At 43.5% G+C, this 88,252-nt stretch carries 89 protein-coding genes and 1 riboswitch; of the genes, 69 read left to right on the forward strand and 20 right to left on the reverse strand.

Annotation, left to right across the window (positions count from 1 at the left end):
• Window positions 1-132 (forward strand): IS3 family transposase (locus AC1DPK_RS21765; RefSeq protein ID WP_477511665.1); only part of this gene is annotated, 132 nt, incomplete at its 5' end.
• A 70-nt stretch (window positions 133-202) separates the two neighbouring features.
• On the opposite strand, the gene AC1DPK_RS21770 is transcribed toward AC1DPK_RS21765, so the two are convergent.
• Complete coding sequence (locus tag AC1DPK_RS21770; RefSeq protein WP_477511602.1) at window positions 203-1,003, reverse strand: AraC family transcriptional regulator; 801 nt, start codon at window positions 1,001-1,003, stop codon at window positions 203-205.
• 184 nt (window positions 1,004-1,187) lie between these two features.
• Between AC1DPK_RS21770 and AC1DPK_RS21775 the strand changes: the two genes are divergently transcribed.
• From AC1DPK_RS21775 to AC1DPK_RS21830, 12 genes are all read left to right on the forward strand, one after another.
• Entirely contained in the window at window positions 1,188-2,192 is a 1,005-nt protein-coding gene (locus AC1DPK_RS21775; RefSeq protein WP_477511603.1) for an aldo/keto reductase, read from the forward strand.
• 131 nt (window positions 2,193-2,323) lie between these two features.
• Window positions 2,324-3,763 carry an SWIM zinc finger family protein gene (locus tag AC1DPK_RS21780; protein ID WP_477511604.1) on the forward strand — a complete coding sequence of 480 codons (1,440 nt, stop codon included), beginning with the start codon at window positions 2,324-2,326 and terminating at the stop codon, window positions 3,761-3,763.
• 21 nt (window positions 3,764-3,784) lie between these two features.
• Entirely contained in the window at window positions 3,785-5,593 is a 1,809-nt protein-coding gene (locus AC1DPK_RS21785) for a hypothetical protein (RefSeq protein ID WP_477511605.1), read from the forward strand.
• Complete coding sequence (locus AC1DPK_RS21790) at window positions 5,569-6,660, forward strand: ATP-binding protein (RefSeq protein ID WP_430059001.1); 1,092 nt, start codon at window positions 5,569-5,571, stop codon at window positions 6,658-6,660. The genes AC1DPK_RS21785 and AC1DPK_RS21790 overlap by 25 nt, the downstream gene beginning before the upstream one ends.
• Window positions 6,657-8,984 (forward strand): DUF5682 family protein, encoded by a 2,328-nt coding sequence (locus AC1DPK_RS21795; RefSeq protein WP_477511606.1) that lies wholly within the window; start codon window positions 6,657-6,659, stop codon window positions 8,982-8,984. Before AC1DPK_RS21790 ends, AC1DPK_RS21795 begins: the two co-directional genes overlap by 4 nt.
• A 1-nt stretch (window position 8,985) precedes the next feature.
• Entirely contained in the window at window positions 8,986-10,194 is a 1,209-nt protein-coding gene (locus AC1DPK_RS21800; protein ID WP_477511607.1) for a VWA domain-containing protein, read from the forward strand.
• A 118-nt stretch (window positions 10,195-10,312) separates the two neighbouring features.
• Window positions 10,313-11,389 (forward strand): D-alanine--D-alanine ligase family protein, encoded by a 1,077-nt coding sequence (locus tag AC1DPK_RS21805; RefSeq protein ID WP_477511608.1) that lies wholly within the window; start codon window positions 10,313-10,315, stop codon window positions 11,387-11,389.
• 5 nt (window positions 11,390-11,394) lie between these two features.
• A complete protein-coding gene (gene alr / locus AC1DPK_RS21810) occupies window positions 11,395-12,567 on the forward strand; it encodes an alanine racemase (RefSeq protein ID WP_477511609.1) in 1,173 nt (390 codons plus the stop codon).
• Entirely contained in the window at window positions 12,519-13,370 is an 852-nt protein-coding gene (locus AC1DPK_RS21815) for a D-alanyl-D-alanine carboxypeptidase family protein (RefSeq protein WP_477511610.1), read from the forward strand. The genes alr and AC1DPK_RS21815 overlap by 49 nt, the downstream gene beginning before the upstream one ends.
• Complete coding sequence (locus tag AC1DPK_RS21820) at window positions 13,315-14,385, forward strand: acyltransferase family protein (protein WP_477511611.1); 1,071 nt, start codon at window positions 13,315-13,317, stop codon at window positions 14,383-14,385. Before AC1DPK_RS21815 ends, AC1DPK_RS21820 begins: the two co-directional genes overlap by 56 nt.
• A 338-nt stretch (window positions 14,386-14,723) precedes the next feature.
• Window positions 14,724-15,110, forward strand: a complete 387-nt coding sequence (locus tag AC1DPK_RS21825) for a zinc ribbon domain-containing protein (protein WP_477511612.1) — start codon at window positions 14,724-14,726, stop codon at window positions 15,108-15,110.
• A gap of 68 nt (window positions 15,111-15,178) precedes the next feature.
• Window positions 15,179-15,862, forward strand: coding sequence for a YjjG family noncanonical pyrimidine nucleotidase (locus tag AC1DPK_RS21830; protein ID WP_477511613.1), 684 nt, complete (start codon window positions 15,179-15,181; stop codon window positions 15,860-15,862).
• A gap of 34 nt (window positions 15,863-15,896) precedes the next feature.
• Here the strand turns inward: AC1DPK_RS21830 and AC1DPK_RS21835 are convergent, their stop codons facing one another.
• Together AC1DPK_RS21835 and AC1DPK_RS21840 are read right to left on the reverse strand one after the other, a co-directional pair.
• A complete protein-coding gene (locus AC1DPK_RS21835) occupies window positions 15,897-16,310 on the reverse strand; it encodes a hypothetical protein (protein ID WP_477511614.1) in 414 nt (137 codons plus the stop codon).
• 101 nt (window positions 16,311-16,411) lie between these two features.
• Complete coding sequence (locus AC1DPK_RS21840) at window positions 16,412-17,599, reverse strand: ROK family protein (RefSeq protein ID WP_076265903.1); 1,188 nt, start codon at window positions 17,597-17,599, stop codon at window positions 16,412-16,414.
• 282 nt (window positions 17,600-17,881) lie between these two features.
• Between AC1DPK_RS21840 and AC1DPK_RS21845 the strand changes: the two genes are divergently transcribed.
• Window positions 17,882-18,529: a GntR family transcriptional regulator gene (locus AC1DPK_RS21845; RefSeq protein ID WP_477511615.1), complete on the forward strand. Its 648-nt coding sequence runs from the start codon at window positions 17,882-17,884 to the stop codon at window positions 18,527-18,529.
• 46 nt (window positions 18,530-18,575) lie between these two features.
• The gene (locus tag AC1DPK_RS21850) at window positions 18,576-19,745 is read left to right on the forward strand and encodes a helix-turn-helix domain-containing protein (protein ID WP_477511616.1); all 1,170 of its coding nucleotides are present in this window, start codon (window positions 18,576-18,578) and stop codon (window positions 19,743-19,745) included.
• A gap of 97 nt (window positions 19,746-19,842) precedes the next feature.
• On the opposite strand, the gene AC1DPK_RS21855 is transcribed toward AC1DPK_RS21850, so the two are convergent.
• Complete coding sequence (locus tag AC1DPK_RS21855) at window positions 19,843-20,748, reverse strand: RraA family protein (RefSeq protein WP_477511617.1); 906 nt, start codon at window positions 20,746-20,748, stop codon at window positions 19,843-19,845.
• A 231-nt stretch (window positions 20,749-20,979) separates the two neighbouring features.
• Here AC1DPK_RS21855 and AC1DPK_RS21860 point away from each other — a divergent pair, with 231 nt between their 5' ends.
• From AC1DPK_RS21860 to AC1DPK_RS21875, 4 genes are read left to right on the forward strand one after another with little or no spacing between them, the layout of a single operon-like run.
• Window positions 20,980-21,933, forward strand: a complete 954-nt coding sequence (locus AC1DPK_RS21860) for a carbohydrate ABC transporter permease (protein ID WP_441963311.1) — start codon at window positions 20,980-20,982, stop codon at window positions 21,931-21,933.
• Window positions 21,930-22,760 carry a carbohydrate ABC transporter permease gene (locus AC1DPK_RS21865; protein WP_076265908.1) on the forward strand — a complete coding sequence of 277 codons (831 nt, stop codon included), beginning with the start codon at window positions 21,930-21,932 and terminating at the stop codon, window positions 22,758-22,760. The genes AC1DPK_RS21860 and AC1DPK_RS21865 overlap by 4 nt, the downstream gene beginning before the upstream one ends.
• A gap of 38 nt (window positions 22,761-22,798) precedes the next feature.
• On the forward strand, window positions 22,799-24,145 hold the full coding sequence (locus tag AC1DPK_RS21870; RefSeq protein WP_477511618.1) for an ABC transporter substrate-binding protein: 1,347 nt from the start codon (window positions 22,799-22,801) through the stop codon (window positions 24,143-24,145).
• Between the two features lie 23 nt (window positions 24,146-24,168).
• A complete protein-coding gene (locus AC1DPK_RS21875; protein WP_477511619.1) occupies window positions 24,169-25,173 on the forward strand; it encodes a mannonate dehydratase in 1,005 nt (334 codons plus the stop codon).
• Window positions 25,174-25,338: 165 nt separating this feature from the next.
• Here AC1DPK_RS21875 and AC1DPK_RS21880 read toward each other — a convergent pair whose 3' ends face one another.
• From AC1DPK_RS21880 to AC1DPK_RS21890, 3 genes are all read right to left on the reverse strand, one after another.
• A complete protein-coding gene (locus AC1DPK_RS21880) occupies window positions 25,339-26,727 on the reverse strand; it encodes a mandelate racemase/muconate lactonizing enzyme family protein (RefSeq protein WP_477511620.1) in 1,389 nt (462 codons plus the stop codon).
• A 64-nt stretch (window positions 26,728-26,791) separates the two neighbouring features.
• On the reverse strand, window positions 26,792-27,577 hold the full coding sequence (locus AC1DPK_RS21885; RefSeq protein WP_477511621.1) for an SDR family NAD(P)-dependent oxidoreductase: 786 nt from the start codon (window positions 27,575-27,577) through the stop codon (window positions 26,792-26,794).
• Window positions 27,578-27,598: 21 nt separating this feature from the next.
• On the reverse strand, window positions 27,599-28,378 hold the full coding sequence (locus tag AC1DPK_RS21890) for an SDR family NAD(P)-dependent oxidoreductase (protein WP_477511622.1): 780 nt from the start codon (window positions 28,376-28,378) through the stop codon (window positions 27,599-27,601).
• A gap of 188 nt (window positions 28,379-28,566) precedes the next feature.
• On the opposite strand from AC1DPK_RS21890, the gene AC1DPK_RS21895 reads away from it, so the two are divergent.
• Window positions 28,567-29,076 carry a hypothetical protein gene (locus tag AC1DPK_RS21895; protein WP_477511623.1) on the forward strand — a complete coding sequence of 170 codons (510 nt, stop codon included), beginning with the start codon at window positions 28,567-28,569 and terminating at the stop codon, window positions 29,074-29,076.
• A gap of 98 nt (window positions 29,077-29,174) precedes the next feature.
• On the opposite strand, the gene AC1DPK_RS21900 is transcribed toward AC1DPK_RS21895, so the two are convergent.
• Window positions 29,175-29,657, reverse strand: a complete 483-nt coding sequence (locus AC1DPK_RS21900) for a PCYCGC motif-containing (lipo)protein (RefSeq protein ID WP_477511666.1) — start codon at window positions 29,655-29,657, stop codon at window positions 29,175-29,177.
• Window positions 29,658-29,870: 213 nt separating this feature from the next.
• Here AC1DPK_RS21900 and AC1DPK_RS21905 point away from each other — a divergent pair, with 213 nt between their 5' ends.
• The 3 genes from AC1DPK_RS21905 to AC1DPK_RS21915 all read left to right on the forward strand — a co-directional run bounded on the left by AC1DPK_RS21905 (window position 29,871) and on the right by AC1DPK_RS21915 (window position 32,888).
• Complete coding sequence (locus tag AC1DPK_RS21905) at window positions 29,871-30,878, forward strand: SDR family oxidoreductase (protein ID WP_441882225.1); 1,008 nt, start codon at window positions 29,871-29,873, stop codon at window positions 30,876-30,878.
• A 318-nt stretch (window positions 30,879-31,196) separates the two neighbouring features.
• Window positions 31,197-32,282, forward strand: coding sequence for an SH3 domain-containing protein (locus AC1DPK_RS21910; RefSeq protein ID WP_441882222.1), 1,086 nt, complete (start codon window positions 31,197-31,199; stop codon window positions 32,280-32,282).
• Between the two features lie 78 nt (window positions 32,283-32,360).
• On the forward strand, window positions 32,361-32,888 hold the full coding sequence (locus AC1DPK_RS21915; RefSeq protein WP_477511624.1) for a hypothetical protein: 528 nt from the start codon (window positions 32,361-32,363) through the stop codon (window positions 32,886-32,888).
• A gap of 82 nt (window positions 32,889-32,970) precedes the next feature.
• Here the strand turns inward: AC1DPK_RS21915 and AC1DPK_RS21920 are convergent, their stop codons facing one another.
• A complete protein-coding gene (locus AC1DPK_RS21920; RefSeq protein WP_179089728.1) occupies window positions 32,971-33,117 on the reverse strand; it encodes a hypothetical protein in 147 nt (48 codons plus the stop codon).
• Between the two features lie 99 nt (window positions 33,118-33,216).
• Complete coding sequence (gene trhO, locus AC1DPK_RS21925) at window positions 33,217-34,113, reverse strand: oxygen-dependent tRNA uridine(34) hydroxylase TrhO (protein WP_477511625.1); 897 nt, start codon at window positions 34,111-34,113, stop codon at window positions 33,217-33,219.
• A 142-nt stretch (window positions 34,114-34,255) separates the two neighbouring features.
• Here trhO and AC1DPK_RS21930 point away from each other — a divergent pair, with 142 nt between their 5' ends.
• The 7 genes from AC1DPK_RS21930 to AC1DPK_RS21960 all read left to right on the forward strand — a co-directional run bounded on the left by AC1DPK_RS21930 (window position 34,256) and on the right by AC1DPK_RS21960 (window position 42,545).
• Complete coding sequence (locus tag AC1DPK_RS21930; RefSeq protein WP_477511626.1) at window positions 34,256-34,777, forward strand: hypothetical protein; 522 nt, start codon at window positions 34,256-34,258, stop codon at window positions 34,775-34,777.
• Between the two features lie 50 nt (window positions 34,778-34,827).
• Window positions 34,828-35,406 (forward strand): sigma-70 family RNA polymerase sigma factor, encoded by a 579-nt coding sequence (locus AC1DPK_RS21935; protein ID WP_477511627.1) that lies wholly within the window; start codon window positions 34,828-34,830, stop codon window positions 35,404-35,406.
• Window positions 35,396-36,373: a hypothetical protein gene (locus AC1DPK_RS21940; protein ID WP_477511628.1), complete on the forward strand. Its 978-nt coding sequence runs from the start codon at window positions 35,396-35,398 to the stop codon at window positions 36,371-36,373. Before AC1DPK_RS21935 ends, AC1DPK_RS21940 begins: the two co-directional genes overlap by 11 nt.
• 19 nt (window positions 36,374-36,392) lie before the next feature.
• A complete protein-coding gene (locus tag AC1DPK_RS21945) occupies window positions 36,393-37,433 on the forward strand; it encodes a hypothetical protein (RefSeq protein WP_477511629.1) in 1,041 nt (346 codons plus the stop codon).
• Window positions 37,430-38,137, forward strand: coding sequence for a hypothetical protein (locus AC1DPK_RS21950; protein ID WP_477511630.1), 708 nt, complete (start codon window positions 37,430-37,432; stop codon window positions 38,135-38,137). Before AC1DPK_RS21945 ends, AC1DPK_RS21950 begins: the two co-directional genes overlap by 4 nt.
• Window positions 38,138-38,173: 36 nt before the next feature.
• Window positions 38,174-38,308: a hypothetical protein gene (locus AC1DPK_RS21955; RefSeq protein WP_477511631.1), complete on the forward strand. Its 135-nt coding sequence runs from the start codon at window positions 38,174-38,176 to the stop codon at window positions 38,306-38,308.
• A gap of 238 nt (window positions 38,309-38,546) precedes the next feature.
• Window positions 38,547-42,545, forward strand: a complete 3,999-nt coding sequence (locus tag AC1DPK_RS21960) for an S-layer homology domain-containing protein (protein ID WP_477511632.1) — start codon at window positions 38,547-38,549, stop codon at window positions 42,543-42,545.
• 69 nt (window positions 42,546-42,614) lie between these two features.
• Here the strand turns inward: AC1DPK_RS21960 and AC1DPK_RS21965 are convergent, their stop codons facing one another.
• On the reverse strand, window positions 42,615-42,953 hold the full coding sequence (locus AC1DPK_RS21965; RefSeq protein WP_477511633.1) for a winged helix-turn-helix transcriptional regulator: 339 nt from the start codon (window positions 42,951-42,953) through the stop codon (window positions 42,615-42,617).
• 162 nt (window positions 42,954-43,115) lie between these two features.
• Between AC1DPK_RS21965 and AC1DPK_RS21970 the strand changes: the two genes are divergently transcribed.
• The gene (locus tag AC1DPK_RS21970; protein WP_477511634.1) at window positions 43,116-44,141 is read left to right on the forward strand and encodes an NADH:flavin oxidoreductase/NADH oxidase; all 1,026 of its coding nucleotides are present in this window, start codon (window positions 43,116-43,118) and stop codon (window positions 44,139-44,141) included.
• Between the two features lie 55 nt (window positions 44,142-44,196).
• Here the strand turns inward: AC1DPK_RS21970 and AC1DPK_RS21975 are convergent, their stop codons facing one another.
• Entirely contained in the window at window positions 44,197-45,075 is an 879-nt protein-coding gene (locus AC1DPK_RS21975) for a LysR family transcriptional regulator (protein ID WP_477511635.1), read from the reverse strand.
• A gap of 116 nt (window positions 45,076-45,191) precedes the next feature.
• Here AC1DPK_RS21975 and aroC point away from each other — a divergent pair, with 116 nt between their 5' ends.
• From aroC to AC1DPK_RS21990, 3 genes are read left to right on the forward strand one after another with little or no spacing between them, the layout of a single operon-like run.
• On the forward strand, window positions 45,192-46,247 hold the full coding sequence (aroC, locus tag AC1DPK_RS21980) for a chorismate synthase (RefSeq protein ID WP_477511636.1): 1,056 nt from the start codon (window positions 45,192-45,194) through the stop codon (window positions 46,245-46,247).
• Window positions 46,248-46,292: 45 nt separating this feature from the next.
• On the forward strand, window positions 46,293-47,261 hold the full coding sequence (locus AC1DPK_RS21985) for a 2-hydroxyacid dehydrogenase (RefSeq protein ID WP_477511637.1): 969 nt from the start codon (window positions 46,293-46,295) through the stop codon (window positions 47,259-47,261).
• Between the two features lie 35 nt (window positions 47,262-47,296).
• Window positions 47,297-47,911 carry an NAD(P)-dependent oxidoreductase gene (locus AC1DPK_RS21990; protein WP_477511638.1) on the forward strand — a complete coding sequence of 205 codons (615 nt, stop codon included), beginning with the start codon at window positions 47,297-47,299 and terminating at the stop codon, window positions 47,909-47,911.
• Between the two features lie 71 nt (window positions 47,912-47,982).
• Here the strand turns inward: AC1DPK_RS21990 and AC1DPK_RS21995 are convergent, their stop codons facing one another.
• The gene (locus AC1DPK_RS21995; RefSeq protein ID WP_477511639.1) at window positions 47,983-50,037 is read right to left on the reverse strand and encodes a molybdopterin-containing oxidoreductase family protein; all 2,055 of its coding nucleotides are present in this window, start codon (window positions 50,035-50,037) and stop codon (window positions 47,983-47,985) included.
• A gap of 177 nt (window positions 50,038-50,214) precedes the next feature.
• Window positions 50,215-50,324, forward strand: a riboswitch (purine riboswitch).
• A gap of 73 nt (window positions 50,325-50,397) precedes the next feature.
• Between AC1DPK_RS21995 and AC1DPK_RS22000 the strand changes: the two genes are divergently transcribed.
• Together AC1DPK_RS22000 and AC1DPK_RS22005 are read left to right on the forward strand one after the other, a co-directional pair.
• Entirely contained in the window at window positions 50,398-51,339 is a 942-nt protein-coding gene (locus AC1DPK_RS22000) for an EamA family transporter (protein ID WP_430059076.1), read from the forward strand.
• A gap of 173 nt (window positions 51,340-51,512) precedes the next feature.
• Window positions 51,513-52,409, forward strand: coding sequence for an NAD(P)/FAD-dependent oxidoreductase (locus tag AC1DPK_RS22005; RefSeq protein ID WP_477511640.1), 897 nt, complete (start codon window positions 51,513-51,515; stop codon window positions 52,407-52,409).
• On the opposite strand, the gene AC1DPK_RS22010 is transcribed toward AC1DPK_RS22005, so the two are convergent.
• Window positions 52,402-52,986: an ATP-dependent Clp protease proteolytic subunit gene (locus AC1DPK_RS22010; RefSeq protein ID WP_441886299.1), complete on the reverse strand. Its 585-nt coding sequence runs from the start codon at window positions 52,984-52,986 to the stop codon at window positions 52,402-52,404. The two genes, AC1DPK_RS22005 and AC1DPK_RS22010, sit on opposite strands and share 8 nt — an antisense overlap.
• 180 nt (window positions 52,987-53,166) lie before the next feature.
• Here AC1DPK_RS22010 and AC1DPK_RS22015 point away from each other — a divergent pair, with 180 nt between their 5' ends.
• Window positions 53,167-53,901 (forward strand): RNA polymerase sigma factor, encoded by a 735-nt coding sequence (locus AC1DPK_RS22015; RefSeq protein WP_477511641.1) that lies wholly within the window; start codon window positions 53,167-53,169, stop codon window positions 53,899-53,901.
• Window positions 53,902-54,024: 123 nt separating this feature from the next.
• Window positions 54,025-54,804: a Cof-type HAD-IIB family hydrolase gene (locus tag AC1DPK_RS22020; protein WP_441886354.1), complete on the forward strand. Its 780-nt coding sequence runs from the start codon at window positions 54,025-54,027 to the stop codon at window positions 54,802-54,804.
• Window positions 54,805-54,868: 64 nt separating this feature from the next.
• Here AC1DPK_RS22020 and AC1DPK_RS22025 read toward each other — a convergent pair whose 3' ends face one another.
• Entirely contained in the window at window positions 54,869-55,378 is a 510-nt protein-coding gene (locus tag AC1DPK_RS22025) for a C40 family peptidase (RefSeq protein WP_441886293.1), read from the reverse strand.
• 612 nt (window positions 55,379-55,990) lie between these two features.
• Between AC1DPK_RS22025 and AC1DPK_RS22030 the strand changes: the two genes are divergently transcribed.
• The 4 genes from AC1DPK_RS22030 to AC1DPK_RS22045 all read left to right on the forward strand — a co-directional run bounded on the left by AC1DPK_RS22030 (window position 55,991) and on the right by AC1DPK_RS22045 (window position 61,315).
• Window positions 55,991-56,257 carry a CD3324 family protein gene (locus AC1DPK_RS22030; RefSeq protein WP_054024760.1) on the forward strand — a complete coding sequence of 89 codons (267 nt, stop codon included), beginning with the start codon at window positions 55,991-55,993 and terminating at the stop codon, window positions 56,255-56,257.
• Between the two features lie 200 nt (window positions 56,258-56,457).
• The gene (locus AC1DPK_RS22035) at window positions 56,458-56,823 is read left to right on the forward strand and encodes a response regulator transcription factor (protein ID WP_076265936.1); all 366 of its coding nucleotides are present in this window, start codon (window positions 56,458-56,460) and stop codon (window positions 56,821-56,823) included.
• Window positions 56,816-59,656 (forward strand): ATP-binding protein, encoded by a 2,841-nt coding sequence (locus AC1DPK_RS22040; RefSeq protein WP_477511642.1) that lies wholly within the window; start codon window positions 56,816-56,818, stop codon window positions 59,654-59,656. Before AC1DPK_RS22035 ends, AC1DPK_RS22040 begins: the two co-directional genes overlap by 8 nt.
• An 18-nt stretch (window positions 59,657-59,674) precedes the next feature.
• Entirely contained in the window at window positions 59,675-61,315 is a 1,641-nt protein-coding gene (locus AC1DPK_RS22045; protein ID WP_477511643.1) for a diguanylate cyclase, read from the forward strand.
• A gap of 123 nt (window positions 61,316-61,438) precedes the next feature.
• Here AC1DPK_RS22045 and AC1DPK_RS22050 read toward each other — a convergent pair whose 3' ends face one another.
• On the reverse strand, window positions 61,439-61,729 hold the full coding sequence (locus tag AC1DPK_RS22050; RefSeq protein ID WP_441886282.1) for a hypothetical protein: 291 nt from the start codon (window positions 61,727-61,729) through the stop codon (window positions 61,439-61,441).
• Between the two features lie 198 nt (window positions 61,730-61,927).
• Between AC1DPK_RS22050 and rpiA the strand changes: the two genes are divergently transcribed.
• The 10 genes from rpiA to AC1DPK_RS22100 all read left to right on the forward strand — a co-directional run bounded on the left by rpiA (window position 61,928) and on the right by AC1DPK_RS22100 (window position 72,979).
• The gene (rpiA, locus tag AC1DPK_RS22055; RefSeq protein ID WP_477511644.1) at window positions 61,928-62,590 is read left to right on the forward strand and encodes a ribose-5-phosphate isomerase RpiA; all 663 of its coding nucleotides are present in this window, start codon (window positions 61,928-61,930) and stop codon (window positions 62,588-62,590) included.
• A gap of 81 nt (window positions 62,591-62,671) precedes the next feature.
• A complete protein-coding gene (locus AC1DPK_RS22060; protein WP_477511645.1) occupies window positions 62,672-64,243 on the forward strand; it encodes an ABC-F family ATP-binding cassette domain-containing protein in 1,572 nt (523 codons plus the stop codon).
• Window positions 64,244-64,446: 203 nt separating this feature from the next.
• Window positions 64,447-65,586, forward strand: a complete 1,140-nt coding sequence (locus AC1DPK_RS22065) for an acyl-CoA dehydrogenase family protein (RefSeq protein WP_477511646.1) — start codon at window positions 64,447-64,449, stop codon at window positions 65,584-65,586.
• 13 nt (window positions 65,587-65,599) lie between these two features.
• Complete coding sequence (locus tag AC1DPK_RS22070; protein WP_477511647.1) at window positions 65,600-66,772, forward strand: acetyl-CoA C-acetyltransferase; 1,173 nt, start codon at window positions 65,600-65,602, stop codon at window positions 66,770-66,772.
• A gap of 16 nt (window positions 66,773-66,788) precedes the next feature.
• The gene (locus tag AC1DPK_RS22075) at window positions 66,789-67,652 is read left to right on the forward strand and encodes a 3-hydroxybutyryl-CoA dehydrogenase (RefSeq protein ID WP_477511648.1); all 864 of its coding nucleotides are present in this window, start codon (window positions 66,789-66,791) and stop codon (window positions 67,650-67,652) included.
• Window positions 67,653-67,675: 23 nt separating this feature from the next.
• The gene (locus tag AC1DPK_RS22080; RefSeq protein ID WP_477511649.1) at window positions 67,676-68,824 is read left to right on the forward strand and encodes an acyl-CoA dehydrogenase family protein; all 1,149 of its coding nucleotides are present in this window, start codon (window positions 67,676-67,678) and stop codon (window positions 68,822-68,824) included.
• A 22-nt stretch (window positions 68,825-68,846) separates the two neighbouring features.
• On the forward strand, window positions 68,847-69,746 hold the full coding sequence (prpB, locus tag AC1DPK_RS22085; RefSeq protein WP_477511650.1) for a methylisocitrate lyase: 900 nt from the start codon (window positions 68,847-68,849) through the stop codon (window positions 69,744-69,746).
• Complete coding sequence (gene prpC, locus AC1DPK_RS22090; protein ID WP_477511651.1) at window positions 69,736-70,857, forward strand: bifunctional 2-methylcitrate synthase/citrate synthase; 1,122 nt, start codon at window positions 69,736-69,738, stop codon at window positions 70,855-70,857. Before prpB ends, prpC begins: the two co-directional genes overlap by 11 nt.
• A 23-nt stretch (window positions 70,858-70,880) precedes the next feature.
• A complete protein-coding gene (locus tag AC1DPK_RS22095) occupies window positions 70,881-72,323 on the forward strand; it encodes a bifunctional 2-methylcitrate dehydratase/aconitate hydratase (RefSeq protein WP_477511652.1) in 1,443 nt (480 codons plus the stop codon).
• Window positions 72,324-72,469: 146 nt separating this feature from the next.
• Complete coding sequence (locus AC1DPK_RS22100) at window positions 72,470-72,979, forward strand: hypothetical protein (protein WP_477511653.1); 510 nt, start codon at window positions 72,470-72,472, stop codon at window positions 72,977-72,979.
• 130 nt (window positions 72,980-73,109) lie between these two features.
• Here AC1DPK_RS22100 and AC1DPK_RS22105 read toward each other — a convergent pair whose 3' ends face one another.
• Together AC1DPK_RS22105 and AC1DPK_RS22110 are read right to left on the reverse strand one after the other, a co-directional pair.
• The gene (locus AC1DPK_RS22105; RefSeq protein ID WP_477511654.1) at window positions 73,110-73,934 is read right to left on the reverse strand and encodes an alpha/beta fold hydrolase; all 825 of its coding nucleotides are present in this window, start codon (window positions 73,932-73,934) and stop codon (window positions 73,110-73,112) included.
• Between the two features lie 99 nt (window positions 73,935-74,033).
• Window positions 74,034-74,936 carry a YihY/virulence factor BrkB family protein gene (locus AC1DPK_RS22110; RefSeq protein ID WP_477511655.1) on the reverse strand — a complete coding sequence of 301 codons (903 nt, stop codon included), beginning with the start codon at window positions 74,934-74,936 and terminating at the stop codon, window positions 74,034-74,036.
• Window positions 74,937-75,088: 152 nt separating this feature from the next.
• On the opposite strand from AC1DPK_RS22110, the gene AC1DPK_RS22115 reads away from it, so the two are divergent.
• The gene (locus tag AC1DPK_RS22115) at window positions 75,089-75,496 is read left to right on the forward strand and encodes a TerB family tellurite resistance protein (RefSeq protein ID WP_477511656.1); all 408 of its coding nucleotides are present in this window, start codon (window positions 75,089-75,091) and stop codon (window positions 75,494-75,496) included.
• A gap of 85 nt (window positions 75,497-75,581) precedes the next feature.
• Here the strand turns inward: AC1DPK_RS22115 and modA are convergent, their stop codons facing one another.
• Complete coding sequence (gene modA, locus AC1DPK_RS22120; RefSeq protein WP_477511657.1) at window positions 75,582-76,424, reverse strand: molybdate ABC transporter substrate-binding protein; 843 nt, start codon at window positions 76,422-76,424, stop codon at window positions 75,582-75,584.
• Window positions 76,425-76,582: 158 nt separating this feature from the next.
• Between modA and AC1DPK_RS22125 the strand changes: the two genes are divergently transcribed.
• The 3 genes from AC1DPK_RS22125 to AC1DPK_RS22135 all read left to right on the forward strand — a co-directional run bounded on the left by AC1DPK_RS22125 (window position 76,583) and on the right by AC1DPK_RS22135 (window position 79,114).
• Entirely contained in the window at window positions 76,583-77,533 is a 951-nt protein-coding gene (locus tag AC1DPK_RS22125) for a substrate-binding domain-containing protein (protein WP_477511667.1), read from the forward strand.
• 54 nt (window positions 77,534-77,587) lie between these two features.
• Complete coding sequence (locus tag AC1DPK_RS22130; protein ID WP_477511658.1) at window positions 77,588-78,400, forward strand: GNAT family N-acetyltransferase; 813 nt, start codon at window positions 77,588-77,590, stop codon at window positions 78,398-78,400.
• A gap of 72 nt (window positions 78,401-78,472) precedes the next feature.
• Window positions 78,473-79,114, forward strand: coding sequence for a Bax inhibitor-1/YccA family protein (locus AC1DPK_RS22135; protein ID WP_441907642.1), 642 nt, complete (start codon window positions 78,473-78,475; stop codon window positions 79,112-79,114).
• A gap of 32 nt (window positions 79,115-79,146) precedes the next feature.
• On the opposite strand, the gene AC1DPK_RS22140 is transcribed toward AC1DPK_RS22135, so the two are convergent.
• Window positions 79,147-79,326: a hypothetical protein gene (locus tag AC1DPK_RS22140; RefSeq protein WP_477511659.1), complete on the reverse strand. Its 180-nt coding sequence runs from the start codon at window positions 79,324-79,326 to the stop codon at window positions 79,147-79,149.
• 147 nt (window positions 79,327-79,473) lie between these two features.
• On the opposite strand from AC1DPK_RS22140, the gene AC1DPK_RS22145 reads away from it, so the two are divergent.
• The 13 genes from AC1DPK_RS22145 to AC1DPK_RS22205 all read left to right on the forward strand — a co-directional run bounded on the left by AC1DPK_RS22145 (window position 79,474) and on the right by AC1DPK_RS22205 (window position 88,178).
• Window positions 79,474-79,632: a hypothetical protein gene (locus AC1DPK_RS22145; RefSeq protein WP_477511660.1), complete on the forward strand. Its 159-nt coding sequence runs from the start codon at window positions 79,474-79,476 to the stop codon at window positions 79,630-79,632.
• Between the two features lie 192 nt (window positions 79,633-79,824).
• Window positions 79,825-80,403: a sulfurtransferase TusA family protein gene (locus AC1DPK_RS22150; RefSeq protein WP_441907849.1), complete on the forward strand. Its 579-nt coding sequence runs from the start codon at window positions 79,825-79,827 to the stop codon at window positions 80,401-80,403.
• 61 nt (window positions 80,404-80,464) lie between these two features.
• Window positions 80,465-81,589, forward strand: coding sequence for an MBL fold metallo-hydrolase (locus AC1DPK_RS22155; protein ID WP_477511668.1), 1,125 nt, complete (start codon window positions 80,465-80,467; stop codon window positions 81,587-81,589).
• 15 nt (window positions 81,590-81,604) lie between these two features.
• A complete protein-coding gene (locus AC1DPK_RS22160) occupies window positions 81,605-81,832 on the forward strand; it encodes a sulfurtransferase TusA family protein (RefSeq protein WP_477511661.1) in 228 nt (75 codons plus the stop codon).
• Window positions 81,833-81,862: 30 nt separating this feature from the next.
• Window positions 81,863-82,345 (forward strand): DsrE/DsrF/DrsH-like family protein, encoded by a 483-nt coding sequence (locus AC1DPK_RS22165; RefSeq protein ID WP_477511662.1) that lies wholly within the window; start codon window positions 81,863-81,865, stop codon window positions 82,343-82,345.
• A 75-nt stretch (window positions 82,346-82,420) separates the two neighbouring features.
• Window positions 82,421-82,687 carry a metal-sensitive transcriptional regulator gene (locus AC1DPK_RS22170; RefSeq protein WP_441886221.1) on the forward strand — a complete coding sequence of 89 codons (267 nt, stop codon included), beginning with the start codon at window positions 82,421-82,423 and terminating at the stop codon, window positions 82,685-82,687.
• A 71-nt stretch (window positions 82,688-82,758) separates the two neighbouring features.
• Entirely contained in the window at window positions 82,759-83,322 is a 564-nt protein-coding gene (locus AC1DPK_RS22175; RefSeq protein ID WP_441886218.1) for a manganese efflux pump MntP, read from the forward strand.
• Window positions 83,323-83,618: 296 nt separating this feature from the next.
• Entirely contained in the window at window positions 83,619-84,410 is a 792-nt protein-coding gene (locus tag AC1DPK_RS22180; RefSeq protein WP_339209350.1) for a sulfite exporter TauE/SafE family protein, read from the forward strand.
• Window positions 84,411-84,450: 40 nt separating this feature from the next.
• Window positions 84,451-84,810, forward strand: coding sequence for a rhodanese-like domain-containing protein (locus AC1DPK_RS22185; protein ID WP_441886214.1), 360 nt, complete (start codon window positions 84,451-84,453; stop codon window positions 84,808-84,810).
• Window positions 84,811-84,952: 142 nt separating this feature from the next.
• A complete protein-coding gene (locus tag AC1DPK_RS22190; protein WP_477511663.1) occupies window positions 84,953-85,483 on the forward strand; it encodes a DUF6886 family protein in 531 nt (176 codons plus the stop codon).
• Window positions 85,483-86,031 carry a GrpB family protein gene (locus AC1DPK_RS22195; protein WP_477511669.1) on the forward strand — a complete coding sequence of 183 codons (549 nt, stop codon included), beginning with the start codon at window positions 85,483-85,485 and terminating at the stop codon, window positions 86,029-86,031. The genes AC1DPK_RS22190 and AC1DPK_RS22195 overlap by 1 nt, the downstream gene beginning before the upstream one ends.
• A 157-nt stretch (window positions 86,032-86,188) precedes the next feature.
• On the forward strand, window positions 86,189-87,331 hold the full coding sequence (locus AC1DPK_RS22200) for a serine hydrolase domain-containing protein (RefSeq protein ID WP_477511664.1): 1,143 nt from the start codon (window positions 86,189-86,191) through the stop codon (window positions 87,329-87,331).
• A gap of 214 nt (window positions 87,332-87,545) precedes the next feature.
• The gene (locus AC1DPK_RS22205) at window positions 87,546-88,178 is read left to right on the forward strand and encodes a nitrite/sulfite reductase domain-containing protein (protein WP_441886202.1); all 633 of its coding nucleotides are present in this window, start codon (window positions 87,546-87,548) and stop codon (window positions 88,176-88,178) included.
• Window positions 88,179-88,252: the final 74 nt, after the last annotated feature.

The following is an 88,252-nucleotide window of genomic DNA, read 5'->3' on the forward strand; positions in this document are numbered from 1 at the left end:
TGTACAACCTTGGCTGAATTAGAACGAGAAATTAATCGCTATATTCGTTATTACAATCATCATAGATATCAGTGGAAACAAAAAAGGATGACTCCTGTTCAGTACAGGAATCATCTCTTAAGTGTGGCTTAGTGCTCTTTTCTTTTCAAGTGTCCTTGTCTAAGGGGTCAGTTTACATGCAGGCTCTCTTTTTTTGAAGAAATCAGACAATTTCTTTGCGATAATGACTGGGAGATATCCCTTTCACTTTTTTGAACATTTTCGAGAAGAGAAGAGGGTCGTTATAGCCGACGGAGTGGGAAATATCAGATACCGAAAGCTGTTGATTGTTCATGAGATCACAAGCTTTATCCATTCGATAATGCAATAAGTAGGTTTGTGGTGATTGATTTACAACTTCCTTAAATAAGGCGGATAAGTATATGCGGTCTATGCCAATGAGTTTGGCCAGCTCAGTAATGCTTACTTTGGTGTAGTAATTCATTTTGATATAATCCATCGCTTTGCGAACATAAACATCCTTTGCTTTAGGCAAATAACCGATTTGATTAGGGGCAGTCAGCATATCGATCCAATCCGAAATAAGGCGATAGAGCAGGCTATGCACGACAAGACCGCTGTTTTTCTCAAGCTCCCCAGCATCATTAAACTGTTCTAACCAAGGCTCAAACCAATTTGCTGGAGCGAACGAGAAAGAAGGGGCCGTTTTGCTTAAGTGGACCTGTTCAAGTAAACCGTCAACACATGTTCCTTGAAAAGCGATCCAAGAATAGACCCACGGATCTTGAAGATCCGCCTTCATATGGCATATCGTATTTGGAAATACCATAAAGCCTTGTCCTTTTTTTAAGGCATATGTTTTTCCGTTAATCTGATAGGTGCCTTTGCCTTCATGAATAAATAAAATTTTGTAATGATCCTTAACGCCGGGTCCCCAGCTATAGCCAGCTTCGCAGAACTGCTTCCCATGATAATAATAGACCAGATCATAATGCTCGCACATTCATTGTCACTTCCTTGATTGTAGGTCTCTAACATATTACATTATGACATATATGACTTGCATGTGGACATTCCTTATTGCAGTAAAATTAAGCTATACTTTAAAAGAAATGATGTTTGCAAGTAATCATTATAGCATGTTTCAAACAACGAAATCATTCTAAAAACAAAGGGGAATATGATAAATGCCTTATGCTGCTGATTCATCACGTTATTCCGATATGTTGTATAAACGCGCAGGCAAAAGTGGAATTAAGCTGCCTGCGATATCCCTTGGTCTGTGGCAAAATTTCGGCGGCAATCAACCGCTTGAAAATTCACGTGCAATGCTTTTAAAAGCGTTCGATCTCGGCATTAATCATTTTGACCTAGCAAACAACTATGGACCGCTTGCCGGTTCTGCTGAAGAAACGTTCGGAGCAGTATATAAGAAGGATTTGGCTCCCTATCGCGATGAACTTCTAATTTCTACAAAAGCGGGCTATTACATGTGGGAAGGTCCATACGGCGAATGGGGCTCACGTAAAAATTTGCTGTCCAGCTTGGATCGCAGCTTAACGAGAATGGGACTTGATTATGTCGATATATTTTATTCCCATCGTCCTGATCCAGAAACGCCGCTTGAGGAAACAATGGGCGCGTTAGATCATGCGGTAAGACAGGGTAAAGCTTTGTATGTTGGTTTATCCAACTACAGTGCGGAGCAGACAAGCGCTGCTGTGAAAATTTTGAAACAGCTAGGGACGCCTTGCCTGATTCATCAGCCGAATTACTCCATGCTGAACCGTTGGATTGAAGACGGTTTGCAGGATGTACTTTCTGAGAATGGCATAGGCTCGATCGCTTATTGCCCGCTTGGAAGAGGACAACTGACGAATAAGTATGTCGATAAAATCGAAGCGGAATCGAGTGCAGCTTCCAGCGCGATGAAACCAGAAGCGATCACGGCAGAGCGGGTTCAAAAATTCCGCAGCCTAGAGCAGCTAGCGGCAAGAAGGGGACAAACCTTATCCCAATTGGCATTAACATGGGTTCTGCGTGAAGGTGGAGTTACCTCAGCATTGATCGGTGTCAGCCGCGTAAGCCAGATTGAAGAGAATGTAAAGGCACTGGAAAGTGCTCCGCTGTCTGCTGAAGAATTAGCCCAGATCGACGCTATTATGCACAATATTGGAGATATTCCATGGTAATACCAAGCCCAGGCGCATACGCCTGGGTTTTTCTCTGCTTTAAACGTTGTAAATGAACCCAAAAGCAGGAAATGATACGTGTTTTGTGGAAATAAACGAAGGAAATCAAACATAAACGAGTGAGGGAAACTATGACCCATCTTACTGAAGCTTTCATCGATGCAATGGCACCCAATGCGGGAGCAATCAAAAACGGTAACGATCTCGTACGCAAAAACAGCTTTCAGAAGTTATGCCGTACGGAAGACGGATTGTTGCTATTTGGAGAATGTAAGGGAAGCGGCAAAGAGCCCTATAGCTGCTCCGTTGATTTCGTAAAAGCCGAACAACCTGTATTTCGCTGCTCCTGTCCAAGTCGTCAATTTCCATGCAAACATATATTAGGACTTTTGTATGCATATGCTGGAGGAAAGGCTTTTTCAACGGAAGAGATACCTGCGGATATTGCAGATAAGCGCGAGAAAGCGGACAAGCGTGAAGAGAAAAAGAAGGAAGCTGCCGCGATTCCAGCAGGTACAGAAACTAAACGCAAGGTTAACAAAAACGCTCTTATCAAGAAACTCGCTTCGCAGCTTGAAGGGGTCGAGCTCGTTCACAAGCTTGTGCAGCAAATCGTGCAAAGCGGTTTAGCTTCGTTGGATAAACGCTCTCTTCATATGTATGAGGAACAAGCAAAACAGCTTGGCAATCACTACGTACCCGGGCTCCAAGCAGCATTTCGAGAGATATTGGTTTTAGTAGGCTCAAGTGATAATCCGGAGACAATTTATTCCGAGGTTTGTGAACAGCTAGCTGCTATGCATGTATTAATTAAGCGCAGCCGGGATTATTTGAAGGCGCGAATGGAAGATTCGAGCATCCCAATGGATATCTCAAGCCCTCTTGAAGAAAAAATTGGCCATGCATGGCAGTTAGCTGAGCTGCGTGAGCATGGACTTCTCCGTGAAGCAGCTGAGCTTGTACAGCTTTCTTTCCGCTCTTATTCCGACGAAGCACGCGGTGAACATGTGGATGAAGGGTATTGGATGCAGCTTCAAGATGGAGAAATCGTCGTCACACGCAGCTATCGGCCTTTCCGAGCAGCCAAACATATGAAGGAAGAGGATAGCTGCTTTATGGTTGTCCAAACGAAGGAGTTATTTGTTTATCCAGGCGATTTGAATAAAAGGGTTCGCTGGGAAGAGATGACCATGCGTGAATGGATACCAAGTGATCGTGTTGTTATTCATTCATATGCAGAGCGATCCTATTCAGCGGCAGTAAAAACGGTGAAAAATCAGCTCAAAAATCCATTAGCAGACCGCAACCCGGTCATGCTGCTTCATGCTGCTCAGGTAGCAAATTCGGAAGGCGGATATGTTCTTGTTGATGAGCAAGGAGCTAGGCTTCCACTTGATGCCATCTCAAAGCTGAATCATCCTACATTGCCTTTACTCCGTAATTTAGATAAAGAGCTGCTTGCAAATGTGGGGGTACTTGTCATGTTCGAGGATCGACTCGCAGAAGGAAAGCTGCTGGCACAGCCTTTGGCTCTAATTACCGAACAAGAAATGATCCGCTTATTCTATTAATGGTTGACGAAGGAGCAAAACATGAGTATTCCATTATTGCGAGAATTGTATGAAGACGTTCGCCGTTTAATCATAGCAGGTGCGGGCATGGCGGCAGATGATGCGCGTTTGAGAAGATCGCTCCCTCAGCTGCAACAATTTGGTGAAAAGGCACCCATTTTCAAACGAATAGCAGAAGAAGTCGATAGTGTTACGAGGTCTAAGCAAGAGAATGCGGCTGACAAGCTGCTGGATTTAACAGTATTGCTGCAAGCGGTCTTGCATACACAAAGCTCTATTGAAGCGCCAGGTGAGCTGCTGCCCGTTGGCATAGAAGCAGCAAATAACAAAACGATCACGACGACCCCTTATCGAAAGCTTAAGCCGCTCATTGATTCGCTGACGCTTCGCGGTCCCAATCGGCTCGAAGCCATTAAACAAGGGGTTGAGGCAGGACTGTTCAACGATGTAAGAACATTCGCACCAGCCGTCAACGCTTTGAGAGACAGCTATTCTGAAATTGCTGAATATGTCGCAGATCATGTCATCCCACTTCTTGGTTCAGCTGCCTTGCCAATTCTGCATTCGGAATTCGATATGCAGGGAGGCAGCGGCGACGCGAGAATGCTCGTATGCCTTTATAAGCTGGCGAAGGACGAGAAGGAACTATGGCCAACTCTGCTGGCAGCGCAGAAGGATGGAGGATTGCCGGTACGTATAGCTGCGATATCGCTTACGGCTGGTTTGCCTAGCTTCGAGGAACATTTGCTCGATCTGTCGCATGACCGAAAAAAAGAGATTCGCAGCGCTGCTTTAATGGCATTGTCCCGCTTCGATTCTACACAAGTCGTTAACCGTTTGATGGAATCACTAAAGAAAAAAAATACAGACATCGCCATTGCTCCCATTCAAGCGTGCGAACTTCCAGCATTAACCGAGCAATTGTTGGCTTACGGTTTAGAGCTGGCTGAACATGTCGTTTCAGCTAAACAAGATACGGGCTTCCAAGAAAAGTTCAGCAGCGTCATCACTTGCTTTCAATCCAAAGCAGACATTGTTGCTGTAAGAGAATTTCTGATGCAAATGTTAAATGATGATGAGCTTTATTTTCAAGAGATGGAACCGATGATGAGCCAAGCAGCTCAAATATTATTAGATTCCAAAAATAATGAGGCATTAGTGTTTCTTCATGAGCTTCGCAATCGCCGCGCCTATTTGATCGCGTATTCGTTCAAAGCCGCACGACAAGTATTAAGCCCAGCAGATGTTTTTGACAGGTATGAAGGTTATGTAGAAGAGAAAAAGAGTAAAGTTGCACGCGAGCTAATACAAGCCATATATGAACTTACTCCTCATACGGTTGTGCAAGCCGCATTTACGCAACATCAAAATCAGTGGAGCTGGGATGCGAGATGGGCAGATCGCTTTATCACATTAAATGAGGAAGAGCTTATATGCCGATTAGTGGAACGCCCTAATGAGAGGGCAATCCACTATTTAGTCGACAAAGCGAAAGTAGCGCCACAACTGATGAAGCATCGATCAATTCATATTTTGTACACGTTATTCCGGCTCGGACATACTGATACGCCAGAGATGCTAATGTCATCACTGGAGCTTTCTACGCAAAAATCCTTTTATTATATGGACCGAGATTTGCAGCTATTAATTGCTATGCTTCCGGGGGAATTTGCGGATAGGCTTCAGCAAATCGCGGATAAGATGTCAAGCGAGTACTCTCGTGACCAATTAAAGCAGCTAGCCGAACACATTGCCGCTAAGCCAGCGGAGCTTGAATCGAAACCAGAAGGAGCGGGATTTCTAGCATGGATCAAAAACAAACTATCTTAAGGTTGCCTGCAGAGCAGTTATATGCACATGAACTCGAAGCACTGAAGAAACATGACACTGGAGAGAAACCGGCAGGCTGGCAGCTGTCACCGCGGGCAGTATTAACTTTTATTACAGGTGGCCGAGCTGGCAAGGTAGATATTACGCCAAAATACATTGGTCACACAAGACTCGTTGAAATTGCGATTGCGACACTGCTTACTGACCGAGCCTTATTGCTTATAGGTGAGCCGGGAACAGCAAAGTCATGGCTCTCGGAAAATTTGACGGCGGCCATTCATGGCGATTCATCTAAGGTTATTCAAGGAACCGCTGGTACAAGTGAAGAACAGGTACGATACTCATGGAATTATGCAATGCTTCTTGCTAATGGTCCGTCCGAGGAAGCGCTTGTCAAAAGCCCGATCTATCGTGCGATGGAGGCAGGAGGAATTTCGCGGTTTGAAGAAATATCACGCTGCGCTTCAGAGGTACAGGATGCTTTAATTTCCATTTTATCGGAGAAGACGATTTCTGTACCTGAGCTAGGCAGAGATATTCCCGCTGCAAGAGGTTTCTCCATTATTGCAACCGCAAATACGCGTGACCGCGGTGTCAACGATATGTCCGCCGCTTTGAAGCGTCGTTTCAACATCGTTGTGCTGCCGGCACCATCAGATTTGGATACGGAAGTAGCCATTGTGCGCAAACGGGTAAGCGAGATTGCTTCCAATTATCGGCTTGGTGAGGCTGTTCCTGAGGAGGAAGCTGTACGCAAGGTTGTGACCATTTTCCGCGAGCTGCGCAGCGGGATGACACTAGACGGCAAAGAGAAGCTGAAGCAGCCAAGTGGTGCAATCTCAACTGCGGAAGCAATATCCTTGCTTATTAATAGTATGGCGCTGGCAAGCAGCTTTGGGGATGGGCAGGTTGCTGAAGAGGACCTTGCTGCCGGTCTGCTTGGAGCTGTCGTTAAGGATGAAGCAAAAGATGATGCGGTGTGGAAGGAATATTTGGAAAATGTGATGAAAAAACGGGGAGCCGAGTGGCGAGGGCTATATCGTGCTTGCCGTGAGCTGAGTTCGTGAGTGCGGCTGCCGTATCCAATTACGGCGTTCATTTATTCGGCGTACGGCATCTCTCACCGACCGGGGCATTTCATTTGCAAACTTTTCTTCAAGAAGTTAAGCCGCAGCTCGTACTCGTAGAAGGGCCATCGGATGCAACGGAGCTCATTAGCCAAATCACATTAAAGGGTGTAAAGCCGCCCATTGCCATATTAGCCTATACCGATCAATTGCCAATCCGTACGCTTGTTTTTCCGTTAGCGGAGTATTCCCCTGAGTATCAAGCATTTGTATGGGCAGCTAGAAATGGCGTTGAAGCCAGATTCATCGATTTGCCGTCCGATGTATCGGTTAGCCTTCACTTGAAATTAAGTGCTGCTAGTGAAAAAGAAGATTATGCCGAAGGTGCCCGCTCGCATCGTGAACAAATCAATGATCGTTATGAGCAAGTGGCTATATCAGCGGGAGAATCCGATTACGAAACCTATTGGGAACGTTCGTTTGAACATAGCAGCGAGCCTAATACCTACCGCCATGCTATTCATGCTTTTTCAAGTGAGATGAGGCAGCTATCTGAGACGGATGAACGGATATATACACCGCTAGAGGCCGCTCACAATGAGATTCGCGAAGCTTACATGCGTGCACGAATTGCTGAGGCGATAGAAGGAGGCATTCCAGCTGAGCGAATTGTAGTTGTTACCGGAGCGTATCATGTTTCAGCACTCGAAGCGGAATTGGATGGTATGACTGAGCAAGAAGCAGCAGCATTGCCTAAGATTCAGACCAAGCTGACGCTTATGCCCTATTCGTATTATAAGTTATCCAGTCATTCAGGCTATGGAGCGGGTAACGCGGCACCGTCCTATTTTGAGCTTGCTTGGCAATGTTTAGTCAGTGGTGACCTTGGAAAGTTGTCTTCCGCTTATCTAGCAACGATTGCAGGTTATATGCGGCAGAGCGGGAATTTCCGTTCCGCAGCTTCCGTTATCGAAGCAGTAAGACTGGCTGAATCACTGGCATCCCTGCACGGAGGAAGATTGCCGACGCTGCGTGATCTTCAAGATGCCGCCATTACTTGTCTTGGATATGGCGAGCTTTCGATTGTAGCAGATGCGCTTGCAAGAACGAATATTGGTACTGCTATTGGTGCTTTGCCCGACGGAATCAGCCAAACCCCTATTCAAGAGGATCTTAATCGAAACTTGAAATCGTTAAAGCTGGAAAAATATAAAACGACGGTAGCAACTGACCTTGAGCTGGATCTACGAGAGAACAGAAGAGTGAAATCCGAGGATGCTGCTTTTCTTGATTTAAGAAGATCTTTTTTTCTTGAGCGTCTTCAGCTTCTATCGATTAGCTTTGCTAAGAAACGCGCAGTCAAGCAGGACGGCGCAACATGGGCAGAACACTGGGTGCTCTGCTGGACGCCAGAAGCCGAGATTGAGATCGTTGAGTCCATCATGAAAGGGGAGACGATCGAACTAGCAGCTGCTTTCTCTATTAAGGAGTCTTTAGCGCAGAGCACTAACCTATTAGACGCTGCGTCGCTCGTTAAGGCAGCATGGCAATGCGGGCTGCCCGCATCTATGGAAGATGCGCGTCGCACACTGCAAGAGCTGGCAGTTGAAGCTGGTGACTATACTCAAATCGCAGGGACACTTCGTGAATTGTCTATTCTCGTACAATTTGGTGATGTTCGAAAAATGATTACGGATGTGTTAGTACCTCTTCTTCAACAGCTTTTTTTAAGAGGTACGCTGCTCCTTGTTGATTCGTCGATTTGCAGTGACGATGCCGCGGCAAATATGGCTTCAGCAATCATCGATATGCATGCTGTATCACAGCAGCACTTTGAGGTCGTGGATGACGAGCGATGGGTACAGCAACTAGAGGAGCTTGCTTATCGCGATGATCGGAATGCTAAACTGTCAGGTCTAGCATTTGCTTTGCTGCTTGAGCGCAACCTAATCGATCATGAACGTTTAGCACGAGAGGTGTCGAGACGTTTATCCCCAGGGATACCTGCTGATATCGGAGCTGGCTGGTTTGAAGGCATGTCACTCCGCAATCGTTATGTGCTGCTGTCTCGGAGGCAGTTATGGGAACAGCTCGACCTTTATACAAGATCGCTTGATGATGAGCAGTTCAGACGATCGCTTGTTTTTCTTAGAAGAGCTTTTTCATCCTTTGAAGCTAGAGAAAAAAACGCGATTGCGCAATTATTAGGTGATGTATGGGGATTTGGATCCATAGAGGCGGCCGATGTATTGCAGCGGCCACTGAGCAGTGAGGAGCAACAAAAAATAGATGAGCTCAATGAGTTCGACTTTGGAGACTTATAATATGAGCGATAATGAGCATTTCGAACAATTAAAGCGTTGGCGCCTCATTTTGGGACATTCTGCAAACGACAAGCTATCTGACATGGCGAATGGTCAGGAATTGCTCGATAGTGAGCTGAGCTTGATGGATCAAGCTCTTGCAGCCATTTATGATGAAACAACTGAGATTATGACGGACAAACCCAAAAACAGCGGTGGTCGTTCAGCTGGTCTTAGCGCATCATCGCCCAAATTAACCAAATGGCTAGGTGACATTCGCAGCTTCTTTCCATCTGATATTGTGTCGGTCATTCAAGCGGATGCCATTGAGCGGAAGGGCTTGACACAACTGTTGTTCGAGCCGGAGACGCTAAGTCAGGTGAAGCCTGATATTCGGATGGTTGCGACACTCATCGCGTTAAAAGGCCGTATCCCTGAGAAAACAAAAGAAACAGCAAGATTACTCGTTCGCGAGGTCGTCGATGAAATTTTAGCTCGCTTGGAGCATGAAATTCGGCGAGCCGTTACAGGCGCTTTGAACCGAAGAAAACATTCACCGTTGCCTTCGATGACAGGGCTGGATTGGAAAACGACAATCCGCAGAAATTTGAAGCATTATGATTTGGATAGCCAAAAGCTTATTCCAGAACGGTTTTATTTTTTTGAACGCGCTCGGCGGAGTAAGGAATGGACCGTTATCCTCGATATCGATCAGAGCGGTTCGATGGCGGATTCGGTCATTTATGCTTCTATTATTGGTTCTATTTTTGCGAGCTTGCCTGCCTTGGATACACATGTTGTCGCCTTCGATACTGAAGTTGCTGATTTAAGCGAGCAATGTGCCAATGATCCAGTCGATATGTTGTTTGGCATTCAGCTCGGCGGCGGCACAGACATTAACAAATCAGTTCAATATTGCGAGCAGTTTATTAGCGACCCCAAGAAAACATTGTTTATTCTAATTTCAGATCTCTATGAAGGCGGCAACCAAGCAGCACTTATTAGGCGGATGGAAAATATGCGGCAATCCGGCGTTAGCGTAATTTGCTTGTTAGCCTTGTCGGATAGCGGAGTTCCTTCTTATGACGCTGCGCTTGCAAAAAAGCTGTCCACATTTGGCATTCCATGCTTCGGCTGTACGCCGGACCGGCTTCCAGAGCTGATTGCAGGCGCGCTGCAAGGGCGAGATTTGCAGGAGCTTGCTAGCGCAATTGATCCAGCGGGTAAATAAACCTTATAAACAGTTTATGGAATCTTAAGCTTTAATTAAACTTTACTTACAAGCCTCTTAACGATTGATTGTTATCTTTAGTAATAGATAACAAGTCGATTTTGGGAGGTTTTTTTTTATGCAAACAAAACTATATGTCCTATACGGCGGCAAATCCGTCGAGCATGAGGTTTCATTAAAAACAGCATACACCGTTATTCAATCCATAGATGATTCTAAATTTGAAGTATTCCCCATTTACATTACGCGAGAAGGACTATGGTGTACGCCTGACAAGTTAAATCAAGAAGGACTTCAATTAACCGATCTTATAGCTTTGCCCAAGCATAGGAGTGAAGCCGAGTCCATCGGACAGGTTTTAATGAGTCAATTCGCATTGCCAGGAAAAAAAGTTGTCTTGCCGCTGCTGCATGGCTCATATGGAGAGGATGGAACCGTACAAGGGCTGCTGGAATTGCTTAATGTTCCTTATGTTGGGAATGGTGTATTATCCTCAGCGCTTACACTGGACAAAGCCATCTCAAAGCAGCTGTTAGAGCAAGCAGGCATTCATCAGGTCGACTACCGTGTTTATCGATATGATCAATGGCTTGAAGATCATTCAAAGGTACTTCAAATGGCAGAGGAGACCATTGGTTATCCTTGTTATGTGAAGCCAGCCTCACTTGGATCAAGCATCGGCATCAGCAGATGCCACGACAAACAAGAGCTGGTTGCTGGCATTACCGAAGCATTTAAGTATGACAACAAAATTGTGCTTGAGCGTGAAGTGATCGGCAGAGAGATTCAAGTGGCTGTTATGGGTAATGAGAAGCCGCTTGCCTCACTGCCAGGCGAATTCATCCATGACCATGTCTTCTTCGATTTCGAGTCCAAATACATGGATAAGCAGCTAAAGATGTCGATTCCAGCGCATCTATCCGAAGAAATTACGTCGCAAATTAGGCAGCTAGCCATCAAAGCATACCATACTCATAACTGCTCGGGTCTTGCACGGGTAGACTTTTTCTTAGATGGCAAGGGACAGTTGTATTTGAATGAAATCAATGCACTGCCTGGCTTTACGAATTACAGCATGTATCCGGTCATGTGGGAGCGGACGAATGGAACTCGATATTCGGAGCTTGTCGAGAAATTAATTGATTATGCTATCATGCGTCATGCTGAAAAACAATCGATTCAGTACACGAGGTGACCGATATGCTTAGAGATACTTGGGCAGACATTCATTTGAATCATATTCAAGACAATCTAATACAGATTCGCGAAACGCTGCCAAACGATGTCAAGCTGATGGCTGTTGTGAAAGCAAATGGCTACGGACATGGCGATCTTGAATCTGCGCATATGGCTGAACAAGCAGGCGCTGATGTTCTGGCTGTTGCTTATTTAGAGGAAGCGCTCCGCCTTAGATCCTATGGCATGAAGCTGCCTATCCTTATTTTGACACCAATAGACGCTGAATATGTACACTTAGCCATCGAGAATGATTTGATGTTAACCGTTACAAATGCCACATGGTTTAAGCAAATGAGAAAATACAAACCGACTGCATCTGCCAAGAAGCTGCTTATCCATGTGAAAGTGGATACGGGGCTCGGGAGAATTGGTATTCAGTCAAAAGAAGAGTGGGACAAGCTTGTGCCATGGCTAAAAGCGCCAGATATCGAAGTGGATGGATTTTACACTCATTTTGCGACTGCAGGCAAAGCAGATACGACATTTCTTGACCTGCAAACAAGCCGCTTTATGGAGATGATGGAATGGAGTAAAAAGTCCGGTCTCCATATTCGTCATTATCATTGTGCGGGAAGTGCAGCTGCACTCCGATTTCCTAATCTTGCAATGGATATGGTACGCATTGGGGCGGCGATGTACGGCTTTTATCCAGAAAAGCTTGTGCAATCTGTGAAGCTCAAGCCTGTTTTGAGCTTGCACAGCAAGCTCATACAAGTAAAGAAGCTTCACAAAGATGAGTACCTAGGATACGACAATTCCTATCAGGCAGAAGAAGAGCAATGGATTGGCACAGTTCCGATTGGATATGCAGATGGCTGGTCACAAAGCATGCAAAATTCCGAGGTGCTGGTTAATGGACAACGGGCAAAAGTCGTCGGAAAAATATGTATGGATCAGCTCATGGTAAAGCTGCCAGGACCTTGTGCGGAAGGAACACAGGTGACTTTAATCGGACGACAGGGAGCAGAAGAGATCACATTTGCAGAGCTAGCCGCCCATATTGGGAGCGTAGCACAGGAAATATCAACGTCGCTAACAGCTAGAGTAACAAGGAAATACAAGGACGTAGAGGAGGCTTGGACGAATTGGGGCAACCGAACCAAATTGAAACCATTCAAGAAAGCGGTTATGTAAAGCATACAGCTGTTCAAGTTAGTCGTGCAGAAATGTATGAAGGTCATCTGGTATTGGTTAATCAAGCCAACCCTATAAAACAGTCCATTTCACTCGACAAGCTGATCCCGCTTCATACTAATCCTGATATAAAATTGCTGGAGGAAGGTTTGTTACTAGAGAAAACATGCTTGCAGCATTTCAATATACTTCTAAATGAATCTCAAGCCATGAATGATATTATTGCAGTTAGCGCTTATCGCTCGAGAGAGGAGCAGGAGCAAATCTATGAAACCTCTCTAGTGGAAAATGGAGACGAGTATACCGCTTGTTATGTGGCTTTGCCAGGCCATAGCGAGCACCAAACGGGACTTGCCATCGATGTTGGGAAAATAGATGAACATGTCGACTTTATTGCGCCATCTTTCCCAGATAGCGGCATCTATATGGCATTCAAGCAGCTTGCTGCAAAAAATGGCTTTATTCAGCGGTACAAAGCAGGAAAAGAGGCTATAACAAACATCTCTTGTGAGCCATGGCATTTTCGTTATGTCGGTTATCCTCATGCCGAAATTATGGAGCAGCATGATTTTTGCTTGGAGGAGTACATCGATTTTGTCAGAAAATTTACTTATGACGGGAATTATCTCACCGTAGAAACAGACAGCATGCTCGTGCAAATTTATTATGTGCCGGCAGAGGAAGGACCTTCCACGACTGTTCCCATCCTAAATGGTGATCTATATCGAATATCAGGAAATAATAGGGATGGTTTTATCGTTACAGCTTTTACTGGAAAAGGGCAAAGATCACATGGTCTCTAAACCCAATTATAGCGGGCTCGACTGGCTTAAATTTATAGCGGCCCTATTCGTTATTGCCAATCACACCAGTCCGCTGCTCTCGTATAACGAATATTTTGACTTTCTATTCAGCGGAATCATCTCGCGATTAGCGGTGCCTATATTTTTTATGTCAACGGGCTTCTTTTTCTTCCGAAAGCTGACAGGAGATAAAGTTAAAGATCAAAAAGCGTTGTTCATGTATTTAAAGAAAATCGGAATCTTATATTTGATTGCTATCTTGTTGTACATTCCTTTGAATATGTACAAAGGTGATTTTTCTACTCAGTTTACCTTTGGTTCCTTTATAAGAGACATTGTTTTTGACGGTACGTTTTATCATCTATGGTATCTGCCTGCGCTGATCATTGGACTTGTTCTTACGTATTATTGGCATCAGAAAATGTCGCTTTCCATGCTGCTCRTTGTTGGTTTGTTTCTCTATATAGTAGGACTCTTCGGAGATAGTTATTATGGAATTACGGAAAACATAGCTGTTCTAAAACATGTCTATGAATGGCTGTTTCAATTTTTTGATTACACACGCAATGGTATATTCTATGCACCGATTTATCTCATATTAGGCATATGGGCAGCAAAACGTCCACAGCCTGCTAGAACGCCGATAAACTACGCGGGTTTGTTTCTGATTTCGTTAGCACTAATTATAGCCGAAGCATCCCTTCTGAAAGCAATACAATTTCCGCGGCATGACAGTATGTACGCATTTGCTTGGCCAGCAACCTACTTCTTGTTCCACTGGGCGTTATCCTGGAAAGGCCGGTCTGGAAAAGCATTTAGGGAGTGGCGAGTATGGATTTATATATTGCATCCTATCGCTATCGTACTCGTTCGAGGAGCAGCTGAATTCGTGAAGCTCGAAGCTTTATTCATTACAAATAGCCTCATTCATTTTGTCGCTGTATGTCTTGCATCTATCGTTATGGCAGCACTCGCCGTACGAATATCCGTCATAAAATTTAAGTTTCGACCATAGATATGATAATGGGAGATGTTCGTTAAGCAAATGAACGAGAGGAGAAGCCGCAGCGAAGGAGCATTACATGCAGCTGGGAGGGATTGCAATGAGTAACGAACTGCTCATTCAACTACTCGTGCTTATCGTAATGATCATCGATATGGCTAACCGATCCAAAGATTCGTAACGTTAAAAGGCAAAACATCGAAAGTGGTGTTTTGCCTTTTTTTTTCGTGTTTGTATGAAAGGAGAGGAAAAGACAGGGCAGCAACGAATATGTTTACATGTTGAGAAAATATGAATCGTTCCCTTAAGCTTACGTTTTGAGAACGCATTAGATAGGAAGGAGCAACGCCATGATTGAATGTCCTTGGTGCGGCAGCAGCGTTATACTCGAGCATAATTGTTGTCCTGAATGTAAACAAGAGGTTCTTGATGAGCATTTAGTTCCCTTTGTTGATGAGCAAGAGAATGGGCTTGAAGAATCAGATCTCGAACTGGATGAGAATGATATAAACAATAGCATTGCGAATTCATTCAAATGCACAAAATGTAATCATAATGAGTGCGATATTAATGAATTGGCTATGACAGGTGCGGGATTAAGCAAGCTTCTAAACATTCAATATCAACATTATTTATTTGTTTCTTGCATGCACTGCGGATTTGTTGAAATATATGACCCTACGATCTTAAGACGACGCAATTATGCTATTTCGAATTCAGCTTCAAGGGGAACTTAACAAAAAATTTAGCTTGAAGGAAAGTTATGATTCATTCATGCTTAAAAGGTTAACARGAGGATTTTTTTGTGAAATACGAAGTTATTTTATTTGATGCGGACGATACCTTATTTGATTATTCTTTAGCAGAGGCGCACGCCCTTAAAAGTGTTTTCTTGGAGTTTCAAATTGACCTTCTACAATCACATATTGAACTCTATCGCTCAGTTAATCAGCAGTTGTGGAATGATTTTGAAAAGGGTGAGATTACTCTTGATTTTTTGCGGCATGAGCGATTTAGAAAACTGTTTGCAGAAGTTAAAGTCGAGCTTGATGCTGTACATTTTAGCGAGCGCTACGTTCATTACTTGGGAGAGGGCTCTTTCTTAATCGAGGGCTCGGATGTTCTTATTCAGCAGGTTCTTCATAATGGGCATCGCATTGCAATCATCACAAATGGGATTAAACAGACACAGCATAGTCGAATTGGCAGGTCTGCTTTAGCTCATTCGTTCGAGCATATTATCGTTTCTGAGGACACTGGTTTTTCGAAGCCGCAAACGGGAATTTTTGATTTTGCATTCGAGAAGCTGAATCTGATCAATAAGTCTAATGTGCTTATGGTCGGTGATTCATTAACATCTGATATCCAGGGCGGCCTCAATTATGGCATCGATACATGCTGGTACAATCCGAAGCGAAAGCCAAATCGTACAAGCATTAATCCAACGTATGAAATTCATCATTTAAACGAGCTGCTGCAACTACTATAAAAAAGCTGTTATTGTATAAAATTGGATCAATCATTCATTCGTAATGTTTCCCTGCATCGGGAAACTTTCCTTCTGGCGGCATCCAAGAGCTTTGGAAAATGTTTTTTTCATTAACTACTGAATAGGTATAAGTCCAACCCTTTTCGTTTATAAAATTAACGTTTAAGTGATAAGGGTTATATTGTCTTCCTACTTGTCGACTAATTTCCCATTCTTGATTAGGGTACCGTTCCTCCAAATATAGATTTAGCTGTTTTGTTTTATTTGAAACTTGATAATCAATCCAGTAGGGACGAATAACAAAAAGTAATAGCAAAAGTACAGTTAATGAACAAGACATATATAAACTCAGTTTTCTAACCTTCTTGGGTAAAAGTAATGCAATAACAAACATAATCATGACAAACCCAATCGAAGCTGCAATTTCAAATATGGTTATTGGATGCAAAGAAATCCCCACCTCAAATTTTCATTTGTACGATGTTAGTTCTCCCGCCATAGCCTAGAAACAAGAACGATGCAGGCCAAAGCCAGCATCGTTTTTTGTTTCTAATTAAGTTCCCAATCCTGCAGCAGCATTATGGCTGCCCCTGCGGTAACGGCATCTTCAGTCAGCTGTCCTTGCGAAAATTTCGGTTCATACTGCGGTGAGTAATAAATGTTGCTCCGGGCAACTTGAATGACCGTTTCATAAATCGTTTTATCGACATTGACGAGCGGGCCGCCTAAAATGACRGCCTCGGGATGCAAAATATTAATGAGATTGGCGATACCAATGCCGAGATAGGTAGCTGTTTGTAGAAATTGCTCCGTAATGAATGCATCTTTTTGCAAATACGCTTTCCGCAAAGCGTCAAATTGAACTTCCTCTGGCGGAATACCCATTAACGTGCTTGATCGGCCAAGCTTCAGTTGAGAGCGTATTTTCTTTTCCAACGCGGGAATGGAAACAAGTGCTTCAAGCGCGCCATAATTTCCTTCGTCGCCTAGCCTTGGACCATCGGTCTGAATGATCATTTGACCGAACGAGCCTTCCATATCTACTGCGCCTCTAACGATTTGTCCGCCTGACATCATCGAGGTTCGCAGACCAACTCCCGCATGAACATAAAGCATGTGTTCAACCTCTTCATTGCGCAGTGCCCAATGCTCGCCGATAATAGCTGTGTTCGCTCCATTATCGAGCAGGGCAGGCATGCCAAGCCGCTGTTCCAACCAGTCACAGATGGGAACATCAATCCAGCCTCGTGCAGGAAAATAACGGGGTTTTAGCATGACGCCATCTTCACGGCTCAAAGGGCCAACGGCGCCTATCCCAATCCCAATCACTTTGTTGCGATCAATGTGAAAGTCACTCATCATACGCTCAGCAATTTGAGTGATTTTGCCCACAAGCGTTTCTGGCGTCATTCTTTCATCCATCTTCCATCGTTCAAACGCGAGCGGTTTTAAATTCAAATCATATAAACCGATAGAGGAGGAGAAGCGGGATATTTCTAGCCCAAACACAGCACGATGATCTGGATTGACGCGATACAATATAGGCTTTCGCCCGCCTGTAGAACGTCCCAGCTCTGAAGCAAGAATTAGACCATCCGTTAGCAGTTCCTCCAGCAATCGCGACAAGCTGGTGGATGTTATCGTTAGTCGCGCCATTAAAGCAGCTTTGGAAACGAGTCCATCGCGAATGATGAGATCAAAAACTTGTTTTTTTATTGTAGGTACTTTTACATTCATATTTGAATCTCCATTTGTCCAAGTAATTATATCGGATATTAATCAATCTCTATTATATGCTCTAGGAATTTGCATGACTAGATAAAGTCCTAAAATATTTTATAAGCCATTTTAATCTTATGTACCTTTCGTTTTGATCAGATGGTTATTCTCAACCAAGCCCCAGTATATTTGTCAGTTTTCGACAAAATAATCGGTTGTCATAGATGGGAATAAGTTCTATAATCTTGTTACAAAGCAGATTATCGATAATCGATAATCGGAAACGGAGAAGTGAATGTTATGTTTGAGAACATGTCAATTCCTTCGGTTAGCTCCATTAGCGATCAGGTTTACACAGCATTAAAGAAGGAAATTCTAGCAGGTGAGCTGCAGCCGGGAGCTAGGTTGCTAGTTCTTGAAATTGCAAAAAAATTCAACATCAGCCAAGCACCGGTTCGTGAAGCGCTGGAACGACTGAAATCAGCAGGGTTTAGTACGAGCATCCCCAACAAAGGCTCAATTGTTTCTCACATAACCGACAAGGAAATAAAAGATATTTTCGAGCTGAGAGAGATCATAGAAGGTTTTGCGGTACGGCAATCTATGAAGCAGCTAAACGAAAATGATTTTAACTATTTAGAAGATCTGATTCGTCAAATGGATCTTGCTCATGAGCAAAACGATATTTTGAACATATTAGAGCTTGATATGGAGTTCCATGGCTTTTTTTATAGACGCTGCGATAACCATATGATTCTCGATCTTTGGAATCGGATGCGAATCAAAGTAATGCGGTTTATGGCTATTTCCAATCGTCATTACTCMACAGAAGAGCTGGCGGATTGGCATCTTCGACTCGTAGACGTTCTGCGCACTGGCGACGCTGCACTAGCAGAAGAAGCTTTTACTTTGCATATGCACTCTTACAAAATGATTCATCTCAATTAAAGTCATTCATTTCACAAGTCGACCTTACAAGAGGGGGAAATGGAGAATGTTAAGCGAGGGGTTATTATTTAAAGAAGATGTCATTCTTACGTGGATGAGGGAGCGTTTCTTGCGAAACCTGGTGTCTAATGCCCGTGCAATGAAGTCGGATTTAAAAGAAAGCTTATCCAGGCTTCAGCTTAATCCCTATTACACTTTTCCAGTTATGGCTTTGGTAGAACCGACGATCCCATTTGAAGATGAGCATGAGAAAATTATTTATTTGGAACAAATTCGGGATTACATGCAAAAAAAAATGACCGAAGGCAGCGTCGTATTTGTGGATGAGGAGGGCAGAATTGGCATGCTCTTCTCATGGGTATCGAAAGAATCTATCGAGAAGATGCAGACTATGCTTAAAGAGCATTTTCTTCATTCCTTCAATGTCGGCGTGGGCAAACCATGCAGTCAATTATATGATATTGTCCATTCCTATCGGCAGGCTGCGCGAGCGCTGCAGTATAAATTTTATAGTGGAACGGGCAAGATTAATTATTTCAGCGAGCTGGGACGCTTGGAATCGCTGCAGCAATACCCATCAGATAAGGAGAAGCAGCTTTTTGACGTTTACAAAGCCGCAGAGACAACCGCAGAGATTGAAGAAAGTGTTCACCTTTTTTACGCTGAGCTGCTTCATGATGGACCGATTGATACACAGAGCGTATATGATGTGACCGTTAGGCTTCTCGTCGGAATAGAAAAACGTGTATTATCAGAGACAGAGCATGTAAGCATGTATGAGCGGTTTGACGTGATGTCGATCGTGAAGCTTGCGACTTTAGATGAAATTAAACAGTATGTCATTCATTTTTTTATTGGTCTGAAAGAAGTGTTCTCGTACAACCAGAAGGAGAGTCACCGCAGCATTATCAAAAAAACGATTCATCATATGGAGCAGGAATGCCAATATGTATCCTTGCAAAGTGTGGCACAGAAAGTGTATATGACGCCAACCTACTTAAGCCTGCTATTCAAAATGAATACAGGAAAAACGTTCATCGAGCATTTGACGGACATTCGAATGGATAAAGCGAAGGATATGCTAAAGAGTACCCATTACAAAAATTATGAAGTAGCAGAGAAGGTCGGCTACCAAGACCCGCGGTATTTCAGTCAAATCTTCAAGAAAAAGGTCGGGCTCTCGCCTAGTGAATATCGGGAAACGATTGGTAAATAAAAGCATCTCATCGAAAAAGGACTCTAGCGGCGGCGTGATCCAGCTAGAGTCCTTTTTCTCATATTTAAACCACAATTGCTAGTTTCGAATGTATTGCCTAGAGCCGAACATCGCTTTGCGGTCCGTTTCGATCCCTCATTTGTGCTTCCTCAAGCTCAGCATCCCAGTTTAGATGACGATATTCGGCGGCTGCGGCATCATTTTCGAACCAGTTCAAAAAATCTTTCCAAAGCGCAACGTCCCATCCGGCATCAATTTGTGCTGTCGAATATACGCTGTCACGCAGTCTAACGAAACCAAACACATCACGTACTTGGGATTTTTCCGCTTGTACGACCGTCAGCTCAGCTAAATGTGGCGGAATAAAAATAACGCCAGAAGGAGTGCCGAGTACTACATCGCCAGGCATACAAATAGCCTTGCCAATTCGTGTTGGAACGTTCATGCCTACCATTGTAACGTCTGCAATCGCAGTAGGATCGCTGCCTCGATAATACACATTGATATTATCGATTTCTACGATTTGCTGATTATCGCGAATACCGCCCCAAATGACAGCACCGCCGCGCTTCGTGCGTGTGGAAATAGCTGTAGATAAATTCCCGCCTACGTAAGTGCCGAGATGCACTTTATCAAACATATCCACTACTGCGACGTCATCTTCTACAAGCGAATCAATRACCCATTGATTGAAAAAGCCTTTTCGATTCTCTTGCTCATGTCCATAGTTAAGCAGCGTTTCATGCAGATCAGGTCGTTTAGGCACCATTACAGCTGTAACAGCACGTCCAACCATTATTTTATTCGGATGGACAATTTTGAAATCACCTTCGAACTGAAAGGCATAACCTCTGTTCCAGAGAGGGCCCCAGGCCTCCTCCAAAGTGATTTTGCGCATGCGCCTTAGAACATCTTCGGATACTTTAGGACGTCCATTCGGAAAGCGTTCACCCTCCCAAAGCGGCGTAAGCTGGATCATATCTTCCGGATTGTCAAATTTCATCTGAGCACCTCTTTCGCAATAGTGTGTTTGAAGGCTGCTGTTATTTGCTTTCTAAGTCTATTGTTAGGGACATTCCCATATTTGTCGATGCGACTTTCTTAAGGTATTTATGGGGTAATCTATGAATTTTTCACACTATATAAAATCAAACGATTTCATAATTTCTTCACCTTCATTCATGTAACCGCTTTCGTATAAAGTAAAGGAACATTATCTAGGAAAGGGGACGAGATGATTAGAGTGAATACAGAGACTGTTATACCTAAACGAAAGCAGGCAAAAACGAAGCGCAAACAGCAAGGAGCTGCTCATTTAGCCGGATACATTTTTATATCCCCTTGGCTAATCGGTTTTTTGCTGTTGACGCTTTGGCCCATTGCACAATCGTTTTATTTGTCTTTTACCGAATATTCTTTGCTGGAGGACCCGATATGGACCGGCACGGACAACTACACCAAAATATTTACTGGTGATTCCACTTTCACGAAATCGCTAAGCGTGACGTTTATGTTTGTATTATTCTCCGTTCCATTAAAGCTGTTTTTCTCCCTTATGGTCGCATTGGCACTCAATAAAAACATTCGAGGCATGAATATTTATCGGACGGCAATTTATTTTCCATCCTTAATCGGAGGAAGCATTGCGGTAGCAGCGCTTTGGCGCAATATGTTCGGGATAGACGGTTATATCAATCAGGTGCTCGCTTGGTTTGGGATTGAGGGGGTAGGCTGGATATCCAATCCGGACACCTCGCTTGGCACATTGATTTTACTCAATACGTGGCAATTCGGATCAACCATGGTTATTTTTCTAGCTGGTCTTAAGCAAGTGCCGCAAGAGCTTTATGAATCAGCATCTGTAGACGGTGCCGGCAAGGTAAGGAAGTTTATAAGCATTACGCTGCCGATGCTCTCGCCGGTTATGTTCTTTAATCTCGTGCTGGGCATTATCGGATCGTTTCAAACGTTTACCTCAGCGTTCATTATCACAAAGGGCGGTCCTATTAATTCGACCTATATGTACGCCATGTTCCTGTACGAGAAAGCGTTCAAGCATTATCAGATGGGCTATGCGTCTGCACTTGCTTGGATATTGCTCACAATTGTTGCGCTTCTCACGCTTATTAACTTCGCAGCCTCGAAATATTGGGTGTTCTACGAATCAGATGGGGGGAAAACCAAATGAATTCGCTGCGTTCGAAGCTGACGAGCCATTTGTACCTATCCCTGTTTTCTATTCTGATGCTGTATCCCGTCATCTGGTGGGCAGGCGCCTCTTTAAAAAAGACAGAGGAGCTCAGCTTGCCGACGATCTGGCCGAAGACACCCATGTGGAGCAATTACTGGGATGGCTGGCACTTCTCATCGGAATATACGTTTGCACATTTTTTTGGCAACACACTGCTTATGGAGCTGGGCAATGTCATTGGCGGCGTTGCCACTGCTGCAATTGTAGCTTATGGCTTCGGAAGGCTAAACTTCAAGCTGCGGGGCTTCTGGTTTTCCATTTTACTGCTGACCATGATGCTTCCAGGGCAGGTAACTGTTGTCCCGCAGTACATTTTGTTCAATAAGCTAGGATTTGTGGACAGCTACGTACCGCTCGTGCTCCCGCATTTTTTCGGAGGCGGCGCATTTTTCATTTTCTTGCTCGTGCAATTTATTCGCGGAATCCCGAAAGATTTGGATGAGGCCGCAACGATTGACGGAGCAAGCGTTTACGGAATCTTTTGGAGAGTGATCCTGCCACTGTTGAAGCCCGCACTTGTTACCGTAGCTATCTTCACGTTTATTTGGAGCTGGGACGACTTTTTTGCACAAGTGCTTTATTTAAGCTCCGTTGACAAATTTACTGTTGGACTGGCACTGCGCATGTTCATCGATCAATTCGACATTCAGTGGGGGCAACTGCTAGCCATGTCCTTGCTGTCGATCTTTCCTTCGGTAATCATCTTTTTCTTTGCACAGAAGCATTTTGTCGAAGGAATAGCTACTACAGGATTAAAAGGGTAAGGCATTTCATTTCACAAAGGAAAAGGGGATGTAAGACGATGAACAAAAACGGGTCAAGAAGCTTGGGGCTGTTGATGCTGGCATTACTGCTCGTATTGACCGCTTGCAGCGGAGGCGGAAGCAGCAATGGAGGGAAGCAAACGAATGAAGGAACGAAGAGCACAGCAAAGCCGGACGATGCAGGCGGCAAAGAAGCTGGCGCCAAAACAACACTCAGCATTATGTGGTGGGGGCCGGATGCCCGGCACGAGGCAACAAAAAAAGCGCTAGACATTTACTCCCAGCAAAACACGAACGTATCTTTTAAGCCGGAGTTTATGGCATGGGATGCATTCTGGCAAAAGCTTCCGACACTTGCTGCCTCGAAGTCCATAACAGATGTGCTGCAAATGGATGCTGCCTACATTCAAGAATATGTATCGCGCGGTCAGCTAGAGGATCTCTCTGACATTGACCTAAGCGGCATTGTTGATCCATCCGTTATTTCTAATTTGCAAATAGATGGAAAATTGTACGGTATTCCACTCAGTCAGAATGCGCAAGGCTTAGCATTCAACAAAGCGGAGCTGGAGCAATACGGGATCACGCTTCCGCATAAGGATTGGACTTATGATGAATTTTTCCAGTGGGCAAGAGACGCACGGGCGAAGCTTCCTGATGGGAAATATCCGATAGGTGATACAACCACTTGGGATAGCTTCAACTATTACCAGACGTCGATGGGCAAACCGCCCGTTATGTCCGATGGCGGGAAAACATTTACGCTTGATAAGGATTTGTTTATGACCTTCTACCAAACGTATGAAGAGTTCCGCAAAACGAAAATCGTACCTCCTGCAGAAAAAGCTGCTTCATTTCTGGAAAATGACCCGCAAGCTGATCCAATGGCATCCGGCGTCGTAATGACAAGAGGTGCAACAACCGGCTCTGTCAGCGCTTTAGAGCAGCTTATGCCAGGAAAGGTAGGCGTAGTGAATCTTCCTGTTGGTCCTGCGGGCGGCGGCTGGGCGCAATCAACCATCTTCTTAAGTGTAAGCGCGAATTCCAAAAATAAAGATGAAGCGAAGAAATTTCTGAGATGGTTCGTTACCGATAAGGACGCAGGCAATGCGCTTGGTCTCACACGCGGCATTCCGATCAATCCTGACATTTATAAAGAGCTTGAGCCAACTCTTGAGGCTAAAGATAAGCTCGGCAAAGAAATATATGACCTTTCACTAGACAAGGCATTGCCGTTCTATCCGCCGGCAGCAGGCTTCTCCGAATGGGTTGATACGTATAAAAAGGAGATGGAGGCTGTAACCTTCGGCCAGCAATCGATTGAAGATGCCTACAAGAAAATAGACAAAATGGGCAAGGAATTGGCAGCAAAAGTGGCTGGTTAATAAACTATGGAGGTGGTATCTGGATGCAGCTAGCAGAGTTTTTCTCATCGCAACCCGCAAGATTATGGCTTTTGGCAAAGCAGCTTGGCATTGAATATGCAGTTGGAGGGCTTCCATGGGAAGAAAAGCACGAGAAACCATGGGATCTGATGCCGCTTATTCGCATGAAACAGAGGTATGCTGATGCTGGTCTTACGCTTAACGTGATCGAATCTATGCCTCCGAGCAATGAGATTAAGCTTGGAACGGCAGGAAGAGACGCCGAGATCGAAGTGTTCCAGCAATTTATTACGAATATGGGTGCAGCCGGTATTCCTGTCCTTTGCTACAATTTTATGGCTCAGTTCAATTGGTTTCGAACATCGACCACCACACGGACGCGGGGCGGAGCACTAGTGTCCAGCTACGATCACAGCCTCATGGAGGATGCGCCGCTCACCGAGGCTGGCCTTATTAGTGAAGATCAGCTTTGGGAAAATCTTCAATATTTCATGGAGCGAATCGTCCCTGTGGCAGAGAAAGCAAAAGTGAAGCTAGCGCTACATCCCGATGATCCTCCGATTACACCAATCAGAGGTGTATCGCGTATTTTGACAAGTGCAGCTGCCCTGCAGCAAGCAATTGATTTAGTTCCAAGCGCCTATAACGGCATTACCTTATGCCAAGGAACACTCGCAACGGCTGGAGAACATATTCCGAGCGTCATCCGCCATTTTGCAAAGCAGGATAAAATGTTTTTCGTCCATTTCCGTGATGTGAAAGGAACGCCGGAAAAGTTTGAGGAAACGTTCCACGATGATGGGCAAACCGATATGCTCGAGGCGATGCATACGTACTATGAAGTAGGCTTTAACGGGCCAGCAAGGCCAGATCATGTGCCGACGATGGAAGGCGAGGATAATGCGAATCCCGGATATGAGCTGTTGGGACGCTTATACGGTATCGGTTATATCCGAGGTTTAATGGAAGCAGCTGCTGCTGCGCGATTAACAAATGAAGCTAAGACGAGTGTTAACATTTCGGGATAACCTCCATACCTTCATAAAGCAAGCACCTTCAACTCCACATATCGTGTGGAACTGGAGGTGCTTTTTATAATGCTCATATTTGCTCAAAGCGCTATCGTTACTTCAAAACATGAAAAAACGGAACGCTATTAAGCGTCCCGTTTTGATCCCCACAGTATTAACGAATTAGCTCCAAAGCCGATCATTGGAATGGTAATGATTCCAGTTGTCCGTATGCTCCCACAGCCCTGGGATTTTTGGATGCAGATGCTTTGCTAGTACCTCATCGTTCAAGTCGTCAATGCCCAGACCAGGCGCATCTGTCAAATGAATGAAGCCATTCTGAACAAGCTTGTTCGGAAGCTTGCTGCTAATGATAATATCATCCCACCATGACACTTCACAGGAATGATACTCTAGTGCCATAAAGTTCTCTGTCGCTGCTGCTACATGAGCTGCTGCGAGACAGGCGATAGGGCTCTCAGCCATATGGATCGCCATGGCCACACCGTATTCCTGTGCCATATCACCAATTTTTTTCGTTTCCAAAATGCCGCCAGTCGTCAGAACGTCTGGATGTATGACCGACACTCCGCCAGCTTGGAGCAGCGGTTTGAAATTTTCTTTCAAATAAATATCCTCACCTGTACATATTGGCGTTGCAACAGCTCGGGCGAGCTTCGCATACTGCTCGGTATACTGCCATGGAAGCATATCCTCCATCCAAGCCAAATTGAATTTATCGACGCGGCGGCCAAGCTTAATACAATCTTCAAGACCAATATGTCCAAAGTGATCAACAGCAAGCGGAACCTCATAACCAATTACAGCGCGTACATCCGCCACATATTGCTCCAGCATATCAAGCCCTTTATCCGTTACATGAATCGCCGTGAAAGGATGGGGGATGTTGTGAATATCATAATGTTGATTCCGGATATCACGAATTTCTTCTTCGGTTAAGGTGTCATGGTTTGCACTGTAACGGTTTTTGGAAGCATTTCGCATCTCATCAATGAAGCCTATCGGAGCACTTAAAGTACCTGGCTCATTAATAATTTGACCGATGCCTAGATCCATCTTTAGGAAAGTGAAACCTTCCTCCATACGCTTCTGAAGCGCGAGCCCCATGGCGGTGCCTGTATCCTTGCCGACGACCTCGGTATCGCAGTACATTCGAATTTTGTCACGAAACTTGCCGCCGAGCATTTGATAGATCGGTACGCCATATGCTTTGCCGGCCAAATCCCATAAAGCGATTTCGAGCCCGCTCACACCACCGCCTTGACGAGCATGACCGCCAAACTGCTTAATGCGGCGAAACAGCTTATCAATATTGCATGGATTTTCGCCTAACAACCGACCTTTCAGCATTTGCGCATAAACTTTATCAGCACCGTCACGCACTTCACCAAATCCGATTAAGCCTTGATTCGTATACACTTTAATCAAGCTGCTATGAAACGGCCCGCCTACAATATCGGTGAAGCGAATATCCGTAATCCGCAGTGCGGAAGGACTTGCATGCTTGCTCACATGGGCTAACGTTTCTTCATAAGAAGGATTGTTGGACACGAAAGGTCACTCCTTGTTTATAAGTTAGGTATTGAATAGGGTTGAACTCATTCATCGAGCTAGGCTAGAGCAGCATGCTGCCGCCATCAAGTCGAATGGCTGAACCGGTCATGAATTCGCTTTCATTGGATGCGATGAAGCATACGAGCTGAGCTACGTCGAGTGGACGGCCAACACGGCCAAGCGGGAATTTATCATGTATAGAGCGGGTCATTTTTTTATGCTTTGCGACGTCCTCGGCGGACATGATTGGCTTCGATTCTCGGGCACTTTGCTTGCCGACATCAACGGCTCCTGGCTCAATCGTATTAACGGTAATCCCATACTTTGCAAGCTCAATTGCGCTTTCTCTGCCTAACATGCGAATACCGCCCTTGGTCATGGAATATACGGCATCGAAATCGGTGGGGCGCTTGCTATGAACAGAAGACATATTAATGATGCGTCCAGACTGCTTTTCCTTCATATAGGGAACGACGGCTTGTATGCATTGCCAGTAGCCTTTTAAATTAATGTTCATCATGCGATCGAAAGAGGCTTCATCATGCTCAAAAAATCCATAATTCAGCTGCAATGCCGCATTATTAACCAAAATGTCAATGCCGCCATAATGCTCTGCAGTGGTGGAGACCATCCGTTCGATTTCATCTTTTTGCGAAATATTCGCTTGCACGATCATCGAGCTTCCACCGAAATCATCAATCATCTGTTTGGTATGAAGCGCACCGGCATCGCTCTGATTATAATGAATGGCAACCATAACCCCTCGTCGTGCAAGCTCGATTGCAACGCCTTTGCCAATTCCTGTTCCTGCGCCGGTAACTAAAGCGATTTTGCCAACGATACTCATTATTCACCTCCATACCGGCGATTACGGTTTTTTCATTTTGAAATTCATATAATGAAGCAAAAAACCGCCATCCAGCCTTATATCTGCACCATTAATGAGTCTCGCCTCATCGGAAGAGAGAAAATTCACAAGCTCGGCGATATCTTCATTGCTGCACAAAACAGCATTAGGCACCTTATATTCGTAATCGTTGTACAAGGTGGATAGATGACTGTGAAACAACTCATCGTCGCCAGCAACAGAACCCACTTCAATGGTATTGACACTGATCCCATATCGCCCTAACACAAGAGCTGCTTCTTTGGACAGCATTTTAACTGCACCTTTTGCAATACTGTAGGTAAACGCTGAACCAGTCGGCTTCTCGGCATGAATGGAAGAGACATAAATGATTTTCCCCGCTTGCTTCATCATCATCTGTTTGCCCACAGCCTGCGTACAAATAAATGCCGATTTGGCGTTTACTGCGATGCTTTGCTGAAAAAGCGCTTCATCTCCATCTTCAATTGTGCTTGGAGAAATCTCATTATTGTTGTGAACGAGAATATCAACCGTACCAAGCTGCTGCTCCGTGAATAGAAGCATATCCGTGACTTCAGCAGTTTTACAAAGGTCAATGGTGACTACGACCGCCTGCAAGCCTGCGTCCTGTACTAGCTTTAATTCTGACCCAATCGCAGAGCCTCCTGAATGACTATTCAAAATAAAATGCGCTCCGCTTTCCTTTAAACGTCGAATGATCGCTTTCCCGCTGTCACTGTCTGAATCCGTAATAAATACAACCTTATTTGGCAATCGCATAGATCCCCTCCAAGGAACAGACATAAAATGATGTATATAGCCTTATTTTAGTTACTTTGGTTCAAGCATAGCGATGCTGTAAATTTATGATTTTGTTTGATTTCTTGCATAATCCGCCAATACTGCAACAACCCTATGACTGCATTCGTTATTAAGGGAGAATAGGAATCCAAATGGAAGGGAAAGCCATGCGCAAAATAAAAAAATTCATTTTCATCACGCTTCTAATGATTATTTTTGTTCCGTTTATTTTGAGCTACTCGAACTATCGCATGACTAGAGTCAATAACGATTATGAAGCCTTATTCACCGAGCAGCTTAAGGCAGCTGTACATAAGGGAACCACATTTGATATGAAGGAAGTCGCGCCATTTGATTGGGATAAAATGTTTGTTTTTGAAGCTTATCGCTCAAGAGAAGAGATGGAGAGAACAGTCGGACGAGAATGGACCAATGAAGCCTCCTACGCCGGATATTGGATAGATAGAAAGATAAGCGGACAATATCCTTTGCTGGATGAGTCGGTACATAAACTGGTTTTTGTGAAAAAGGATAAAGTGGTGTTTGATACTACTCTAGACCGAGCAATAGCTGACTTCTCGGTTAGCAGCAGCATGATTGATCGCGATCATTCCCGATATACCATTATGAAAACAGATCAATCATTTGCTACGGTTTATAATGTTTTAGAAGAGTAGGTAGATTGATAGACTTGGGAGCTTCCGAAAAAAAATGACAGTCTAGAACGATTTCTCCTGTTCTGGACTGTCATTTGTTTAAATCATTGATGAACAAACTAGGAAGCAGAGGGAAGCTTTGTCTTCGTTGGCTTGGCATAACCCTCTTTATACGTTTCGTCGATAATTTGGCGAATCCGATCTACTTCGATCCCTGAAGACTTCATCGCTGCGGTTGTTACAGCAATTTCAATGCATACGCCGCAGCGAGTGCCATGATCGTCCCAGACTACAGAGCCGTCTTCCTTTATTTCGGCGATAAAGCAATTGAGATTGCTTTGGTGTCCCGCGCTTTCGCCACACCCGCAGTAACAAGGGATATAGGGCAATACATCCGTAACCGTTGCAGCGGTTTGATAGGCGATACGCAGGTTATCAGAGGCGCCATCTAGAAAAGCTGGTAAAATATCAAGCGATGCTGTCGTCTCTTGCAAATCGCCAGATGCTGTTTGATGATCACCATGATTGCCGCCATTTGCTTCATGTACGTTCGTTGCTGATCCAGCTGAATTTGTTTGGCTGCTGCATGCGCTGAGCAGCATCGAAGAGAGCAGAACCGAATAGAGTGTGGTTTGGGCTAATCGTTTCAAGTATAGCAGCTCCTTGTTTCTATTAATTGGTTTTATTATAGCATTTTCAAATATTAAAAGAGTAACGTATATGGTACTATTAATTGACGATTTAGATCGTTTAAGCCGTAAGCTCTCCCGTTTAATCGTAACAAATGCCAAGATACAAAAAAGGAGCGATTGTCGATGAAGGTATTGTTTATTGGTGGAACCGGATTAATAAGTGAAGCTGTTTCTAAGCTCGCGTTAGAACGCGGAATTGAACTCTATCTTTTTAACAGAGGGAAGCGAGACGAGTTTGTGCCAGAAGGGGCAAAGGTCATCAAGGGTGATATACGCGACCCCGAGCAGGCTGCTGCTGCACTTGAAGGCTATCAGTTTGATGTGGTAGTCGATTGGATTGCCTTCACGCCGGAGCATGTCAGCACGGACATTGCGTTGTTCCGTGGACGAACGAATCAATACATATTTATAAGCTCAGCCTCTGCTTATCAGAAGCCGCCTAAGCACTATATCATCACAGAGGATGCAACACCGCTCGAAAATCAGTATTGGCAATACTCGCGTGACAAGATTGCATGTGAACAGCTGCTGCTCGATGAGCAGGCGTCATCAGGTTTTCCAGTTACTATCGTAAGACCGTCATTTACCTATGGCGATACGATGATACCCGCTGCCTTAAACAGCTGGCAGCATCCATGGTCTCTGATCGCAAGAATGCGTGCGGGGCAGCCAGTTATCGTGCATGGTGATGGGTCTTCTTTGTGGACGATGACACATAATTCCGATTTTGCCAAAGGTTTTGTCGGCTTGCTTGGACGTGCTGAGGCGATCGGAGAGGCGTATCATATAACTTCAGACGAAGTCCTTACGTGGAATCAAATCTATGAAGCGATTGGTTCAGCAGCTGGCGTAGAGCCGAAGCTTGTCCATATTTCTTCCGAGTTTCTTATTTCGCATGACCCTGATCTTGAGGGCGGCTTGCTCGGCGATAAATCTGTCACGAGCGTATTTGATAACCGCAAAATCAAAAGCTTAGTTCCCGATTTTTCAGCGGATCTTTCCTTTGAGGAAGGGATTAAACGGACGGTTGCATGGTTTGAGGCTCACCCTGAGCGATGCACCGAAGATGATGAGTGGAACGAGCAGATGGATACGATTATCGCTGCTCATGCAACCGGATTTAAAAAATAAAGCGCAAGCAAATGACGAAAATATAGATTTTAAGCCGTACATTTAGAGCAATAAAAAAATTTTTTTAGCGATTTTTATAGATAAAAAAAAGTGCTTATCCTCTAGGGATGAAGCGCTTTTTTTGTGTTTTAAACCTCGATCCCTAAATGCTAAAAAATTTCTCATAATTTACAAGAAGCATAAAAACTCGTCTTTTGAAGGAATGAGCGACATATAATCTTCACAGACCGTCCACTGTTTCTTGATGCCTGCTTATTCTCGCCATCTAACTTATATCGTAACAGGTATACTTCATTAACTTAAGGGAGAGGTATAATCATGCGAAAAAAGTTGAACCAGCATTTATTAGTTTACTTGCTCATTTTATCGTTAGTCATTACTTTAGGCATGTACGTCCAACCTTTAAATAACGAACCGGATTCACAAGCTTTAGAAACGTCTGCAGCAGATCCATTTTCCTTAACTACCCTATCACCGCTTGTTGTTGACAGCTTAGAGAACAATAAAAAAGTCATCGCTTCACCCACTCCAGCACCTATACCTGTAATATTCAACGAGATTAGCGCAGCTACAGTTAACGCATCTGATCAACCTCCAACCATCCCGCTTGAAACGACTCTTGAAGTTGAACAACCGCCAGCCATCGCTGAAAAACTAATGAATACATATGAGGTTACCGCGTATTACCTTAACATTCGAACAAAACCGAGCGCCACTTCGGATATTATAAAGGTTGTAGAAAAGGGAGCAAAGCTTGAAATTACAGAAGAAACAGACAATGGTTGGCTTAAGCTGCAAAATGGTGGATACGTACATGGCGGATATGCAAAAAAGGTGAAAAGTGAAGTTTCCGTATTATCCCTTGCTGCTGATGTTAATCGTCAGCCTGCCACTGCACTTAAGGCAAAAAGCGAGGAGCAACGTATAGATAAAATAGAAATTTTAGAAGAAGCAGTAGAGGAAGAACTTATGAAGCCAACATCAGCTGTAGAGTCTGATTCTGGCCTTACCATCGAGCATATTGAGAAAATATTCGAAGGAACAGCACTATCCGGGCATGATTTGGAACAAGCTATCCTTGAAGTGGAGGATGAATACGGCATAAATGCTTATTTTACAATAGCCGTGATGAAGCTGGAGAGTGGAAATGGCAAAAGCAGGCTGGCCAAGAGTAAAAACAACTTATTTGGCCTCAATGCGATAGATGGCGATAAATACAATAAAGCGTTCAGCTTTGAAACGAAAGGGGACAGCGTCCGAAAGTTTGGACAGCTCTTATCCAAAAATTATGTAGGGAAGGGACTAACGACCATTGAGAAGGTTGCCCGAAAATATTGTCCCGCCAACTCCAAATGGTCAAGTTTAGTGAAGAATATAATGAAAAGTGACTACAGGAAGCTCTGACTTGGCAATTTCCCACCAAGTATGTTATTTTAGGCTCCTAAGCATTTGACGACTTAGATAATAGGAGGCTGCAAATAAATGGTGGATAACGTGCAGAAAATGCCATTCGGCTATGAGCCGCCTGTAGATGAGCTTAAAGGAACGATTGTATACTATGATACATTTGAGCATACAACGGAACGAGAGCTTGATCTAGCCGCAGATTGGGTGCAGGCGCGTTCCTTTCGCAAGCTTGTTCTCTATCCACTGCATGAGCTGAGCATCAAGAGGATGTCAAAAGAGAACGTCAGCCCATTTTATAAGCGGGAAGATCGACTGCATGAATGGAAGCGGGACCGAGCTGAGACGAACATCGTTGTTGAACGTTTTGAAATTAAACGCAAGAAGTATACGCCAATCGATTTTGCTCTAAGACATTTGGCCGAAACCTATCCGAAACCACTATTTGTACTCATGACGGCTGAAATGGCGAATATGTTCGCTTCGTTCTCATCATTCGAGGAATGGATCGTGAAAATCAGGCTTTTGTTGACGGAAGAGCCTGCACAGCTGCATCCACGGCTTTTAAAATATCAGCATCGCTGGGAAGCCATTGTCACCAAATAAACCTTGGAATACATAAGAAAAGAGCTGTCCGTGAGTAACACTCATGGGCAGCTCTTTTTTCTGTTGCAAAACGATTATTCGTCTAGCCGGTTGATGGGCTATTCGGAACATGGCCTTTTTGATTGATATTCTCTGCTCTGGCCGAAGCTGAATTATTTTCCGCTTCCTTGGAGCTGTCTTCAAACGCTTGATTTTTGCTTGGAATTGATTTGTTTTTGTTGTGAGCCATCCACAATAACCTCCACTAGCGTGATTGCCTAAAACTCCGAGGCTAGCTTAGGTTAACCATGTTCCAGCAAAATAACCAAAATCTATAGCTGCTTGCTCATTATTTTACGCTAACAACATGCTCTTCGCACGCTGTAGAGCAAAAACCATGCTTCGTTTCTTCACATTCCTTACATACGATATGCTGCAAATGACAGGAGTCATCCGCACAATTGATATAGGTATCAGCAGGCTGCTRGCAGTGGTGGCATTTGCCTACAACAACTGCTTCGTCTGTTTGATTAATGACAACGGATGTTCTCTCATCGAATACATAACATTTGCCATCAAACAGTTTGCCTTGTACTTCCTCGTCCTTGCCGTAGGTTACAATACCGCCCTCAAGCTGGTAGACGTCGTTAAAGCCTTCGCTAAGCATAACGCCAGTAAGCTTCTCGCAGCGAATGCCGCCTGTGCAATAGGTAATGATCGGCTTGTCTTTGAATTCCGCCATATTCTCGCGAAGCCATTCAGGAAACTCCTTGAATGTTTCAAGATCGGGTCTGATCGCGTTGCGGAAATGACCAAGATCGTATTCATAATCGCTTCTGCCATCTAGTACGATAACATCTTCTCTTTGCAAATACTCATGAAATTCTTTAGGTGATAGACGAGTGCCGCTTAATGTATTCGGATCTAAAGGCTTATCATAACGAAGCGTCACTAGCTCTTTCTTGTAACGTACAAAAATCTTCTTGAAAACATGTTTATCTGTTTCGTCGATTTTGAAAACCATATCCGAAAATAAAGGATTCGCACGCATATGCGCCATATATTGTTCAGTTTGCTCGATGGTTCCTGAGAGCGTTCCGTTAATTCCTTCATCAGCAATTAAGATACGGCCTTTTACGTTTAATTCCTTGCAATATGCAAGATGTTCAGCAGCAAACTGCTCAGCATCAGGTACAGCTACAAATTTATAATACAATAAAACTCGAAAATGATTAGCTTCACTCATCGTAGTCTTTCCTTTCCGGTAAACAAATAAAAGCATTCTATATTATAGTTGACATTTTAAATAATTTCAACTTAAAACCTTTTTTGAACTTTATTCATATACGAAACCAATGTATAGCGAAAGCAAATAGAGGAGGGGCTATATGAAAAAAGGGATAATAGTCATATTGATATGTTTGGTGCTAGCTGCTTGTTCCACCGAACAGCCAAGCGTGCCTCAGGATTTTCTAACTAATATCGAAAGTACGGATTTAAGCAAGGAGCATACTGGCGGGATAACGCCTGGGGATTCGGTACAATTACTTACGGATAAACGTGGTCAGCCAAAAGAGAAATACGATATTAAAATGAAAAAAGCAGATGATTATGATGTGCCTGTTCAGTCATGGGAGTATTTTAACGCTACATATACGGTAACTGACAGCAAGGTCGCAAGCTATAATCTGCTTCCAGATGAAGCTACCCATAAAGGGGCTAAACTGGGAAATTCTATTCAATCTGTTAAGGACATGTATGGGGATGCCTATTATAATAGAGAACATGATGATTTAAAACTACTAAGTTATATCGATAAAGAGAAGGAATGGGTACTCGAGTTTATGGTAGATCAAGAAAAGGTAACCGGCATCATGATGAGTGAATTATCCCTTTTTGAAACGAAATAATAATTGAAATTGGCACATGAGTACTCGTGTAGCGTGAGGAGGTTTCCGTATTGAAGGATTCGGACATACAACCCTTATTAGCTTCGCTTCTGGATGAAGATCCGGAAGCTTTCCGCTTGGTGTATGAGAAAACGGCTGATCATATCTATCGTACCGTCTATTATTTGGTCACGAACAAAAATGAAGTCAATGATATCGTTAGTGAGATTTACATCGCTATGCTCTCCGCTTTGCCTGCCTACGACTACAATAGACCATTTCGAGCCTGGCTTAACGGCCTAATCATTAATCAGGTTAATCATAATAATCGAAAAGGCTGGCGATTTTTACGTTTAATTAATCGCAATAAGCAATTGTATGGCGTACAGCCAAGGAAGAGGCCAGATGAATTAGCGGTCGAAGAGGAAGAAAAACACCAAGTACTTCAGCTCGTAAACAGCTTGTCTGCCAAACATAAACAAATAATCGTGCTTCGCTATTATCAGGATTGCTCCTTTGAAGAGATTGCCAGCACTCTCCAAATCCCACTAGGCACAGCCAAATCCAGACATCATGAGGCTTTGAAAAAACTGCGAAATCGAACCTCACATTCTCAATTTTTCAAGGAGGTGTTTAATCATGTCGATTGAACAAGAGCTAACACAAGCCTACAAACAATCCGCAACGAGAATCAAACGCCCTGAGGAGCTTGATGCTCGAATCGAACAGCTGTACCGTAAGCAGAGCTTGCAAAAGCAGACCAAGCTGCACGCGGTAAAAAAATCATGGACGCTCAGAATTATCGTAGCGGGATTGCTCCTTACTTCCATGGGTTTCTCTACACCCTATATTTTTCATTTTAAAGACGAGATTATTGATTACATGCTGCATAATGGTCAATTAGGAACGTATGATGCGATGTTGGCTCAGCAAATGCGAGAGTCGCTCGAAGAGGTTAAACAAACACTTCCTACCGAGGGGAAGGCGATATTCTATTCACAAAAATTAAAAAGCCTTTTGCCGAAAACTAATGCTATCCCTTTCACAATCGTCACCAATCCATACGTGTGGAAAGTGGAGAAGGATTGGGAGATGCAATTGACAGAAGCAAATCCAGATCTTCAATTGCCTGATTCCTTAACAGAAACATTGACGTTTATTGGAGGTCAGAAGGAGCAGCCGTTTGGCGGTTCATTATCCGCTGCAGACATGGAGTCGCTTCATGAGCTTGAGAAACGTGTGAAGAAAGAGAAACCGGAGGAGACCTGGCTGCCTCTGCCCAGACCTGTAGCAGAGAGCGTGGATCATCCTATCTATACGACGACTTATGAGAACGAATCCACTGACATTATTCATATCACCATGGAAGTATTCACGGATAAGAGCAATGTGCAATTACGTTCAAATCTAAAGGCGCAAGAGCAAATCGTTATTGGACAACAATCTGCTACGTATGCTCTAGCCCAGCCGTTTCTGTACAGTGATTCGGATCAGTATCAATCTGTCTTTTGGATGGATTCACTAGCGGATGAAACGATACTATACACGATAGGTAGCCCTGATCTAGACATAACCAAATCAGAATTAACCAGCATAGCCGAGCAGTTTATTCATTGATAACTGGGGAGAGTGTTCAATGCAACCATACGCTATTTCTACGAAAAGCCACTTCGTAACGATGCTGCTTGGCACATGGCTGGTGCTCGGTATATTCGTAGACGGTTATGCCCATAACCATGATGTTGTCGAAACATTTTTCACCCCTTGGCATGCGATTTTGTATAGTGGGTTTCTTGCATGCGCAGCATGGATACTTGGAATGATTGTATATGTGAAAAAAAGAATGGGCTGCTCGTGGAAGCAAGCCATTCCTAGTGGATATGAGCTTGGCTTGCTAGGCGTCATCATCTTTCTTGCAGGCGGCTTAGCTGATATGGCTTGGCATATTATTTTTGGAATTGAAGTGAATCTTGAAGCGCTGCTTAGTCCTTCTCATTTAGCTTTAATGCTTGGTGCCATTCTCATCTTATCAAGTCCACTTCGAGCAGGCTGGAGGGAGCTGAGTGGCGACCAGATAGGTTGGAGAAGCTTTTTCCCATACTTATTATCCTTGGCGTTGTCAGCAGGTACTGTCAGTTTTTTTCTCATGTATGTGTGGATGTTTCGGTATAATTTGCCTGCGCCAAAAGTAGTTGCTTGGTATATGAACAATTCCAGCACTTTATTTGCACACCGGATGGTAGATGATGCCGAGGTACGAGGATTAACGTTTATCCTACTTAATACGATCGTATTTATGTTTCCAATTTTATTTATGCTAAAGCGCTGGAAGCCTCCTTTTGGTGCGATTACTTTTGTATTCTTACTTGTTAGCGCACTAATGGGTGTAATCGATGGTTTTACCCAAATACATAGTTTGATCATATCGTTTGTTGCAGGACTCAGCGGTGACTTATTGCTGCATTTTAGACGCTCTGATCTGAATCGCAGGCGAAGCAGCAGGCTGATTGCCATCATTACGCCTATTGTGCTTTGGGGCAGTTACTTCGGCTGGATGGCTGCGACGAGCGGGATTGGCTGGGAACCCGAACTGTGGGTAGGCTCAATCGTACAAGCTTCGCTGCTGTCGCTAGGCCTTAGCCTTTTAGCCCAATCGCCTGAGCGTGTAAGTCAATGAGCGTACGATTAAAGTCCATTAGTTTGTTGCTTATAACTTTGTTCATTATCCTGTTAGCTGCAACTGGCTGTGCTTCGGATATCTTTACGAACCTCACGAACGTCGATATAGAACCGCCTACGCGCGGATTGCTGGCTGCTCTTCAGAATGAACAAATGCCGTCACCCGAAGCTTCAGGTTATCTTGTAAAAGTAAGCGAAATAAATGGCAATCCAGTAGAAGTAGGAGAATTGGAATTACAATTGGAAGTCACCACCGCGGATGGGCAGCCTGTAACGAAATTTACAGAAGATATGACCAAGCTCATGCATCTGATCGTCGTTAGTAAAGATTTATCATCGTTTCAGCATGTGCATCCCGATTATGTGAAAGACAATGTTTTTCGGACAAAGCTTAATTTACTATTTGCAGGCTCGTTTTATGTAACGACTGAATTCAAGCCTTATAAACAAAATGTTGTCATTCATAAGCAGTGGATACAGGTTTCTGGCGAGCCATTATCTAACGAAACAATAGTTCCTGACACCACATGGATAAAAAGTGTAAGCGGCTTAGAAGTTTCATTATCGGCAAGTCCCGGGATTGGTGAAATAGAAGCGGGACAGATGGTTATGTTGCTATTCCGATTTATTGATAATGAGACGGGAAAGCCGATAAAGCAAATAGAGCCATTTCTCGGCACTTCCGGCCATTGTGTTATTTAGAACAGCACAGTTGACCAATTCGTGCATGCACATGCAATGGAAGCGATGAGTGCTGGTGCAAACGTCATGTTTCACACGGTATTTCCTGAGAAAGGCATCTACAAGTTATGGGGGCAATTTCAATTTAAAGGCGAGGTGCTGACGGTGCCATATGTCATCACCGTTAAATAAGAGATGGTTGATGGTTGAACCAAATAAAAAGTGTGTATGTACTCCTGCCCCCGTTAAGGGGTTTTTTGCTTTTTATAAGCCTTTATTCAATAACGACCACTGGACTAATCCATTCTTTTTTTAGTAAATTGCTCAAGATTGCTGTCCATAATGTGGGATTTACCGCATTAGAGGGTTCGTACATTCCCCCTATACTTATAAATGTAAGGGTTTTCAAAAATAAAGAAGGGGTAAGGAAATGATATTCACGACTCGAAAATGGTTTTGTTTTGCGTTAGCGTTTGCGATTTTGGCATCATCGGTATTTGTTTCAGCGCCAAGAGTGAAGGCAGAATCAGAATCAGAAGGAGTAGGGGGAGCAGGAGTGGGTCCAGCTATGATTTATTCGTATCAGCCTTCAGCGAAATATGCGGTTTCAACGAATTATAGCCTTAAGGCTAATGGAGTAGAAATCCCGGTGGTTAAGGGCTTCAACGACTACGATTATGCGAGCTTCTCGATGGGAGGCGGACCAGTAACGTATGAACTAACTATCTTGAATACGGATAAGGTGCATGAATATTCGATCAGTCCGAAGAAACTCGGTATTCAAGCTGATTCGGTGGTTGGCAGAACGATCACGTTTACGACGCAGAAGGATGAGTATTTGATCATCATGATGAACAACCGGGCTACCCGATTGGTTATCGCGGCTGATCCGGCGGAGACGGATATTCCGAATGCAACCGGCGAGGGGATCTATAATGTGACCGCAGCGCCTTATCTGGTGACGACAACGGGGGAGAAAACGGGAGTAGCAGCGAGAACAGCTGCCTTGCAGCAAGCCATTAATGATGCGAGCAGCTATGGAACAGCGCTGGGGAATGGGAAGCAAGGCATCGTTTATGTTCCACGCGGTACGTATTACATCGGAAATGTCGTGTTGAAGAGCAACACGGCGCTTTACATGCAACCTGGAGCAACATTTGTTGCTACGGGAAAGACGGCAGATTATACCGAGCATTGGTTTAAGGATTCGATGGGTAGGCCCGCCACATGGTGGATTTCTACAGCCTTTCATTCGACGAATATTAAAATTTACGGGCGCGGCACAATCGATGGCAACGGACAAGCGCTGCATGATGATAAAAGTACGAACGGCAAAGGTATGATCAACAATCTGATCGTGCCTATCGCTACATCAAATTTTAAGATGGATGGCATCATGGTTCGGGAATCGGCTGGCTGGGCGATCGTACCGACAAGATCCAATGATTTAGCATTTACGAATTTGAAAATGTTCAACAGCCTGGGCATGGGCGAAAATGACGGCATCGACATTTGCGAGTCGCAAAACGTAGTCGTTAGAAATTCGATTGGCATAGCGCTGGATGATCCGTATTCCACCAAAGCATGGCGAGAGGATACGGATATCGCATCCGGGAAGGTACCGTGGCCAGGAAGTCCGGAGCCGGTGCAAAACGTGCTCTTCGAAGACGCGATTTCTTGGACTTTATGTTATGGCTTCAAAATGGGGCAAGGCGTTATGCAGGACCAACAAAATATTACGTTCAAGGACGGTGTCGTGTATAAGGCAGCGGTTGGTTTTGCCATTCATCATAAATATGGATCGGGTAAGGTAAGTGGCATTACCTTCGAGAATATGGATGTAGAAGATATCAGCGGCAGCAACGAAGACAACAGCGCTTGGATGACAATGTTTACAGTAAACGGCGGCAATGCAGGTGTCGGACCGATCACAGGCGTAACCGTAAAAAACATTAAAGTACGAGACATTGGCGAAGGCTTCTCCAAGCTGAAGGGGATGGAAGGAGCGGAGATTACAAATATTACGTTCGAAAACGTGTATATGCCTGGCAAAAGCGAGCCTGCAAAAAATCTCCATGAGATGAACTTTCTGAGCAAGGAGCATTATAGCGGTGTAACGATCAAGCCCGTGCAAAATCCGGAGCCTAGGACGCGGACGAATCTGGCGCTAAGGAAGCCCGCGGTCGGCTCATCGAATGACGGCGTCGAGGATACGTCGCGATATGTTAATGACGGAAATCTCGCGACCCGCTTTGGCTCCAAGCGAGGCATCGATCCGAGCTGGATTTATATTGATCTCGGGGAGAGCAAGACAATTGATCAAGTGAAGCTGTACTGGGAGAGTGCCTATGGCAAAAGCTATCAGATCCAAGTTGCCAATGATATAAGCAGCGAAGCAGGCTGGCAGACGGTGTACAGTACGACGACTGGGAAGGGCGGCATCGAGACGGTTTCGTTTAATGAAGTCAACGCCCGCTACATGCGGATGTACGGTACGGTAAGATCGACAATGTATGGTTATTCCCTTTGGGAGCTTGAGGTATATGGACCCGAAGTGTTTGCGGACAGCATTACTTTGAATCAATCAGTATTTACGCTGGTGAATGGCAAAACGGAGCAGCTAAGCGCAGCGCTTATGCCAGAGCAAACGACGAACAAAAATATAACGTGGACAACAAGCAACAGCAATGTTGCAACGGTAAGCCAGACTGGGCTTGTTACCGCCATAGGGATTGGGACGGTCAACATTACGGCGAAAACACAAAACGGCGACTTAAGTACATCAGCAGTTGTGACGGTGATGGAACCAACTGATCCAATAGATCCAACTGATCCAACTGAACCAGGGGAGTCGCTTTTGCCGCCAGTACTATATGAGGCAGAGGCGGGCAATGGGGAAACGAGCTTAAGCTGGAACGCCGTGGATCATGCAGATGGCTACAAAATCTTTGTCAGCACGACGTCAGGCGTTTATTCGGAAGAGGCAGCAACCGTAACAGGCTCTGTTTATAACTATTTAGCAAAAGGCTTGAACAATGTTCTTACGTATTATTTTGTTATCAAGGCTTACAATGGGTCAGGAGAAAGCACAGCTTCTAATGAAATAAGCGCAGTTCCAATAGGAGAATCAGGACCTGTCTCGCCTATTAATCCTCCGCAGCCTGGGAAGCCTACTAATGCAGAGTTTGCTGTGTTGATCAACGGCAAGGAAGAGCAGCTTGGAACCGCAGAGACTTCAACAATAAATGGACAATCGGTTACTCAGTTCAAGCTTGATCCTGTTAAACTCGCGAATAAGCTGGCCAGTGAGCAAGAGCATTCGGTCATTGCGATACAGACGAGAACACAGCCTGATCGTTTCCTAGCTGGGCTGACTGCGGAAATACTGGATAATCTTCAGCAGAAAAATGCGGTAATTATGCTGCAAACCGCTGCAACAATCTATACGCTGCCTGCGCAGCATATTAATTTAAAAGCATTGATGGTGCAATTTAACACTTCTGCAGAGCTGTCAGCCATTGAGATTAATATCGAAATCAGCAAGCCGGAAGCAGCGGTTCAAAAGTTGCTAGACGAAGCTGCTATAATCGGCAAGTTTTCATTAGTTGATGCGGCATTTGATTTTACGGTTACCGCCAATTATGGAGGAACCAAAGTAAATATCGACAGCTTCGACGCCTATGTAGAAAGGGCGTTGATACTTCCTGACGATGTGGATCAAACTCAAATGACGACAGCTGTTGTCATTGACCCAGACGGATCAGTTCGCCATGTACCGACCAAAATTGTTCATAAGAATGGCAACTATATAGCAGTAATTAGCAGTTTGACAAACAGCGTGTATGCGCTTGTCCATTATGATACCGTATTCGTGGATATAGAGGGACACTGGTCAGCATCCGCCGTAAATGATCTAAGTGGACGACTCATCGTAAAAGGTGTGGACAAAAATAAGTATCTGCCTAACCAAGAGGTTACGCGAGCTGAATTTGCGGCTTTGCTCGTTCGGGCGCTCGGCCTGAAAACTGTCAAGGCAGCGCAAATATTCGCAGATGTGAATAGCTCGGCTTGGTATGCGGAGGCAATCCAAACGGCATATGCTTATGGCCTGATTGAAGGATTCGAGGATGGGACATTCCGTCCAAGCATCAGCATGACACGTGAACAGGCAATGGCGATCACAGCCAAAGCCATGAAGTTTACGGGATTAAAGGACAAACTAGTGGATACAAATACCGATACGCTGCTGCAAGGATTTGCGGACAGAGCAATGTTTGCAGAGTGGGCTATAAGCGGTATCGCGGATTGTTTGCAAAGTGGTCTTATTAACGGAAAAACAGATCATCAGCTGGCGCCAAAAGCAAACCTGACTCGAGCGGAAGTTGCAGCGCTCATTCAACGGCTTTTACAAAAATCAGAATTGATTTAATTTTTCAAAATGAAAAAAGGATTGTCTCTTAAGCGATGGCTGGAGACGATCCTTTTTGCTGTATAATCATTATAAAGTGAGTCCAAATCGCTTGAGCTCAATAAAGATGGGTTCCAATCGTTTACCTTTTTCAGTAATGGTGTATTCTACTCTTGGGGGGACCTCAGCATAAATGGTTCGACTAACAATGCCTTGGTCTTCAAGTTCCTTCAAGCGAAGGGAAAGTGTCTTCGGACTGATGCCTTCGAGTGATTTCAACAATTCACTAAAGCGCATCGTTTCTTCGACCAGCAGGTCACGAATAATGAGAAAGGTCCACTTCGTACCGATAATGTCTAGTACTTTACCTATAACGCAAGGAAAACCATAAGTACCTCGCTCTAGAACGAGCTGTTCACGTTCATCCATCAGATCACCTCAACTAATTTAACTCCATTTCTTCAAGTATAGTACAAAAGTAACTTTAGGGAAACTATATGAAAAAAAGTTCACTACTTTCTCATTTATACTAACTGTGGTAAAAATAGAGTAATAACTACCCACTCTAATTAACGAAGAGGTGCATAGATCATGACGTTTAAACATTTGGATACACCATTTGAACTCAAAAGTCTTAAGCTTAAAAATAGAATTGTAATGGCTCCTATGTGTCAATACTCTGTAGACGCGAAGGATGGGATACCTAATGAGTGGCATTATGTTCATTATGTTTCACGTGCGATAGGCGGTACGGGCCTTATCCTAATGGAGATGACCGACGTTGATCCAGATGGTCGCATTACAGATCATGATTTAGGGCTTTGGTCAGATGAGCATATTCCAGCTTTCAGTCGCATAATTTCAGAGGTTCATAAACATGGTTCGAAAATAGGCATTCAAATCGCGCATGCTGGACGCAAAGCAGAGGACGCTGAGCAGCCCGTTGGTCCATCTGCCATCCCAGCAGGTCCTAACTATAAAACACCTAAACCACTTTCTGTCGAAGAAATAAAAGTTATTGTGAATCAATTTAAAGAGGCAGCAAGAAGAGCAGTAGAAGCGGGTGTAGACACAATTGAAATACATGGTGCTCATGGTTATTTGGTGCATCAATTTCAGTCTCCTGGCATTAATACCCGTGAGGATGAGTACGGACAGGATTTGGCTAAATTTGGTGTAGAGGTCGTTCAAGCGGTGAAAAGCGTAATGCCAGCAGACATGCCGCTCATCATGCGAATCTCTGCCATTGAATATATGGATGGTGGTTATGATTTGAACCATAGCATCGAGTTCAGTAAACGCTACAGAGATGCTGGAGTTGATGTGTTTCATGTATCAAGCGGCGGAGAAGGCCCAGTAGGAGTAAAGCGTCCGGGCAACTATCCTGGTTATCAGGTGCCTTTGGCACGTGCTCTGAAAGAAGCGCTGCAGGTACCTGTCATTGCCGTAGGCAAGCTGGAAGATCCACAGCTGGCTGAAGCGACAATTGCGAATGAAGATGCAGATCTAGTAGCTGTTGCTCGCGGCATGCTTCGTGATCCTTATTGGGCATTACATGCAATTCAGGCTGTAAAAGGTGAGGTATTGCCCGCAAAGCAATATGAAAGAGCATACTGATCATTATCAAGCTAATAATAAGAAGAGCCTCTTGGATACCGAGAGGCTCTTCTTATTATTCAAACAATGCAATAAACCGGTTTGCGATGATGGGAAGAGAAGAATTGCGCCTAGTGGCAAAACCTACAGAACGTAATGGAATAGGTTCAATTGTCTGAAGTCGAAATAGCTTCTTATTCTCAAGTTCCTGATCGATAAAAGATTGAGTCACAAATGCTGCTCCATAGCCGCGAATAGCCATTTCAATCAGCATATCCATGCTGGACAGCTCCATATCCGCATCTGGCGTTATGCCTTGTGAAGCAAACCACTGCTCAATAAACAATCTTGTACTGCTTGCTTCAGAGAGCAGCAAGAGCGGCAATTGGGCTAAGGCTTGAGCCGAAAAGGGGGTATCGACTAAATGTCGATACGCTTCTCCTACAACAAAGCAGTCTTGAATCTCCGTTAGATGTGAAACGACAAGTTCATGATCAGAGAGGGGCAAGTGAACAAGACCAATATCAATTTGGCCACATAACAATCGATCCCGTATATCCGATGTTTTCCCTTGAGAAAGCCGAATGCGTACATCGGGATGCTCCGCATGAAACGTATCAAGCAGCGGCAGCAGCAGATGTTTGATTACAGGTCCGCTAGCCCCAATGCGTAGTTCGCCTGCCGTAAGGTTTTTGAGCGCTTGTAATTGGATTTCACCTGCTTGCAGTATCGTAAACGATTTCTCTACATAAGCGAGAACCTCCAATCCTTCCGGAGTAAGCTTTACTCCTTTGGACAATCGATCAAACAGCTTCACTTCAAGCTGCGCTTCCAATTGCTTAATTGCATAGCTGACTGAAGGCTGTGTAATATGCAGCTCTTGTGCTGCTTTTGTCAAATTACCTAATTTAGCGGTATGGAGAAAAATGCGATACCATTCCATATTCATTAGCATGATATAGCTCCTCTCTATGACAAGATTCGAAAATTCCAATTTCATTTATTTCATATTCAAAATTATAATAGACAAATAACGAATGCGTCAAAGCATTCCATCGGGAGGTAAACATAATGGCAGGAAGCACATATGGGGAAAGCTTTAAAATTACGACATTCGGAGAATCACACGGGGAAGCCGTTGGCGTCATTGTAGATGGCGTGACACCTGGGGTTGAGCTGGATGAGAAATATATCCAAACGCAAATGGATCGAAGAAAGCCCGGTCAATCCTCTGTAACTACCCCGCGCAAAGAATATGATGTCATTCGTATTATGTCTGGCATGTTTGAAGGGAAAACAACGGGAACACCACTTTTCATTATGCTGCATAATACAGATATGAAGCCTGAAGCATATAACGATATACAAAATTCTTTTCGTCCAGGGCATGCTGACTATACGTATTTGAAAAAATACGGCTTGCGTGATCACCGCGGAAGCGGGAGGGCGTCGGGAAGAGAAACAGCAGGCCGTGTTGCTGGCGGAGCGGTTGCCCGCAAGCTGTTAGAGAACCGAGGAATAAGTGTTGTTGCTTATACCAAGGAAATAGGCGGTATTAAATGCGAAACGTACGTCGAGGATGAGATTGAAAAAAATGCGGTAAGAGCATGTGATCCAGAAGCAGCGGTTCGTATGATCGAGAAGATCGAGCATTTAGCGACTATTGGAGACAGCTGCGGCGGTATCGTGGAATGCAGAGTAAGAGGCGTTTTACCTGGGATTGGCGAGCCAGTATTTGATAAGCTGGACGCTGAGCTTGCAAAAGCAATGCTATCCATCGGGGCTGTTAAAGGCATTGAGTTTGGGGCAGGTTTTGCAGCAGCAGAGATGCTCGGCAGCGAGCATAATGATGCCATGAGCAAAAACGGGTTTTTAAGCAATAACGCGGGGGGAATTGTCGGCGGCATCAGCACGGGCGAAGAAATTGTTTTTCGTATAGCGGTTAAGCCAACTTCATCCATCTCTTTGCCGCAGCATACGATTGATATCCACGGTCAAGAGAAGATGATCGAGACCATTGGCAGACATGATCCGTGTATCTGTCCTCGTATTATTCCCGTTGTAGAAGCGATGGCATGTATCGTTATTGAAGATCTAATCAAGCGCCAAGCAGCAATGAATGGATAAACTGTGCTATGCTTATAAATGACAAATGCTGAGAGGAGATTGCTAATGAAACCAACTGTTTTCATTGATCGACAGATCCCCGCTGAAGTAGAGGCGTTTATAGCAGAGCACTGTATAATAGACAAATGGGAAGAGAAAACGCCCATGACCCGTCAGCAACTGCTTCTGAAGATGGCGAGTGCAAATGGTTTATTAACGGCAGGAGCAAAAATTGATGCTGAATTAATTGACCATGCGCCGCATTTGAAAGTCGTAAGCAGCATAAGCGTCGGCTATAATCATTTTGATGTTGAAGCAATGCGTACAAGAGGGATAATTGGAACGAACACGCCGCATGTCCTGAATGACACTGTAGCGGATCTTGCACTCGCACTCATTCTGGGAACAGCGAGGCGTGTTGCGGAGCTGGATCGATACGTAAAGGATGGCAAGTGGAGGACAGGCGATGGCGTCAAACTGTTCGGTAAAGATGTTCACCACGCTAAGCTTGGCATTATTGGAATGGGGAGAATTGGTGAGGCGGTTGCCCGTCGCGCTAGGTTCGGGTTTGACATGGATGTCGTTTATTATAATCGCAGCCGCAAGCCAGAAGCGGAAGAGAAGCTGGGCGTTCGTTATTTTGAATTAAATGATCTGCTTGCTTATTCAGATTTTGTTTTATTATTAGCACCTCTGACACCAGACACGGTTAAGCTAATTGGAGCAACGGAGTTTAAATTAATGAAGCCATCATCGATTTTTATTAATATATCGAGAGGGCAAACGGTAGATGAGCAAGCTTTGATTGAAGCTCTCGAGCAGGGTACGATCTCAGCTGCGGGCCTTGATGTATTCGAAAAAGAACCGATTGAAGCGGATCATCCTTTTCTGACGATGGCTAATGTATTAACCTTGCCTCATATCGGCTCTGCCACTTCGGATACAAGGTTTGATATGGCTATGCTTGCGGCTCAAAACCTAGTAAACGCGTTAACGGGACAAGTCCCCCAAAATGTCGTTGACGAGCTGCTTTAACAGAATAAACGTTGTTAATAAGAGGGGTACATATCATGACAGCTTCAAAGTTATTACTTCTCGGAGCAACAGGCAAGACCGGTCAATTTATTGCGAGTTATCTTGAAGATAGAAACGTTCCATTTAAACGATTTGTAAGACTGCCTGAGCAAATGATCGATGAGAGTTACCTCGGAGATGTACGTAATCAGCATGATGTTTTTGAAGCCATGGTTGATGCGAGCGGAGTCATTTGTGCGTTGAATACGGAAGGCAACGGAACACTTGTCAGCGGCATCACAAATTTGATTGCCGCAATGCAGCATTACCGAGTGAAAAGAATCGTTACGATAGGTACAGCGGGCATCTTGCAGAGTGAGCTGCAGCCAGAGCTGCTTAGATACCAGTCCAGTGAAAACAGACGTTTAAACCATGATGCAGCCAAAGAGCATGAGCAGGCTTATAGGGCACTCGCTAACACTGATTTGGACTGGACCATCGTCTGTCCTACAAGGCTCGTTCAAGAGGAGCTGCGCGGCGGTTATCGTGTGCGAAAGGAAATCCTGCCCTCTGGAAGTGCATCGATTTCTTTTGCAGATACGGCCGAATTCGCTGTTTCGGAATATTTTAACGGTGCTTATGTGCGAGAACGTGTTGGTATTAGCTACTAATTCATAGGCAAAAAGGTAAAAACACCTGAGTTCCTACTTTTCGTAGGGACTCAGGTGTTTTTGGTTATCTATTATTGAGCTGCATCAGCTTTCAAAACTTCAACGCGATTCGAGAAAAATGTAGCACCGCCGCCCATATCTGCGAGTCGCTGCGGCGTCAGTGTATTCACGGCTTGATGGCCTTTTTTCTTGTCTTCCCACCATAAGCCTTGCGTGACGAGTACACCTGGCAGTACATCTTGACCAACGCGCAGCGTCATCTCCAGTTCACCACGATCATTGCGTATCTTAACACGTTCCCCGCTAAGGAGCCCGAGTGCTTCTGCGTCATCCGCATGCATATGAAGGAGAGGCTCCTTCTCAAGCTTTTGCAACTTCTCTTGGTTGGCGAAGGTCGAGTTAATGAAGCTGTGATTCGGGCCAGTCGTCAGCCAAAAAGGATACGTCTCCGGCTCTCTAAGCGGCGTATGATTGGGTATTGGTGGCAAGCCGTTCATAAGCATTTTCTCCGAATAAAGCTCGATTTTACCCGAAGGAGTCGGAATCATCGAGGTATAGGAAGGAAGCTCATTACCGCCAGCCTTCATCCACGTATTAGCTTGCAGCGCTTCAAAAGTAATGCCTTTAAGAAGTGGATTATTTTCGCTATCAAGTGCCTCGCTTATCATTTGCTGCTCAGAAATGTCAAATAGATGAGGCTCAAAGTCAAGTTTAAGCGCGAGCTCCTTAAAGAGCGTAAAGTTTGATTTGCATTCACCCATTGGTTCCATAATCGGCTGGTGAAGCTGCAAATACAGATGCCAGTAGGAAGTGTATAAATCCAAGTTTTCAAAATGAGAAGTTGCAGGCAATACAATGTCCGAATATTTGCAGGTGTCTGTTAAGAACAAATCATGTGTAACCGTAAATAAGTCTTCACGAGCCAATCCCTCGCGCACTCGGTTCTGGTCAGGCGCTACGACTGCTGGATTGCTGTTATAGACAAACAGCATCTTTACTGGAGGAGCGACATCTAGAAGAGCATCGCCGAGCTGATTCATACTGATCGTACGGACATCCGGATCAGGCATTAAATCAGGGCGCTCAATTTTCTCACCGTTGAGCCGCGAATACCAGCTGTTGCCTTTCATTGCGCCGCCACCTTGAACATCCCATTGCCCAGTCAATGCAGGCAAGCATGAAATTGTTCGCACGATCATTCCGCCATTATCATGGTGCTGAAGTCCGTTGCCAATGCGGATAAAAGAGGGAGTGGTCGTTCCATACAGCCTGCTAAGCTCCTCGACCTCCGCTGCCGGTACGCCCGTAATAGCTTCCACTCGTTCAGGCGTATATTCAGCTGCTTGCTTCGCGAGATCCTCATAACCGAGCGTGAACTGCTCAAGAAAAGCTTGATCAGTCAGCCCGTCACGGATGATGATATGCATCATGCCGAGAGCGAGCGCTGCATCCGTTCCCGGACGCAAATGAATGAACTGATCCGCCCAAGTAGAGGTACGATTGCGATGCACATCAATATGAATAACCTTTGCTCCGTTTTTCCGTGCTTCCGTTGCCAACATCGTTTGATGCATATTTGTGGATACGAGATTGCAGCCCCATATRAGAAACAGCTTCGTGTGTATCGTTTCTTCGGGATCAATTCCTCTGGAAGCACCCATCGTATAAGCATAGCCTGTTGAGCCAGCAGCGTTGCAAATTGCGCGGTCCAATTGACTAGCGCCGAGTCGATGAAAGAACCGTCGATCCATTCCTTCTGCATTCAAAACGCCCATATTGCCATAAAAACTATAAGGCAATATGGCACTCGCTCCATGCTCGGAAATAATCCCTTTCATCCGTGAGGCAATTTCCTCATATGCTTCTTCCCAAGATATCCGTTCGAATGAATGCTCGCCTTTGGGACCTACGCGGCGAAGAGGGTAGAGCAGTCTTTCAGGATGATACACGCGATCATTTAATTGTCTTACCTTATTGCAAATTGCTCCGCGGGTTACCGGGTGCTCTGCATCACCTGTTACTTTCGTTATTTTGCCTTCCTCGAAGGTGATGCTCAGACCACAAGTATCCGGGCAATCAAAAGGGCAAACCGATTTTACAGTACCATTTATTACTGATTTGCTCATATCTATCTCACTCCATATAACAGCCATATTCACGTCGTATTATCATAGCATAATCGCATGCAGCATAGGGAGCAAGATGCAAAAAAGTGATGTGAAAATCGCCTATTTTCTGAACTTCCAGTTTATTATCTATTGACAGCACTTTACTTGTCATGTAATATTCAATGTGCTTAAGACGTATTCCACAACTAAATAATTCGTATAACCTCACGGAGTTACAGCTTGAACAGGGTGAGGGTTTCTACGGGAAGCCTTACTTCCCAACTACGAATATGAGATCAATCATCATTGATCCTATATTCGCAGTTGGGATTTTTTTATGCGCAAATTTTTAAATTTTCATGAGGGGGATTCACACAGATGAAGTATATTTTTTCGGTTTTTCTAGGTGCTGCAAGCTATGGCATTTTATCCACTATTGTTGTGCTTGCTTATGGCCGCGGCTATGAGCTTGGTGAAGTTGTAGGCAGTCAATTGTTAACAGGTTTTTTGCTCGCTTGGATACTCACTTTCATTATGAAATGGCGTGAGAAGCGCAGCCAGAGCTCAACTAATCAAAGTAAGGCTAATACATCTATTCGCACGAGCAGCATGACATGGAAACAACGTTTCATTCTAATGGCCGCTGGAACTCCAACCGCTATTACAGGTTTATTGTATTACCAATCTCTTCGCTACATCCCAGCATCGCTTGCGATTATATTGCTCTTTCAGTTCACATGGATTGGTGTATTAATTCAAGCGGTAGGACAGCGGAAACGTCCAAACGGCATTATGTTTTTTACAATTGCTATCTTATTCGGCGGTACTTTGCTTGCAGCAGGCATCATTGAGCAGGGCACAGGACAGTTCAATATAATGGGAGTTATACTCGGCCTGTTATCTGCAGTCAGTTATTCACTATTTATTCTATTTAGCGGAAAAGCAGTTCCTTCTGTACATCCTGCTTATCGAAGCGCATGGATGATTACCGGGGGAATGGTACTTGTATTTATTTTATTCCCTCCAACCTTTTTGTTTAATGGACTCATTTTTGGAGATTTGATGCTTTACGGTTTCTTGCTTGGTATGTTCGGTGCGTTTATTCCACCCGTGCTGTTTGCAATCGGTGTGCCGCATGTCGGAGAAGGGATGGCAGGGATTTTGGGTGCGTCGGAACTTCCTGTCGCTGTTTTGCTTTCATCCTTCGTTCTGAATGAACATGTCAGCGCCTTGCAATGGGCTGGTGTCATCGTTGTACTCATAGGCATTGCGCTTCCAGAAGTCATCAAAATGAAGCGAAGAAGATTGAGCGTGCAATAATCACATATATGAAAAAGAAGCCAGCTGCCCTGAATTAGAGCAGCTGGCTTCTTTTGAAATAGAGACTATCCCTAGCCGTATCCTTATTCCTTCGTATAAGTGGAGAGCCAATTATAAATAATATATAATCAACTGATGTTGTGTACACTAATCCTATTACTGGGAGGTATTTGATGATCTATGATTGTGTAATTGTAGGCGGCGGCATTGCAGGTTTACAGGCTGCCATACAATTAGGAAGATATCGTCATCACGTTGCTGTTATCGATTCCGGTAATGGAAGATCTTCGGTATGCAGAAGCTATCATAATTTGATCGGTTTTCCTGATGGCATTAGCGGGGCGGAGCTTCGCCTTGCAGGGAGAAAGCAAGCAGAGCAGCTTGGAGTCACTTTCATACAAGCTGAAGTTGTACAGGCGGAAAGATTAAATGAGGCTTTTCTTCTGAAAACTTCGGATATGAAAACTTATCATGGTAAGAAGCTGCTTATTGCGACAGGTGTGAAGGATCGGCTTCCGAATTTGGAGATGCTTATTCCATGTTTGGGAACGAGCGTATACGTATGCCCAGACTGCGATGGATACGAAGTACGAGACCAGCCTACGATTGTTCTAGGTGCTGGAAATGCCGGAGCACAAATGGCACTAACACTTACGCATTGGACGGAGGAGCTCATTTATGTAAATCATGAGCTCACACCGATTGAAGAAGAGCTACGACTCAAGCTTGACCAAAAAAGAATCCCCTGTATAGAACAAGCCATTCAAACCGTTCTGATTGAGCGTGAACAATTTATAGGGATAATTCTTGCGGACGGTTCATCTATTTATCGTCAGCGCTGTTTTGTTGCTTTTGGCGGTAATGAGGTTCGTTCCTCCATTGCCAAACAGCTTGGAGTAGAGGTTATGGAGAACAATCATATTGTCGTTGACCCGCGTACCAAGCTTACAAGTGTCGAAGACATTTGGGCCGCTGGAGACGTAACTGCGCATTCTGAAATGTTGACCATAGCAATGGGGGATGGCAGCCAAGCGGCAATATGGATTCATAAGAGCTTATTATCTACATAGAGGTGATGACCTTGTCGATAATTCCATATTCCAATGCCTCTTCCGATGACATATAATAATCACGATCCATATCCTTTTCGATTTTCTCTATAGGCTGTCCTGTTCTTTCTGCACTAATTCGATTCAATTTAGAGCGTATATTCAAAATCCGATTTGCACTTATCGCAATATCACTAGCTTGCCCTTGGACACCGCCATGGGGCTGATGAATCATAATCTCGCTATTAGGCAGCGCAGCACGATGACCCTTCTCGCCAGCAAGCAGAAGTATAGCTGCAAAAGAAGCAGCGAATCCCGTGCAGATAGTGTGTACTGGAGCTTTCACAAATTGCATCGTGTCAAGAATGGCGAATCCGGCAGAAGTGGAGCCGCCTGGGCTGTTAATGTACATCGAGATTTCTTTCTCAGAATCCTCCGCGGTAAGAAATAATAATTGAGCAACGATGCTGTTAGCGACTACATCATCTATTGCAGAGCCCAAAAAAATGATGCGATCCTTCAGCAATCGCGAATAAATATCGTAGGATCTTTCACCGCGGCTGGATTGCTCGACTACATAAGGTACATAATTACTCATCGTATTTTACCTCCAAATGGATGTTGTTTGGTTTCGATTAGTAAACGAATAACAATTAAAAAAAGATACGGGAAAAATTTTTGAAAGAAGCGTATCTTTTGACGCACTTCATTCGTTTACTTCAATAAGGATGTTCTCCTTTTTGAGAAGATGAAGAGAGGTAAATGCCGAGGAGGTATAATGATGAATGAACTGAAATCTTTACCCCATACAGTAGTAAAAAGCACAGAGGCTGACCTTGATCAGCTTCAAAAAACACTTGAGCGATATTGTTTGTTTTTAACAAAATCAAAATGGGATGCAGAGGATTTAGTGCAGGATACATGGCTAAAAGGGCTGCGGGCAGCTGTTGATTCAAATCACAATAATCCGGAAGCTTTGTTGCTGCGCATCGCCAAAAATACATGGATTGACCAGCGAAGAAGAAAAAATCAATATCAACTTCTCATCCAGCAAGCGAAGCCATTGGATATAGCAGCTTATTCAAGCAGTCTTGACCATGAAGAAGCGATGTACGCGCTCTTGCAACATCTGTCACCTTTACAACGAACTGTGTTTCTTTTGCGCGATGTGCTTCATTTTTCAATCGAAGAAACTGCCGAGCGGCTAAATACGACGCCTGGTGCAATCAAGGCTGCCCATTACCGCGCGCGTGAAGCCTTGCAAGCAGTCAAGCGGGAACTGAAGGCAGAGGCTGTTATACTACCTGATGATGAGTATTTGCGAAGCTTCTTAAGAGCGATGGCGGTTGCTTATCAGACGGGGGATGTAGCTCTTTTAGTTGAGCTTGCACAACGAGATATTTCTGAAGCGCCAATCCTAGTAGGTATCGCACAGAACAATAAGCGCAAAGCCTCAAGAAGCGGAGCACATGTGTTTGCTGCTAACCCAGTGAATGTGCAAATGGCTGCATAAGCAATAAAGAAAAAAACCGATGCCAGCAGGCGTCGGTTTATTTGCTGTATGCAGCTCCACGCAGAATTTTATGAAATAAGCTATAATAGAGGAATAGAATATGAAGGATTGAGGCAAACAATGATGACTCGCAAGCTTATTTTTTTTGACATTGACGGTACCTTGGTTGATCACGAGAAGAAAATACCGCCATCTACGCACCAAGCGATTGAGCAATTGAAAGCAGCTGGCCATGAACTCGTTATTGCGACGGGAAGAGGGCCCTTTATGCTGAAGCCCATTAGCGAACAATTAAACATAGAATCCTATGTTAGCTTTAATGGCTCTTACGTGGTGTACAATGGAGAAGTTGTGTACAGCCATTCGATTAATCCTGACCGACTTGCAGAGCTTACGCAAATTACTCTAAATAATAATCATCCTTTAGTCTATATGACACCGGAAGGTATGCGCTCCAGTACACATGAAACCGCTTATTTAGAGGATGCCCACGAACCGTTAAAAAAGAAGCTGCCGCCTATGGAACCTGATTATTATGTAGGAAAAGATATTTATCAGTGCCTGCTTTATTGCAAGCAAGAGGATGAGGGCTGCTACAAGGAAAATTTTTCTGAGCTCGGCTTCATTCGTTGGCATTTGTTTGGCAGTGACATTTTACCGCCTGGTGGCTCAAAGGCAAAAGGAATTCATGCTCTTGTTGAACGATCCGGTTTCGACCGTGAAAATATTTATGCATTTGGCGACGGTTTAAACGATCTGGAAATGATGCAATATGTCTATCACAGCGTTGCGATGGGCAATGCACCCGATGAAGTGAAGCAAGCCGCACGGTATGTAACGAAGGATGTAACAGAGGACGGCATTATGTATGGCCTGCGCATGCTTGGTTTATTAAAAGATTAGGGCAGGCACGCCTCACGGAATAATAAAGGCAGATCTCTTTAATAGAGATCTGCCTATTATCGTACTATTTAATTACGCGTCTAGCAGTTACATAACGCTTGTCCCATGTGCTGCCTTTGAATTTGGAAATGGTTACGCCTACACCTACTCTGTAAGTGTGAAGGAGTTTATCATTACCGATATATATGCTTACGTGATTGATGATGCCATCACGATTCGTGTCAGAGAAAACAAGATCGCCTGGTTTAAGATTGCTTTTCGAAACATAAGTGCCGGATTTCGATTGCTGCTTAGAAGATCTTGGCAAGCTAATGCCATTTTTCTTAAATACGTACTGCGTGAAAGACGAGCAGTCAAACGCGCTAGTAATACCTGATTTTGCACCAAATTTATAAGGCACGCCCAAATATTTTTTTCCAGTTGCAGTGACGCTGTTTGCTTTGGACGTACTTGATACCGTTGCTGCGTTTGCTTCTTGAGGCGCTATGACAGGCACGCTGGCAATGGCAATAGATAAGCTGATTCCAACACCTGCGATAAGTCTACTAATCTTTTTGTTCTTTGTGTTATTCATGATGTTCCTCCTTGAAATTAGGTAGTCTGTGTGATGTGCTAGAAATACCATAACATACATTAAATGCCCACTAATTACCTATGAGGAAGCAAACCCTTGCTGCTGCTGAATAAAAACAACTTTATTAAAAAGTGATGATAAAATACTCACTTTTTCTCACTTGACAGCTGTCCATTTGGTAAAGTTCATTTATAAGTGTTTTTACTCTATCGCCAAGCTGGATACAGGATATATACTGATGAAGTCGGGCCGACGAATCTTGAGGAAAGGAGCTGATCGATTTGATTAACAACTTGGAGGTGATCTCCGTTTAACGGAGATCGCTCATTAGAAGGAGACCGCAAGGTCTCCTTTTTACTTTTAAAAATGTTCTAACCAATATTAATGGAATTATTGTTAAACATTTCTTGTCATCTGAAAATGCTTACAATATAATAAGAAAGTGCAACAAGAAAGAAGTTCAAGTGGAGGGAATAACATCCATGGCTTTTATTGCTTGCAACAAAAACTCAGCGTTACCAAAAATCGAAAGGAGGAAGCAAAAAATGTTGATTAACACTACTGCTGCAAACAATTCTAAAAAGATTAGCTTGTTCGAGGAGGACATTTATTGTGAACTACAAAAATGGGAGAGACGTGCTTCCCCCTAGTCTATTGCAAGAGCTGCAAAAATACATTCAAGGTGATTTGATCTATGTGCCTAAGCTTGCGGAGAAACGTGCGCATTGGGGTGAGGTAAGCGGCACACGGAAACTGCTTGCCGAACGAAACAAAGAAATTTACCTGTATTATTCGAATGGTTGGACTGTTGCTGATCTAGAGCGGAAATATCATTTATCATGCGAAAGCATTCGTAAGATCATTGTTAAATCACGATAATGAAAAAATATTGAAAAAAAGCAGATTGCCGCGAGCATCTGCTTTTTTTGTTGTCATTATTGAGTAAAAAGTAGGATTGACACAACTAAGACAAACCTTTAAGAGGGATTTTTTGTCGAACGTCGAAATGTTAATGGATGTATTTTTGGCGATAGATGTCGAATGAACACTAGAACAAATGGCAGTGGAGGATTAAGAAAATGAAAACATTATTAATTGCAGAAGATGAGCCGGTTCTGCGCATGCTTATTATGGATACGCTCGAAGATGAAGGTTATGCGCTCGAAGAAGCGGCTGATGGGGAAGAAGCGTTACAAAAAATTGTGGACACTAACTTTGATTTAATTATTCTAGACTACATGATGCCTAAGATGACAGGTATTGAAGTCATAGAGAAAACAAGGCTGCTGGAGGATCGCAAGCATTCATGCATTCTTATGCTGTCAGCGAAGAGCCAGCAAGCCGAACAAGAGAAAGTGCTGCTCGCTGGCGCCGATGGCTTTATGTCTAAGCCCTTCAGTCCGCTTGAGCTAATCGATAAGGTAGAGGAGATGTTACGTGGGTAAGCTGCGTCTCTTCTATAAGAAAAGAATTACACGACAGTTCGTAGCGATGATGGTACTTGCTTTATCGCTTATTCTTATTGGGGCTGTTGCCGTGCTGACAATCTCGGTTATGATATTAAAAAATTATGAGTCCGAAACGGTTCAAATGAGAGAGAAGCAAGAGCTTGTCGCGCAAATTGCCGATCATTCCAATGATATTATTTTGAGAGCGCGCGGTTACTATGTCTATTTAACAGATTTCGAATATAAGCAGATTTTTTCGGAGAAGAAGCTGCTCGATCAATCTCTAGCAAAAATCAAAACCTATCCGATTAATGCAACGGAACAAGAAGTGATGAACAATATTGAGTCCTTTTTCGTTGATTACTTTGAAAACATTTTGCCGAAAGCGATTGAATATTCAAAAGCTCAAAATTATGAAGCGCTTCGCGTCCTCGTATCCGCAGGTGAGGATAACCCTGTAAATAAACTAATTAGCTATTCACGTGATTTTGAGAAACAAGTACAGCTGCTTGCTGAGCAAAAAAACGATGAATTATTTCGCAGCCTAACGCTTCAAGCCGTTATATTAATAGGATACATCATTATTATCTTAATTATAGCTTCATTTATTACGAGAAAAGTGGCTAGAGATATTGGCGTGCCGCTCATGAGACTGACGAACCACGCTCGTGAGTTTGCGAATGGTGAATATTCGGAGCCAGAGGATCTCACAAGAGAAGATGAGCTTGGAGAGCTGGCACGAACCTTTAAGAAAATGATGACGCAAATCCAAAGTAAAGAAGAGGAGCTTCTCGCTCAAAACGAAGAGCTTATTGCGCAGCAGGATGAGCTGCAGGCGCAGCAAGAGGAACTGCAGATCGCCGTAGGCGTAATGGAGCAAAATGAGAAATATTTGGAGAAGCGCAACCAGCTTGTACAATCCCTCTCTAATACCCTCGATAAACAAGAGCTGCTGCAAAGCATCATTTCTAATATTGTCGCTATTACCGATTCCGATAAAGGCTTAATTGTGATGATGAATAGAGAGCATGATTGCGCATCCGTAGGGATTTCCAATGCTTCAACCAAACAGTTTATTGAGCAAATGGAAGATGGCATCGTATTACGTGCCTCACAGACCAAACAAGCATACAGTATGATTCGTGAATGTTCACTTGGTGAACAGGGATATCACGATTCTGCTATGAAAGCTACCGATTTAATCTTGCCCATTTTGAATGCATCAGAAGAAATGGTTGCCTGCCTAGTCATTACGAAGGTCAATCGTACGATTACGAAGCAAGAGGAAGAAGAGATCGTTGGCATGATGACACAAGTGTCATTAGCCTTCGATAAACTACATTTGTACGAGCTGTCGGAGAAGCAGCGCTTGATGACTGGAGATATACTGAACACCATTCAAGAAGGCATACAATTGYTTGATCTAGATGGCAGCACGCTTCAAATTAATCACAAAATGGCTGAGATATTCGGATTTTTCAATCATGAAAAAGGGACAATCAATATGCCTTTTGAGCAATTCAAAGGTTTTGTCCAATCCTCTGTTGTTGAATCTGAACCGTTAATTCAATTTATGACTGGGCTTATCTCAAATGGACATTATAATGGCTTGTACAGCATGAACTATGAAATTACAGAACCAGAAAGAAAATTCATTCAAATTTATTGCGAGCCCTTGTACCGCAATGGTCAACAATTCGGGTTATTGCTCGTTCACCGTGACATCACGAAGGAGTACGAGGTTGACCGGATGAAATCTGAGTTTGTAAGTACAGTTAGTCATGAGCTAAGGACGCCGCTTGCAAGTGTGCTTGGATTCGCAGAGCTGCTGCTTCACCGGGAACTGAAGCCGGAGCGCCAGCGGAAATATGTATCGACGATTTATCAAGAAGCAAGAAGATTAACGACGTTAATTAATGACTTTTTAGATTTGCAACGAATGGAATCAGGCAAACAAACGTATGAAATGAAAAGCATATCATTAACGCCATTAATTAAAGAAGCAATCGAAATGCAGCAAATGTCTGCCAGCATCCATCAAATCACGTGGCAAAATGATGCACAAGAAGCAATCGTAATTGCAGATAAAGATAAAATGCTTCAGGTATTCATTAATTTATTGAGCAACGCAATTAAATACTCGCCAAATGGCGGACAAATCACTTTATTTAGCAGCATTAACAAAGATATGATCGTCATTCGTTTAGAAGATCAGGGACTTGGCATACCAAAGGATGCACTGCCTAATCTCTTCAACAAGTTTTATCGTGTCGATAATTCAGATCGAAGAGAAATTGGCGGGACTGGCTTAGGCTTGGCAATCGTAAAAGAGATTGTTACAAGACATGATGGTAAAATAGAAGTTTTTTCCGAGTTCGGACATGGAAGTACCTTTATCGTGACGCTTCCACTGGCTAAGCAGCAAGAACGAATACAAAACGATGAGTTGAAGGAAAATACTTCTTCTGAGACGTCCATTCAAGTGATGCTGATTGAAAACGACCTTAATTTGTCCACTTTACTCCGTGATGAATTGAGGTCTAGTGGATATCATGTTCACCTGTTCACAGAAGGTGGGTTGGCTATGAAAGCAATTGAACAGCTCAAACCTGACATCGTGGTCATCGATCTGATGCTGGAATCAGGAATTACCGGCTGGGATATTATTAGCAAAATCAAGAAATCTGATGTATTGCTAAATACGCCAATCATCATTTCGAGCGCCTTCGAAGAGAAAGAAAAAGCTGCACAATGGGGAATTAATGAATTCCTTGTGAAACCCTATTTACCTGGCAGACTAAGTGCAGCAATCTCTCGTTTGCTGCGATAATAGGGGGAGCCCATTTTCATGAAGACGGAAAAATACAAACAATTAATTCAACAGCGAATTACACAGACGATCGATGATTGGTCCAATCAAACAGCAGTTGAGGAACAAGATATTCATCGGTTTTTCCATAATCTTAAAGGGACAAGCGGTACGATTGGGCTGCATGAGGTTGAAAAGTTTTCGGAATCCAAAGAACAATTGTTTTCTGAAAAAAGCAAAAAAACGTTCATACGCGAGGAGTGGTCAGAGCATTTGCTGCCACTAACGGCCATGTTTCCTCAAGTGCTGCAGCTGCTAGACGGACTCGACAATGCAAATGAAGACCATGCCGATTCCCTTGATGATCATTCAAAGCATCACAATCGTGTACTTGTCATTGATGATGATGTTGAATTTGTAACCTATGTCAAAGAAGTTTTAGAGAAAAATGATTATCCAGTAAGCATTGCTCTGAATGCGGAGCGCGGTTTAAAGCTGTTCTACGAATGGAAGCCTAATCTCATCCTTCTTGATAWTGTGTTGCCCGATCGAAGCGGCATGTATGTTCTTAATCAAATCGTTGATAAGGCGAAGCAGCAGCATATTCCGATTATTATGGTCAGCGGGAATGTATCCGTCGAAAATCAAGTTAACGCTTATCGATCCGGTGCGATGGACTTTCTTGCCAAGCCGTTTGATGTTGAGCTGCTTAAGGCTCTCATCGACAATCGATTTGCGATGAAGATGGACTGGGAACGCTCGATCATTATTGATGAGTTAACAGGCGCTTATAATCGCAAGCATTTCAATCAAATGATGCGGCAGCATATCGACAGCTTTAAGCGCTCAAACGATATTTTCTCACTCGTTATGATTGATTTGGATTACTTTAAACTTGTAAATGATACCTATGGTCATCTTCAAGGGGATGAGGTGCTTCAAGCCTTTGTGGCAACTTCACAACATGCGATCAGGCCAAGAGACATTTTATGCCGATATGGCGGGGAAGAATTTGCTCTCATTTTACCGAGTACGGATGCAGTTCAAGCAGCTTACCTTATGGAGCGTCTGCGCACTAAATTTAATGCTATTAAATTTCAAACGAGTGATTCTAACTTTCAAGTCACATTTTCATCAGGAATCACAGAAATAACGGAACTTAATAGCCATTCTGCTACACTGGTAGATGAAGCGGATCAAGCTTTATACAGTGGGAAACGCGGAGGAAGAAACCAAACGGTTGTTTATTCCAAGGCATTAAACCATTCCAAAAACGAATCGATATTAAACATCATTGTCGTTGATGATGATCCATTAATCCGAGAGATTATCATCAATCGATTTTTTAACTGGAAACCTACGAATCATACGAAGGTAAAAGCAGAAGGTTATGCAGACGGTAGAACGTTCTTATCCTCCAACTGGTACAAAGAGAGTGAAAAGTATATTATCCTGCTCGATGGCTCTATGCCTGATTTGGACGGATTAGAGGTATTAAAGGAGCTGCGCCTCAATTATCCTGAACAACAGCTGTTGATCGTCATGCTGACGGCCCGCAATAATACTTCTGATATCGTCAATGCACTACAAATTGGTGCAGATGATTACGTCGTTAAGCCATTTCATATGCAGGAGCTTGTGCTGCGAATCGAACGATTGGCTAGTCGAATCGTTAACTAGATTAAGGAATAGCACAAAAAATCGCGCTTCGATAAGAAGCGCGATTTTTTTTATAGGGCATCCTTTGATTACAGACTTGCATTCCCTATTAGGGAATAGTATGTTTAGAAAAATTAAACCGAATCAGCGATGGACGGCTTCCGGTAATTCTACAACGGTTTGGGGATACTTATAATCGTTCTGATAACAGTTCGTGTCTGAATCATAAGTAGACTGTGAAAGCTTGTGAGAGATCGCGAATATGGGAAGTTTCGGGTTGACGTGCAGGGAAGAATCATAAAAAGAGCATCGTTCAAAATTAAAGTCCAGCGTAGTGATAATGATGACGCAGTTCGAAAAGGTACACCCGATAAAGCTAAATCCGTCAAAAGCAATCGTTTCATTCGTAAATTGTTCATTCGAAATTGTGTGCATAATCAGCGCTCCTATTCTGTGGTGGGACAACCTAATTGCTAGTCYACCAGATTCGTGATGTGATGTTTGTCGGTTGATGCATGTGAAAATTAATAATTAACGACATAAATAGCGTTCATTTGAGATGACTCTCCATTAATATAGTGAGTACAATATTTTTTTACAAAATACGATTGATTGAGTGAAGGAGCTGTATAAATGGACTCAAAAAAATTAGCCGCCGAAAAAGCTGTCGAGTTTCTTAAGGACGGAATGGTCGTGGGATTAGGAACAGGATCAACCGCTTATTGGGCGATTCAAAAAATCGGCCAAAAAGTAAAGGAGGGCCTATCGATTAAGGCGATTGCTACGTCGAGAGCTTCTGAAGAGCTTGCGATAGAGCTTGGCATAACGATGCTTCCATTCGCAGAGATTGAGCAAATTGATGTGACAATTGACGGCGCAGATGAAGTAAATAACGAATGGAACTTAATCAAAGGCGGAGGAGGCGCGCTGCTCCGAGAGAAAATCGTAGCTGCCGCCAGTAAGCAGCTAATTATCATCGTAGATGAAAGCAAGCATGTCGCGCAATTGGGACGTTTCCCGCTCCCGGTAGAAATCGTTCCGTTTGGTTACGAAATGACAATAAGAAAACTGCGTAATCTCGGCGCTGAGACGACAGTGAGAACGAAAGAAAATCAAATGTTTGTAACGGATAATGGCAACTTTATTGTAGATTGTCAGTTTGGTATCATTTCACAAGCAGAACAGCTGGAACATACATTAAATCTCATCCCTGGTGTCGTCGATAACGGATTGTTTATCGGTATGGCAACTAAGGTCATCGTAGGTTATACCAATGGTACAGTGAAGCTGTTGTAAAGCTGTCTAATAGATGTATGCTGCACTTAGCTTGACACATCACCCGAAAGTGGTTTACAACCATATACAGAGGTGAGCGACATGAGCGTCATTCGGTTGGAGAACGTAACGAAAAAGTATGAAGATACACTTATTTTTCGAGATATTTATTTTCGTATAAGCAAAGGGGAACGAATCGGTCTTATAGGCCGTAACGGCGCAGGAAAATCGACCGTATTTAAACTTATTTTAGGCAGAGAAGAGCCTACAGCAGGGAAGGTAGAGGTTGATCCGAAGGTTAAGGTGAGCTACTTCTCACAGTTCTCAGAGCTTAGCGGCAATCGTTCCGTCAAACAAGAGCTGGAGCTTTGTTATGAGCATATTTGGATCATCGAACGCGAGCTTGGGGAAATCGGAGAAAAGCTTGGTATTACCGTTGATGCTGATGAAATGGATCAGCTGCTGAATCGTCAAGCAGATCTCTTCGAGCAGATGGAGCATCATAATGGCTGGAATGCTGCTGTAGAGATCGATACCGTACTCACTAAGCTTGGATTTGATGAGCAATCGCGTCAACAGCCTATCGATCAATTGTCAGGCGGCTGGCGCAACCGCGCCGCACTAGCCAAAATGTTAATTGAGCTGCCAGACGTCGTACTGCTGGACGAGCCGACGAACTTTCTAGACCTCGACGGGCTGGCTTGGCTGGAGCAATGGTTAAATCGCTTTAGCGGCACAATGATTTTGGTATCTCATGATCGGCAGTTTATTGACCGGGTAGTGACTCGTACCATTGAGATTGAAAATTATCATTTTCAAGAATACGAAGGCAATTATACCGATTATATTCGGAAGAAGAAGCTGCGCAAGAAAGAACTTGATCGGCAGTTCGAATGGGAAGAGGAGCTTCTGCTTATGGAAGCCGAAGAAATCGACAACCGTTCGAGCAGGAAGTCTTCCAAAGATCGTCTGTCGCGGAAGCTGGCTGATATGAAGAAAAGAGTAGAGCCGCATCCTGTAAACGTTCTGATTACTGATATTTATGAAAATTTGCGTTTTCCAGACAACTTATGCACTGTCGATGCAATAAGCAAAAACTATGCTGAGCGTGTTATCTTTCAAGATGTCAGCTTTGATATCCAGAAGGAAGACCGGATTGCTATTATCGGTTCAAATGGCAGCGGAAAATCCACTTTAATTAAAGTGTTAACAGGACAAGAACCGGCTGATTCAGGTGCCGTGCAGTTTAGCAAAGGCGTAAGCTACGCCTATTTCAATCGCATGTGGGACGAGCTCGATCAGAAGGATACGGTAAGCCATGCAGTGAACATCTATGGCCTTGGCCTTAATGCCCCTCGCAAGAAAGTGAATAAATTTCTTTCTATGCTGCAGTTCTCGGAAGCAGACCTTCAAAAAGTGATCGGAAGTTTATCCGGCGGTCAACAGGCACGTGTGGCACTCGCAAAATGTTTACTGTCCGGCGCCGAACTCATCATATTGGATGAGCCTACCAATCATCTGGATTTGACCAGCATACAGGTGATGGAGCAGGCGTTAATTCATTTCCCTGGAGCAGTACTCACCGTAAGCCATGATCGTTTCTTCATTGATAAAATCGCTACAAAGCTGCTGACCTTCGAACCGGGTGGAGTAATTACTCAACAAAGTGTATAGCTCACAGCAAAACATAGTATAAGCCAACCTAATGGGGTTGGCTTTTTTTTGTTTATCCGAGCTCAAATGTTAAAGATAAGCTGCATATAAGGCGAGAGATCGAAGTCATTTTTCAGCGGTCTGTCTTCATATACTACGATACGTGCGGATACCGTCGAACATTGTCCACTAACCATGCCTCTTATAAGAAGGAGTGGAGTGAGATGCAATTTTCTATATCCGATGAGCTGGAAATGACTCGCGCAGTGTTAAGGGAATTTGCAGAAAGCGAGGTTGCAACTAGAGCAGTCGAACGTGATGAGAAGGAGCAGTATGATCGATCGTTATTTGACCAGCTGGCTAAACTAGGCATARCAGGCATACCTATTGATGACTTAAATGGCGGTGCCGGCAGCGATTGGATGACTTTCATTATTGTGATAGAAGAACTGGCTCGTGTCTGCGCTTCTACAGCTGCTCAGCTTGCCGCCCATACGGTTTATGCTGCTATGCCGATTTTCACTTTTGGCGGCGACGCTTTAAAAGCTTTGTATCTTAAGGACCTCGCAAAAGGTGTAAAGCTGGGTGGATGCGCTCTGCCATCGACAGTAGTGGGGAACGAGGGATTGAGCAGCAGCATTTCAGCACGTCGACGAGGAGATCACTGGGAGCTATGTGGCGAGCATAAATGTGTCATTCATGGAGATATTGCGGATTATTGCATTGTTATTGCAAAGACGGAGTTAAAACGAAAGAAATCGTTATGTACTGCTTTTTTAATAGAAACGAGTACAGCTGGATGGCAAATTGGGCAGCGAGTACGAACGATGGGATTGCGTTCTTTCCACATTTCAAATATGAAGCTGGATAAATGTGAGATATCTGAGACAAACAAAATCGGAAAAGATGGTCAAGGATTTGAAATCATTTTGAATTCCATCGATATCGGGCATTTGAGTGCAGCTGCGCAATCCATTGGCATTGCCCAAGGAGCTTTTGAAGCTGCAGCTGCCTATGCCAAGGAACGCAAGCAATTCGGTCATTTAATTGGAAAGCAGCAAGGCATCTCTTTCAAGCTTGCAGATATGGCAACTCAGCTGGAAGCAGCCAGGCTTCTCGCTTATCAAGCGGCGTGGCGCAAGGATGAAGGCTTAAGTTTTGCAAAGGAAGCCGCCATCGCGCGTAAGTTCGCGGCAGAAATGGCTGTTGCCGTTGCGATTGAGGCTGTACAAATATTTGGCGGTTATGGCTATATGCAAGAATATCGGATGGAACGGTTTTTAAGGGATGCAAAATGTGTGGAAACGGGGCTTGGAACAGGCGGGATGGAAGTGGATTGCATCCATCGGATGCTGAAGGAGTAGGAGGTATATCACCATGCGCCAGACCGTTATTATAGGAGGGAAACGAACAGCATTCGGAAAGCTAGGCGGCATGTTCAAAAATGAGAAAGCCGTTGAGCTGGGCGCTGCCGTCATTAAAGGAGCCATGCAGCAAACGGGCATACACGCAAGTCAAGCTGATGCCGTCATGATGGGAATGGTGCTTCAAGCAGGCTGCGGCCAAAACCCAGCTCGACAAGCTGCCATTCTTGCCGGAATCGATTGGAGCGTTCCAGCGGAAACGATTAACAAAGTTTGTGCTTCAGGCTTGCGAGCCATCTCTATGGCAGATCAGATCATACGTGCTGGAGATGCAAACATAATATTAGCTGGCGGAATGGAGAGCATGAGTCAGGCGCCATTTGCTGTTCGAACGGCTAGATGGGGAAACAAGCTGGGAAATGCCGAACTGACGGATTTATTGATTCATGATGGTCTGCTTTGTCCTTTCGAAGATGTCCTGATGGCTGTTTATGGCAACAAAATTGCAACAGATCATAATATTAGCCGAACGGAACAAGATGAATGGGCATTAAGGAGTCATGACCGTGCGAGCTCAGCTGCAAATCTGCGATTATTTGAGGATGAAGTTCAGCCTTACTACACTTCTGCAAACGCTATCTTGGCCATCGACGAAGGGCCACGTTTTAACACGGATTTGTCGAAGCTTGCGCTGCTAAAACCGATTCATGGTCCGAGCGGTACGATTACGGCTGGGAATGCTCCGAGTGTGAATGACGGCGCCGCCGCTATGCTCCTCATGTCGGAGGAAGAAGCGAGACGAGGCGGACACAAGCCGCTTGCCAAAATTATCGGACATAGCACCATTGGTGCAAGTGCTCCTAATTTAGCTGCTGCTCCAGCGCTTGCAATCCAAAAGCTATTGCGAAAAACGGGCATTCCTTTAAAAAACATTGATTTATTTGAGGTGAACGAGGCGTTTGCCTCTGTCATTCTCAGCTGCGGGAAAATAGTAGGCTGGGATGAGGAGAAGGTCAATGTGAATGGCGGTGCGATCGCGCTTGGCCATCCAATCGGTGCAAGCGGCGCAAGAATTTTACTCACTTTAATTTATGAATTGAAGCGCCGCGGCGGCGGTTTAGGCATTGCTGCCATCTGCAGCGGCGGAGCCCAGGGTGATGCCATGCTCATTCAGGTGGAGGGCTAAGGCAAAGGGGGTGCTCATGATTATCCAAACCGTTACCGTAATTGGAGCTGGACAAATGGGCAGCGGAATTGCACAGACGTTAGCGCAAAATGGGTTGCAGGTAACCCTTTACGATATTGAGCAAGCTGCCGTGGCAAGGGGGATTGCCTCAATTAATACTTCACTGACTCGACTTGCCGCCAAAGGAAATATTAGCGAGTCTGATCGAACTCAGACCATAAAATCCATCCTAACTTCCACAGACTTAATGTGCGCCAATCGCTCTGATCTAATGATTGAAGCTGCGCCTGAGAATATGACGATGAAAAAAGCGCTTTTTGAAAAGCTTGATCAAATTTGTCAACCAAATGCCATTTTGGCTACCAATACGTCCTCGTTATCGATTACAGAAATAGCTTCAGCAACAAAAAGAGCTTCGCGTGTAATCGGCATGCATTTCATGAACCCCGTACCTATTATGCCATTAGTCGAAATTATTAAAGGTCTTGAGACTTCGAGCGATACATTTGAAAAAATAAAAGCATTGACGCTCACAATCAAGAAAACGCCGATTGAGGTTCAAGATTTCCCAGGCTTTGTCTCCAATCGAATTCTGATGCCTATGATAAATGAAGCGATTTACACGGTGTATGAGGGGGTCGCTGAACCGGAAGCTGTAGACCAAGTGATGAGGCTTGGCATGAACCATCCGATGGGTCCGCTTACGCTTGCCGACTTTATTGGGCTCGATACTTGCTTAGCAATCATGGAGACACTGCAGGCTGGATTCGGCGATTCAAAGTATAGACCATGCCCGCTGCTGCGCAAATATGTGCAGGCTGGCTGGCTAGGCAGGAAAGCCGGACGTGGCTTTTATGTGTACTCAAATGAGAAGGGATAGGTACATCCGAAGGGAGACGGGCAATGGAACTCCGACTTTCAAAGGAACAGTTAGAGCTGCAACAAGCGGTACGACGTTTTGCAGAGACAGAAGTAGCCAGCGCTGTGCCACTCATGGAGCAACATGATCAATTTCCCAGCCTTCTCATTGAAAAACTATCACAAGCAGGCTTTATGGGCATTCCAATTCCTAAGCAATGGGGAGGAGCAGGCTGCGATTTCATTTCCTATATTGCTGCGGTTAACGAAATATCAAAGATAAGCGCAGCGCTTGGCGTCATCTTATCCGTTCATACTTCGGTTTGCACTTTGCCGATCCTGCATTATGGTACGCAAGCTCAAATATCAAGCTATGTTCCCAAGCTTGCTTCGGGTGAGCGGTTAGGCGCTTTCGCGTTAACAGAGCCTCACGCGGGTTCGGACGCTTCCTCTATAAGAACAACAGCAGTATTAGACGGTGAATATTATGTTTTGAACGGATCAAAGGTATTTATCACGAATGCCGGCGCTGCCAATGTTTATGTTGCATTTGCAGTGACTGATGCAAGCAAAGGGGCATACGGCATTACCGCTTTTATTATTGAAAGTGAAACAAAAGGGCTAACGATCGGAAGAAAAGAAAAAAAATTAGGTTTGCACGGATCGAATACTTGTGAGCTTATATTTGATCAATTAAGGATACCCGTTTCCCATAGACTTGGCGAAGAAGGCAAAGGCTTTTCCATAGCCAAAGGCTCCCTTGATGGCGGACGTATCGGAATCAGCGCCCAAGCGCTTGGAATTGCGCAAGCTGCACTAAATATTCTAAATGACCGCTTCCAACCGAAGGCTGCAATGTTGATAAAGCCAGATCAGAAGGCAATGCATCAGCAAGTTAAACTCGCTGGCATAATAGCTAAAGTAGAGGCAGCGAGATTGCTCGTTTATCGCGCGGCGTATTTGCATCAAGAAGGTTTGCCTTGTACGAAGGAAGCATCCATGGCCAAAATGTTCGCATCTGATACAGCAGTTGCAGTGACTAGCCAGGCTATGCAAATGCTCGGATCAGACAGCTGTCTGCAAGGATCAACGATAGAACGACTGTTCCGAGATGCGAAAGCCACTCAAATTTACGAGGGAACAAACGAAATTCACCGAATCGTAATTAGCGGCAAAATACTCAAATCATTATGATTTCTAAAAAGGCGGTGGCGAGATGGGTCATACTCCCGGAGCGCGATTTCGCGAGGCGCTTCAAGTCGAGAAGCCTTTGCAGATCGCAGGCGCTATTAATGCCTTTTCGGCAATAATGGCGGAAAGAGCAGGGTTTCGCGCTTTGTATTTATCTGGTGCAGGTGTTGCTAATGCGTCGTTCGGTCTGCCTGATCTTGGGATTACAACGCTGCAGGATTGTCTTGAGGATGTAAGAAGAATAACGAGTGTTACAGAGCTGCCGCTGCTCGTAGATGTGGATACGGGCTTTGGAGGAGCTTTCCAAATTGCGCGAACGATTAAGCTGATGAACCGTGCGGGAGCCGCCGGCGTTCATATTGAAGATCAAATCCTGGCTAAACGCTGCGGGCATCGCCCTAACAAAGCAATCGTAAGCAAGGAGGAAATGATTGATCGGATTAAAGCAGCTGCAGACGCAAGAGAAGATGATCAGTTTGTCATTATGGCTCGCACGGATGCGCTTGCGGTAGAAGGGTTAGAAGCAGCGATTGAACGGGCATGCGCATGTGTGGAGGCCGGAGCAGATATGATTTTCCCTGAGGCAATAACAAAACTTGAGGATTATCAAGCCTTTGCTGATGCGGTGAAGGTTCCTATACTCGCAAACATTACGGAGTTCGGGCAAACTCCGCTGTATACGATAAATGAGCTTGAGCATGCAGGTGTCAGCTTAGCTCTTTATCCGTTATCCGCCTTTCGCGCAATGTCAGCAGCAGCTCTTCATGTCTATGAAACGATAAAACAAGAAGGAACACAGAAAAATGTCATAAATGTTATGCAAACTAGAGCAGAGCTTTATGACCTCCTCGATTATTTGAGCTACGAAGAGAAGCTGGATCAGCTTTATGGAGTCAAAGAGGAGGAGAACCGTCATGACAACTAAAAAACAAGGCGGTCTCGCCGACGTTATAGCGGGACAGACTTCGATTTCGACAGTCGGAAAAGCAGGAAAGGGCTTAACCTATCGAGGTTATTCGATTGATGATCTCGCCCTTCATGGCAGCTTTGAAGAAACTGCTTTTTTACTGTTATATGGAGCCTTGCCAAGCGATGTCCAGTTAAAAGATTACAGGAAGAAGCTTGCGTCACTTAGACAACTGCCAGCAGGTGTATTGAACATATTGGAGCAGTTGCCGAGCAGCACACATCCAATGGATGTGCTTCGAACGGGGGTTTCGGCGTTAGCTGCGTTCGAACCAGAAAATGAGGAGCGTGACGCTTCCCACATCGCTGATAGATTAATAGCCTGCAGCGCCTCTATTTTATTATATTGGTATCATTATCAGAAGAGTGGGAGAAGGATTGATACAGAGACAGATCAACAAAGTGTTGCTGGACATTTTCTGCAGCTGCTTCATGATCAACGCCCGAACGAGCTTCATGAGAAAGCTTTTGATGTTTCACTTGTATTGTATGCGGAGCATGAATTCAACGCTTCTACATTTGCAGCACGTGTTACTGCATCTACTTTATCAGATATGTATTCCGCCATTACGACTGGCATTGGCACACTCCGTGGACCTCTTCACGGCGGTGCCAACGAAGCCGCGATGGAGCTGATTGAACAATTCGGCAGCGTGCGCGAAGCCGAGATCGGAATTATGCAAATGCTGAAGGACAAGAAATTAATTATGGGCTTTGGACATCGTGTTTATTCTGTTTCTGACCCACGATCCGATATTATTAAATACTGGTCAAATAGACTCTCTGCAGGGGCTGAGAATTCAATCATTTATCCAATTTCCGAGTCTATAGAGAAAATAATGCTGCAAGAGAAAAAACTATTTGCCAATTTGGATTTTTACAGCGCGTCAGCCTATCGATTTATGGGCATTCCAACCTCACTTTTTACACCGATCTTCGTTATTTCTCGTACCAGCGGCTGGGCTTCCCATATCATTGAACAACGTGCAAACAATCGAATCATTCGTCCAAATGCCGATTATATAGGCAGTGATTTGCTGCCTTGGCTGCCTATCGAGCAACGATCCTAAATGAGGAGGGGGATGCGAAAATAATGTCCACTTTAAAGAGTAATGAGAGGCCAAAGCCGGATCAAGTGTTGGTTGCTATTGCACAATATGCTGCAAATTATACGATAGCTAGCGAAGAAGCTTATAATACCGCTCGATATTGTCTCATCGATACGCTTGGCTGCGGGTTGTTAGCGCTTAGGTATCCCGAATGCACGAAGCTGCTAGGCCCGGCCGTACCGGGAACTCTCGTTCCGAATGGAGCTCGTGTTCCTGGAACTTCATTTCAGCTTGATCCGATCACTGCAGCATTTAACATTGGATGTATGAACCGCTGGCTCGATTACAATGATACTTGGCTTGCAGCGGAGTGGGGCCATCCATCAGATAATCTTGGAGCTATACTAGCTGCTGCGGACTATGAAAGCAGGAAAAACATAGCTGAGGGCAAACCGCCGTTTGTCATGAGAGATGTGCTTTCGGCTATGATCAAGGCTCATGAAATTCAAGGCATTCTTGCACTTGAAAACAGCTTTAACCGCGTAGGGCTCGATCATGTTATTCTCGTAAAGATTGCCTCAACTGCTGTAGTGACTGCGCTGCTAGGCGGGACGACAGATGAAATTATTGATGCTTTATCCAATGCGTGGATTGATGGTCATCCGCTTCGTACTTATCGTCATTCGCCAAATACAGGTTCGAGAAAGTCATGGGCAGCCGGCGATGCCACAGCTCGCGCGCTTAGGCTTTCATTGATGGCGCTAAAAGGAGAGATGGGTTATCCCGCTGCACTAACTACGCCGGAATGGGGATTTTATGATGTGCTGTTTAAAGGGAATTCCTTTTCCATTAAACGGGATTTTGAAGCTTATGTTATGGAAAACGTATTGTTTAAAATATCTTTCCCCGCTGAATTCCATGGCCAAACTGCGGTGGAGGCTGCTATCTTGCTGCACCCGAGTGTGAATGACAGATGGCATGAAATTGATAAAATAATCATTACTACACATAAGTCCGCACTGCGAATCATCGATAAAACAGGACCGCTCCATAATCCTGCGGATCGTGACCATTGCATTCAATATATGGTCGCAATTGGCCTGATTCATGGACATTTAACTGCCGATCATTATGAGGATGATTATGCGAGTGACAGTCGTATCGATGAGCTTCGCAAGAAAATGGTTACGACTGAAGATATCACTTACTCACATGATTATTTGGATGTTAATAAACGCTCGATTGCCAATGCCATTCAAGTGTTTTTCCAAGACGGAACATCCACTGAGAAGATCGAGATTGCATACCCAATCGGCCATCGGCGCAGACGTCAGGAAGCCATACCGCTTCTGCTTGCGAAGTTTGATGCCAGTTTGAAGAGCAGGTTCCCATCCAAGCAAACACAAGCGATATTAGAGCTTTGCCAAGACCAAAACGTATTAGAGAACACGCCCGTACAGCAGTTTATGGAACTATTTGTTATTTAGGTAAATGCCTGCGTACAGCGCAGGTTTTTCTTTTTAAAATCTATTTTTTTTTGTAGCTTTTCTGTAACTTTCTGCACCCCCATTTCGTTATATTGTATAAGTAAGCCGAATAAGAATATATACCATATAGAAGGAGCGTCTGCGCTATGAAAAAATATGTATTGATCGCAACTGTTGCGATAGCTTGTCTCACGGCCTTTAGCTTTGCGCCGGCGGGAGGCCGTGAATATACACCGGTAGAACAAACACCGGATATGATAACTGGCTACGTTTCAATGACAAAAGGGGAAAATAATCATTACACATTATCTATCGACCAAATCGATTGGTACGAGGGTGATGCAGCGACAAAAATTTTCCTTGAGCGTGAAAAGGATTCTGGGCTCGATGCCCCGCCAGATGGTTATTACATTGAGAATGATGATGAAACATTGCGTGACTTACCGATAGCCGATAACGCTGAGGTGCTTATGCAAATCTATAATCGAACGGGCAATATTAATGAAGCAGATATTGTTTGGAATGAACCGATTTCAGTTAAAAAGTTTATTGAACTCATCAATACGGAAGACGACTTCGATATGAAGAGCTTTCCTTATCATATGACGATCAAGAACGGGGAAATCGTACGCATCGTCCAGCAATTCGTTCCTTAAATAACCTTTTACATTTATGAGAGAAGCAACACAACAAGCGCGTGCCGATATTTAATCGGCACGCGCTTTTTATGTTTCACTTGATGCTTTTGAAATAACGTTTATATTTTCTTCAATCTGATTTATCCGTTTAATCTCTTCCAGCTTCATAGATACGATGAGCAAGCATCTCAGGATGCGTCTTTGCAGTTGACATATGATCGCCATGACCTTGGATGTATCGGAACAAGCCCAGTCGGTTGGACATATGCGGATGCCATCCATATTCGCTGTTGTACTGTGGAAGAACATTATCCTCCGTTAAGAAAATATAACTTTTCGGCATATTCAAACTATAAAATACTTTAAGATCGAGTTTTTCATAAAAAGGTTTTGCTGGTTCTGGACTTACCATACTGTACATTTTCTCTGCTAAGCCGAGGCTTGCCAAATTAACAAAAGTTTCACGAAACAGCGAAAATGGCAGCATGATCGTATCATCCTTCGAGCTTTCCCTAAGCTGCTGGAAACTAGCTTTTACAGGGGCTGGAAATTCATCGGCGACCATTTCACCATCGTTTAATACAAAAGCATCCAAAAACACGAGCCTCCTAATACGCTCTGGAATCAGCTCTGCAACCTTTTGGATAACGGAGCCTCCGAAGCTATGACCCACAAGTATGATTTGCTGAAGATTTCTTGACGCAATAGAAGCAGCAACAGAATGACTTATCATTTCATGAGTGACGTTTTTATTAGGATCTGCACCATGCCCGGGATATTCAGGCGCGAACACGGTATGGCCCATACTGGTTAATTCATAACCGATGCCATTCCAAAAGCTCGCATCCGCCCAGGAGCCATGAACGAGAACAAAAGTGAGCGGCTGTTCGCTCTGCATCAATCTTACACTGGTTGCGAAAACATCCGAGTATGGATATGCGTAGTTAATCGTGTTTTGTTCAATTTGATACATGCAGCATTACTCCTCAAAATCAGATTATTCAGCATATGCCTATAATCCATTTAAGGTTAATCATCGCCCAGTATCTGTTCAAGGCTGTAAATTTCCCACTTATGTTATCGTTTTAATATCCTTATTCTGATTAAGCGGAATGCGAAAGCGATGTCTAGCCGAGTTATTGGGTGGAATTATGCTTTTTGCTGAAGCAAGCGTAGCATTGATTTCACCGCCAAGCATGATGAGGATAGAGCTAATGTAGAGCCAAATCAACAGGATGATTACTCCGCCAAGACTGCCGTATGTTTTCGAATAGTTCCCAAAATTGTTCATATAGAACTGAAAAACAAGTGAAGTCGCAATCCAACCAAAAGTTGCAAATAAAGCACCTGGCACAGCTTCTTTTAAGCTCAGCCTTCTGTTAGGAACAATCCAATAAAGCAAGGAAAAGGCGGCTGTCATTGCGGAAATTGGTATGACATACTTCAATACATTCCAAATCCATTCGAATCCATTTGGATAATCAAGCCACTTAAATAAGTATTCGCCAATAGCTTTACCGAAAATAAGCATAACCATGACCAAAACAATAACGACCACTAAAAAAATTGTTGATAGCAGCGAAATTCCGCGTACCTTCCAAAACGGTCGCTGTTCCTCAACATCGTACGCTTTGTTCAATCCTTTCAAAATCGCATTAATACCGTTTGAGGCAGACCAAATGGTCGCAATCATACCGAATGACAGCAGTGTTCCGCTGCTGTTATCTACAACTTCAGCAAGAATTCCGCTAATCGTATCACTTGCTTCTGCAGGTAGAAGGCGAATAAACTCTGCGATCACGCTATCGCCAGACATTTCGATAAAGCTAAGCAAACTGACCATAAATATAAGAAAGGGGAAAAACGATAAGATCAAATAATACGTCAGCTGTGCGCCAAGCGCAGGCACATCATCCTCACGAAAACGGCTGTATAAGCATTTTATAAATTGCATCGTGTTGAATTTTTGTTTCATGAAGACCACCATCCTTTTGATATAAAACTAAACAAAATAGCAGGCTACAAAACATTTATTGAAATAGAAAAGATAAGCAGCAAGTAGGAAATAGTCAAATCATGTCGAATAAGAGTATGAGTAAATATTTTCGAATGAAGGGAGTGGACCTTATGTTTTTACATTTTCTACAAACCAAGGAGCAAAAAGAAGCATTTCTCGAATTAGCACATCTTGCAGCAAATGCTGATGGGTTCATTCACAAGAAAGAACAAGGATTTCTTCAATCGTATATGCAAGAGATGGATATGCAGCAAGCCGTAATAAGCTTTTCATCCGAAAAGCAGTTAGCAGATATACTAGTAAATATTAATGATGATCATGTAAAAAAAATCTTTTTCGCAGAAATTCTGCTTCTCATATTCGCTGACGGCGACTACAATGACGATGAAAAAGAATTAACAAAGGATATGAAAGAGCTTCTTAATCTAGACGAAGAAACTTGTGAATCCATTAAAAACTGGGTTATTCGTATGGATCAGCTCAAAATTGAAGGCCTTAAGCTTATATTGAACCCTTAATAAAATTGCAGACATAAGTAAAAAACCTCTATTCTTCCCAGTGGAAGAATAGAGGTTTTTTAAGTACTGCTTTTTCTTACATGCATTATGGCTTCGAAAAACCGAATTTTTCAAACACAGCCATTGYCTCTGCCGTTTGAAGATAATCATAAAATTGCTTCGATTCTGGAAGATGCTTTGTTGCTGTAACGATACCAATCGGATAGGTGATCGGCGTGTATGTTGCAGGATCAACGGTAAGGACAATATTGACTTTATCTGATGTTAAAGCGTCAGTCTTATAAACAAAACCCGCGTCTGCATTGCCTGTTTCAACGTACTGAAGAACCTGACGGACATCCTTCGCTTGAACAACCTTCGGTTGCAAGCTATCCCATAGCTTTGCTTGTTCCAAGGCTTCTTTCGTATAGCTTCCAGCCGGTACGCTCTCTGGGATGCCAATTGCAATCGTTTTGACATCAGCGTTCAACAGATCATTAACCTTTGCAAGCTGCGTTTTTGACGTTTTTGAAGTGACGAGCACGAGACCATTAGAGAGGAGATTTGTTTGGCTATCCTCAGCAATCAGCTTCGCATCTACTAGTGACTTCATGTTTTTGGAAGCAGCTGAGAGGAAAAGATCCGCAGGCGCGCCATTTTCAATCTGCTTCTGAAGAGCGCCTGAAGCGCCAAAGTTAAAATTCAGTTTTACATTAGGGTGAATTACCTTAAATTGTGTTTCAATTTCCTTTAACGCATCCGTTAAACTTGCAGCTGCCGAAATCGTTAAATCAACATTTTCAGCAGGTGTTTCCGTACTAATTGCTGTTGATTCTGGTTGATTGGTGGAGCTTGGTTGATTCGTTTGATTCGAACCACAGGCCGTTACAACGACCATAATCATAACCAAATACAATAAAACATAGCTTTTTTTAAGTAAATCAATCATTTAATACCCTCTTTCGTTATGTTTAGATATAAATAGACATAATCCATTTTCCGATTATAAGGTGAAGGAAATAGATTTGTAAAGCGAATCACCACAGTATTTCCGTTGTTTATGCTACAATAATGATTACTGCATACAATCCTTAAGAGGTGATTAACATATCTGAAAATATTTCCTATACGACAGAGGAAATCTCTAAGCTGCTCAAAATATCCAAATTAACCGTTTATGATCTTATCAAAAAAGGGGATTTGGCCTCATACCGAGTAGGTAAACAAATGAGAGTGGATGCTTCTGATTTAGAAGCCTATAAGCAGCGCTCAAAGGGGAACCAGCAAAGCTTGCGTGACGCTTTAATTATTCAACCAGATGCTGCAAGCACAGCACGCCAGAGCCTTGGCGCTCGCTCCATTGTCATCACAGGACAAGACATCAGCCTCGACATACTCGGAAGGCATATTGAGAAATATACACACGCACTTCGCCCACTGCGGTCTAATGCCGGCAGTCTAGATAGTTTGATCTCCATGTATAATGGGCAATCCGATGTCGTAAGCACCCATCTGTTAGACGGCGATACGGGCGAATACAATATTCCGTACATACGCAAGCTGCTCGTCGGCTCGTCATACGTTGTTATTAATCTGCTATCTAGGAAAGCCGGATTATTTGTCCAAAAAGGGAATCCGCGAAACCTAAAAGGATGGAGCGATCTTGTTCAGACAGACTTACGTATTATTAATCGAGAAAAAGGCTCCGGGGCTCGTGTATTGTTAGAGGAACAGCTTCGATTGCATCGTATTTCGGCACGTGAGCTTCTCGGCTATGAGGACGAACTGACAAATCATCTAGGCGTTGCAGCAAAAGTGGCGGGTTGCGAGGCAGATGTTGGAGTTGGGATAGAAAAAGCAGCAGCGATCGTAACTGGAGTGGACTTTATTCCTTTAGTTAGTGAACGTTACGATCTTGTCATTATGAAAAATTCAGAGAATAGCGATCTCATTAACTTGATTATCGAAATTTTGAAGTCCGCTTCATTTCAACAGGAGCTTGCAGCTATTTCCGGCTATGACTTATCACAGACAGGAAATGTTCTTTATGAATGTTAATGCAGATTTCACTTTTCAGATGAATCCCATTATAATGCGCAAGGATGGATGGAGATGAAACTTCCCATTTTGAATGAAGCTTTAATTAAACGAATACAGCAATCAGAAATGGAATATCTTACATCAAGAATTAGTTCCATAGGAGAGAGACTAGGCAATCTTGAAGGAGTCGAGATTAATCATTATGGCCAAGCTGTAGCTTACTATATAAAAACAATGCCTTGGGGCATTTTTAATTCGGTAAAAGGTTTGGGCGATGAGGACAGCGACAAGCTGGAGGAGATTATCAAGTTTTATGAAGCAAGAGACAGAAGCTTTCAAATTGATTTGGATCCTATACAATGCACAGCTGCTCTGTTTGGGAAATTGGCAGAGCTCGGTTTTCGACAAAATGGCTTTCATTCTGTTCTTTATGGACTGCCAAGTGAAGATAAACCTGTTTTGCCTCCTCATATCACGATTTCGGAAGTCGTTACAGAGGAGGTGTTCGATCATTATGCTGAAATCCATTGCCTAGGATCAGGCATGTCATTGTCCGATAAACACCACTTTGTTAATAACAATATTGGTTTACTGAATCGAAAAGGGTGGAAAATCTATCTAGCGTATTTAAATGACATACCTGCAGGTGTAGGTGTCATGCATATGAATGAGGATGGAATCGCATCATGTGCTCTTGCGGCTACTGCCCCTACATTTAGAAACCAAGGTCTGCAAACAGCACTATTAAACTGGCGTCTACATGAAGCGCATCTTGCAGGCTGTGAGCTCGTCGTAGCACAGGCTAGCTTCGGATCAAGCAGTCAACATAATATGGAAAGAGCCGGATTACATATCGCATGGACGAGATCCATAATGAAAAAATAAAAAGAACATTTTGTATTCATGCTTTTCATGCTATTATTGATCCATAAATATGGATGACAGGAGAAAAATAAGATGAGCTATACGCAGTCAAGYGGTTATGGTAAACCGATGCAAAAATTAATGCTAACCTTTTTCTTTGCCTTAATTGTTTCAGTAGGCGGCATGTACATAGGAACAATGCTTCCCAGCGCCGCACGAATCCCACTGTTTATTGTCGAGATTGGATTAATCATTGCCATCATGTTTTTGCGTAAATCAACAGCCATTGGCTACTCACTGATGTACGTGTTTATGATTGTATCTGGTGCAACCTTGCAGTTTTCTTTAAGCTATTATATCGCCTCCATGGGTACATCAGTCGTCATTCAAACCGTTGCCGTTGCTGTACTCGTTTATGCAGGCCTTGCGATCTACGCTACATACTCCAAAGAGGATTTTCGCTTTCTTGGCGGGTTTTTGTTCGCATCATTAATTGGGCTCATCGTTATCGGTCTTATGCAATTTATTTTCCCTTTTGGAGGGATGATGGAAACCATTTATGCCGGCTTTGGATTACTCATTTTCATCGGTTATACACTTTATGACTTTAGCCGTATGTCCAAGGAAGGTTTTGAAGACAAAGATATTCCACTGATGATCGTTAATATTTATCTTGATTTGGTTAATATCATTTTGTTCGCCCTACGTTTTGTGAAATCCTTGCTGGATGATTAATCGTTCGTCCTAATTGCCAATAAGGTTAATCTTCATACTTGAGGATTAACCCCTTTTTTTTTACGTGTCAATAACCATCTTTTAATAATTGATTTATCGGGTGAAGCTGCTTTGATATCACAATCAATAAAATCCCCTCTACGAATTCGCTTATCCAAAGCTTGCTGTTGATCCCTCCATAAACTTTCTGCTACATAGTAATGAAACAACATGATCCATTCCTCCTCTTACCAATCAATGCTTATGCTTTCATTATGCGATCTGAGTCCGTTGGTAAAAAGAGTAGATCTTTCATTGTTTATTTCACCTTTTAATTTTCAGAGCAATGCCCAGTATAACTTTATCCTAGGAGGAAAGAGATGGGGTTTATAATCGTTTTACTGCTAACGATGATTGTTATTTTATTATTTGAAATAAACGGAAAGATGCCTAGAAGAAATCGAAACAAAGATGAATTGAGGCGTGCTTTGAAGAGAGATCAGGAAAGAAGAAAAAGGGATAAAGAAAGAGATTACTAAGAGACCGCTGAATGGCGGTCTTTTTTATTGTGATGCCACGTTGACATCTGCATTTAAAACATGTATATTTTTATCAACACCTTATACCCATAGGGGTATATGTACGGCGTCATTTTTTCGCCTTTTTCAATACCCCCATGGGTATGTTGTTCGAATGATTTATTAATAAACGCAAAGGAGGTTCAAGAAATGATGAATCACATTCAAGCAGACAAAACAATAGATTGCAAAGGCTTGGCTTGTCCTATGCCCATCATCAAGACGAAAAAAGCAATGAATGAGCTTCTTTCTGGACAAGTCATTGAAGTGGTTGCCACGGACAAAGGATCTTTGGCAGACATCCAAGGGTGGAGCAGAAATGCGGGGCATCAATACTTAGGTACGCTTACGGAGGGCGAGGTATTGAAGCATTACCTTAGAAAATCCAACCCGAATGAAATAAAAGAAGAAATCAAATATTTGAAGACAATGAACAACGGAGATTTGATGAAGAAGCTTATTTCAAATGAGAACATGATGATTTTAGATGTACGTGAGTCTGCAGAGTATGTTTTTAACCACATCCCTGGAGCCAAATCAATTCCGTTAGGAGAGCTTGATATTCGAACGAGTGAACTCGATCCTGATCAGGAGCTTTATATCGTGTGCCGCACTGGCACCCGCAGCGATATCGCTTGCCAGCTATTAGCTGATAAAGGGTTCAAACTCGTGTACAATGTCTTGCCAGGTATGTCCGAATGGGAAGGACCACTAGAGAATGATGTACAGTAATACCACTCACTCATCATAGTAGGAGGAATACACCGTGAGTTCATCAAACCAGTTAAATGAAATGAGTGCCGGGCAGCTAGCAAAACTTATTTTAAGCAAAAAAGAAGACCTCTTCATCCTTGATGTACGTAGTGAAAGCGACTTTGCGAATTGGAAAATCGAAGGAAGTCGAATAGAGGTTCTCAATATTCCTTACTTTGAACTGCTAGAGGGAGTAGAGGAGATAATCGAACAAATTCCAATAGACAAAAAAGTGCTGGTTGTATGCGCCAAAGAAGGTTCTTCAATATTTGTTGGAGAGTTGCTCGTGGCAGCAGGCAGGTCTAATGTTTATTACTTGCAGGGCGGGATGAAGTCGTGGAGCGAGCATTTGGAGCCCGTAAAAATTGGCGATTTGCGCCAAGGCGGTACTATTTTTCAGTTTGTACGAATGGGTAAAGGCTGCTTGTCCTACATGATCGTATCAGACGGTGAAGCTGCTGTCGTAGATGCCCCTAGAATGACGAATGTGTTGGAGCAATTTGCGAAGGACAATGGGTATCGCATTATGCATACGTTAGATACCCATCTTCATGCGGATCATATCTCGGGCGGCCGTAAGCTTGCAGAACAACAATCTGCAACGTACTGGCTTCCTCCAAAAGATGCTGCAGAAGTCACATTTGAATACGCGAAACTTGAGAACGGTCACGATATTGAGGTAGGCAATACCACATTAAAAATACAACCCATTTATTCACCTGGTCATACGATCGGCAGTACATCATTTATAGTAGATGATCAGTATTTACTAACTGGTGACATTTTATTTATTGAATCCATTGGACGACCAGATTTGGCTGGACTCGCTGAAGATTGGGTTGGTGATCTTCGTCAAACGTTATATAGTCGTTATCCGGATTTGTCTCAGGATTTAATTATACTTCCAGCACACTTCGGCAAGTTCTCGGAGCTTGGAGAAGATGGGCGGGTAGCCGCTGTTTTATCCGATGTATATAAAAACAATACAGGCTTGCAAATATCGGATGAAGCTGCGTTTCGCGGCATGGTGACCAACAATCTGCCGCAGCATCCGAACGCTTACCAAGAAATACGCCAAACGAATATGGGTAAAATCACACCTAACGAAGAAGAGCAGCGCGAAATGGAAATCGGTCCAAATCGTTGTGCCGTTCACGATAATTAAAGGAGGAAATGAATAATGAAAGCTGATCTAATCGTTGATACCAAAGGGCTGGCTTGCCCGATGCCAATCGTAAAAGCAAAAAAAGCACTGGATGGATTGAAGCCTGGACAATTTATGGAGGTATTATCAACCGATAAAGGTTCTTTAAATGATTTTACGGCTTGGATTAGAAAAGCAAACCATGAACTCGTGCAGCATACGGAAGAAAACGGCGTGTTCACATTTCTAGTGAAAAAAATTTAACTGAATTTTATTATGGAGAGGAGAACATATATGGAAGCTGTAACTGAAAAAACAACGATAGTCCTCTTCAGCGGGGAACTTGATAAAGCGATAGCTGCTTTTATTATTGCAAATGGAGCAGCTGCTTATGATCACGAGGTAACTATATTTTTCACCTTTTGGGGACTAAATGCTTTGCGCAAGGATGAAGCAGTCCATACCAAAAAAGGGCTTCTTGAAAAAGCCTTTGGCTGGATGATGCCAAGAGGACCGCAAAAACTAGGCTTATCCAAAATGAATTTTGGCGGCATGGGACCTAAAATGATTAAGCATGTTATGAAGAAGCATAATGCGTTATCACTGCCACAGCTCATAGAACTTGCGCAGGAGCAAGGGGTTAAGCTTGTAGCGTGTACAATGACAATGGATCTTCTTGGTTTGCAGCGTGAAGAGCTGATCGATGATATTCAACTTGCTGGTGTAGCCGGTTACTTAGGCGACGCCACCGATGCAAAAGTGAATTTATTTATATAATCAATGAAATGATACTCTCTTTTGGTTTATAATATACCCATACATGTACACGTTAACGAATGGGAGGTTAAGAACATGGCATATGTTTATACCGATGAAATAAAAACACGACTAAGAAGAATAGAGGGTCAGGTTCGAGGCGTATTGAGATTGATGGATGAACAGCAATCTTGCAAGGACGTAGTAAGCCAGCTGTCAGCAGTACGCAATGCAGCAGATAAAGCAATGGCCCAAATTGTTGCGGAAAACCTTCATCAATGTATTATTGAAGAACAGTCTGCTGGCGGCGATGCGAATAAGCTGGTTAAAGAAGCGATTGAGCTGCTCGTGAAAAGTCGGTAAAAGAACACAAGCTTAATAACCTTCTCTAGCATACTCTACTTAGTAGAATGGATGGTAGAGGAGGTATAGTTATGCATTTAATTTCAATCATTCTCATTGGACTGGCTTCTAATATTGATAATTTAGGAATTGGTGTATCCTTTGGCACACGATCAACAAAAATTCCAATTGTCTCAAACTTGTTTATTGCCATATTGGCCATGGCTGCAGCATATTTAGCCATAACAATGGGTCACCTTATATCTGGTTTTATGAGTCAAAAGCATGCAGATTTAATTGGTGGTTCTGTCATCATACTTCTAGGTCTTTGGAGCATATTGCCTAAACAGAGGACAAGGGTTGCAACAAGTCCATTACGTGAGACTAGTGATTCGGAAAGATCTATTACTTGGCAGGAAACGATCTCATTAGGTTTTGCTTTATCATTAAATTGTATCGCTACAGGATTTGGAGCAGGTGTTAGTGGTGCGTCACCGATAATGACTGCAATTTCTGTTGGTATATTTTCACTAATAACCGTTGCTATCGGATTGCGGATTGGACATGAGATTGCTAGAACATGGTTAGGTAAATATTCTACTCTCATCGGCGGTATGATACTCATTGTAATAGGCCTTTTGGAGATTTTTTTGTAACTGAACGATAACAAAAAATAAGCGAACACGGTAGAGCGTGTTCGCTTATTCTAAGACGTCATATATAATTCTTACACCTAGGGAGCTGTAATTTTCTTCTTTGTAATGTCCATGCTCACAATACTTGGTGCTGGACAAGCTTTCATTGATTGACAGCAAGGGTTCATTGCAGGTCGGGCATTTATCTTCAAATATTTTTTTGAATATACTTTTCATTTCATAAATACCTCATTTCACATGAAGTTACTTGGTTTTAATTATACCTTACTTATTGCATTCCAACAAGGAGAGTTTTTATGGACATTATCCTTTACATCATCATGACGCTGCTCGGTTTTGTTGGTTCCTTTTTTTCGGGATTACTTGGCATAGGCGGGGCCATAATAAATTTTCCCCTTTTATTATATGTTCCATCCAGTCTTGGCTTAGCGCAGTTTACGGCAAAAGAAGTGGCATCCATCAGCATGTTTCAAGTTTTCTTCGCTTCGTTAGCTGGGATTATCGCTTTCCGTCAGAAAAGCAATCAAACAGCGGTCATTCATAAAGGTCTTGTTATTTATATGGGCAGCAGTATTTTAATGGGCAGTTTAATTGGCGGATTCGGATCTCGTTTTCTTAATGAAGATGCCATTAATATTATATACGGAACATTATCGGTTATTGCTGTTGTTTTAATGCTCGTTCCAAACCGGGGAAAACAACAATTAAATATAAATGAAATCACTTTTAATAAGCTCATTGCGGTAACGTCTGCTTTCATTGTTGGCATTGTGTCAGGAGTTGTTGGAGCAGGTGGTGCTTTTATTCTAATCCCAATAATGTTGACGGTCTTAAAAATTCCGACAAGGACAACCATTGCTTCATCATTAGCGATCGTATTTGTGTCGGCAATTGGCGGCGTAATCGGCAAGCTATCCGCTGGTTCCATTCCGATATGGCCAACTGTATTTGTTGTATTGGGCAGCTTGATCGGTGCTCCAATTGGATCTAGAATCAGCTCTAAAATAAACGTGAAATATTTGCGATATGGGCTTGTTGTATTACTCATTTTCACAGCGATTAAAGTGTGGTCATCCATATTACAATAGAATATGCGTACCTTATTAAACGGATTGGGGAGGTTAGGATATGTTGATTTTAATTGCTCTAACTGGTTTATTCGTAATGTGGTTCATTTATAGAAGATTCTCACCCCTAAAAAATTTAACTTATGTCGACGAAAAAGCGCTAAATGAAAAAGGCGTTATACCTGACAGCAGTAAAATACTCGATGTCCGCGATTCAACTGACTATGAGAAATGTCATGTGGATGGTTCGATTAATATATCAATTGGTCGGCTCCCTTATTTGTGGAACAAAGAGCTTGCACCAAATGACTCTGTCTTAATTTTGTCGGACAGTTTCTATAAAAGTAAAAAGGCTGCGAAAATCCTTAAAAAACATGGTTTCAGCCAGCTGTTTACTGTACGAAACCAACAATGTGCATAGATAACTTTTCAAGTGACTGATGAACCGCGTATATCGCGGTTTTTTTGCGTCCACTCTAAACCAGATTATGGTACAATCTCCTCGTATGTTGAAAATAATGCTGTTCGTGCACAACAATTTTATATCAGAAAGCAGGGATCATTTGAGATTATTTCATGTGAGCGAAGAAAGTGATATTACACTTTTTGAACCTCGAATACCTTCTCGAGTGGATATGGATCAAAGCAAAGGGTTGGTATGGGTAATAAATGAACGGTGCTTGCCGAATTTCCTAACACCTCGCAATTGTCCTAGAGTAACTTATCATAGTCATGAAACGACCACAGATGAGCATAAAAAACTTTATTTAAGCTCAAATTCGTTGGACCATGTTGTTGCGATTGAGCATAAATGGTTTGAAATCATGAGGCAAACCACGTTGTATTTATATGAATTCGATACGACTGATTTCTATGGCGCAGATAAAAGTGCTGGTTACTATGTGAGCGAAAAAACACAGATCCCTATCAATAAAATAATTGTTCATGATTTGTTTGGAGAACTCATACGCAGAAATGTCGAGGTTCGCATGATCGATAATTTGTGGGATTTGAATGATAAAATTGCAACCACAAGCTTTAATTGGTCGATGTGCAGAATGGGTTTTGCCGCGCAGAGGAAGGAATCAGTATGATGAGTACAATAGTTGAGATTGAAAACTATAATCCTCTTTGGGAGCACGAATTTTGTGAAATACGATCTACTATCGAAGCTGAAGTTGGGCAATTCATTAGGTCAGTTGAACATGTAGGAAGCACCTCTGTTAAAGGACTTGGTGCTAAGCCCATCTTGGATATAGATATCGTCATTGAAGATTATAGTATGCTGCCTCTGATCATCCAAGGGCTTGAGAAGATTGGTTATTTCCATCAACAAGAATGGAGTTTTGAAGGAAGAGAGGCCTTTGGCAGAAAAGATATGTCGGTTCCTTGGCATAAACAGCGTGGAAAATGGATGGAGCATCATTTGTACGTGTGCAATCGTGATAGCGAAGAATTAGCAAGACATTTGGCATTCCGCGATTATCTTAGGGAGCATCCCGAGGCTGTCATTGCGTATGAACAGTTAAAAAAGGAATTGGCTTTGCACGCTCAAGATCGGTCCGGTTATACAGCAGGTAAAACTGATTTTATAAATGAAATATTAAAAAGGGTAAAGCTCACGAAAACAAAGGATCTTTGATGATAAAACATACGAATGGAATGCAGCTCTGAACTTGATACATACTAACAATCTTTTATAATTTTAACGGCAGTCTTTACATCCATATGGACGAAATTAGAGCGGCTCGTGTAGTATAGATTCATTGTTCCTAATTAATGGAAGGGGATCGTGACAGATGAATGAATTGCTAAGCGAGTGGAAAATAACGGAGGGCCACTTGGATGTTGTGCCCGAAGAGGTTGGGCTCAGCTCACATCAATTAAATAAGCTGGATAATCACTTTCTGAATCTGATCGCACAGCAAAAAATTCAAGCAGCCAGTTTTCTCGTTGCACGAGAAGGAAAGATCGCCGCATGGAAATCAATGGGTCGACTGCATGGCTCCACTGACCAAGGTGAACTGCAGCCCGATTCCTTGCGTAAAATGTCATCCATAACGAAAGCATTCACAAGTGTTGCGATAATGAAGCTCATAGAGGACGGTAAGCTTTATATCGATCTGCCTGTGTCCAACATTTTGGAAGAATTCAATAATCCTGTACATAAAGATATCACCTTGTTCCACTTATTAACGCATACGTCTGGTATTTTGCCAGTCACCGGATATTACAATGAGCCCTATCCTAGAGAATGGTGGGGGGCTAGCGGCATGGATCATTGGATTCGAAAAGTGCTGCAAGGCCCGCTCGTTTGCCAACCCGGGGATGCCTATAATTATTCTACGGTGGGCTTCGCTCTGCTGGGCGAGATCGTCTCAAGAGTATCTGGTAAGCAGTATGAGGACTACATTACGGAGAACATTATCGAACCACTCCAAATGACACGTACTTTTTTTGATGTGCCTGAGCATCTGCACTCTGAAGTATGCAGTGTAGATCGGATGGATATCGAAAGGTTAAGCAGAGAAAATGACGGTTCACCTATGCCGCCTCGTTCGGATAGTGGACTTTATTCAACACTATTTGATATGTGGAAATTCGGACAAATGCTGTTGAATGGCGGAACCTTTGAAGGTCAGCGTATCCTTGGCAGAAAGTCAGTAGATCTGATGACTCGCCGACATCTGTTTAACGTTCCCGCCTATCATTGGGGAGGTAAAATCAAAGATAAAGGCCATGCTCTTGGTTTAGATTTAGCTATTCATCATCTTTCATATGAATCAGTAGGCACCTACCAGCTGGAGGGTTCAGGAAGAACCGGATTTTTTGTGGACCCGGTTGAGAAGCTCGTTGTTGTACTCATGGTGCCTTCCATTTACTCATGGATACCGGAATCGGTACTTGGTACAAAACAAATGATATGGTCAAGTTTGGTTTAGAATAAGCATGAAACTTGAATGCAGCCATTAGTAATATTTATAAAGAGTGAGTCGACTATTCGGCTCGCTCTTTTTTTTGTGCAGACAATTAAACTGTTGCAATGACATCATGAAGACAATTATAGATACTTAACCCGGGTATAGTAAAAACTCTTGACCTACATACCCTTAGGGGGTATATTATAATGGTTATGATGTAAAGGAGAGATGCCAAATGTATGATAAAATAAAAATCGCAGTCTCACCAGCCATTCAGGTTGGAGGCAGCCTGTTTACACCTCATCAACTGGTAACCATAGGTTCACTTATTGACACAGATGCAAATATAGAGATGACACCTTTTAAGCAGCTTTATGTGGAAATACCGTTAGATCAACAAAATGAAATAACCGAACAATTACGAGCAGTCGGCCTCGAGGTTAATCCTTCAGGCTTTACGACAAAAAGCTTGATTGCATGCAACTTTTGCAAAGGAGCCCAGGATGCCGGCTTAGATATTGCCATTAAATTAAACGAAGCAATCGCGGGAATCGGAACACCAACGCCAATGAAAGTCGGTTATGCAGGTTGCGCATTAGGTACAAGTGAACCTTTATTAAAAGATATTGGGGTTGTAAAAATGCGGAATGTGTTTGACGTTTATGTCGGCGGAGAGCCAAAGGGAATAAAACCTTCCTTTGCCCAGCTTTTACTTTCAGGTTTATCGGAAGATCAGTTAATACCATCAATATTTAATCTCATTAACTATTATAAAGAACATGCTAAAGGAAAGGAAAAGTTCAGCAAATTTATTAATCGAATTTCTCTAGACGAACTAAAAACATTGAAATGGAATGAGCAACCATGAGTAAAATTTTAGTTATTGAGGATGAAAATAAAATTAGAGAGGTTATAATCGCTTATCTAAACAAGGCTGGTTAT

It is taken from the genome of Paenibacillus sp. 01T424 (assembly GCF_056398745.1).

What these genes read in the sequence shown, in the direction of transcription:
- AC1DPK_RS22025 (WP_441886293.1), bottom strand. Translation starts at nt 55,378, where the DNA reads ATGAATAACACAAAGAACAAAAAGATTAGTAGACTTATCGCAGGTGTT.
- AC1DPK_RS22155 (WP_477511668.1), top strand. Translation starts at nt 80,465, where the DNA reads ATGAGTGCCGGGCAGCTAGCAAAACTTATTTTAAGCAAAAAAGAAGAC.
- AC1DPK_RS22165 (WP_477511662.1), top strand. Translation starts at nt 81,863, where the DNA reads ATGGAAGCTGTAACTGAAAAAACAACGATAGTCCTCTTCAGCGGGGAA.
- AC1DPK_RS21960 (WP_477511632.1), top strand. Translation starts at nt 38,547, where the DNA reads ATGATATTCACGACTCGAAAATGGTTTTGTTTTGCGTTAGCGTTTGCG.
- AC1DPK_RS21915 (WP_477511624.1), top strand. Translation starts at nt 32,361, where the DNA reads ATGGTGGATAACGTGCAGAAAATGCCATTCGGCTATGAGCCGCCTGTA.
- AC1DPK_RS21900 (WP_477511666.1), bottom strand. Translation starts at nt 29,657, where the DNA reads ATGCTGCTCAGCGCATGCAGCAGCCAAACAAATTCAGCTGGATCAGCA.
- AC1DPK_RS21785 (WP_477511605.1), top strand. Translation starts at nt 3,785, where the DNA reads ATGAGTATTCCATTATTGCGAGAATTGTATGAAGACGTTCGCCGTTTA.
- AC1DPK_RS22020 (WP_441886354.1), top strand. Translation starts at nt 54,025, where the DNA reads ATGACTCGCAAGCTTATTTTTTTTGACATTGACGGTACCTTGGTTGAT.
- alr (WP_477511609.1), top strand. Translation starts at nt 11,395, where the DNA reads ATGCTTAGAGATACTTGGGCAGACATTCATTTGAATCATATTCAAGAC.
- AC1DPK_RS21975 (WP_477511635.1), bottom strand. Translation starts at nt 45,075, where the DNA reads ATGCTAATGAATATGGAATGGTATCGCATTTTTCTCCATACCGCTAAA.
- AC1DPK_RS21930 (WP_477511626.1), top strand. Translation starts at nt 34,256, where the DNA reads ATGAAAAAAGGGATAATAGTCATATTGATATGTTTGGTGCTAGCTGCT.
- AC1DPK_RS22015 (WP_477511641.1), top strand. Translation starts at nt 53,167, where the DNA reads ATGATGAATGAACTGAAATCTTTACCCCATACAGTAGTAAAAAGCACA.
- AC1DPK_RS22080 (WP_477511649.1), top strand. Translation starts at nt 67,676, where the DNA reads ATGGAACTCCGACTTTCAAAGGAACAGTTAGAGCTGCAACAAGCGGTA.
- AC1DPK_RS22185 (WP_441886214.1), top strand. Translation starts at nt 84,451, where the DNA reads ATGTTGATTTTAATTGCTCTAACTGGTTTATTCGTAATGTGGTTCATT.
- AC1DPK_RS21800 (WP_477511607.1), top strand. Translation starts at nt 8,986, where the DNA reads ATGAGCGATAATGAGCATTTCGAACAATTAAAGCGTTGGCGCCTCATT.
- AC1DPK_RS22175 (WP_441886218.1), top strand. Translation starts at nt 82,759, where the DNA reads ATGCATTTAATTTCAATCATTCTCATTGGACTGGCTTCTAATATTGAT.
- AC1DPK_RS22170 (WP_441886221.1), top strand. Translation starts at nt 82,421, where the DNA reads ATGGCATATGTTTATACCGATGAAATAAAAACACGACTAAGAAGAATA.
- AC1DPK_RS22010 (WP_441886299.1), bottom strand. Translation starts at nt 52,986, where the DNA reads ATGAGTAATTATGTACCTTATGTAGTCGAGCAATCCAGCCGCGGTGAA.
- AC1DPK_RS22140 (WP_477511659.1), bottom strand. Translation starts at nt 79,326, where the DNA reads ATGTTGTTTCATTACTATGTAGCAGAAAGTTTATGGAGGGATCAACAG.
- AC1DPK_RS21865 (WP_076265908.1), top strand. Translation starts at nt 21,930, where the DNA reads ATGAATTCGCTGCGTTCGAAGCTGACGAGCCATTTGTACCTATCCCTG.
- AC1DPK_RS21990 (WP_477511638.1), top strand. Translation starts at nt 47,297, where the DNA reads ATGACAGCTTCAAAGTTATTACTTCTCGGAGCAACAGGCAAGACCGGT.
- aroC (WP_477511636.1), top strand. Translation starts at nt 45,192, where the DNA reads ATGGCAGGAAGCACATATGGGGAAAGCTTTAAAATTACGACATTCGGA.
- AC1DPK_RS21790 (WP_430059001.1), top strand. Translation starts at nt 5,569, where the DNA reads ATGGATCAAAAACAAACTATCTTAAGGTTGCCTGCAGAGCAGTTATAT.
- AC1DPK_RS22095 (WP_477511652.1), top strand. Translation starts at nt 70,881, where the DNA reads ATGTCCACTTTAAAGAGTAATGAGAGGCCAAAGCCGGATCAAGTGTTG.
- AC1DPK_RS21910 (WP_441882222.1), top strand. Translation starts at nt 31,197, where the DNA reads ATGCGAAAAAAGTTGAACCAGCATTTATTAGTTTACTTGCTCATTTTA.
- AC1DPK_RS21770 (WP_477511602.1), bottom strand. Translation starts at nt 1,003, where the DNA reads ATGTGCGAGCATTATGATCTGGTCTATTATTATCATGGGAAGCAGTTC.
- AC1DPK_RS21945 (WP_477511629.1), top strand. Translation starts at nt 36,393, where the DNA reads ATGCAACCATACGCTATTTCTACGAAAAGCCACTTCGTAACGATGCTG.
- rpiA (WP_477511644.1), top strand. Translation starts at nt 61,928, where the DNA reads ATGGACTCAAAAAAATTAGCCGCCGAAAAAGCTGTCGAGTTTCTTAAG.
- AC1DPK_RS22115 (WP_477511656.1), top strand. Translation starts at nt 75,089, where the DNA reads ATGTTTTTACATTTTCTACAAACCAAGGAGCAAAAAGAAGCATTTCTC.
- AC1DPK_RS22205 (WP_441886202.1), top strand. Translation starts at nt 87,546, where the DNA reads ATGTATGATAAAATAAAAATCGCAGTCTCACCAGCCATTCAGGTTGGA.
- AC1DPK_RS21805 (WP_477511608.1), top strand. Translation starts at nt 10,313, where the DNA reads ATGCAAACAAAACTATATGTCCTATACGGCGGCAAATCCGTCGAGCAT.
- AC1DPK_RS21780 (WP_477511604.1), top strand. Translation starts at nt 2,324, where the DNA reads ATGACCCATCTTACTGAAGCTTTCATCGATGCAATGGCACCCAATGCG.
- AC1DPK_RS21905 (WP_441882225.1), top strand. Translation starts at nt 29,871, where the DNA reads ATGAAGGTATTGTTTATTGGTGGAACCGGATTAATAAGTGAAGCTGTT.
- AC1DPK_RS22180 (WP_339209350.1), top strand. Translation starts at nt 83,619, where the DNA reads ATGGACATTATCCTTTACATCATCATGACGCTGCTCGGTTTTGTTGGT.
- AC1DPK_RS22195 (WP_477511669.1), top strand. Translation starts at nt 85,483, where the DNA reads ATGAGTACAATAGTTGAGATTGAAAACTATAATCCTCTTTGGGAGCAC.
- AC1DPK_RS21940 (WP_477511628.1), top strand. Translation starts at nt 35,396, where the DNA reads ATGTCGATTGAACAAGAGCTAACACAAGCCTACAAACAATCCGCAACG.
- AC1DPK_RS22200 (WP_477511664.1), top strand. Translation starts at nt 86,189, where the DNA reads ATGAATGAATTGCTAAGCGAGTGGAAAATAACGGAGGGCCACTTGGAT.
- AC1DPK_RS21965 (WP_477511633.1), bottom strand. Translation starts at nt 42,953, where the DNA reads ATGGATGAACGTGAACAGCTCGTTCTAGAGCGAGGTACTTATGGTTTT.
- AC1DPK_RS22150 (WP_441907849.1), top strand. Translation starts at nt 79,825, where the DNA reads ATGAATCACATTCAAGCAGACAAAACAATAGATTGCAAAGGCTTGGCT.
- AC1DPK_RS22145 (WP_477511660.1), top strand. Translation starts at nt 79,474, where the DNA reads ATGGGGTTTATAATCGTTTTACTGCTAACGATGATTGTTATTTTATTA.
- AC1DPK_RS21985 (WP_477511637.1), top strand. Translation starts at nt 46,293, where the DNA reads ATGAAACCAACTGTTTTCATTGATCGACAGATCCCCGCTGAAGTAGAG.
- AC1DPK_RS21970 (WP_477511634.1), top strand. Translation starts at nt 43,116, where the DNA reads ATGACGTTTAAACATTTGGATACACCATTTGAACTCAAAAGTCTTAAG.
- AC1DPK_RS22070 (WP_477511647.1), top strand. Translation starts at nt 65,600, where the DNA reads ATGCGCCAGACCGTTATTATAGGAGGGAAACGAACAGCATTCGGAAAG.
- prpC (WP_477511651.1), top strand. Translation starts at nt 69,736, where the DNA reads ATGACAACTAAAAAACAAGGCGGTCTCGCCGACGTTATAGCGGGACAG.
- AC1DPK_RS21895 (WP_477511623.1), top strand. Translation starts at nt 28,567, where the DNA reads ATGCGCAAAATAAAAAAATTCATTTTCATCACGCTTCTAATGATTATT.
- AC1DPK_RS21875 (WP_477511619.1), top strand. Translation starts at nt 24,169, where the DNA reads ATGCAGCTAGCAGAGTTTTTCTCATCGCAACCCGCAAGATTATGGCTT.
- AC1DPK_RS21885 (WP_477511621.1), bottom strand. Translation starts at nt 27,577, where the DNA reads ATGAGTATCGTTGGCAAAATCGCTTTAGTTACCGGCGCAGGAACAGGA.
- AC1DPK_RS21860 (WP_441963311.1), top strand. Translation starts at nt 20,980, where the DNA reads ATGATTAGAGTGAATACAGAGACTGTTATACCTAAACGAAAGCAGGCA.
- prpB (WP_477511650.1), top strand. Translation starts at nt 68,847, where the DNA reads ATGGGTCATACTCCCGGAGCGCGATTTCGCGAGGCGCTTCAAGTCGAG.
- AC1DPK_RS22110 (WP_477511655.1), bottom strand. Translation starts at nt 74,936, where the DNA reads ATGAAACAAAAATTCAACACGATGCAATTTATAAAATGCTTATACAGC.
- AC1DPK_RS21950 (WP_477511630.1), top strand. Translation starts at nt 37,430, where the DNA reads ATGAGCGTACGATTAAAGTCCATTAGTTTGTTGCTTATAACTTTGTTC.
- AC1DPK_RS22105 (WP_477511654.1), bottom strand. Translation starts at nt 73,934, where the DNA reads ATGTATCAAATTGAACAAAACACGATTAACTACGCATATCCATACTCG.
- AC1DPK_RS21775 (WP_477511603.1), top strand. Translation starts at nt 1,188, where the DNA reads ATGCCTTATGCTGCTGATTCATCACGTTATTCCGATATGTTGTATAAA.
- AC1DPK_RS22000 (WP_430059076.1), top strand. Translation starts at nt 50,398, where the DNA reads ATGAAGTATATTTTTTCGGTTTTTCTAGGTGCTGCAAGCTATGGCATT.
- AC1DPK_RS22160 (WP_477511661.1), top strand. Translation starts at nt 81,605, where the DNA reads ATGAAAGCTGATCTAATCGTTGATACCAAAGGGCTGGCTTGCCCGATG.
- AC1DPK_RS22060 (WP_477511645.1), top strand. Translation starts at nt 62,672, where the DNA reads ATGAGCGTCATTCGGTTGGAGAACGTAACGAAAAAGTATGAAGATACA.
- AC1DPK_RS21825 (WP_477511612.1), top strand. Translation starts at nt 14,724, where the DNA reads ATGATTGAATGTCCTTGGTGCGGCAGCAGCGTTATACTCGAGCATAAT.
- AC1DPK_RS22005 (WP_477511640.1), top strand. Translation starts at nt 51,513, where the DNA reads ATGATCTATGATTGTGTAATTGTAGGCGGCGGCATTGCAGGTTTACAG.
- AC1DPK_RS21850 (WP_477511616.1), top strand. Translation starts at nt 18,576, where the DNA reads ATGTTAAGCGAGGGGTTATTATTTAAAGAAGATGTCATTCTTACGTGG.
- AC1DPK_RS21920 (WP_179089728.1), bottom strand. Translation starts at nt 33,117, where the DNA reads ATGGCTCACAACAAAAACAAATCAATTCCAAGCAAAAATCAAGCGTTT.
- AC1DPK_RS21890 (WP_477511622.1), bottom strand. Translation starts at nt 28,378, where the DNA reads ATGCGATTGCCAAATAAGGTTGTATTTATTACGGATTCAGACAGTGAC.
- AC1DPK_RS21955 (WP_477511631.1), top strand. Translation starts at nt 38,174, where the DNA reads ATGGAAGCGATGAGTGCTGGTGCAAACGTCATGTTTCACACGGTATTT.
- AC1DPK_RS21870 (WP_477511618.1), top strand. Translation starts at nt 22,799, where the DNA reads ATGAACAAAAACGGGTCAAGAAGCTTGGGGCTGTTGATGCTGGCATTA.
- AC1DPK_RS22075 (WP_477511648.1), top strand. Translation starts at nt 66,789, where the DNA reads ATGATTATCCAAACCGTTACCGTAATTGGAGCTGGACAAATGGGCAGC.
- AC1DPK_RS22100 (WP_477511653.1), top strand. Translation starts at nt 72,470, where the DNA reads ATGAAAAAATATGTATTGATCGCAACTGTTGCGATAGCTTGTCTCACG.
- AC1DPK_RS22050 (WP_441886282.1), bottom strand. Translation starts at nt 61,729, where the DNA reads ATGCACACAATTTCGAATGAACAATTTACGAATGAAACGATTGCTTTT.
- AC1DPK_RS22130 (WP_477511658.1), top strand. Translation starts at nt 77,588, where the DNA reads ATGAAACTTCCCATTTTGAATGAAGCTTTAATTAAACGAATACAGCAA.
- AC1DPK_RS22035 (WP_076265936.1), top strand. Translation starts at nt 56,458, where the DNA reads ATGAAAACATTATTAATTGCAGAAGATGAGCCGGTTCTGCGCATGCTT.